88 protein-coding genes, 1 tRNA gene and 1 pseudogene are annotated in these 85,489 nt (G+C 64.7%); 56 read left to right on the plus strand and 34 right to left on the minus strand.

The window, feature by feature from the left end; translation table 11 throughout:
- Window positions 1–18: 18 nt before the first annotated feature.
- On the minus strand, window positions 19–1,968 hold the full coding sequence (locus tag DUGA2_RS28360) for an ATP-binding protein (protein WP_307171556.1): 1,950 nt from the start codon (window positions 1,966–1,968) through the stop codon (window positions 19–21).
- A gap of 174 nt (window positions 1,969–2,142) precedes the next feature.
- On the opposite strand from DUGA2_RS28360, the gene DUGA2_RS28365 reads away from it, so the two are divergent.
- On the plus strand, window positions 2,143–3,354 hold the full coding sequence (locus tag DUGA2_RS28365) for a glycosyltransferase (RefSeq protein WP_070272699.1): 1,212 nt from the start codon (window positions 2,143–2,145) through the stop codon (window positions 3,352–3,354).
- A 37-nt stretch (window positions 3,355–3,391) separates the two neighbouring features.
- Here the strand turns inward: DUGA2_RS28365 and DUGA2_RS28370 are convergent, their stop codons facing one another.
- The 7 genes from DUGA2_RS28370 to DUGA2_RS28400 all read right to left on the minus strand — a co-directional run bounded on the left by DUGA2_RS28370 (window position 3,392) and on the right by DUGA2_RS28400 (window position 10,701).
- Window positions 3,392–4,315, minus strand: coding sequence for a PEP-CTERM sorting domain-containing protein (locus DUGA2_RS28370; RefSeq protein ID WP_070272700.1), 924 nt, complete (start codon window positions 4,313–4,315; stop codon window positions 3,392–3,394).
- A 201-nt stretch (window positions 4,316–4,516) separates the two neighbouring features.
- Window positions 4,517–5,458 carry a PEP-CTERM sorting domain-containing protein gene (locus DUGA2_RS28375; protein WP_070272701.1) on the minus strand — a complete coding sequence of 314 codons (942 nt, stop codon included), beginning with the start codon at window positions 5,456–5,458 and terminating at the stop codon, window positions 4,517–4,519.
- A 143-nt stretch (window positions 5,459–5,601) separates the two neighbouring features.
- Entirely contained in the window at window positions 5,602–6,276 is a 675-nt protein-coding gene (locus DUGA2_RS28380) for a DapH/DapD/GlmU-related protein (protein ID WP_070272702.1), read from the minus strand.
- Window positions 6,276–7,376, minus strand: coding sequence for a nitroreductase family protein (locus DUGA2_RS28385; RefSeq protein WP_070272703.1), 1,101 nt, complete (start codon window positions 7,374–7,376; stop codon window positions 6,276–6,278). Before DUGA2_RS28385 ends, DUGA2_RS28380 begins: the two co-directional genes overlap by 1 nt.
- Window positions 7,373–8,239 (minus strand): ThiF family adenylyltransferase, encoded by an 867-nt coding sequence (locus DUGA2_RS28390; protein WP_070272704.1) that lies wholly within the window; start codon window positions 8,237–8,239, stop codon window positions 7,373–7,375. The genes DUGA2_RS28385 and DUGA2_RS28390 overlap by 4 nt, the downstream gene beginning before the upstream one ends.
- A gap of 177 nt (window positions 8,240–8,416) precedes the next feature.
- Window positions 8,417–8,617, minus strand: coding sequence for a YbdD/YjiX family protein (locus DUGA2_RS28395; protein ID WP_070272705.1), 201 nt, complete (start codon window positions 8,615–8,617; stop codon window positions 8,417–8,419).
- A complete protein-coding gene (locus DUGA2_RS28400; RefSeq protein ID WP_070272706.1) occupies window positions 8,617–10,701 on the minus strand; it encodes a carbon starvation CstA family protein in 2,085 nt (694 codons plus the stop codon). The genes DUGA2_RS28395 and DUGA2_RS28400 overlap by 1 nt, the downstream gene beginning before the upstream one ends.
- Before the next feature lie 272 nt (window positions 10,702–10,973).
- On the opposite strand from DUGA2_RS28400, the gene DUGA2_RS28405 reads away from it, so the two are divergent.
- From DUGA2_RS28405 to DUGA2_RS28455, 21 genes and pseudogenes are all read left to right on the plus strand, one after another.
- A complete protein-coding gene (locus DUGA2_RS28405; RefSeq protein ID WP_070272707.1) occupies window positions 10,974–12,338 on the plus strand; it encodes a cache domain-containing protein in 1,365 nt (454 codons plus the stop codon).
- A 22-nt stretch (window positions 12,339–12,360) separates the two neighbouring features.
- Window positions 12,361–12,978 (plus strand): response regulator transcription factor, encoded by a 618-nt coding sequence (locus tag DUGA2_RS28410; protein ID WP_070272708.1) that lies wholly within the window; start codon window positions 12,361–12,363, stop codon window positions 12,976–12,978.
- Window positions 12,979–13,255: 277 nt separating this feature from the next.
- On the plus strand, window positions 13,256–14,401 hold the full coding sequence (locus DUGA2_RS28415; protein ID WP_229214791.1) for an EAL and HDOD domain-containing protein: 1,146 nt from the start codon (window positions 13,256–13,258) through the stop codon (window positions 14,399–14,401).
- 3 nt (window positions 14,402–14,404) lie between these two features.
- A complete protein-coding gene (locus tag DUGA2_RS28420; RefSeq protein WP_070272710.1) occupies window positions 14,405–16,492 on the plus strand; it encodes a bifunctional diguanylate cyclase/phosphodiesterase in 2,088 nt (695 codons plus the stop codon).
- A 61-nt stretch (window positions 16,493–16,553) separates the two neighbouring features.
- Window positions 16,554–16,643 (plus strand) — tRNA-Ser (locus DUGA2_RS28425).
- A 230-nt stretch (window positions 16,644–16,873) separates the two neighbouring features.
- Window positions 16,874–17,296: a CBS domain-containing protein gene (locus DUGA2_RS28430; RefSeq protein ID WP_070272711.1), complete on the plus strand. Its 423-nt coding sequence runs from the start codon at window positions 16,874–16,876 to the stop codon at window positions 17,294–17,296.
- A 403-nt stretch (window positions 17,297–17,699) separates the two neighbouring features.
- Window positions 17,700–18,482, plus strand: coding sequence for a class I SAM-dependent methyltransferase (locus DUGA2_RS28435; protein ID WP_070272712.1), 783 nt, complete (start codon window positions 17,700–17,702; stop codon window positions 18,480–18,482).
- Window positions 18,483–18,652: 170 nt separating this feature from the next.
- A complete protein-coding gene (locus DUGA2_RS33820; RefSeq protein WP_141753406.1) occupies window positions 18,653–19,096 on the plus strand; it encodes a hypothetical protein in 444 nt (147 codons plus the stop codon).
- A gap of 61 nt (window positions 19,097–19,157) precedes the next feature.
- On the plus strand, window positions 19,158–19,547 hold the full coding sequence (locus tag DUGA2_RS28440) for a DUF6228 family protein (RefSeq protein WP_141753407.1): 390 nt from the start codon (window positions 19,158–19,160) through the stop codon (window positions 19,545–19,547).
- Window positions 19,548–19,684: 137 nt separating this feature from the next.
- Window positions 19,685–19,924 (plus strand): hypothetical protein, encoded by a 240-nt coding sequence (locus DUGA2_RS34120; RefSeq protein ID WP_168167833.1) that lies wholly within the window; start codon window positions 19,685–19,687, stop codon window positions 19,922–19,924.
- A gap of 30 nt (window positions 19,925–19,954) precedes the next feature.
- Window positions 19,955–20,272: a hypothetical protein gene (locus DUGA2_RS33825; RefSeq protein WP_071658991.1), complete on the plus strand. Its 318-nt coding sequence runs from the start codon at window positions 19,955–19,957 to the stop codon at window positions 20,270–20,272.
- A gap of 134 nt (window positions 20,273–20,406) precedes the next feature.
- The gene (locus DUGA2_RS32985; protein WP_071658992.1) at window positions 20,407–20,739 is read left to right on the plus strand and encodes a low molecular weight protein tyrosine phosphatase family protein; all 333 of its coding nucleotides are present in this window, start codon (window positions 20,407–20,409) and stop codon (window positions 20,737–20,739) included.
- Between the two features lie 63 nt (window positions 20,740–20,802).
- The gene (locus DUGA2_RS33830) at window positions 20,803–21,204 is read left to right on the plus strand and encodes a hypothetical protein (protein ID WP_141753408.1); all 402 of its coding nucleotides are present in this window, start codon (window positions 20,803–20,805) and stop codon (window positions 21,202–21,204) included.
- Window positions 21,205–21,262: 58 nt separating this feature from the next.
- Window positions 21,263–21,544 carry a hypothetical protein gene (locus DUGA2_RS33835; protein WP_141753409.1) on the plus strand — a complete coding sequence of 94 codons (282 nt, stop codon included), beginning with the start codon at window positions 21,263–21,265 and terminating at the stop codon, window positions 21,542–21,544.
- A gap of 642 nt (window positions 21,545–22,186) precedes the next feature.
- Complete coding sequence (locus DUGA2_RS28445; protein WP_070272714.1) at window positions 22,187–23,092, plus strand: M48 family metalloprotease; 906 nt, start codon at window positions 22,187–22,189, stop codon at window positions 23,090–23,092.
- Window positions 23,093–23,234: 142 nt separating this feature from the next.
- A pseudogene (locus DUGA2_RS33230) lies at window positions 23,235–23,553 on the plus strand (IS110 family transposase); the annotation flags it as partial.
- A complete protein-coding gene (locus tag DUGA2_RS34865; protein WP_286162327.1) occupies window positions 23,525–23,653 on the plus strand; it encodes a hypothetical protein in 129 nt (42 codons plus the stop codon). The pseudogene DUGA2_RS33230 and the gene DUGA2_RS34865, both read left to right, overlap by 29 nt.
- Window positions 23,650–23,814 (plus strand): hypothetical protein, encoded by a 165-nt coding sequence (locus DUGA2_RS34125; protein WP_168167834.1) that lies wholly within the window; start codon window positions 23,650–23,652, stop codon window positions 23,812–23,814. The genes DUGA2_RS34865 and DUGA2_RS34125 overlap by 4 nt, the downstream gene beginning before the upstream one ends.
- 178 nt (window positions 23,815–23,992) lie before the next feature.
- A complete protein-coding gene (locus DUGA2_RS28450; protein WP_083296516.1) occupies window positions 23,993–25,465 on the plus strand; it encodes an AAA family ATPase in 1,473 nt (490 codons plus the stop codon).
- 3 nt (window positions 25,466–25,468) lie between these two features.
- Entirely contained in the window at window positions 25,469–26,323 is an 855-nt protein-coding gene (locus tag DUGA2_RS33840; protein ID WP_141753410.1) for an HNH endonuclease, read from the plus strand.
- 504 nt (window positions 26,324–26,827) lie between these two features.
- Window positions 26,828–27,727 carry a helix-turn-helix domain-containing protein gene (locus tag DUGA2_RS28455; protein WP_070272716.1) on the plus strand — a complete coding sequence of 300 codons (900 nt, stop codon included), beginning with the start codon at window positions 26,828–26,830 and terminating at the stop codon, window positions 27,725–27,727.
- Here the strand turns inward: DUGA2_RS28455 and DUGA2_RS28460 are convergent.
- Both DUGA2_RS28460 and DUGA2_RS28465 read right to left on the minus strand, forming a co-directional pair.
- Window positions 27,724–29,034 (minus strand): MFS transporter, encoded by a 1,311-nt coding sequence (locus DUGA2_RS28460; protein ID WP_083296520.1) that lies wholly within the window; start codon window positions 29,032–29,034, stop codon window positions 27,724–27,726. The genes DUGA2_RS28455 and DUGA2_RS28460 overlap by 4 nt on opposite strands.
- Window positions 29,035–29,096: 62 nt before the next feature.
- Window positions 29,097–29,945 carry a TauD/TfdA family dioxygenase gene (locus DUGA2_RS28465; protein ID WP_070272718.1) on the minus strand — a complete coding sequence of 283 codons (849 nt, stop codon included), beginning with the start codon at window positions 29,943–29,945 and terminating at the stop codon, window positions 29,097–29,099.
- Window positions 29,946–30,364: 419 nt separating this feature from the next.
- Between DUGA2_RS28465 and DUGA2_RS34870 the strand changes: the two genes are divergently transcribed.
- From DUGA2_RS34870 to DUGA2_RS28520, 11 genes are all read left to right on the plus strand, one after another.
- Window positions 30,365–31,999 (plus strand): methyl-accepting chemotaxis protein, encoded by a 1,635-nt coding sequence (locus DUGA2_RS34870; protein WP_071658993.1) that lies wholly within the window; start codon window positions 30,365–30,367, stop codon window positions 31,997–31,999.
- A 171-nt stretch (window positions 32,000–32,170) separates the two neighbouring features.
- Window positions 32,171–34,849: a TonB-dependent siderophore receptor gene (locus tag DUGA2_RS28475; RefSeq protein WP_070272784.1), complete on the plus strand. Its 2,679-nt coding sequence runs from the start codon at window positions 32,171–32,173 to the stop codon at window positions 34,847–34,849.
- A 59-nt stretch (window positions 34,850–34,908) separates the two neighbouring features.
- Window positions 34,909–35,763 carry a hypothetical protein gene (locus DUGA2_RS28480; RefSeq protein WP_070272720.1) on the plus strand — a complete coding sequence of 285 codons (855 nt, stop codon included), beginning with the start codon at window positions 34,909–34,911 and terminating at the stop codon, window positions 35,761–35,763.
- Window positions 35,764–35,817: 54 nt separating this feature from the next.
- Window positions 35,818–37,671 (plus strand): protein translocase subunit SecD, encoded by a 1,854-nt coding sequence (gene secD / locus DUGA2_RS28485; protein ID WP_070272721.1) that lies wholly within the window; start codon window positions 35,818–35,820, stop codon window positions 37,669–37,671.
- Between the two features lie 43 nt (window positions 37,672–37,714).
- Entirely contained in the window at window positions 37,715–38,194 is a 480-nt protein-coding gene (locus DUGA2_RS28490; protein WP_070272722.1) for a hypothetical protein, read from the plus strand.
- Between the two features lie 57 nt (window positions 38,195–38,251).
- Window positions 38,252–41,767 (plus strand): DUF748 domain-containing protein, encoded by a 3,516-nt coding sequence (locus DUGA2_RS28495; RefSeq protein ID WP_070272723.1) that lies wholly within the window; start codon window positions 38,252–38,254, stop codon window positions 41,765–41,767.
- Window position 41,768: 1 nt separating this feature from the next.
- Window positions 41,769–42,617, plus strand: a complete 849-nt coding sequence (locus DUGA2_RS28500) for an EamA family transporter (protein ID WP_070272724.1) — start codon at window positions 41,769–41,771, stop codon at window positions 42,615–42,617.
- Between the two features lie 52 nt (window positions 42,618–42,669).
- Entirely contained in the window at window positions 42,670–43,128 is a 459-nt protein-coding gene (locus DUGA2_RS28505; protein WP_070272725.1) for a hypothetical protein, read from the plus strand.
- A 61-nt stretch (window positions 43,129–43,189) separates the two neighbouring features.
- Window positions 43,190–43,507, plus strand: a complete 318-nt coding sequence (locus tag DUGA2_RS28510; protein WP_070272726.1) for a hypothetical protein — start codon at window positions 43,190–43,192, stop codon at window positions 43,505–43,507.
- A 102-nt stretch (window positions 43,508–43,609) separates the two neighbouring features.
- The gene (gene alaC / locus DUGA2_RS28515) at window positions 43,610–44,806 is read left to right on the plus strand and encodes an alanine transaminase (RefSeq protein WP_070272727.1); all 1,197 of its coding nucleotides are present in this window, start codon (window positions 43,610–43,612) and stop codon (window positions 44,804–44,806) included.
- 84 nt (window positions 44,807–44,890) lie between these two features.
- A complete protein-coding gene (locus DUGA2_RS28520; protein ID WP_070272728.1) occupies window positions 44,891–45,427 on the plus strand; it encodes a hypothetical protein in 537 nt (178 codons plus the stop codon).
- Here the strand turns inward: DUGA2_RS28520 and DUGA2_RS28525 are convergent.
- Window positions 45,424–46,440, minus strand: coding sequence for a zinc-binding alcohol dehydrogenase family protein (locus tag DUGA2_RS28525; RefSeq protein ID WP_070272729.1), 1,017 nt, complete (start codon window positions 46,438–46,440; stop codon window positions 45,424–45,426). The genes DUGA2_RS28520 and DUGA2_RS28525 overlap by 4 nt on opposite strands.
- An 89-nt stretch (window positions 46,441–46,529) precedes the next feature.
- On the opposite strand from DUGA2_RS28525, the gene DUGA2_RS28530 reads away from it, so the two are divergent.
- Both DUGA2_RS28530 and DUGA2_RS28535 read left to right on the plus strand, forming a co-directional pair.
- Window positions 46,530–47,444, plus strand: coding sequence for a LysR family transcriptional regulator (locus DUGA2_RS28530; RefSeq protein WP_083296518.1), 915 nt, complete (start codon window positions 46,530–46,532; stop codon window positions 47,442–47,444).
- An 84-nt stretch (window positions 47,445–47,528) separates the two neighbouring features.
- Entirely contained in the window at window positions 47,529–48,602 is a 1,074-nt protein-coding gene (locus tag DUGA2_RS28535; RefSeq protein ID WP_070272730.1) for an AI-2E family transporter, read from the plus strand.
- A 72-nt stretch (window positions 48,603–48,674) separates the two neighbouring features.
- Here DUGA2_RS28535 and DUGA2_RS28540 read toward each other — a convergent pair whose 3' ends face one another.
- Window positions 48,675–48,899: a hypothetical protein gene (locus DUGA2_RS28540; RefSeq protein ID WP_008446853.1), complete on the minus strand. Its 225-nt coding sequence runs from the start codon at window positions 48,897–48,899 to the stop codon at window positions 48,675–48,677.
- A gap of 139 nt (window positions 48,900–49,038) precedes the next feature.
- Between DUGA2_RS28540 and DUGA2_RS28545 the strand changes: the two genes are divergently transcribed.
- The 3 genes from DUGA2_RS28545 to DUGA2_RS28555 are packed head-to-tail and all read left to right on the plus strand — an operon-like array spanning window position 49,039 to window position 51,488.
- A complete protein-coding gene (locus DUGA2_RS28545; RefSeq protein ID WP_070272731.1) occupies window positions 49,039–49,752 on the plus strand; it encodes a phosphatase PAP2 family protein in 714 nt (237 codons plus the stop codon).
- Entirely contained in the window at window positions 49,686–50,660 is a 975-nt protein-coding gene (locus tag DUGA2_RS28550; RefSeq protein WP_083296519.1) for a diacylglycerol kinase family protein, read from the plus strand. Before DUGA2_RS28545 ends, DUGA2_RS28550 begins: the two co-directional genes overlap by 67 nt.
- 9 nt (window positions 50,661–50,669) lie before the next feature.
- Window positions 50,670–51,488 carry a metallophosphoesterase gene (locus DUGA2_RS28555; RefSeq protein WP_070272732.1) on the plus strand — a complete coding sequence of 273 codons (819 nt, stop codon included), beginning with the start codon at window positions 50,670–50,672 and terminating at the stop codon, window positions 51,486–51,488.
- A 117-nt stretch (window positions 51,489–51,605) separates the two neighbouring features.
- On the opposite strand, the gene cls is transcribed toward DUGA2_RS28555, so the two are convergent.
- On the minus strand, window positions 51,606–52,997 hold the full coding sequence (gene cls, locus DUGA2_RS28560) for a cardiolipin synthase (RefSeq protein ID WP_070272733.1): 1,392 nt from the start codon (window positions 52,995–52,997) through the stop codon (window positions 51,606–51,608).
- Complete coding sequence (locus DUGA2_RS28565) at window positions 52,994–55,081, minus strand: site-specific recombinase (RefSeq protein ID WP_070272735.1); 2,088 nt, start codon at window positions 55,079–55,081, stop codon at window positions 52,994–52,996. Before DUGA2_RS28565 ends, cls begins: the two co-directional genes overlap by 4 nt.
- A 233-nt stretch (window positions 55,082–55,314) precedes the next feature.
- Between DUGA2_RS28565 and DUGA2_RS28570 the strand changes: the two genes are divergently transcribed.
- Both DUGA2_RS28570 and DUGA2_RS28575 read left to right on the plus strand, forming a co-directional pair.
- A complete protein-coding gene (locus DUGA2_RS28570) occupies window positions 55,315–56,397 on the plus strand; it encodes a porin (RefSeq protein WP_070272737.1) in 1,083 nt (360 codons plus the stop codon).
- Between the two features lie 42 nt (window positions 56,398–56,439).
- Window positions 56,440–57,276: a branched-chain amino acid aminotransferase gene (locus DUGA2_RS28575; RefSeq protein WP_070272738.1), complete on the plus strand. Its 837-nt coding sequence runs from the start codon at window positions 56,440–56,442 to the stop codon at window positions 57,274–57,276.
- Here the strand turns inward: DUGA2_RS28575 and DUGA2_RS28580 are convergent, their stop codons facing one another.
- The 3 genes from DUGA2_RS28580 to DUGA2_RS28585 form a co-directional block, all read right to left on the minus strand.
- The gene (locus DUGA2_RS28580; protein WP_070272740.1) at window positions 57,277–57,807 is read right to left on the minus strand and encodes a DUF3617 domain-containing protein; all 531 of its coding nucleotides are present in this window, start codon (window positions 57,805–57,807) and stop codon (window positions 57,277–57,279) included. It abuts the gene before it with no gap.
- Between the two features lie 76 nt (window positions 57,808–57,883).
- Window positions 57,884–58,030, minus strand: a complete 147-nt coding sequence (locus DUGA2_RS33845) for a lmo0937 family membrane protein (protein WP_008446864.1) — start codon at window positions 58,028–58,030, stop codon at window positions 57,884–57,886.
- A 138-nt stretch (window positions 58,031–58,168) separates the two neighbouring features.
- Window positions 58,169–58,813 (minus strand): glycine zipper 2TM domain-containing protein, encoded by a 645-nt coding sequence (locus DUGA2_RS28585; protein ID WP_070272742.1) that lies wholly within the window; start codon window positions 58,811–58,813, stop codon window positions 58,169–58,171.
- A 120-nt stretch (window positions 58,814–58,933) separates the two neighbouring features.
- Here DUGA2_RS28585 and DUGA2_RS28590 point away from each other — a divergent pair, with 120 nt between their 5' ends.
- A complete protein-coding gene (locus DUGA2_RS28590) occupies window positions 58,934–59,683 on the plus strand; it encodes a Crp/Fnr family transcriptional regulator (RefSeq protein WP_070272744.1) in 750 nt (249 codons plus the stop codon).
- Window positions 59,684–59,757: 74 nt separating this feature from the next.
- On the opposite strand, the gene DUGA2_RS28595 is transcribed toward DUGA2_RS28590, so the two are convergent.
- Both DUGA2_RS28595 and DUGA2_RS28600 read right to left on the minus strand, forming a co-directional pair.
- The gene (locus tag DUGA2_RS28595; protein WP_070272745.1) at window positions 59,758–59,982 is read right to left on the minus strand and encodes a glycine zipper 2TM domain-containing protein; all 225 of its coding nucleotides are present in this window, start codon (window positions 59,980–59,982) and stop codon (window positions 59,758–59,760) included.
- Window positions 59,983–60,100: 118 nt separating this feature from the next.
- Window positions 60,101–62,149, minus strand: a complete 2,049-nt coding sequence (locus tag DUGA2_RS28600; protein WP_070272747.1) for an AsmA family protein — start codon at window positions 62,147–62,149, stop codon at window positions 60,101–60,103.
- A 184-nt stretch (window positions 62,150–62,333) separates the two neighbouring features.
- On the opposite strand from DUGA2_RS28600, the gene DUGA2_RS28605 reads away from it, so the two are divergent.
- The 7 genes from DUGA2_RS28605 (at window position 62,334) to DUGA2_RS28635 (ending at window position 66,546) form a co-directional block, all read left to right on the plus strand.
- Entirely contained in the window at window positions 62,334–62,720 is a 387-nt protein-coding gene (locus DUGA2_RS28605) for a DUF4398 domain-containing protein (protein WP_070272748.1), read from the plus strand.
- Window positions 62,721–62,733: 13 nt separating this feature from the next.
- Window positions 62,734–63,663, plus strand: a complete 930-nt coding sequence (locus DUGA2_RS28610) for an OmpA family protein (RefSeq protein ID WP_070272750.1) — start codon at window positions 62,734–62,736, stop codon at window positions 63,661–63,663.
- A gap of 18 nt (window positions 63,664–63,681) precedes the next feature.
- Complete coding sequence (locus DUGA2_RS28615; protein ID WP_070272752.1) at window positions 63,682–64,209, plus strand: bacterioferritin; 528 nt, start codon at window positions 63,682–63,684, stop codon at window positions 64,207–64,209.
- A gap of 61 nt (window positions 64,210–64,270) precedes the next feature.
- Window positions 64,271–64,573, plus strand: a complete 303-nt coding sequence (locus DUGA2_RS28620; protein WP_008446875.1) for a YqjD family protein — start codon at window positions 64,271–64,273, stop codon at window positions 64,571–64,573.
- 18 nt (window positions 64,574–64,591) lie between these two features.
- On the plus strand, window positions 64,592–64,960 hold the full coding sequence (locus DUGA2_RS28625; RefSeq protein ID WP_070272753.1) for a phage holin family protein: 369 nt from the start codon (window positions 64,592–64,594) through the stop codon (window positions 64,958–64,960).
- Between the two features lie 12 nt (window positions 64,961–64,972).
- On the plus strand, window positions 64,973–65,338 hold the full coding sequence (locus tag DUGA2_RS28630; RefSeq protein ID WP_070272754.1) for a hypothetical protein: 366 nt from the start codon (window positions 64,973–64,975) through the stop codon (window positions 65,336–65,338).
- Window positions 65,339–65,385: 47 nt separating this feature from the next.
- A complete protein-coding gene (locus DUGA2_RS28635) occupies window positions 65,386–66,546 on the plus strand; it encodes a patatin-like phospholipase family protein (RefSeq protein WP_070272787.1) in 1,161 nt (386 codons plus the stop codon).
- Window positions 66,547–66,563: 17 nt separating this feature from the next.
- Here DUGA2_RS28635 and DUGA2_RS28640 read toward each other — a convergent pair whose 3' ends face one another.
- The 3 genes from DUGA2_RS28640 to DUGA2_RS28650 all read right to left on the minus strand — a co-directional run bounded on the left by DUGA2_RS28640 (window position 66,564) and on the right by DUGA2_RS28650 (window position 67,585).
- On the minus strand, window positions 66,564–66,902 hold the full coding sequence (locus tag DUGA2_RS28640) for a hypothetical protein (protein ID WP_070272756.1): 339 nt from the start codon (window positions 66,900–66,902) through the stop codon (window positions 66,564–66,566).
- A gap of 16 nt (window positions 66,903–66,918) precedes the next feature.
- On the minus strand, window positions 66,919–67,071 hold the full coding sequence (locus DUGA2_RS28645; protein ID WP_008446884.1) for a DUF3309 domain-containing protein: 153 nt from the start codon (window positions 67,069–67,071) through the stop codon (window positions 66,919–66,921).
- Window positions 67,072–67,132: 61 nt separating this feature from the next.
- A complete protein-coding gene (locus tag DUGA2_RS28650) occupies window positions 67,133–67,585 on the minus strand; it encodes a glycine zipper 2TM domain-containing protein (protein ID WP_070272757.1) in 453 nt (150 codons plus the stop codon).
- A gap of 227 nt (window positions 67,586–67,812) precedes the next feature.
- Here DUGA2_RS28650 and DUGA2_RS28655 point away from each other — a divergent pair, with 227 nt between their 5' ends.
- The 4 genes from DUGA2_RS28655 to DUGA2_RS28670 all read left to right on the plus strand — a co-directional run bounded on the left by DUGA2_RS28655 (window position 67,813) and on the right by DUGA2_RS28670 (window position 70,713).
- Window positions 67,813–68,124, plus strand: a complete 312-nt coding sequence (locus DUGA2_RS28655; protein ID WP_070272759.1) for a BON domain-containing protein — start codon at window positions 67,813–67,815, stop codon at window positions 68,122–68,124.
- Window positions 68,125–68,190: 66 nt separating this feature from the next.
- Complete coding sequence (locus tag DUGA2_RS28660) at window positions 68,191–69,345, plus strand: AI-2E family transporter (RefSeq protein ID WP_070272761.1); 1,155 nt, start codon at window positions 68,191–68,193, stop codon at window positions 69,343–69,345.
- Between the two features lie 86 nt (window positions 69,346–69,431).
- Window positions 69,432–69,722 carry a hypothetical protein gene (locus DUGA2_RS28665; protein ID WP_070272763.1) on the plus strand — a complete coding sequence of 97 codons (291 nt, stop codon included), beginning with the start codon at window positions 69,432–69,434 and terminating at the stop codon, window positions 69,720–69,722.
- Between the two features lie 70 nt (window positions 69,723–69,792).
- A complete protein-coding gene (locus tag DUGA2_RS28670; protein ID WP_070272765.1) occupies window positions 69,793–70,713 on the plus strand; it encodes a hypothetical protein in 921 nt (306 codons plus the stop codon).
- Here the strand turns inward: DUGA2_RS28670 and DUGA2_RS28675 are convergent.
- Both DUGA2_RS28675 and DUGA2_RS28680 read right to left on the minus strand, forming a co-directional pair.
- Complete coding sequence (locus DUGA2_RS28675; protein ID WP_070272766.1) at window positions 70,700–71,563, minus strand: YihY/virulence factor BrkB family protein; 864 nt, start codon at window positions 71,561–71,563, stop codon at window positions 70,700–70,702. The two genes, DUGA2_RS28670 and DUGA2_RS28675, sit on opposite strands and share 14 nt — an antisense overlap.
- A gap of 39 nt (window positions 71,564–71,602) precedes the next feature.
- Window positions 71,603–72,646 carry an OmpA family protein gene (locus DUGA2_RS28680; RefSeq protein WP_070272768.1) on the minus strand — a complete coding sequence of 348 codons (1,044 nt, stop codon included), beginning with the start codon at window positions 72,644–72,646 and terminating at the stop codon, window positions 71,603–71,605.
- Window positions 72,647–72,980: 334 nt separating this feature from the next.
- On the opposite strand from DUGA2_RS28680, the gene DUGA2_RS28685 reads away from it, so the two are divergent.
- The 3 genes from DUGA2_RS28685 to DUGA2_RS28695 all read left to right on the plus strand — a co-directional run bounded on the left by DUGA2_RS28685 (window position 72,981) and on the right by DUGA2_RS28695 (window position 76,022).
- Window positions 72,981–73,613 (plus strand): winged helix-turn-helix domain-containing protein, encoded by a 633-nt coding sequence (locus DUGA2_RS28685; protein WP_070272770.1) that lies wholly within the window; start codon window positions 72,981–72,983, stop codon window positions 73,611–73,613.
- Between the two features lie 116 nt (window positions 73,614–73,729).
- Complete coding sequence (locus tag DUGA2_RS28690; protein WP_070272771.1) at window positions 73,730–74,599, plus strand: zinc-dependent peptidase; 870 nt, start codon at window positions 73,730–73,732, stop codon at window positions 74,597–74,599.
- Between the two features lie 109 nt (window positions 74,600–74,708).
- On the plus strand, window positions 74,709–76,022 hold the full coding sequence (locus DUGA2_RS28695; RefSeq protein ID WP_070272772.1) for an ATP-binding protein: 1,314 nt from the start codon (window positions 74,709–74,711) through the stop codon (window positions 76,020–76,022).
- A 6-nt stretch (window positions 76,023–76,028) separates the two neighbouring features.
- Here the strand turns inward: DUGA2_RS28695 and DUGA2_RS28700 are convergent, their stop codons facing one another.
- Genes DUGA2_RS28700 through DUGA2_RS28725 form a run of 6 tightly spaced genes read right to left on the minus strand, consistent with a single transcriptional unit; the run spans window position 76,029 to window position 82,119 of the window.
- Window positions 76,029–76,523 (minus strand): response regulator, encoded by a 495-nt coding sequence (locus DUGA2_RS28700; RefSeq protein ID WP_070272773.1) that lies wholly within the window; start codon window positions 76,521–76,523, stop codon window positions 76,029–76,031.
- Window positions 76,520–77,848 carry an HD domain-containing phosphohydrolase gene (locus tag DUGA2_RS28705; RefSeq protein ID WP_070272774.1) on the minus strand — a complete coding sequence of 443 codons (1,329 nt, stop codon included), beginning with the start codon at window positions 77,846–77,848 and terminating at the stop codon, window positions 76,520–76,522. The genes DUGA2_RS28700 and DUGA2_RS28705 overlap by 4 nt, the downstream gene beginning before the upstream one ends.
- Window positions 77,845–79,326 (minus strand): ATP-binding protein, encoded by a 1,482-nt coding sequence (locus DUGA2_RS28710; RefSeq protein ID WP_070272775.1) that lies wholly within the window; start codon window positions 79,324–79,326, stop codon window positions 77,845–77,847. Before DUGA2_RS28710 ends, DUGA2_RS28705 begins: the two co-directional genes overlap by 4 nt.
- Window positions 79,323–80,156 carry an HDOD domain-containing protein gene (locus tag DUGA2_RS28715; RefSeq protein ID WP_070272776.1) on the minus strand — a complete coding sequence of 278 codons (834 nt, stop codon included), beginning with the start codon at window positions 80,154–80,156 and terminating at the stop codon, window positions 79,323–79,325. The genes DUGA2_RS28710 and DUGA2_RS28715 overlap by 4 nt, the downstream gene beginning before the upstream one ends.
- Window positions 80,153–80,485, minus strand: coding sequence for a hypothetical protein (locus tag DUGA2_RS28720; RefSeq protein ID WP_070272777.1), 333 nt, complete (start codon window positions 80,483–80,485; stop codon window positions 80,153–80,155). The genes DUGA2_RS28715 and DUGA2_RS28720 overlap by 4 nt, the downstream gene beginning before the upstream one ends.
- Window positions 80,482–82,119 (minus strand): EAL domain-containing protein, encoded by a 1,638-nt coding sequence (locus DUGA2_RS28725; RefSeq protein WP_229214792.1) that lies wholly within the window; start codon window positions 82,117–82,119, stop codon window positions 80,482–80,484. The genes DUGA2_RS28720 and DUGA2_RS28725 overlap by 4 nt, the downstream gene beginning before the upstream one ends.
- A 240-nt stretch (window positions 82,120–82,359) precedes the next feature.
- Between DUGA2_RS28725 and DUGA2_RS28730 the strand changes: the two genes are divergently transcribed.
- Entirely contained in the window at window positions 82,360–82,722 is a 363-nt protein-coding gene (locus tag DUGA2_RS28730; protein ID WP_070272779.1) for a hypothetical protein, read from the plus strand.
- A gap of 2 nt (window positions 82,723–82,724) precedes the next feature.
- Here the strand turns inward: DUGA2_RS28730 and DUGA2_RS28735 are convergent, their stop codons facing one another.
- The 4 genes from DUGA2_RS28735 to hyi form a co-directional block, all read right to left on the minus strand.
- Complete coding sequence (locus DUGA2_RS28735; RefSeq protein ID WP_070272780.1) at window positions 82,725–83,099, minus strand: TraR/DksA family transcriptional regulator; 375 nt, start codon at window positions 83,097–83,099, stop codon at window positions 82,725–82,727.
- A gap of 56 nt (window positions 83,100–83,155) precedes the next feature.
- The gene (locus DUGA2_RS28740; protein ID WP_070272781.1) at window positions 83,156–83,584 is read right to left on the minus strand and encodes a hypothetical protein; all 429 of its coding nucleotides are present in this window, start codon (window positions 83,582–83,584) and stop codon (window positions 83,156–83,158) included.
- A gap of 18 nt (window positions 83,585–83,602) precedes the next feature.
- Window positions 83,603–84,370, minus strand: coding sequence for a hypothetical protein (locus tag DUGA2_RS28745; protein WP_070272782.1), 768 nt, complete (start codon window positions 84,368–84,370; stop codon window positions 83,603–83,605).
- Between the two features lie 67 nt (window positions 84,371–84,437).
- A complete protein-coding gene (hyi, locus tag DUGA2_RS28750; RefSeq protein WP_070272783.1) occupies window positions 84,438–85,217 on the minus strand; it encodes a hydroxypyruvate isomerase in 780 nt (259 codons plus the stop codon).
- Window positions 85,218–85,489: the final 272 nt, after the last annotated feature.

Raw genomic sequence — 85,489 nt, forward strand, 5'->3', positions numbered from 1 at the left:
CGAAGCCGGCGTCGCCTTTCAACTGATCAAACCGCCGCGGCCGGGCGCCAGCAGGCAGTCGAACAAGTCGCAGGCGCGCGGCGGTTTGATCAGTTGAAAGGCGACGCCGGCTTCGCGCCGCTGCACGCCGTCGGCGGCGTTGCGTTCGGTGCTCAGCAACAGCAGCCGCGACGCCGCCAGCGCCGGCTCGGCGCGGATGGCGGCGGCCAGCGCCAAGCCGCTGGTGCGCGGCAGGTCCATGTCCAGCAGCACGGCGTCGTAGGGACGGCCGCGCGCCGCCGCCTGGCGCAATTGCGGCAGGGCGTCGGTGGCGCTGGCGCTGCTGCTGGCGATGCGCCAGCTGGCCAGCAGCTGTTCCAGCTCGCTCCGGCTGGCGGGGTTCTCGTCGACAATCAAAGCGCGGCATTCCTGGGTGGCGTGGAAAGAAGGATCGTCGACATCGATACGACGTTTGTCAAAATTTACGGCAAACCAAAAGATCGATCCTTGAGTTAGCGCATGGTCGACGCCTATCGTGCCGCCCATCAGCTCCACCAGTTGTTTGGAGATCGCCAATCCCAGGCCGGTGCCGCCGTGCTTGCGGGTGGTGGAGCCGTCGGCTTGCGAGAAGGAGTCGAAAATGCGCGCCCGCGCTTCGCTGGAGACGCCGATGCCGGTATCGTGCACTTCGAAACGCAGGCCGACGGTCTGCGCATCCTCGTGCACCACGGCCACCTTGACCGTGATCTTGCCGCTGTCGGTGAACTTGATGGCGTTGCCCAGCAGGTTGAAGATGACCTGGCGCAGCCGGTTCGGATCGCCGCAGATGGCGATCGGGATATCGTAGGCGATCGCCAGTTCCAGGCGGATGCCCTTGGCCTGCGCCTGTGGCGAGAAGACGTTGTCGATATCGTCGAGCAGCTCGCGGAAATTGAAATGGATGTATTCGACGGTCAGCTTGCCGGCCTCGATCTTGGAAAAATCCAGGATGTCGTTGATGATGACCAGCAAGTGCTCGCCCGAGCGCTTGACCATGCTGGTGTAGTGGCGCTGCTGTTCGGACAGGCGCGTGGCCAGCAGCAGTTCGGTCATGCCGAGCACGCCGTTCATCGGCGTGCGGATTTCGTGGCTCATGGTGGCGAGGAAGGCGCTCTTCGCCCGGCTGGCGGCCTCGGCGGCGTTCTTGGCTTTTTCCAGCTGCTCGGTGCGCACGCCGACCTGGCGTTCGAGCTCGTCGCGGTACTGCGCCAGCGCGCCGTCGCGCGCCTCGACCTGGGCCAGCATGTCGTTGAAGCTGTCGGTCAGCGCGCCCAGCTCGTCGCTGCGCTGGTGGACGATGCGCGGCGTCGGCTGGCCGCGGCTGACCTGCTGCGCCGCCGCGATCAGCTTGCCGACCGGCTCGGCGATGCTGCCCTTGAAGCGCGCCGCCGTCAGCAACGCCATCATGAAGGACAGCATGGCGGCCACGGCGGCGGCGGCCAGGTTCTTGAACAGGTCGACCCACATGCGCGTCTGCGCGCCTTCGATCAGCACGGTGCCGACGAGTTCGTCGTTGCTGCGCACCGGACGCAGCAGCCGCATCGCCGGCGCCCACGGCGGGCCGCTGTGGAAGGTGCGCACTTCCTGCTGCGCCTGCGGCTCCGGCAATTGTTCCGGCGCTTCCTGCACGCCGGACAGGGTGGTCGAGGTGTAGCGCGCCAGCAGCTTGCCGGCGCTGTCGTACAGCGCGGCCTGCTGGATCTCGTCCTCCACCGCCAGCGTGGCCAGCATTTGCTCGGCCCGTTTGCCGTCGGCGACCTGCAAGGCCGTCACGCTGTTGTTGCCGATCACGCCGGCCAGCGTCGCCAGTTGTTTGCGCTCGTCGTCGGTGCGGCTGAGGATGGAGGTGGCGGCAAACGCGATGAAGACCAGCATCAGCGCGCTGCCGGTGGACAGCACGGAGATGATGGTCAGCTTCTGGCTCAGACCGGAACGTTCGAAATTGAACATTGCTGTAGTCGGTGGCTAACGGTGGACGCCGAAAGCGTCGGCGCGGCAGGCTGATCACTAGGTGCCAATAGGAAAAATATAGCGTCCGCATCGGTGCGGCCTTGATCTGCATCTAATGCCCGCACCTTTGCGCATTCTCAAACAACGCCTTGGGCAGCGCCGCAAGCTGGGAGCATGGAACGCAAAAAAATCCTGTTCGTGGCGGAGGCGGTCACGCTGGCGCATGTGGGCCGGCCGCTGGCGCTCGCGCAAATGCTGTCGCCGCAGCAGTACGATGTGCACTTCGCCTGCGCGCCCGGCTACGAAAGTTTTTTCCACGGCAGCAGGGTGAACAGCTGGACAGTGAGCAGCATCTCCAGCGAGCGCTTCCTGGCGGCGTTGGCGGCCGGCAAGCCGGTGTACGACAGCGCGACGCTGCGGCGCTACGTGGAGGACGACCTGCGCCTGCTGCAGGCGGTGCGGCCGGCTGTGGTGGTGGGCGATTTCCGCCTGTCGCTGTCGGTCAGCGCGCGCGTGGCGGGCGTGCCATATGTCGGCCTGATCAATGCCTACTGGAGCCCCTACGTGCCGCAGCGCTACACGGTGCCGGCGATCGCGCTGGCGCGCGCGCTGCCGATCGCGCTGGCCGACCGCCTGTTCCGGCTTGCCAGGCCGCTGGCGTTCGCGCTGCACAGCGTGCCGCTGAACCGCGTGCGGCGGGCCTATGGCCTGCCATCGTTGGGCTATGACTTGCGGCGCGTGTACGCCGATGCCGACTACGTGCTGTATCCGGATATCCCGGAAATGTTCCCTGCGGTTGGCTTGCCGGAGCAACACGCCTATCTGGGGCCGGTGACGTGGTCGCCGCCGACGCCGCCGCCATCCTGGTGGGAGCTGCTGCCGACGGACTTGCCCATCATCTACGTCACGCTGGGCAGCTCGGGGCAGGGCGCCTTGCTGCCGCAGATACTGCAGACGCTGGCCGGCCTGCCGCTGAGGGTGGTGGCCGCCACCGCCGGCCAGGCCGATCCCGGCGTGCTGCCGGACAATGCGCAGGTGGCCACCTATCTGCCGGGCGAGGAGGCGGCGCGGCGCGCGCGGCTGGTGATCTGCAACGGCGGCAGCCCGACCTGCCAGCAGGCGCTGGCCGCCGGGGTGCCGGTGCTGGGCATCGCGGGCAATCTGGACCAGTATCTGAACATGCGCGGCGTGGTGGCGATGGGGGCCGGCATCCTGCTGCGCTCGGACCGGCTGAACGAAGAGGCCTTGCGGCGCGCGGTGCTGGCCCTGCTGGAGCCCGGCGCGGCGCGCGCCGCGGCGTCGCGGGTGGCGACGCTGTTCCAGCGCTACGATGTGGCGCGGCGCTTCGACGACATGCTGCGGCGCGTGGTGGACGGCCGGCATTGACAAAACGGACCCGCCGGATGCGCGGGTCCGTCCAGGCTCACGATGGCACGATGCGGCGGCGCCCCAACGCCAGGCCGGCGCAGCCCAGGCCGAGCAGGGCCAGCGTGGCCGGTTCCGGCACGGCGGCGAAGCTCTGCGAGGAATCGACCTTCAGGAAGGGCACCGTGGTGGGCGTGGCGCCATCCCACATGGTGGTGGGCGTGAAGAAGGATGGCACGTTGGTGGTGCCGGTGATCTTGTCCTGGAAGATGGAGCCGGTGACGATGTCCAGGTAGGCCGGGTCGACGTAGTCGATCATGAAGCGCGAATCGAAGGAGCCGGTGCCCACCGGGCCGGTGGCGGTGAAGCTGGCGTCGTTGAACACCAGGTGGCCGGACAGGATCATGATGCCGTCGCCGTCGGGATCGCCGACGCCGCCGCAACCGACCGAGGTCGGGCCTTCACCGTAGCAGCGCACGGTGTTGACGCCGTTGCCGGGCACGGCTTGACTGTTGGGGCCGCCGGCCGGCACCAGGCGGTCGAAGAAGATGGCGAGGTTCTGCACGCCGGCGCGCAGCGGATCGACGTCCATCGCGGCCGACTGGGCGGCGGGCAGCGTGAAGTGCGCGGTGGTCGGGGTCTGCAGGTCGACCAGCTCCTGGAAACGCACCACCTTGCTGATTTCGAAAGCGGTGTTCAGGCCGGCCGGCGTGACGATGGCCGGGATGTTGCTGTTCGACATGGTGCCGACCACCATCTGCGTGCGCAGCTCGGTCAGGTAAGGGGCGGCGCCGCCCGGACCGACGGTGAGGCCGGGTATGAAGCCGGTGGCCAGCGCGGTATCGGTGACGTTGGTCCACAGATCGGCATAGGTGGTGTAGGTGCCGGAGCCGGTGGGGTCCAGGCCCACGGTGGGGCCAGCCACGGCGGCCAGCGAGGCGCTCATCATCGCGGCGGCCAGGGCGGATTTGAGGTTGTTCATGTGTGCTCCCTAGAAAGATATGAACCCGGAAATCGGGATCGTACGGACTTCAGAGCAAAAGCCTTGCCAATGGACCGCGTGTCAATCAAATCAAGGACTTGGGGTGCGGCGGCGCGTGTGGCGCGGGGGCGGTGTAAAGAATTCCGTCGTTGCCGCCGCCCGAAAAAAAGCCCGGCTGGGGGCCGGGCCGAAAGGCGGGCATCAGGCTGCCGGCGGCCGTCGCCGGTTCAGCGCCAGGCCGGCCAGGCCCAGGCCAAGCAGGGCCAGCGTGGCGGGTTCTGGGACCGCCAGCGCGAACGAACCGGAGCCGTCGAACTTCATCAGCGGCACGCCGGACGGCGGCGTGCCGTCCCACATGGTGGCCGGCGTGTACAGCGAGGGGATGGTGGCGGCGCCGGTGACGTTGTTCTGGAACACGGCGCCGGTGGCGACGTCGAGATAGTGGGCGTCGACATAGTCGATCATGAAGCGCATATCGAAGGCGCCGGTGGAGATGCCGCCGGCGGTGGCGACGTTGGCCTCGTTGAAGATCAGGTGGCCGGACATGACCATCACGCCGTCGCCGTCCGGGTCGCCGGGCTCGTCGCAACCGGCCGAGGTGGAGCCGGCGCCGTAGCAGCGCACGGTGCCGGGGCCGTCGCCGGGTACGGCCCTGCTGGCGGCGCCCGGGCCGTAGCGGTCGAGGTAGAAGGCGATGTTCTGCACGCCGTCGTGCAGCGGATCGACATCCATCCCGGCAGACTGGCTGCCCGGCAGCGTGAAGTGGGCCGTGGTCGCCGTCTGCCGGTCCACCAGTTCCTCGAAGCGCGCCACGGCGCTCAGTTCGAAGCCGGTGTTCAAGCCGCCAGGCGTGTTGATGGCCGAGCCGTTTGACATGGTGCCGATCACCATTTGCGACCGCAGTTCGCTCAGGTAGGGCAGGGCGGGCGGGGGACCCAAGCCGGAACCGCCGCCGACGCTGACGCCGGGGATGAACTTGGTGGCCAGCGCGGTGTTGGTGACGTTGGTCCACAGGTCGGCATAGCTGCTGTAGCTGCCGCTGCCGGTCGGGTCGAGCCCGACGGCCGGGCCGGCATGGGCGGCGGGCGACGCCAGCGCGGTGGCGATGACGGCGGCGGCTATGGCCGGTGTAAGCTTGCTCATATTGTGCTCCCTGGATGGCAACCCCGGGATCGGGGCCGTTCCCGCACAGGAGCAAGACGCTTGCCAGCGGCCTTGATATGCACGGAATCAAAGGCTTGGGGCCGTCTCGTGATGGCGGCCGTGCGGCACTGTAAAGAAAACCGTCACTGCGGCAGCGCTGCCGCCTTCAGCCGGCGGGCCGGAATGCCGCCCCAGACTTCGCCGGCGCCGATGACGCTGTCCTTGGTGACGACGGCGCCGGCCGAGACGATGGCATGGTCGCCGATCCGCACGCCCGCCATGATGACGGCCGCCGCGCCGATGGTGACGGTGTCGCCGATGACGACCGCCTTGAGCTCCAGCCGGCTGCCCTCGATCACGTGGGCGAAGATGACGGCGTCGTGGCCGACGATGGTGTTGCTGCCGATGCGGGTCAGCGGCGGGTCGAGGATGGCGCCGGCGCTGTAGGTGTTGGCGCCCAGCTCGGCGCCCAGCGCCAGGTAGACCAGGCGCTGCAGCGGCACCGGCAGGAAGTGGGTGCGGATCAGCGAATTGAACAGCAGCAGATAGAACAGGATGTTGACGTTGGCGGCCAGCTCCTGGCGCGTATGTTCCGGCACCACGCCTTCCTGCAGCGGCAGCGCGTACAGGAAGGCGCGGTACACCAGGAAGGCGTACAGATAGACCAGCAGCATGGCGGCGCCCACCAGCGTGACGCCGCGGAAATCGCCCAGCGGCAGCTCGCCCAGCAGCAGCGAGGTGGTCAGCAGGGCCAGCGCCAGGATGGCCGCCAGCAGCGCCAGGAACAGCGCGATCTGCGCCGGCTTGATGGCGCGCATCAAGGCCTCCCGCCGGGGCCGACCAGCAGCGCGCGCAGCGGCTTGCGCAGCGAGCGCGCCGTCGCCGCCGGGCCGGCGCCGATGCGGCCCATGAACACCGCGGTCTCCCACACCGCCGGGCCGGTCAGGCGCGCGCCCTGGCGCGACAGTTCCCCGGCGCGCTGCTGCATGCCGGTGGTGGCGGAGAACACCCGGCCCTCGCGCACGTAGCGGGCGAAGATCAGCGGCGTCAGCTCAGGCTGCAACTGCAGGCCCTGCGCGGTGGCGGTCAGCCAGAAGCGCTGCATGGCGCGGCCGGCGGCCAGGTAGTCGTCGACGCGCTGCGGCCGGCGCGGCGCCGTCAGCACGAAATGGGCGGCGCAGGCCAGGCCGGGGATCAGGTCCATCTGCAGGCGCGGCGCCAGCGTGCCGGCCAGCCAGGTGTTGAAGAAGGCCACCCGCTGCCAGCGCTGCATGACCCAGCGCATCAGCCTGGCGGTGGCGGCGTCCACGCCCAGCGCCTGGTCCGGGATGCGGTCCTCGCTGTAGCGGGCGTTCCATTCGATCACCGACTTGTGCACCTGCCACGCTTCCGGCATCGTCAGGCGCAGCTTGGCGTTGCGGAACATCAGCCGCGCCGCGGCCAGCCGCTGCGCACCTTCGAGCCAGTGCACGTGGTAGCCGTCCGGCAGCGCCGCCGTCAGCGCGGCTTTCTCGGCCGGCGTCAGCGGACGCCGGCTCAGCGGGCGCCGCTGCACGCTGCGCGGCAGGATGAAGTCGGCCAGCGGATCGGGCTCCAGCTGCGGCGCCGGTACGAAGTCGACGCTGATGGTGGGGCGGTGGTCCGGCGCCTCGACGTGGCGTATGGCCCGCAGTTCCAGCTGGTGGGCGCTGGCGGCGATCGCCATCGTCTCCAGCAGCGCGCCCAGCGAGATCTGGCTGGGATGGCCGTCGAGGTCGTAGACGCAATGGTCGCGCGTATCGTGGCCATGCACCACCAGGCGGCGGGCGTCGAGGATTTCGAAGCGCCACGGCTGGGTGTTGTCGCCGCTGGGCGCCCAGCGCGCCAGCTCCAGGATCTGCTCCAGCGTGGCGTCGAGATGCTGTTCCATCTTGCTCATGTCTGTTCCTCGCGCCGGCGCTTCACCAGCATCATGGCCAAGCGCTGCAGCGGGTGGCGGTGGCCGCCGGGCCGCCAGGTGCGGACCAGCTTGTTACGATAGGCGTCGAAATGATAACCGCGCGGCGCCGCGTCGACCTTGCCCCGGTTGAGCAATATCTTCAGCGCCTCGGTGGCGGCGGCGCCCGCGCACAGTTCGCAGCCCATGATGGTCGACGGCCCGCGCTGCTCCTTCAGGTTGATGCTGGATGGATCGACCAGATAAGCGGCGTGCAGTCCGGCCGGCGCCAGGCCGACCAGGAAGCGCAGCGCCTTTTCCTCGTCCGGCAGCTGGCCCCAGCCGAAGTACTGTTCGAACGTCATTTTACCCGGCAGGAAGTTCAGCACCGCCGTGCCCATGCCCAGCGGCGCGGCCGTGATGGCCGGTATGCCCAGCCGCGCGCAGGCGGCGAAGGTGGCCTGGCGCGCGCCGAAGGCGAAGAAGTCCAGGCCGTCCACGTACAGGTCGACGCCGTCGAAGAATTGGGCCAGGTTGCTGCCGTCGACGCCGGTGGGGAAGCGCTCGATCTGCAACTGCGGGTTGATGTCGCGCGCCATGGCGGCCAGCACCTCGACCTTGGGCAGACCCAGCGTGGACATGGTGGCGCCGACCTGCCGGTTGAAGTTGGCGATGTCGAAGCTGTCGAAGTCGGCGATGTGGAAGGCGCCGACGCCGAGTCGGGCCAGCGTCAGCAGATGCACGCCGCCGACGCCGCCCATGCCGGCGATGGCGATGCGCTTGCCGCGCAGCACAGACTGTTCCGCCTGCGTGACCCAGCCGATGTTGCGGGCAAAGGCCTGTTGGTATGAAAAATCGTGTGACATGCGTCTCCCTGAATGCACCGATGTGCGCGGCTCAAGGGAGTTGGACAAGGGGCCAAGGAGGATAGTTCCCGCGTTGACGAAAAAAATCCGGGGTCAGGTCCCCCATTTCTACACGAACTGAACCGTAGCGACTGCTACGGTTCAGTTCGTGTAGAAATGGGGGACCTGACCCCGGAGTTAGCAACAACCGCCGCGCTTGCCCGCGCCGCCGTAGCGGGCTTCCTGGCGTTCGCGGAAGAACTCTTCATACGTCATCATCGGCTCGCCCGGATGCGTGGTTTCCCGGTGCGTGACGTAGGTGTCGTATTCCGGCAGGCCCATCATCAGACGCATGCTTTGTCCGAGATAACGGCCGGCCTTGGCGATTTCGCCGAGCATCACTGCACCTTGGGCATCAGCACCATCGGGCTTTCCTTGGCGGTCGGCTGGGCGGCGGCGCGCGCCGCCAGCAAGGTGCGGATGCCGAACACCAGCACGCTCAGCACCACGATCACGAAGAAGCCCGCCAGCGACGCATCCAGGTAGTCGTTGAAGATCACCTGCTGCATCTGCGCCACCGACTTGGCCGGCGCCAGCAGCTTGCCCTGGTCGAAGGCGGCCTGGTACTTGGCGGCGTGCGCCAGGAAGCCGACTTTCGGATTGGCGTCGAAGATCTTCTGGAAGCCCGCCGTCAGCGTGCACATCAGCAGCCAGGCGGTCGGCACCATCGTCACCCACGCGTACCTGGCGCGCTTCATCTTGAACAGCACGCAGGTGCCGAGTATCAGCGCGATCGCCGCCAGCATCTGGTTGGCGATGCCGAACAGCGGCCACAAGGTGTTGATGCCGCCCAGCGGATCGACCACGCCCTGGTACAGGAAGTAGCCCCAGGCCGCCACGCACAGGCCGGTCGCGGTCAGGTTGGCGAACACGTTCTCGGTCTGCTTCATGGCCGGCACGAAGGCGCCCAGCAAATCCTGCAGCATGAAGCGGCCGGCGCGGGTGCCGGCGTCCACCGCCGTCAGGATGAATAGCGCCTCGAACAGGATGGCGAAGTGGTACCAGAAGGCCATCATGACCTTGCCGCCGATCACGCCCGACAGGATGTGGGCCATGCCCACCGCCAGCGTCGGCGCGCCGCCGGCGCGCGAGATGATGCTGTGCTCGCCGACATCCCTGGCGGTCTGGGTCAGCATTTCCGGCGTGACGTAGAAGCCCCACTGCGAGATCGCCGTCGCGGCGGACTCGGCCGTGGTGCCGATCAGCGCGGCCGGGCTGTTCATGGCGAAGTAGACGCCAGGCTCGATGGTCGAGGCGGCCACCAGCGCCATGATGGCGACGAACGATTCCATCAGCATCGCGCCGTAGCCGATGAAGCGGGCGTGGCTTTCATTCTCGATCATCTTGGGCGTGGTGCCCGACGAGATCAGCGCGTGGAAGCCGGACACGGCGCCGCAGGCAATCGTGATGAACAGGAAGGGGAACAGCGAGCCGGCCCAGACCGGACCGGTGCCGTCGATGAACTTGGTCATCGCCGGCATCTTCAGGTAAGGCGCGACGATGACGATGCCCAGCGCCAGGCCGACGATGGTGCCGATCTTGAGGAAGGTCGACAGGTAGTCGCGCGGCGCCAGCAGCAGCCACACCGGCAGCACCGAGGCGACGAAGCCGTAGCCGATCAGCATCCAGGTCAGCTCGGTGCCGGTGAAGGTGAACATCGGCGCCAGCGCCGGATTCTCCTGCACCAGCTGGCCGCCGAAGATGGCCGCCATCAGCAGCACGAAGCCGATGACCGACACTTCGCCGATGCGGCCGACGCGGATATAGCGCGAGTACACGCCCATGAACAGCGCGATCGGAATGGTGGCCATCACGGTGAAGCTGCCCCACGGCGAGCCGGTCAGCGCCTTCACCACGATCAGCGCCAGCACCGCCAGGATGATGACCATGATCATGAAGGTGCCCAGCAGCGCGATCATGCCGGGAATCTGGCCCAGTTCCGACTTGATCAGGTCGCCCAGCGAACGGCCGTCGCGGCGCATGGAAATGAACAGCACGATGAAATCCTGCACCGCGCCGGCAAACACCACGCCGGCCAGTATCCACAGCATGCCGGGCAGATAGCCCATCTGCGCGGCCAGCACCGGGCCGACCAGCGGGCCGGCGCCGGCGATGGCGGCGAAGTGGTGGCCGAACAGCACGTACTTATTGGTCGGCACGTGGTCGAGGCCATCGTTGAGCTTGTTGGCCGGGGTCATGCGGCGGGCGTCCAGGCCCAGCACCTTGTCGGCGATGAACAGGCTGTAGAAGCGGTAGGCGATCAGGTAGACGCAGACGGCGGCGATGACGATCCAGATGGCGCTGACGGCTTCGCCGCGCTGGAGCGCGATGACGCCGAGCGCCGCGGCGCCGCACAGGGCGAGCGCGGCCCAGCCCAGCCGGCTGGCCAGCGTGGGTGGCGCGGTGTGGTGCAGTGTTTTCATGCTTCCTCCAAGGATAGGGGCGCTGCTCTGGGCTGGGGTCAAGTCTGACATTCGGACACGGCCTCTGCCGTAGGCTTAGCTACGGCAGAGGCCGTGTCCGAATGTCAGACTTGACCCCAGCTCTTAATGCCGGCAGCTTATGACCAGTATTCAGCAAGCTGATAACCGCCGCAAGCGCAGCACTACGCACTATCGCTCGGTACAACTACGTAGCGGCCCGGGGCGGCGGGGAGCGTAGAATCGCGCTACGGCATCATTCGGGACGGAACCTCATGAAGTTGCGGCAAAAAGTCATCTTCCTCGCCATCACGCCGCTGATCCTGGCGCTGATCGCGATCGCGCTGGCGGTGCGCCACCAGTCGGTGCTGCTGGCCCAGCAGCAGCGCGACACCATCCAGCAAGCCTACCTGAGCAGCAAGGAGGCCGAGCTGCGCCACTACGTCGCGCTGGCCTCGCACTCGATCGCCCACCTGTACGAATCCGGCCGCGACGACGAGGCCACCCGCAACGAGGCCAAGCGCATCCTGTCCTCGCTCAGCTACGGCGACGACGGCTATTTCTTCGTCTACGATATGCTGGGCAACACGCTGATGCATCCGCGCCAGCCCGAGCTGGTGGGCCGCAACCTGTACGAGATGCGCGACGAGCAGGGCCAGCCGACCATCCAGAAGCTGCTGCAACGGGCCAGGGCCGGCGGCGGGCTGGAGCGCTACATGTGGGTCAAACCTTCCACGCACAAATCCGGCGCCAAGCTCGGCTACGTGATCCCGATGCCGAAATGGGGCTGGATGATGGGCACCGGCATCTACCTCGACGATGTCGACCGGGCGCTGGCCCAGGTCGACGTCCAGCAGTCGGGCAATATCCACAACACCATGCTGTGGATCGCCGCCATCGCCATCGCGGCGGCGGTGGCGGTGGGCAGCTCCGGGCTGGCGCTCAATATCAGCGAGCTGCGCGTGGCCGACGCCAAGCTCAAGGTGCTGGCCCAGCGGGTGGTGGAGTCGCAGGAAGAGGAGCGGGCGCGGCTGTCGCGCGACCTGCACGACGGCATCAGCCAGTGGCTGGTGTCGATCAAGCTGCAGATTGAGGCCGGCATCATCCGCCTGAGCTCGGGCCAGGCCGGCCAGCAGCAGGCCGCGCAGGCGGCCTTCGAACACGCGGCGGACCAGCTCAACAACGTGATGGGCGAGGTGCGCCGCATTTCGCACAATCTGCGCCCGGCCATCCTCGACGATCTCGGCCTGGCGGCGGCGCTGCACCACCTGGGCCAGGAGTACACCCTCAGCAGTGGAACCCCGGTACACTTCGAAGCGGAGGGTTGCACCGACGAGCTGCCGGACGTCGCCAACACCGTGCTGTTCCGCCTGGCGCAGGAGGCGCTGACCAATATCGAACGCCACGCCGGCGCCAGCCGTATCGAGATCGGCCTGACCGGCGAGCGCGGCGGCGTCACGCTGCGCATCCGCGACGACGGCGCCGGCTTCGACGCCGAGGGCATCGCCCTGCATCCCAAGCGCGGCATCGGCTTGCGCAATATGATGGAGCGCATGGACGCCATCGGCGGCCGCTTCGACATCGCCTCGTCCGGCGACGGCACGGTGGTCACGGCGTTTGCCGGCAATGAATACAGTTAAAACAGTTTATAAAGATCACGACATGACTTCCACTATCAAAATCCTGCTGGTCGACGACCATCCCCTGGTGCGCGACGGCCTGCGCGCGCGGCTGGAGGCGATGCCGCAATTCCGCGTCGTGGCCGAGGCCGGCGGCGCGGCCGAGGCGCTGGAGCAGGCCGCGCAGTGCGACGTCGACCTGGTGCTGATGGACATTAATATGCGCGGCACCAACGGCATCGAGGCCACGGCCCAGTTCAAGCAGGCGTTTCCGCGCATCGCCGTGCTGATCCTGTCCATGCACGACAAGCTGGAATATGTGTCGCAAGCCATCCAGGCCGGCGCGCGCGGCTATGTGCTCAAGGATGCGCCCGGCAAGGACATCGTGGTGGCCATCGAGACCGTCATGTCCGGCGGCATCTACTACAGCGCGGCGCTGGCCCGCCAACTGGCCCAGCCGCAAAACCAGGACAACCAGCTGACCCTGCGCGAGCACGAAGTGCTGCGCCACATCGCCAACGGCGAATCGAACAAGCAGATCGCCCGCGCGCTCGACCTCAGCGTGCGCACCGTGGAAACCCACCGCCTCAACATCAAGCGCAAGCTGGGCATCGAAGGGCAGGCCGAGCTGATACGCTTCGCCGTCCAGCACGTTCAGTAAGCGCTGACATGTTGTAAATATTGAGAATCGACTCTAATTCCGTTAAGCAATTCCTAACAGTGCGTGTTTGTGCGGCAATATCTGCTATATTCCTGCACCGGTTGTGTAATTGCAATTGTATAAAAGATAACGTTCGCGCGCGATGATTGGTCTTACACTGGTCGTATTGAAAATAACAATACTGACAGATGGTTATTGATTGCTTAATATCAATGCTTGATCTAAGATTGCGCGCACAACCTTCAATGAGATATTGATGTCTGCGCCTGAAACTAGCATGTTTCCACTGGTGGAATTACAAGCGGTGTCCAACGCTCACAACGAGTGGGTGGCCCTGACTTTCGAATTGTCCGCAGACTCGGGCGACGCCTTCCAGGCGGCGCTGACCTTGCTCAAGACGCCCGACGTATTCGCGGCGCTGGCGCCGCTGGACTGCATCCTGCCGGTGGCCAATCCGGCCATGCTGGAGTTGTCGCAGCTGTCCGAGCTGCCGCCCAACCGCGTGGTGCTGCGCGTGCCGGCCGCCGCCTGTTCCGAGATCCCCGTACAAAAGAAACTGGCCGGCTATGCCGACGCCGGCTACCGCATCATGGTCGAAGGCGTGGCCGGCATGGCCGCCACGCTGTGCGGCGCGCGCTCGCTGATGGTCGACGCCTCCGTCATCATGCCGCCGGTGCTGGCGCTGGTGGCCCAGCCCGGGCCGCACCTGGCCACCGGCATGGGCAGCGAACACCGCATCGCCGAATGCGCCAAGGCCGGCTTCAGCTGGTTCTCCGGCGACTTCGCCCTGCATCCGCCGCAAGACACCAACGCCGGCGACGGCACCTCGCGCAAGCGCCTGCTGGCGCTGCTGGGCCTGCTGGCCCGCGACGCCGACTCGCGCGAACTGGAAGTGCTGCTCAAGCAAGACCCGGCGCTGTCCTATCATTTGCTCAAGCTGGTGAACTCGGCCGCGTTCGCGCTCAGTTCGCCGATCCACAGCTTCGGCCAGGCCATCAACGTGCTGGGCCGCCGCCAGCTGCAGCGCTGGCTGCAATTGCTGCTGTACGCGCGCCAGCAGGACGACGGCATGGCCAACCCGCTGCTGCCGCTGGCGGCCGTGCGCGCCTCGCAGATGGAAGCGCTGAGCAAGGCGCTGGGTTGGGAACGCGACCAGCAGGACATGGCCTTCGTGGCCGGCGTGTTCTCGCTGCTGGATGTGCTGCTGGACATGCCGATGACCGAAATCGTCGCCGCGCTCAGCCTCGACCTCGACGTGGTGATGGCGCTGCTGGACCGCGCCGGTCCGCTGGGCGAGCTGCTGGCATTGGTGGAACGCCACGACGCAGCCGGCCTGGACAAGGCCGGCCTCGACCGCGAAACCTACTGGGGCGCGCAACTGCAGGCTTACCACTGGGCCATCCAGGTGAGCAGGAATATATAAGCCATGTTCGCGCATCCAGTCTCCGACTTCCTGAGCAGCAGCGCGGCTTTATGCGACGCGGTGCTGCGCTTGCGCGGAGCTGCACTCAACGAGGAACTGGGGCGCATCGTCCGTGGCGTGATGAACAGTCCGCTGGGCGAATTCCTGCCGGCCGACACCCACGCCATGCTGCTCAAGCCGCCGGTGGTCGAGGTGCTGGCCGCCAACGACGACGCGGTGCCCGTGCTGACCCAGGACGTGCTGTTCGACGACCAGTACTTCGGCCGCTTCGTCGTCTCCGGCCGCCAGCAGCACTACACCGACATCGACCGCCAGCACCTGGCCAGCCTGGCCAACCTGGCCGGCAGCGTGCTGCAGGTACATTCGCTGGCGCAGCGTTCCACCCACGCCTACGTGCAGGTGGAATCGCAGCTGCAGCACCAGGCGCAGATCCTCGACCACATCCACGAGTCCGTGCTGACCATGGACATGAGCGGCTTCATCATCAGCTGGAACAAGGGCGCGGAGCGCCTGTTCGGCTACAGCGCGGTGGAAGCGGTGGGGCGCAACATCCTGTTCCTGTACGACGACGAGGACGAAAGCTTCGACGACACCTTCCTGGAGCAGGGCGGACGCCTGATGGAAGTGCGGCGCAAAAAGAAATCGGGTGAAGTGTTCTGGGCCAGCCTGTCGCTGTCGCCGCTGCGCGACATCAACGACCGCGCCATCGGCCTGATCGCCTACCTGACCGACATCACCGAACGCAAGATGGCGGAGGAGCGCATCCACCACCTGGCCTACTACGACGCGCTGACCAATCTGCCCAACCGCTCGCTGCTGACCAAGCTGGTCGACCAGGCGCTGACGGTGGCCCAGCGCAGCCGGCTGCACGGCTGCGTGCTGTTCATCGACCTCAACCGCTTCAAGCTGATCAACGACACGCTGGGGCGCAAGATCGGCGACGAGCTGCTGTGCGAAGTGGCGCGCCGCTTCCGCGCCGTGCTGCGCGACCAGGACCTGGTGGCGCGGCTGGGCGGCGACGAGTTCGCCGTCGGCCTGTTCGACATCGGCCAGCACTTCGAGGCGAGCATGGTGGCGCAAAAGCTGCTGGGCACGCTGAACACGCCGATTTTGATCGACGGCCACGACCTGCGCGTGGGCGGCAGCATCGGCATCAGCGTCTACCCGCAGGACGGCGGCGACGCCGAGACGCTGCTGCGGCTGGCCGACATCGCCATGTACCGCGCCAAGCAGGAGGGCGGGGCGGAGGGCGACCACGTCGCGTTCTACAGCCAGGACATGAACCAGGGCATGCAGGAGCGCATGCGGATCGAATCGGGCCTGCGCCACGCGCTGGGCAACGGCGAGCTGCTGCTGCACTACCAGCCCAAGTTCTGCATCGACAACGGCAAGATCATCGGCGCCGAAGCGCTGGTGCGCTGGCGCCATCCTGTGCGCGGCCTGGTGCCGCCGGCCGAGTTCATCCCGCTGGCCGAGGCCACCGGGTTGGTGGTCCAGGTCGGCGAATGGGTGCTGGAGGCGGCCTGCGCCCAGGCCAAGCAATGGAAGGACGCGGGGCTGCCGCCGATACGGCTGGCGGTCAACGTCTCCGCGCGCGAGTTCACCTCGACGCTGCCGGGGCGGGTGCAGGAGACGCTGACGCGCTACGGGCTGGAGCCGTCGTGGCTGGAGCTGGAGATCACCGAAAGCACGCTGATGCACAACATCGACCGCGTGATCGGCATCATGGACCGCATCACGGCGCTGGGCGTGACCTTGTCGCTGGACGATTTCGGCACCGGGTATTCGAGTTTGTCCTACCTGAAGCGCTTCCCGATCGACACCTTGAAGATCGACCGTTCGTTCACCATCGGCATCCCGGGCGATGCCAATGATTGTGCGATTGCCAACACCATCATCAGCATCGCGCAGCAGCTCAAGCACAAGGTGATAGCCGAAGGGGTGGAGACGGTCGAGCAGCTGGCGTTTTTGAAGAATTCGGGCTGCGACGAGGTGCAGGGCTACCTGTTCTCGCGGCCGCTGGAGGCGGAGGCGTTCGAAGAGGCGCTGCGCGAGAACTGGACGCCGGGGCGCGCCAGTCGTGCGGCCTGAGGGCGGATCGACGGTTTTGGCACCCAAGTGAGGGTGAGTTCTGTATAATGCTGCACACTTAGGAAGCGTGGCCGAGTGGTTGAAGGCACTAGTCTTGAAAACTAGCGACGGGTTAAACTGTTCGTGAGTTCGAATCTCACCGCTTCCGCCAGAAAACGCAAAAACCGCCCACTGGGCGGTTTTTGCATTTTCGGACGGAAGCGGTGAGATTCGAAGGGCTGGGCTTGCAAGCCCAGCCCGTTCCGAATCGCCCGACTGCTGGGCGCAAAGCGCCCAGCCTTGCGCGCCGAAGGCGCGCGGTGCATGCAAAACCAGGCGGCAAGCGGAAAAGTGCGTATTATCGTGATTAGTAAAACGATACGCTCTAACGGGGGAGGGACCATGTTGGTCAAGGAAATCATGAGCAAGAAGGTCGTCACTGTTGAACTGGACGACACACTGGCGCTCGTCAAGGAAATTTTCGAGCACAGCAAATTCCATCATCTACTGGCGATGGAGAAGGGGGAGCTGCTCGGCGTGGTTTCCGACCGTGACTTATTCAAAGCGCTCAGTCCCAATATCGGCACCTCCGTCGAGACCTACAAAGACACGGCGACCTTGAACAAGAAGGTCCACCAAATCATGTCGCGCCGACCGAAGGTGCTGTATGAAGACGCCACCATCGATGCAGCGATTGATTTGTTCAACGAGCACGGCATCTCCTGCATCCCCATCCTCGCCAAAGACGAACGCCTGGTTGGCATCCTGAGCTGGCGCGACATCCTGAGGAATTTATGCAGTACCGGCTCAACCGCCTCGTCTTGAAGCTGCTGCGCAGCTGTTGGCGCATCCACGCCGGACTGGTAATTCATGAGACGTAAATCGCACTCGCGCTCGTTGCCGGTCTGGAGCAACGGCGAGCGCGTAGGAACCTGGACCATCCCCGCTCGTGGCGAAACGCAGTTCCTTTATGATAAAGCGTGGCGGCATCAGCGGTGGAGCGGCCGCTGTCGTTGCCATACACTCACGCGGCGAACGGAATGTTTGCAAACGAGGAGTAGTCCATATGCAAGCAAAAGCTGCCGGGGATGTGCCACCTTTGGTCGGCAGTACGCTCGCGAACGCATTTGATGCGCGAAAATATTAACTTGACGACAAGTAGGGCATGGTCGATGATTGCCGGGCGGCACGGTATGACGCCGTTGCCATCAATCCTGGAGACGACACATTGAAGATATTCATCCTGGCCGCCGGCTTGCTGGCGTGCAGCCTGACCGGCCTCACGCAGGCCGCCGATATGACCGACGATGCCCCGCTGCGTACGGCCATCGCCGGTAGCCACCGGAGTAGCACCAACGTGGCGCGCGATACTTGGCGCCATCCTTACGAAACGCTCACTTTCTTCGGCATCAAGCCGGCCATGACGGTGGTCGAATTGCTGCCGGAAGGCGGTTGGTACACCGAGATCCTGGCACCCTACCTGCGCCAGGACGGCAAGCTGATCAGCGCCGGCGTCATATCCAGGACCTTGTTGGAGTCCAAGCCGGCGGTCTATGACAAGGTCGTGCGGGGCGCCTTCAGTCCTCCCAAGGCCATCTACAACTTCGCCCCAGCAAACAGCGTCGACATGGTGCTCACCTTCCGCAACGTGCACAACTTCGTCGAGCTGGGCGACGATAAGGTCAAGGACATGTTCAAGGCGCTGTACACCAGCCTGAAGCCCGGCGGCGTGCTGGGCGTGACTGACCACCGCCTGCCTGAATCCATGCCGCAAGATGCCACAGCCACGAGCGGCTACGTCCACGAGTCGTATGTGATCAAGATGGCCGAGAGCGTCGGCTTCAAGCTTGTCGGCAAATCTGAGATCAACGCCAATCCGAAGGACAAGGCCGACCACAAGGGCGGCGTATGGGCGCTGCCCCCGACCCTGGCAAACGCCGCACTTGATCGCGACAAGTACCAGGCTATCGGCGAGAGCGACCGCATGACGCTCAAGTTCGTGAAGCCATAAACGGCCTGTGCTCGCCGCGGCCAACGTAACGCCGGGCGAGTATTTGTGAATTTTTGATGCAGTGTCGCGCGTAGTCGTGGCCGAAGCTTCACCTTGGGGCTGAATCCGGCCAGCTGCGGACACTGGCCCAACCTCAAACTCATTATTAGATTCCTATTTAAGAAAGCGGCATGGCGAACTCTGAGCAACACGCAACCGGTTGGCTGAATTTCCTGCTGGCGCAAGACTTACCGTTCGCTGAAGCTCTGCGCACTCAGGTCGCTATCGGCAACGTGGGCCAACTTTGTGCTTGCGGATGTCACGGCTTTGCATTTGAAGTGCCGACTGATGCCGACTTCTTACCGCTGCAATCAGGTGCAGGGGTATTTTATGAAGTAGTACTAAGTTCTAACTTCGCCGAAGAGATTGATGTGCTTTTGTTTACCGATGAGCGAGGCTGCTTGAGTTGGGTCGATGTGACTTACGGCGCGTGTAATATCGAGCCTATGCCGGACGAAATTGTGCCTAGAGCAGTAACTGGTATTTGGCCAGGCACTCGCAAGGATCTGCCAACTGTTGAAGTAGCGGTCAAGCATTCTACAAATAGTTGGTGGAAGTTTGGCTTCAGGCGCTAACGGCCACAACCGGACCCTCGAAATCCAATTTGTAAACAAAAAGACAGTCAGAAGAAAATTGATGAATCACTTGGAACTAAAGTCACCCTATGACGGTTCGCTGCTGACTTTCAGCGTGACCCACAAATTTGAAGACGCCATTGACTTTAATGTTCAAGTGAAGACTCCTTACTTCTCAGGTAGTGCTCCTTCATCGACATTCATGGCCGTTCCGCTTGAAGAATGGTTTAAAAATATGGCTGATGACTGGGACGGCTGGAAGGGTGAAAAGAAATGGGGAGACCTGGAGAGTCGTGTCCTGTTAAGTGCGACTACCGACTCAACTGGCCACATCAAGATGAAAGTGACTTTGGCAGGTCAAGACTATGATTCTGAGTTACGAGTAAATATCATGTTTGAGGCGGGGCAATTGGAAGGTATGGCGCGTGACGCAGCGCTCCTTTTTGCATAGTCCAATCTCGGCCAGCAGCGGGCAGAACCAACGGAACAATAGATTTGAAACCTATGTCACCAGAGATATTGCAACTTAGAGCAGTCGCGCAAATGGCGCTCACGACTCACATCACGCCTCGGGTCAGAAGTATCTCGATGAGCCTAGGAGCTTCTTTGAGAGAGATATATTTTCGTATATATACCGACGGTGTATTGCCGGAGTCGGCTAAAGAAGCTTTAAACTGCGCCGTGACAGAAATTGAAGCTGCTTATCCATTGGGTTTTCTCCTTCGAATTGACGAGGAGTACCTTGTTGCACCAGAACCGACGCCGATGGAACATCTTCCAATCGTCGTTTATGCTCGCTGTGAGGATGAATGGGTAGACCGGACTTGACAGCAACCGGCCAATAGCAGACCGCCACACATGAAAGTCACCCTAAAAAGGATTAAAAAGATGGAATGGCCGTTCGACCAAGCACCTAACGTGGCTGCAATTTGCACTCGCCAAGTAATTGAGGAGAATTTTCCAATCCTTCGAGTAGTGCATTATTCTGATGATGATAGTTGGGCCTTTACCTGCGGCACCACAAACGACTCGGAAGATATTCGGATTATTGGCATGAGCGAAGCACTTCAACTGGACCCGACTATCGTCGACATCGCCTCCCTTGCTCCGGGGTGGGGTGCTTCGCGCGTCGCCGTTGGCGGAGTCTGGAGCAAAGAGAAATTAATTACTGGCTAAGCGCCAGAGTGACTTAGTGATGTTCGTGAGCGCATGACAGGCTACGGCTGCGGTCGTTCGAAAGAGGCTATTCCGTTTTCGGCCAGTAGCTGCCGTTCCCAACATTTAAGAATATACTTTGAGGTTGAAATCGATTGAAGCGCGCACTGTTCATCTGTAGCCAAAACCGTCTGAGAAGCCCGACAGCTGAACAGATATTCTCTGTCTGGCCAGATGTTGAGACCGATTCGGCGGGGTTGGGTGGTGATGCAACTGTACCGCTGTCGTCTGAGCAAATAGCTTGGGCAAACATCATATTTGTGATGGAAAAAGCCCATCGGAATCGACTCGCATTCAAATTCCGTCCATATTTAAATGGGAAGCGCGTTATCTGCCTCGATATTCCGGATGATTATGAGTGCATGCAACCTGATCTCATAAAACTCTTGGAAGTAAAAGCCGGTCGTTTTTTACGTTCGCCCTCATAGGCCGAACTCGGCCATCAACGAACGGAATGAATTAGACTTCTTCGTTTACGAGTTAGGATTTGTATGGGTGCACCAATTATCATCGACGATTGCATGGATCTGTGGGTGTCGAATGGAGTAAAGGACTATTTCTGCGAGATCATCGTAAACGGTGCAGCGCTTAGAGGCCTAGATGTTTCAGCAGTCTATGAAAACGCGCCAGGAATCGCTGGTACGTTTGGAGTATCTGGTGTCGGCATCGATGCGGACGAGTTCTATCTATACTTCGGTGGTCGTGAAGGTTTCAGGGAACACCTCGATTTTTGTAGTAACCGAATGGAAGAACTGTGCGACGGCGATGAAAGAAGTACTGCCACGATGCAGCGTGTCTTTGCGTGGGCAAAATATAAGATGGATGGCGGGGCTCTAGACGACAGCAAAGATGATTTCGCCGGCTCTTGGCCGCCGGGCTATTCAGGTAAATAGTTACTTCTTTCGGCCAGGAGCTGCCCTTGACTTGGAATGGCTTTAAACGGGAGAGGCAATGAATGATTTTGAAAGCTTCCCAATTGTTGGGGAAGCTGCCTTTGAGCTTTTGAAAAATTCTGGATTAAAAGGATTTTCTTGCGACAGACGGGAGTACCCCACTCATGTCAGCATGTCCAGCGTTTGGTTATTCTTATTCGATAGGAACGTGTTGAGAGTAACGTCCGAGATGCATGACTTGAAAGACTGGGATGAAGTCGGTAGCATTGTAGTCGATGTTGTACCCTTAACCGACGACCTTCCGCAGATGATAGAACTACCTTGTAGTTGGGGGGGATAGCTTCGATAGAGAAGCTTATTGTTCGTGAAGACGCTTATTTTCAGGCTGAGAGTGGCGTAAAAATTTCCAATTCAGCGGGCGAGGAAATTGTCATTTGTAATGCCTCCGCGCCTTGCGAGGTAACGATGGAAGCGCCATTCTTCCATGATGAATTTAAACCAGAATACGACATTGGTAAGTATGAATTTTTTGCTGATTCCGGCGAATAGCGACAGCAGCTCCGGGTTTCGGCGGTGGTATCTAAAAGATAAATACGAAGGTCCGAGATGGGGCGGAAGCGGAAGTTGATATCTCATTGGTTTCAAATGAAATTGATTTGATTTTTTGAATTAGATTATTAAATTTTGAAACAGGTGGGCGCAAAGGTGGGTAAATGAAAAAATCGCGAATTTTTCATAGGGAGAATCACTGACACCGCTTCCGCCAGAAACGAGGGGCTAGGCTTTCAAGTCCAGCCCACTCCGAAGCGCGCGGCCTGGCGCGCCGAGGGTGCGCTTACGCGCTTACCGGTACCATTTCCAGGCTCCGCATAGAGCCCCTCGGAGGGCGTGCGAGAAGCATTTCATTGCGTTGCCGCAAGACAACTCTCCCTTGGTCATGCTAGTATGGCTACTTCTGGTTATTGTGGGGTTGAGAATTTAAATGGGCAATATTAATTCATACGCCAAGTTCGCTAAGTACAGTCTTGCGGCGCTTTGGGCCGTGTTTGGGCTGTCAGTCGTGACTGTGGTGCTTTGCCACAATTTGGGCTTCACCGGCAGGTTGCAGTCGTCAGCAAGCTTGTTATGCGTCGTTCTAGGACTGCCGTTGTTACTCACCATTCAATACTTCCTCGATGTTGTCGCGAAGGTGTCCACGGAATATCAGGTCACTCTCAGCAAGGATGTCAGGCAGCGTCTCGCGCCGTTGGCAGCACATCTGCATAGCGAGGTGTTGATTGGATCTTATCCTGGCAATGAAGCCAACGCCTTCGCCATTTCTTCCGTATTTGGCAGCAAGGCCTTGATTGCCTTCTCTTCCCAATTGCTGAAAGTGGCTGACGATCAGCAGTTGATGGCGATCGCGGCGCATGAGATTGCCCATCTCAAAAATGGCGACTCAAGAAACAAGGCCTTCATTCTGGCCTTTAGTCACGTCGTACGGGTCTATCCACACATCCTGTCCGAACTATCGAAGAGCTTATTGAAAAATGTCGCGATTGTGCTCCTGGGCATGGGCGCGCTGCTTCTGTTGCTGGTGCTGATATTTCCTGAGGTCGGTACCCAGCTGAATGGCTGGCAGTCTGTGTTTCAGGCTTTTCTTCCCGTGTTGGCTTGGCCGGTGGGCGTGATCCTCGCTTACTTCACCTTAAACCATTTGCTGAACCGGGCATACTTTGCCTACAGCAGGGAGCGTGAATTTGCTGCGGACGCAGATGGCGCGGCATTGACATCGCGCCAGAAAATGATTTCCGCACTTTCCTTGTTGGCCGAGAGTGAGGAGGGAGCCATCAGCGTATTCGATACGCATCCACCCCTTCAGGACCGCAAGAAGCGGCTTGCTGGCTGAAGTCGCGCACGCCAACCCGGCCCGGAGCGCCGAGCGCGCGGGGGGCTATTGAGATGGTCACCCTCCACCCTATCAGTTACTAAACTTATAGGGTGTTTTCATTTCTGAGGAGACCATCATGGAAGCCGTGACACTGACCCCCCTGGCCAATTTCCGTCCTTGCACGATTGTGATGGAAGCCTGCGCCGGCGCTCACTACATGGCGCGACAATGATCGGCCTGGGACACGAGGCCAAGCTCATTTCGCCCCGGTTTAAAAGCAATAAGAATGATTTCGTTGGTACAGAAGCCATCTGTGAGGCTGCCAATCCCCCTTCAATGCGCTTCGTCACGTAAAAAACGAAGCTCAGCAAACGCTGTCCGCACTGCACCGCGTGCGCGAATCGCTGGTACGCGTACTGGAACGACTGCATACCCATTTCAAACACCTTGATGAGCAAATTGCCTGTATCGAAACAGACGCCGAGCCGGCAGGAGCAAACCTTCGAGACCCGCGTCGGCATACATGGGGACTTGAAATTTGCCGAGGCGCCGGACCACATCCCCGGCGGCGCATCATGACCGATATCACGCATCCCACCAAAGAGTCCGTTCGCGCGTACATGGAACGCCGTACACAGCAATCCTGCGAGCCGCCGCCGGCGCAGGAAGAGATCCGACGCCAGCTGGGCTGGCACATGCTGCCGGCTGCCCGGTGGACGGGCGATCCTGAGCGTGATTGAACATGCGGATAGACTTCTCTGGAACTTCGGTGCCCACGTGACAAATCGCGTATTTTCCCGTGAGGCAAGATGATATTCTAGCCAGATGGCTACAATCATAAAAAGCGTCTGTGTTGAGTAAGCCCACTTCCAGATGAACAAGTTAGTGAGCGGGTCAATATTGCGGGAAATATAATCAATGAAAGTTCTCTCTTTGGATGTGAGTTTGGCTTCGTTCGAATCTCCTTTTCAGATAATGGATGAGGAAAACGATGCGAATAATTGGATAACTGTGTTTATAGGCGAAAATGGGACTAAAAAAAGTCTCTTGTTACGCCTTCTTGTCGAGGCAGGTCTATTTTCAAAAGTGTATAAAGGACATGGCCACCCAGGTATCCGTTGCTCTTTGAATCTCAACGGCGAGGCCGCGCCAAAAAAGGTGATCGCGATTTCAGGAACACCGTTTGACCGATTTCCGCGAGGCGGCACGCGAGATTGGCATAAAAAAAGCATGAATGCCTACGAAAAAAAGGGATATGTCTACTTAGGGCAACGTGCCGCCAATGGGGTTGTCGGTACGACGCAGAACGAGAAAACGCTATCCTCCGTGTTCATCCGTTACGCCGACCGGCTGCTGGAGCAGTCCATACCGCTTACTCGGGTGTTCAATCACCTCAAGCTTCAGCCTGCACTCGGAATTCGCGTGAAACGGCCCAACTACTTGAATGTGAAGACGGCAAAGGCTGGCGCGCCTGTCATGTCCCGATTGCGGTATGAAGCATACGTGCGCGGTTTGCCGGAGAAACTCAATGAGCTTGGCGCATCGCGGGTAGTGACAATAAGGTGGTTGAAGCAGATGGAATTCTTTATCGAGCAGCTGCAAAACGAAGACGTTTCCGCGGGCGTCATGCACTTGCTCGAAGAGCTACATGAAAGCCAAATTGCGTTCTGGCTTACTCCGGATGCGCACAAAATAAGCCGCAAAAATGCGGTCTGGAAAAGCCTTAGTGATTGGCGTTGCGCAATTGATTTGGGACTTGTCGAGGTAGAGGGGCTGAATTTAGCCAAAATGGACGAGGCCGCTCTGCCGATGCTGGCCAAGGATGCGGTTCGCGACAGTGATTTAAGTTCCGGACAGTGGAATTGGCTGTCCAGCCTGGCCGGTCTCACACTTGAACTGCAGGATTACAGTCTGGTATTGATCGACGAGCCGGAAAATAGTTTGCATCCAAGCTGGCAACGCGAATATATCCAAGTGCTCAGCGAAGTGATGAATTCCCGTAATCACTGCCATGCCGTCATTGCTACACATTCGCCATTTATCGCTTCAGGACTTTCTGAAACCATGGGAAATGTGCGCTCGCTGAAAATGGTCCATCTCGATAAAGACGACCAATGGAAGGTGCATAACTCAGTTGTTGCGCCATCTTACGGTTGGGCTGCAAACGATGTGTATCAGGATGTTTTTGGCATGAACTCCACCAGGGCGCCGGAATTTGTGGAGCGCGCAGATTTGGCATTGCGAATACTCAGCGAAGGAAGATTGGAAAACGCCGCTCAACTCAGGGAAATTGTGGAGATGTTGAAAATAGATTTTCTAAAACTGCCGGCGTACGACATCATGCGCGAAATTTTAATGGATATTATTTCTGATGCAGCGTCTTTTGGGTAAAAAATGCCATCCTTGATACCAACCAGAGTCTTGTGCGAAAGTTTATCGATAGGTAATTTATCTTCAGCTTTAGTAAGCCGGGTGCGTGCGCACGGAACATTGGAGTGGAGTACGAAACTTGACGGGATCACTGATCTTCGCTCTGAGTTGCTTAAAATACAACATTTTAGATGCGCCTATTGTCAGACGCCGATTTTTGCGGATCAAAATGGCCTTCGCGAGCTCGAACATATCCTTCCCAAACATGCCTCGCCATATGTTGACATCACCACCGGATTTACAAGCATTTTTTCTGACCGCTACCATACATACGGCTACGAGCAGTTTTGCTTTGAACCTAAAAACATTATAATTACCTGCAAGCAGTGCAATTCATCAAAAACTACGTTTGATCCGCTTTTTATCAGGTCGTTGGTTTTATCCGACTACCCCGTGATCGCTACCGATTTTTTTTGGGTTCATCCATATTTCCATCATTATTCGGAGCATATTACAATTTCCGAAAACTGGACCTATAAGGGCGAGACATACGAGGGGAAAGCGCTTATTCGTGTTTGCAAACTCGATGAAATAGAGGTGTTAGCCCGCCGGCAAATGGCTGCGGCGCTGGCAGAGCATGCGTCGAATTTGAAGCTTACCCTTAAAAAGTTTAGCGCTCATATCGATGATCTGGCCGCGAGCGATTGCGTGAATGTAATTGTGTTGAAGTTTGGGATTTCAGTTCCCGATGCGGAAGCACTCGTCGCAGCATGGTTTAAACATGGCGCCGACATTACTTCGAAATCACTTTCCAGTGCGCTCGCTTTAACCAGGACAATTCAAGCAAAATTGGCACGGTTGGGAGTAAAAAAGAGATGACCTTGCAGTGACTTGCTCGACCGGCGCATCGTTCTCAATCGGAGCTTGAATCCTGCTCAATGGCTTTGCTTCGGGCGGGGCGGTCAATGGCAATACGCATTACAGCGCTGCGCCGCTGGGCTCTTGTGTCGTCAAGATGGCAATGCAAGAATAGGCCGCCCCCCAGAGGGACTTGCATAAGTACGGCTGAAAGTGTCATCAGCCGCGATGTGATCATTGTCGGCGCCTGCCTGGCAGGTTCCGCCGACCGTCGAATTCAAACTCAGCCGGGTGGAAACCATGCGTGCCGATCCGGTCCAGCAGCCGGAACATATGCTCCAGTCCCCCGTGCGCATGGCGTGCGTGCGCTGACGCATTGGTGGCGATCGCCCCAGCTTCGGCCGCCACCCGGCGTGTTTCAAGCGGCTGGAGCATGCCAGGACGGGCAATTCGACGAATTAGTGATTTGACATCAAGACTGCCGCGCTCGATAATCGGTTCTCCGCCATAAGCCTGGACGAGCCCATGGGTACCGCGATAGACAATACCGAAGTGTTGAAAGACTGGTTCCTGCGCAGTGGCGTGCATACGCCGCTGCATACCTGCATCGGCCCCTTGCCCAGCTCCAAGGCCTCCATCGTGCGCTGGACCAGCAACCAGCCGGATTCGATGATCCAGACCATCAGCTCCCATCCCAACGATTACCGCATCGCCATCATGCTGGAGCCGGTCGACGCCCGCATCTGGCTGCACGGCCAGCCGGTGTGGGGCGGGGTGATCGCGGCCGAACGCTTCCGCATCTGTCCGCCCAGCGGCTCCAGCCAGTGGAGCCGCCTGAGCAGCTGCGACATCGTCAACCTGTTCGTGCCGGCCGCGCTGATCGACAGCCTGAACGCGCAGCGCGCAACGCCGCTCAGCCTGGGCGCCCAGCAGTTCACCTCGGACCGCCACGTGATGGAACTGGTGCGCCGCATGCTCAACGCCGACGCGCTGGCCGGGCCGCTGCAGTCGCAGTATTGCGACGGCATGATGGTGGCGCTGCTGAGCTATCTGCTGGAGCATTACAGCCGGCCGGCGGCGGCGCCGCAGTCCAGCACGCTGGGCGGCGGACGCCTGCGCCGCGTGCTGACCCACATGGGCGCCAACCTGGCCACCGGCGTCAGCAACCGCGACCTGGCGGCGCTGTGCGGCATGAGCGAGGCGCATTTCTCGCGCGAGTTCCATCTGGCGCTGGGCCTGCCGCCGCACCGCTACCTGATGAAGATGCGGCTGGAGCAGGCGCGCACCATGCTGCTGGCCGGCGGCCGGCCGATGGGCGACATCGCCGAAGCCTGCGGCTTCCACGACGCCAGCCATCTGTCGCGCACCTTCAGCCGCCACTTCGGCACGCCGCCGGCCCGCTTCCGCCAGCAGCGCGGCAACTAGGCGGTCTTCAACAGCTGGCGCGAAAAACTCACCACCGCGCCCACCGCGGCGAAGCCGGCCGCCGTCGCCAGCGCATACGCCGGGCCCTGCGTGCCGGACAGCGTGAAGCAAAACGCCACCAGCGCCGCGCCGGTGGCCTGGCCGCTCAGGCGCGCGGTGGCGACGATGCCGCTGGCGCTGCCGGCCCGCGCGCGCGGCGCGCTGCCCATGATGGCCTTCATGTTCGGCGCCTGGAAGCAGCCGAAACCCAGGCCGCACAAGGCCATCCGCCAACCGATGTCGAAGGCCGACGCGTGCGCCGGCAGCGTCGCCAGCAGCAGCGCGCCGGCGCATAACACCACCAGGCCGATGCCGCCCAGCGTGCCGGCGGCGTAGCGGTCGCTGAGCCTGCCGGCAAGCGGCCCCATCACCGCGACCAGCACCGGCCACGGCGTCATCAGGAAGCCGGTGTCGATCGGCGAACGGCCCAGCGTGTGTTCGAAGAAAAACGGCAGCGAGACGAAGGCCAGGCCCTGCACCGCGAAGGTACAGAAGGCCGTCAGCGCCGACAGCGCGAACATCGGCCGGCGGAACAGGTCCACCGGAAACAGCGGCGCCGCGTGGCCGCGCTGGCGGCGCAGCAGCAGCAGCCAGCACAGCGCGGCGGCGCCGAGTTCGAACGGCAGCCGCGCCGGTGCGGCGCCATGGGCGGCCTCGCCCAGCGCCAGGATCAGCAGGCCGAAGGCGCCGACGTTGTACAGCGCCGCCGGCAAGTCCAGCCTATGCGCCGCGCGCGCCGTGTGCGGCAGCGCCCGCCCAGCGGCGGCCAGCGCCAGCACGCCCAGCGGCACGTTGATCGCGAACAGCCACGGCCATGACGACACGGACAGGATCACCGAGGCCACCGTCGGCCCCACCGCGAAGGCCACCGCCACCACCAGCGCGTTGGTGCCGAAACCCTGGCCCTGGCGCTCGGGCGGGTAGATGGCGCGTATCAGCGCGGTGCTGACGGCCATCATGGCGCTGGCGCCCAGGCCTTGCAGCAGCCGCGCCGCCACCAGCGCCGGCAGCGACCACGCCAGCGCGCAGGCCAGCGAGGCGGCCGTGAACAGCGCCAGCCCGCCGATGGCGACGCGGCGGTAGCCGGCGATCTCGCCCAGTGCGGCCAAGGGCAGCAGCGTCGCCACCATCGCCAGTTGATAAGCGTTGACGATCCACACCGACGCCGCCGGCGTCGCGTGCAGCTGCTGCGCCATGGCCGGCAGCGCGGTGTTGGCGATCGCCGTGTCCAGCGAGGCCAGCGCCACGCCGGTCATCAGCGACAGCATGGCCCAGGTGCGCTCGGCCGGCGGCAGGCCGGTCTCCGCCGCAGCGCAGGCGTCCACCGTGCTCAATCGCGCACCACGCCGGACGGGCCGATGCGTTCGGCGTTGGGCACGTCGGACATGCGGATGCGGATCAGGTGGCGGCGCTCGTCCTCGTAGGTGGTGCGGCCGTGCAGCATGCGGTGGTTGTCGGCCCACAGCAGCGTGTCGGTGGCCAGCTGCTGCTTGAAGCGCGGCGCGCTGTGCTCGGCCACTTCGTTCATCAGCGCCAGCGCGTCCACCACCGCCGGCGAACTGAGGTCGGGCCGCACGGCCAGGCCTTTCTGGATGGCGTCGTAGCGCCAGCGCAGCGTGAAGCGGTCGCCGTCGCGGCGCGGCGCGTCGAACACCCGCGCCACGTGGTGCTCGATGGCGGCGTCGCCAGCCGCGTACACGGCCGGCACGCGGAACGGCACCGGCGTGCTGCTCAGCAGCTCGTAGGCGTCGCGGCCGGCGGCGGTTTGCTGCAGCGTCCGGTAAATGTCCTCGCCGTCGATCAGCAGCGAGTGGCCGCCCTGGCAGTCGGCCGCCTGCACCACGTACAGGATGAACTGCTCCTCCGGCATCGGATAGAACGAGGAATCGGTGTGCATGTCGGCGCTGCCGACGCGCTCGGAGAAGGTGGTGAAGCGGGCGTCGCTGTGCGCGCCCGGCCGCGCCTTGACGTCCCAGGCCACGCGGCCGGTGCGCTGGTCGGTGGAGGTGGGGTAGCCCAGCATCAGCGTGATCGCGTACAGCGCGGCGTTGCGGCGGTCCTCGCTCAAGCCTTGCAGGCCGAGGCCGCTCAGGGCGACGCCGTTGCTGCCGGCGGCGCGCAGCTGCCGCGTCAGCCGGCGCAGCGCACCGACTTCGCCCAGCTCGGCGCGCAGCGCCACTTCCTCCGGGTGGGCGTAAAAACCGTTTTCATTAAAGTCATTAAATCGGCGGCTGATAATTTGATATATGTTATTTAAATCATCTCCCCAAGATATATCAGCAGCGCAAATAGTGACATTCTCACTTTTATTCAATGACGTAGACATAAGAGTTCCTTTTGTTTAAGGAGTGGCAGGGCGGTGGGGGAGCGGATATTCTAATGCTGTCAAACGAATTGAACTGTTGTATTTAATGGGATTTGGAAACTAAAATTTCACCTGGTGTAATTATGAAAATGCTTTAGAAACAATGTGTTGCGGACGGTCAACAAGCAAGAAATGCCCGCTGGGTGTTGAGCATGGCATGCGCTATGATTCAAAACTGACTCAGCCCGCTTTGCGGAAGTTACTATCAAAATAGACGTTGAAGGACTAGCAAAATGAAATGGTTTAATTCCCTGCGCCTGGCGCAGAAGCTAGGTCTGGCATTCTCGTCAGTATTGGCGATGACCGTACTGGTGGGAGTATTTTCAATTTGGGAACTATCCCAGGTGAATAATACGGCCAAGCGTTTTTCAGCGCGCTGGATGCCCAGCATCCGGGTGATCGAGGACATCAAATCGCAGATCGCGCGCATCCGCACCCGTGAGCTGCAATACATCATTTCGTCCAGCCCGGCGGACATGGACAAGTACGACCAGGTGATCGCCAAGGACCTGGAGGACTTGAAGAAAATGCAGGATGACTACACGGCGCTGGCGGTCTCCCCCGAGGAGCGCGCCAAGTACGCCAATTTCGTCGAGCTGTGGGGCCGCTACATGCAGGAGGACGCCAAGATCCGCGCCGCCGCCCGCGCCAGGGACGACGACAAGGCCAGGGCGCTGATCCGCGGCGAGTCGAACAAGCTGATCGTGGCGCTGCGCGGCCAGGTCGACCAACTGGTCGATTTCTACACCGACGGCGGCAAGCAGGAGGCGGTGGAGGGCGACCTCCGCTACGCCTCGTCGCGGCTATGGATACTGGTGCTGATGGCCGGAAGCGTGGCGTTCGGCGCCGTCGGCGCGTTGCTGATCACGCGCTGGCTGACGCGCAGCCTGGGAGGCGAGCCGGACTACGCCACCGGCATCGTCAGCCAGATCGCCGCCGGCGACCTTGGCGTCACCGTCGAGACCCGGGCCGGCGACAACAGCAGCCTGCTGTTCGGCATGCGCACCATGCGCGACAACCTGGAGAAGATCGTCGGCGAAGTGCGCGGCGCCACCGGCGTCATCGCCAGCGCCTCCGGCCAAATCGCCGCCGGCAACCTGGACCTGTCCTCGCGCACCGAGCAGCAGGCCAGTTCGCTGGAGGAGACGGCCGCCTCGATGGAGGAGCTGACCTCGACCGTGCGCCACAACGCCGACAACTCGGCCCAGGCCAAGCAGCTGGCCACGGACGCCGCCAGCGTGGCGCAGAAGGGCAGCGCGGTGGTGGCGCAGGTGGTCGACACCATGGGCGCGATCAACACCTCGTCGCGCAAGATCGCCGACATCATCGCCGTCATCGACGGCATCGCTTTCCAGACCAATATCCTGGCGTTGAACGCGGCCGTCGAGGCGGCCCGCGCGGGCGAGCAGGGACGGGGCTTCGCGGTGGTGGCGACGGAAGTGCGCAACCTGGCGCAGCGCTCGGCCGCATCGGCCAAGGAGATCAAGGAGCTGATCGGCGAATCGGTCGGCCAGGTCGAGATCGGCAGCAAGCTGGTGGCCGAAGCCGGCGCGACCATGAACGAGGTGCTGGCGAGCGTGCAGGGCATGGCCGGCGTGATGGCGGAAATCAGCCACGCCAGCCGCGAGCAGAGTTCCGGCATCGAGCAGGTGAACCAGGCCATTTCGCAGATGGATACCGTGACCCAGCAGAACGCCGAGCTGGTGCAGCAGGCGGCGTCCGCCGCCCAGGGTTTGCAGGAGCAGGCCGCCACGTTGTCGCAGCTGGTCAGCGTGTTCCAGCTGAAGGATGGCAGCCGCGCCAACACGCCGGCGCTGCGCGGGCCGCGCGGCAAGCCGAGGCCCATGTTGAGCGGGGCGGCGCGTTAGTGCCGACTGCCGGCGATGGCGTGGCCTGCATCCCACAGTTTGCACTGCGGCATGGGAATGCGAGCCGGATAGTACAAAAACAGCAGTTCCGTCCGTGACCTCGGCACGACGACCCAACACACTCCAGACAGTTTCAGGGAATTCATCAAACTGTCACACAACGGAGTGTTCATGTCGCAAATTCGCCCTATCGTTCGAGCCGTCGCGCTGCTGTGCGCCGGCGCCGCACCCTTGTACGCCGCTGCCCAGAGCGGCGCTGACGCCAACGCCGGCGCGCCGCCGCGCGTGGAGATCACCGGTTCGCGCATCAAGCGCGTCGATGCCGAAACCGCGTCGGCCGTGCAGCTTATCACGGCCGAGCAGATCGCCCGTTCGGGCGCGGCCACCGTCACCGACGTGCTGCGCGATCTGCCGTCCGGCAATGCCGGCGGCTACACCAGCGAGGGCACGCCCGGCCAGGCCTTCGGCTCGTCCGGCGTTTCGCTGCGCGGCCTCGGCGCGGGCGCGACGCTGACCCTGATCAACGGCCGCCGCGTGGCCCCGTTCGGCTTCGGTTCGGCCTCGTTTGTCGACACCAACGCCATCCCGGTCGACGCCATCGACCGCATCGAAGTGCTGCTGGACGGCGCCTCGGCCATCTACGGCGCCGACGCCATCGGCGGCGTGATCAACATCATCCTGCGCAAGAACTACGAGGGCCTGGGCGTGACGGCCTCGGCCGGCACCTCGGCCTACCACGACGGCAACACCGGCGCCATCGGCCTCACCTACGGCAAGGGCACGCTGGCGCAGGACGGCTACAACTGGCTGCTGAGCCTGTCCCATCGCGACAGCAGCCCGGTGCTGGTCAACGCCCGCCCGCGCACCAAGGACTCCGACTTCCGCCGCCTCGGCCTGAGCGACCGCCGCTCCTCCTTCTCCAGCAACGCTTACATCGCGTCCGGCACCACCGGCGGCAGCTTCCTCGGCATCATCGGCGATTGCCCGCCGCTGGTCGATGCGGGCTCGCCGCTGAACGGCCGCTGCGTCAACGACAACACCACCGCCGTCACGCTGCAATCGAAGAGCCAGCGCGACAACGCCTACAGCGCGCTGACCTACGACCTGGGCCAGGGCTGGGAAATGTTCGGCGACGCCGCGCTCAGCCGCAGCCGCCAGGCATCCGGCATGTACAGCTACGCCACCAACTCCTACGGCGCCTACACCAACGACCTGGTCGACAAGTACGGCCTGTACGGCAACGCGCCCGGCACCACCATCAGCTATCTGCTGCTGCCGGCCGACCATCCGCAAAACCAGTGGGGCAAGACGGTCGGCGTGCGCTATGTGTTCAACGACATCCCGACCACCATCCGCAGCGAGAGCCGCAACGTGCGCGCCACGCTGGGCGCGCGCGGCACCGTGGGCAAGTGGGACGTGGAAGGCGCGGCGATGTTCTCGCGCTCGCTGACCGACACCAGCTATCGCGGCTACATCCAGGACAAGGTGCTGATCAACGACGTGCTCGATGCCGACGGCCTGGTGCGCAAAAGCTTCCTGCTGCACCAGCCCGCCAAAAACGATGCCGGGCTGATGGGCCGCCTGTATCCGCAGCTGGACAACCACGCCGACACCAGCACCAGCAGCGTCGACCTGCACGGCAACCGCGAGCTGTACACGCTGCCGGGCGGCGCGCTGTCGATCGCGGTCGGCGCCGAGTACCGCCGCGAGAAATTCGACGCCACGCCGGATCCGCTGTTCACCGACGGTTCCATCCAGCTGATCGGCATGACCGGCTCCAACGGTTCGCGCAGCGTGACCGCCGCATATGGCGAGTTGTCGGCGCCGGTGCTCAAGTCCGTCGAGCTGAGCCTGGCCGCGCGCTCCGACCGCTACAGCGATTTCGGTTCGGCGTTCACGCCCAAGGCCGGCATCAAATGGCGTCCGCTGCCGCAGCTGGCCTTGCGCAGCACGTATGCCGAAGGCTTCCGCGCGCCATCGCTGCCGGAGCTGCATGCCGGGAACACCAACGGCTACAGCAAGGTGCTCGATCCCAAGCGCTGCCCGGTGTTCAGTTCCACCAACGACGATTGCGAACGCTACGTGGCCTTCACCACCGGCGCCAATCCCGACATCCAGGCGGAGAAATCCAAGAGCGTGACGATAGGCTTCGTCGCCGAGCCGGTGCCGGGCTGGTCGCTGTCGGTGGATGCCTACCACATCAAGCGCCGCGACGAGCTCTCCACCATCAGCGCCAGCTATCTGCTGGAGCATGAGGGCCAGTATGCCGACCGCATTGTGCGCAACCCGGTCAGCGGCAAGCTCGACCACCTGAGCCTGATCACCGCCAACCTGTCGTCGACGCAGACGCGCGGCGTCGACGTCGATGCGCGCGGCAGCTTCAGCGTCGGCGACTGGGGCCGCTTCTCGCTCAGCGCCAGCTACAACCGCATGAACAGCTACCTGAGCAGCGGCAATCCGGGCGAGGATCCGGTCGACTACGTCGGCTACTACCTGCAGCCGAAGAACCGCGGCCGCGCCGGCGTGGCCTGGGATCGCGGCCCGTGGGACGCCAGCCTCAACTGGAACTACGTGGGCGGCTATTCGATCAAGAGCACGCCTGACGCGGTGTGCTCCTTCCAGGCCGCGACGCCGCAGTATTGCGATGTCCACTCGTGGCTGACGGCCAGTGCCTTCATCCGCTACAAGGGCTGGCGCAATCTGGAGCTGTCGCTGTCGGTGCAGAACCTGGCCAACAAGGAAGCGCCGATGGACGCCAGCCAGATCGCTTACCTGCAAGGCTATGGCACCTCCTACCACAGCCAGCTGGGCCGCTTCGTTCAGCTGACGGCCAGCTACAAGTTCAAGTAATCAACCCAGGCGCCGGCTGGTGTTCACACGAACGCCGGCGCCGTTTTATGAGTCTCCACATGTCCTGTCACAGAATGTTCTGCGCGCTGAGTGCGCTGCTGCTGTCCGCCTGCAGCACCCTCGCGCCTGTCGATCACAACAACGACGCCTTGCGCGTCGAATGCCACTGGGATCTGCAATACCCGAGCGTGGCGCCGGCCGACGCCACCTTGGCCCAGCTGCGCGAGACGGCCACGCGCCGCCTGGGCGCGCTGAACCTGAATGCGCAGTGGGAGCTGAACAGCGAAGGCGCGACCGCCGAAGCCTTCACCGACAGCGAGCCCGACCGCCAGCGCCTGCATCGCCTGCTGAGCGTGGTGCTGCCGGGCATGGAACGCTACCCGTCCGCCTTCTTCGCCAACGTCCGCCTGCACAACATCGTGCTGGTGAAGGAACTGGCGGTGGGCGGCCAGCGCCGGCTGGCGATGCCGATGGCCGAGGTGGACAGCGTGGCCTACGCCGACAACAGCGCGAAGCTGTGCCCGGCCGGCATGGAGATGCGCGTGCACCACGAGTTCTACCACTTCATCGACTACCGCGAGCACGACGACTACTACCACGCCGATCCCGCGTGGCTGGCGATGAATCCGGCCGAGCTCACCTACGGCAAGGGCGGTGCCAGCTTCTACGGCAAGAACCTGCAGGATGTCGGCCACGCCAAGCCAGGTGTGGTCAGCCTGTATTCGAGCTACGGCCAGGAAGAGGACAAGGCCGAAACCTTCGGCTGGATGATGACGCCGGACTACGCCGCGCGCCTGGACCTGTACGTGATGCAGGACGCCCACCTGGCGGCCAAGCTGCGCCACATGCGCGCGCAGTTCCGCAAATACAGCCAGCCGGCGGACGCGAGAAATAGTTCGGCGACGGGCTTGTAAAAGTTTCAAGCAGCCACAGTTTAGGTCGGTCCATTCTTAAAAAGAGATTAAGAGATGAATCGTTACCCGCTGTGGAAGTACATCGTGATTGTGGTCACGTTGTTGTTGGGCGCGCTCTACACCGCGCCCAATTATTTTGGACAATCGCCGGCGCTGCAGATCAGCAGCGGCAAGACCAGCGTGCGCATCGGCGCGGAGCTGGTGCAGAAGGTCGAGGCCGCGCTGCAACAGGCGCAGGTGCCCACCGCCGGCGTGGCCTATGACAGCGCCCATGCCTCGGTGCGCGCACGCTTCACCGATCCCGATACCCAGTTCCGCGCCAAGTCGGTGCTGGAAAAAAGCCTGAACGCCGATCCCTCAGATCCGAACTACCTGGTCGCGCTGAATCTGCTGTCCGACACGCCGAAATGGATGCAAAGCCTGCACGCGCTGCCGATGTACCTGGGCCTGGACCTGCGCGGCGGCGTGCACTTCCTGATGCAGATCGACACCAGGGCCGTGCTGGACAAGAAGCTGCAAGGCGTGCAGGCCGCGCTGCGCGGCGCCCTGCGCGACAAGTCCGTCCTGCATAGCGGCGTGGTCCGCGTCGGCGACACGATAGAAATCAGCTTCCGCGACGAAGCCATGCGCAACAAGGGCCGCGACGTGATCGCAGGGCAGGGCGCCGAGCTGCGGCTGGCCGATGCGGGCGATGGCGCGCAGCTGAAGACGGTCGTCACGCTGAAGCCCGAGGCGTTGAAGCAGACCATCAGCGACGGCGTCACGCAAAACATCTCGACGCTGTCCAAGCGCGTCAATGAGCTGGGCGTGGCCGAGCCCATCATCCAGCAGCAGGGCGCGGATCGCATCGTGGTGCAGCTGCCCGGCGAGCAGGACGTGGCGCGCGCCCGCGCCGTCATCGGCCGCACGGCGACGCTGGAAGTGCACATGGTCGACGAGACCGTCACGCGCGGCACCGAGATGGGCGCGGCGATTCCCCTGGGCTCGCAGCTGTACACGGCGGGCAGGGATGCGCCGGCCGTGCTGTACAAGGAAGTCGTGCTGACCGGCGACTACATCACCAGCGCCACCGCCGGCCAGGACGAGAACAACCAGCCGGCCGTGTTCATCGAGCTCAATTCGGCGGGCGGCCGCAAGATGTCGGCCGCCACCAGCGACCGCGTCGGCAAGCACATGGCCATCGTGCTGATCGAGAAAACCGGCAAGCCGGAAGTGATCTCGGTGGCCACGCTGACCAGCGAGCTCAATGCCCGCTTCCGCACCACCGGCGTCGGCACCGCGCAGAACGCGGCGGACCTGGCGCTGATGCTGCGCTCCGGCGCGCTGTCGGCGCCGATGGAAATCGTCGAGGAGCGCACTATCGGCCCGCAACTGGGCGCGGAGAATATCGCCAAGGGTTTCTCCTCGACCGTGTACGGCTTTGCCGCGATTGCCGTGTTCATGATCGGCTACTACATGTTGTTCGGCTTCTTCAGCGTGCTGGCGCTGGCCTGCAATCTGTTGCTGCTGCTGGCGCTGCTGTCGCGCATGCAGGCGACGCTGACCTTGCCCGGCATCGCCGCGATCGCGCTGGCGCTGGGCATGGCGATCGACGCCAACGTGCTGATCAACGAGCGCATCCGCGAGGAGTTGCGCGGCGGCGCCACGCCGCAGCAGGCCATCGCCGTCGGCTTCGACCGCGCCTGGGCCACCATACTCGATTCCAATGTCACCACGCTGATCGTCGGCGTGGCGCTGTGGGTGTTCGGCTCGGGCGCGATACGCGGCTTCGCGGTGGTGCACTGCCTGGGCATCCTGACGTCGATGTTCTCGGCGGTGTTCGTGTCGCGCGGCGTAGTCAATCTTTGGTATGGCCGGCGCAAGAAACTCGCGTCGCTGTCTATCGGTACCGTATGGCGCGGCAAATAGATTGTGGGGGATAATGCAAGCACTCACATCACAGGGGGCTCCCATGAAAAAAGCTTTACTCGGCTGCGCATTGCTGGTGGCGTTTGCCGCCCACGCGGATGAAGCCGCCATGTGCTCGGCGTCGGCCGGCACTTACCGCACCGGCGTGGTCGTCAAGGGGCCGAAGTTTTCCCACGGCCAGTTCCGCAAGGGCGTGGAGCTGTCGCACACGCATCTGAGGATGAAGGCCGACCAGGACGGCAAGGAATACGATGTCGCCATCGACAATGTATTCGCCAGCGGTTTCGAACCCAACCAGCGCACCGTGCCGGCCTCGTTGAGCGGCATCCGCGTCAACGACAAGGTCGAGGTGTGCGGCCAGTTGTACACGCACGGCGGGGTAGGCATCCATTGGGTGCATACCAACTGCGGCAAGAAGCCGAATCCGTCCAAGCCGGACGGCTGGCTGAAGGTGATCGCCGCCGACGGCGCGCCGGGGCAGAATATCGAGAGCAACACCCAGTACTGCTCGCTATTCAACTAGTTGTTGTCGTGCTTGCTATACTGTTGCCTGTGGAATAGAAATCTTCAGGGGAATAGTTTGCAGGTACTGAACAAACGATGGAAGCGATGGGGTGCGGGCGTGGCCGGCGCCGTGGGCGTGTATGCGCTGGCGGGTGGCTGGTTGCTGCCGCAGGTGATCAAGAGCCAGCTTCCGAAGTTTGTCGAGACCGAGCTGGAGCGCAAGGCTAGCATCGGGGAAGTCAGTTTCAATCCCTTCACCTTGCGCCTGGCGGTGCGGCAGTTCCAGTTGACCGAGGCTAACGGCGCGCCGCTGTTCGGCGTCGGCGCGCTGGAGGTGGAGATGCAGTGGCGCTCGCTGCTGCGTCGCGCCTGGAGCTTTGCCGATATCCGCATCGTGGCGCCGTCGGTGCAGCTGGCGATAGCGGCGGATGGCAAGTTCAATATCGCGGAGTTCGTGGCGACGCTCAACAAGCGCAAGCACGACGACAGCGATAGCGGCATGCCGCGCCTGGTGATCGAACATTTCGCGCTGGAGCAGGGCAAGGTCGATATGCATGACCGTCACGCCGGCTACAACGATACATACGCGCCGATTGCGTTCACGCTGAACAATCTGAGCACGCTGCCCGACGAGAACGGCGACTACACGCTGAGCGCCGATGCGGGGCTGGGCGGCAGGCTGCGCTGGAAGGGCACGGCGGCGCTCAATCCTATCGCGGGCAGCGGCTTGCTGACGCTGGAGAATGTGGCCTTGCCGGGCATGGCGACTTACCTGAAGTCGTTTGCGCGGGTGGCGGTGGTCGATGGCCGCTTGTCGGCCAAGCTGCCTTACAAATTCGCTTACAAGGATGGGCTGTTGGATGCGGGCCTGTCCGGGGCAGGCCTGGCGTTGAGCGACCTGGCGGTCAAGCGCGATGGCGCGGCCGAGGCGTTCGTCAAGCTGAAGCTGTTCGATGTCAGCGATGTTGGCGTGGACCTGCTCAAGCGGACGGTGAACGTGGGCGGCCTGCACGTCAGCGGCGGCGCGCTGGCGGTGCGTCGCGATGCCAAGGGGGAGCTCGATCTGGCGGGCTTGATGGTGCCTGCGGCGCCAACGCCGACCGCGACCCCGGCGCCTGCTGCCGCGCCGGCGAGCGGATCGGCCGCATCGTCGAGCGCGCACGCGGCGGCACCGGCGGCGAAACCGGCCCCGGCTCCGGCCGGCAACTGGAAAGTCCACCTCAAACAACTCGCGCTCGACGACATCGCCGTGGCGGCGGTGGACGAAACGGTCAGCCCCGCGCTGAAATTCAATGCGGACAAGCTGAAGCTGCGCCTGCAACTGCAAGCCGAACCCGCGGCTGACGGCCTCAAGCTCAACATCGCCGACGCATCCTTCTCGCTGGACAACCTGGTCCTGGGCAGCGGCGCGCTGACGCCGTTGAAGCTGGCGCAACTGGGCTTCGATGGCGGCGAGATCGACCTGGCCGCGCACAGCGCCAAGCTGGGCCGCCTGTACGCCGACGGCGGCCAGCTGGACCTGTCGCGCGACAAGCAGGGCAGATTCCTGTTCCTGAACACCTTCCCGAAATCGGGTGGCGGCGCCGCGCAGCCGGCCGCGAAGGACGCACCGGCCGCCGCGCCGTGGACGGCCAACATCAAGACGGTGGAGTTCAACAAATTCGGCGCCCGCTACGACGACGCCAGCACCGGCATCACAGCCAACCTGCAAGACTTCAACCTCAAGCTGACCGACGCCGGCACCGACCTGAAGAAGCCATTGGCATTCGCCGGCAGCGTCGGCCTGCGTGAAGGCGGGCAATTGGCCGCCAAGGGCAAGGTCGTGCCGGCCACCGGCGCCGTCGAGACCGACCTCAAGTTGACCAAGCTGGCGATCGCGCCGATACAGCCTTTGCTGTCCAAACACGTCAAGCTGAAGATCGCCGACGGCAGCATCTCCGGCCAGGGGCATTTGCACACCGGCGCCGGCGGCAAGGCCGATCCCTCGCTGCGCTACGACGGTTCGCTGGAAGTGGCCGAGCTGACGCTGAACGAAGAAGACAACGACCGCTTCGCCCACTGGAAAACCGTGCGCGCCGACAAGCTGGCCTTCAGCCTGTCGCCGGATCTGCTGGACGTGGCCGAACTGCGCGTGGTGCAGCCGGACGCGGCCCTCATCATTGAAAACGACCGCAGCCTCAATGCCCAGCGCCTGCTGGTGCAGCAGCCCGCAGAGGCGGCGCCCGCCACGGCATCGGCGCCCGCAGCCAAGCCTGCCCCGGCGCCCGCAGCGGCGGCCGAACCGTTCCCGGTGCGCGTGCGCCGCGTGCGTGTCGAGAACGCCAGGTTGGCCTTCACCGACCTCAGCCTGCGTCCGCAATTCAGCGCCAAAATTTACGAGCTGGGCGGCGTGATCACCGGCCTGTCGTCGCGACGCGACGCCAGCAGCCAGATCGAACTGGACGGCCGCGTCGACGAGTTCGGCCTGGCGCGCATACGCGGCAAGCTCAACCCCTTCGTCCCGGCCGACAACACCGACGTCAACGTCGTGTTCAAGAACGTCGACATGGTGTCGGCCTCGCCCTACAGCATGAAGTTCGCCGGCTATAAGATCGCGGAAGGCAAGATCTCGCTGGACCTGGAGTACAAGGTGCGCCAGGGCCAGCTGGAAGGCAACAACCACATCGTGCTCGACAAGCTGACCCTGGGCGAGCGCATCGACAGCCCGGACGCGCTCAAGCTGCCGCTGGAACTGGCGCTGGCCATCCTGAAGGACAGCGACGGCCGCATCGACCTCGGCGTGCCGGTCTCCGGCAATATGAACGATCCGCAGTTCAGCTACGGCAGCGTGGTGTGGAAGGCGATCGGCAACATCATGACCAAGATCGTCACCTCGCCGTTCCGCGCGCTGGGCAATCTGTTCGGCGTCAGCGGCGACAAGCTGGAGTCCATCGACTTCGATCCGGGCAGCAATGTCGTGCTGCCGCCGGAGCGCGAGAAATTGAAACAGGTGGCGCAGATCCTGGCGAAGAAGGCGCAGCTGAAACTGTCCGTGCCTGGCCAGTACAGCGTGGAATCGGACGGCGCGGCCCTGCGCGCGCAAGCGCTGCGCCGCGTGGTGCTGGCGCGTGCCGAGGTCAAGCTGGCCGCCGGCGAACAGCCGGGACCGCTCGACATCGGCACGCGCAAAGTGCGCGGCGCCATGCGCGACCTGTACGCCGAACGCTTCGGCGCGGCCGAGCTGGACAAGCAGAAGAAGGCCACCGAAGCCGCCGCTCCCGCCACTGCTGGCGCAGCCACGGCAGCCGATGCCAACGCCGGCGCGCAAAAGAAACTGCCTATCCTGCAGCGCCTGGGCAAGATGGTGCAGGGCGAGCCGCAAGTGGCGGACGCCAGCGCCTTCTACGCCAAGCTGCAGGAACGCCTGGAGCAGAACCAGCCGTTGCCGGCGGACGCCTTGCCGCAACTGGGCGCCAAGCGCGCCGCCGCCATCCTCGCCGCGTTGAAGGATGACGGTGTCGATCCCGCCGCCGCCCACAGCACCGCAGCGGAAACGGTGGACGCCCGTGCGGGCAAGCCGATTGCGTTGAAGCTCGGCCTGGCTGCCAAATAAGATGACGGACGATAAAAAACACGGCAGCGCACTGCTGGCCGGCTTGGCGCTGCTGACCAGCCAGCTGTCGATCAATGTCGGCGCGGCGGTGGCCAAGCATCTGTTCCCGCTGATCGGCGTGGAAGGCGTGACGGCCTACCGCGTCGGCATTTCGGCGTTGCTGATGATGCTGGTGTTCCGCCCGTGGCGCACGCCGCTGACCTGGAAGCAGGGTTGCAACGTGGCGATCTACGGCAGCGTGATCGGCTTGATGAACCTGCTGATCTACCGCTCCTTCAGCCGCATCCCGCTGGGCATCGCGGTGGCGATCGAAGTGGCCGGACCGTTGACGGTGGCGGTGCTGTCGTCGCGTCGCCCGCGCGATGTCGCCGCCGTCTGCCTGGCCGTGGTGGGCCTGTACTTCCTGCTGCCGATCCACGGCGAGGTCGGCCAGCTCGACCCGGTCGGCGTGCTGTACGCGGCCGGCGCGGCGGTGTGCTGGGCCTTGTACATCGTCTACGGCAAGCGCGTGTCGGCCATGCATGGCGGACAGTCGGTGGCGTGGGGCATGCTGGCGGCGTCGATGTTCATCGTGCCGATCGGCGCGTGGTACGCGGGCGCGGCGCTGCTGACGCCGACCTATCTGCTGATCGGCCTGGCGATTGCGGTGATGTCCAGCGCCTTGCCGTACACGCTGGAGATGGTGTCGATGCGCACGCTGTCGTCGCGCACCTTCAGCATGTTCAGCAGCGGCGCCCCGGCGCTCAGCGCGCTGGCCGGCATGGCGGTGCTGGGCGAACACCTGACGCTGACGCAATGGCTGGCCATCGGCAGCATCGTGCTGGCCTCGGCGCTGACTTCTTTGCGTTGAATCAGGTCTGCTGAGCTTGCTTGGGCCGGTCGAACAGGCCTAGGATGCAAGCATGGACATCGAGACGAGACTCATACGGCTGGAAGAATTTTCTGTCGAGGCGCAGCAGCGGCTGGGGCGGCTGGAGGAGTTTGCCATCGAGGGGCGTCAACGGCTTGAACGTCTGGAAGAATTTTCTGTCGAGGCGCAGCAGCGGCTGGGGCGGCTGGAGGAGTTCGCCATCGAGGCGCGTCAACGGCTTGAGCGGTTGGAGGAATTCGCCATCGAGGCGCGCGAACGGATGATCAAGATCGAAACGCGCCTGGACCACATCGAGGCCAATATGGCTACCAAGGCTGACTTGGCAAATCTCAGCGCCACCATGATCAAATGGATAGTCGGCATGGTGAGTGGCGCAGGGCTGGCCGCCATCACCGTCATGACGTTTGTGTTGAACAACGCGGTTCCGCCCAGGGCAGCTCCATCTGCGTCACCCGCACCCATCGTCTTTCAGCTGCCGCCAACCAGATAAGCCTTGCGTTGCATTTGTGATCAGTTCGTGGCAGCATAACTGCTCATTGACGGAGCCCCCTATGCAAACCGCCCAAGCACAACAACCCATCGCCGCCGCGGCGGTCTCGCTGATCGCATGGATTTTCTGCGTCGCCGCTTTCCTGCCGCCGCTGAACCATTACACCATGAGCTCGGTGCCGCTGATGATCCTGGCCGGCGTCGGCATCGCGGTCTGCCTGATCGTGCACCTGATCTTCATCGGCATGTCGGCGCAGCGCCTCGGCCGTTCGCCGGCGCTGTGGGTGATCGTTTGCCTGTGCCTGTTCCCGATCGCGTCCATCGTCGGCCTGATCCTGTTCGAGTGGTTCAGCGAACAGGAGAAACAGGCCGGCGCCTAAAAAGGGTATTGCAAAAAGCCGAAACCTTCGGCTAGTATGGATGCCGATGCAACATTGCATCGACGTCGCTCGGACGGTTCCGGGCGCTTACGTGAGACATCCATGACTGACACCCAAACTCCGCGCAGCTTTTCGCGCATCGATCGCCTGCCTCCCTACGTTTTCAATGTCACCGCCGAGCTCAAGCTGGCGGCCCGCCGTCGCGGCGAAGACATCATCGATATGTCGATGGGCAATCCTGACGGCGCCACGCCATCCCACATCGTCGAGAAACTGGTCGATACCGTCCAGCGTCCCGACACGCATGGCTACTCGGCCTCCAAGGGCATACCGCGTCTGCGGCGGGCGATCGCCAAGTGGTACAAGAACCGCTACGAAGTCGAGTTCGATCCCGACTCGGAAGCCATCGTCACCATCGGTTCCAAGGAAGGCCTGGCGCACCTGATGCTGGCCACGCTGGACCAGGGCGACACGGTGCTGGTGCCCAATCCCAGCTACCCGATCCACATCTGGGGCGCGGTGATCGCCGGCGCCAATATCCGCTCGGTGCGCATGACCCCCGGCGTCGATTTCTTCGACGAGCTGGAGCGCGCGGTGCGCGAGAGCTACCCGAAACCGAAGATGATGATACTCGGCTTCCCGTCCAATCCGACCGCGCAGTGCGTGGAGCTGGAATTCTTCGAACGCGTGGTGGCGCTGGCCAAGCAGCACAACATCCTGGTGGTGCACGACCTGGCCTACGCCGACATCACCTTCGACGGCTGGAAAGCGCCGTCCATCATGCAAGTGCCGGGCGCGCGCGAGGTGGCGGTGGAATTCTTCACCATGTCCAAGAGCTACAACATGGCGGGCTGGCGCATCGGCTTCATGGTCGGCAACAAGGAACTGGTGGCGGCGCTGGCGCGCATCAAGAGCTATCACGACTACGGCAGCTTCACGCCGGTGCAGGTGGCGGCGATCGCCGCGCTGGAAGGCGACCAGAGCTGCGTGAGCGAAATCTGCGCGATGTACCAGAGCCGCCGCGACGTGCTGCACAAGGGCTTGTGCGAAGCGGGCTGGCCGGTGGACAAGCCCAAGGCGTCGATGTATATCTGGGCGCGCATCCCCGAGCCGTATCGCCACCTGGGTTCGCTGGAGTTTTCCAAGTTGCTGCTGGCCGAGGCCAAGGTGTGCGTGTCGCCCGGCATCGGCTTCGGCGACTATGGCGATGAGTACGTGCGCTTCGCGCTGATCGAAAACGAAGCCCGCATCCGCCAGGGACTCCGCGGCATCAAGGCCATGTTGCGCAAAGCCGAATAAATCTGCGTGGACTTTACGCCGCATCAAGCGCCTTGCTTGATGCGGCGGCTACTGTGTTCCTGAAATCCTACAGGAGCGTCCATCATGTCTTCCTCGCCCGTCAGCGACAGCACGCGTCGGTTGCTCGACGCCGTAAGGAAACTCGAACTCACCTTGCAATCGGCCGGCTTGCCGCGCGTACTGGCGCGGCTGCCTGTGTGCTGGCTGTGCTGGCACTACTGCCGCACGCTGGACCAGAAGATCGTCCGCATCCAACGCATCTCCGGCAAGTTCGACCAGTGGCTGCCGGCGATCCGCTCCTACGCGAAGGAGGGACCGGCGCAGACCGAGCTGATCGACGTTGACTTCAGCATGCGCGGCGATATCGAGGCCACCAAGAACACCATGTGGGAATTGCGCAGCTACTGCATCGACGTCGGCCGCATGTTCGAGCAGCTGGGCTACCAGTCGCCGGGGCTGCGCCGGCGGCAGGCGCAGTTCCTGCAGATCCTGGAAACCTCCTGCGTCTCGGCCAGCACCATGCAGGCGGCGTTGGCCGAGCATGACAACGCGGTGCTGGACCTGCTGCGCACGCGCCAGATGGAACAGCGCGCTGCCGACGGCGGCGCGCCGGCCGCTTAAAACCCTTCCAGCACCAGCTTGCCCTTGGCGCGGTTGCTTTCGATGAGGGCGTGCGCGCGCTTCAGGTTGGCCGCGTCGATCTTGCCGTAGCGTTCGGCCAGCGTGGTCTTGATGACGCCGGTATCCACCAGCGTCGCCACATCGTTCAGCAGCTGATGCTGCTTCTGCATGTCCGCCGTCTCGAACATCGAGCGGGTGAACATGAACTCCCAATGCAGCGACACGCTCTTGCGCTTGAGCAGGCGCACGTCGATGGCGGCCGGATCATCGATCAGCGCCACCTTGCCTTGCGGCGCGACCAGCTCGGCGATGGCGGCCCAGTGCTGGTCGGTCTGGTTCAGGCTGGCGACGTGGCTGACCGGCGGCAGGCCGAGGCGGGCGATCTCTTCGTTCAGCGGCTTGCTGTGGTCGATGACGTGGTGCGCGCCCAGCTGCCTGACCCAGGCCGCCGTGTCGTCGCGCGAGGCGGTGCCGATCACGGTCAACCCGGTCAGCTGGCGCGCCAGCTGCACCAGGATGGAGCCGACCCCGCCCGCCGCGCCGATCACCAGCAGCGACTGTCCATGCGTGGCGGCCTTGTCGCGGCTGACGCCCAGGCGTTCGAACAGCAGTTCCCAGGCGGTGATGGCGGTCAGCGGCAGCGCGGCGGCCTGGGCGTAATCGAGCTTGGCCGGCTTGTGGCCGACGATGCGCTCGTCCACCAGGTGCAGTTCGCTGTTGGTGCCCGGGCGCATCAGCGCGCCGGCGTACCAGACTTCGTCGCCCGGCTTGAACAGCGTGACGTCGGGGCCGACGGCCTTAACCACGCCGGCCGCGTCCCAGCCGATGACTTTGCTGTCGCCTTCGGCCGGCGCCATGTTGGCGCGGATTTTCACGTCCACCGGATTGACCGAGATGGCCTTGACCTCGACCAGCAGGTCGCGGCCGGTCGCTTGCGGCGCCGGCAGCTCGATATCGATCAGGGCGTCGTCGTGGGTGATGGGGAGGGACTTGCGGTAGGCAACGGCTTTCATGGCATCTTCCGAATGAGTTGGGATGGGCGTATCATCATTTATTTCGTACGGCTGAAAAAGAGGCTGAATAACGAAACACTTTCAAAGGAATGAAGATAGTGCTGCGATTGGATGATTTGAGCGTCTTTGTCCGCACCGCCGACCGGGGCAGCCTGTCGGCCGCCGCGCGCGAGCTGGAGATTTCGCCGGCGCTGGCCAGCGCCGCCGTCAAGCGGCTGGAGGGCGAGCTGGGCTTGCGGCTGTTCGCCCGCACCACGCGCTCGCTGCGATTGACGGAGGAGGGCGAACACTACCTGGGCAACGCCCGCGAGGCGCTGCGCTTGCTGAAGGAAGGCCGCGATGCGCTGATCCAGGGGCAGGAAACGCTGGGCGGCACGCTGAAGATTTCCATGCCGTCCGACCTGGGCCGCAATATGATGGTCGGCTGGCTGGACCAGTTCCAGGCGCTGTATCCCCAGGTCAGCTTCCAGCTCGGCATCAGCGACCGCGTGTCGGACATGTACCGGCAGCCGGTCGACATCGCCATCCGCTACGGGCGGCAGGAGGATTCCGGCCTGGTCGCCTTGCCGCTGGCGCCCGACAACCGCCGCGTGCTGGTGGCGTCGCCCGACTACATCCGCCGGCACGGCAAGTTGAAGGCGCTGGACGAACTGCTGCGCCACAACTGCCTGCGCTTCATGGTGGAGGAGGTGATCCACGACCGCTGGAGTTTCTACCGCGACGCCGCCGCCGGGCCGGTGGCGCTGCACGTCAACGGCAACCGCAGCGCCGACGACGCCGACGTGGTGCGGCGCTGGGCGGTGGCGGGATTGGGCATTGCCTACAAATCGCGGCTGGACGTGGCGGACGATATCCGCAGCGGGCGCCTGCATATCCTGTTGCCGGCCATACTGGGCGAACCGGCGCCACTGAATATGCTGTGCATGCACCGCGCGCAGATCACCCCGACGGTGCTGCAACTGCGGGACTTCCTGCGCGCACGATGCGAGCAGGCCTACGCTTAGAGAATGATTAAAACGCCAAGCCGCCGTTTGCGGCCGGGGCAAATGCGCTTACCATAGCCACAATATTTTCCAGGAGATACTCCGATGACCGAAACCCAGCGCGACATCCTCAGTGCCGGCTTTTCCCTGACCTTGATCGCGCTGGCGGCCTTCGTCATGCATCGCTTTTTCCTGCCGCTGATCTGGGCCGGCATACTGTGCGTGGCGACGTGGCCGCTGTACCAGCGCATACGGGCGCGCTTCGGCCGCCACGACGTGCTGGCCGCCGCCGTGCTGACGCTGATCTGCGCGGCGGTCTTCATCGTGCCGGTATCGCTGGGCGTGGCGCAGGCCGCCAAGCAGGCGCCGGAACTGGCCAACTACATCGTCACCGCCAACACCGACGGCATACCCGTGCCGGCCTTCGTGCTGCACCTGCCGATGGTCGGCGAGTGGATCAGCGACTGGTGGCAAGCCACGCTGAGCCAGCCGCATGGCTTGTCGCACCTGCTGTCCGAACGCGAGATCAACGGCCTGCACTCGGCCAGCGACATGATCAAGGTGGCCGGCGTGGGCTTTATGCACCGCCTGGTCGACTTTGGCCTGGCCTTCCTGTGCCTGTTCTTCTTCTACAAGGACGGCGAGGCGCTGAACCGGCAGATAGCCGCCATCGGCAGCCACTGCCTCAGCGAGCAGCGCTGGGCGCGCTATGCGGAAAAAATCCCGACGGCGATCCGCGCCACCGTCAACGGCCTGGTGCTGGTCGGCCTGGCGGAAGGCGTGTTGATCGGTATCGGTTACGCGTTCGCAGGCCTGCCGTCCCCCGCTCTGTGGGCGGCGGTGACGGGCATCCTGGCGATCATTCCATTCGGTGCGCCGATCGCGTTTGTCAGCGCGGCGGCGGTGCTGGCGTTCAATGGCGCGGTACCGGCCGCCATCGCGGTGGCGGTGTGGGGTACCATCGTGCTGTTCGTGGCGGACCACTTCGTACGGCCCGGCATGATCGGCAACGCCACGCGGCTGCCGTTCCTGGCCGTACTGTTCGGCATACTGGGCGGGGTCGAAACCCTGGGCCTGGTCGGACTGTTTATTGGTCCGGTCGTGATGGTGTTGTTTGTGACGCTGTGGTACGAGGCGAATCTGTTTGATGACGGTTCGCCAGTTGCCAAACCCAGGTGAGGAGCGCGAGCGAGGTCGCGGCGTCGGCCGGCCTGTCTTGCGACTGGATCGGGCAACTGGCACCGGCAACCATTAGTGCGCCTTCGACAGGATCAACAACCAGCGGCGGAACATCAGCACTTCCAGATGGCCTGCCTGGACGCCGGTGTCGCATTCCATGATGGGGTTGACCGCGTAGTAGCGCTTGCGGAAGTCACGGCAGACCAGCAACTCACGTTTGCCCATGCGCACCAGGAAAGAGGTAGGCATATATTCCAGACCGAAGCGGGAACCAAAGCTGCTGTGCAGTGTAGTCATGACGTTTCCTTTTGGAGGAGTAGTGTTTATCGAGGAGTTCAGAATAGCATAAGTACTGTATGAATAAACAGGTACTGTGTAAATAAACAGTAAATTCGCTATTTCGTGGTTTTTACGCCAACTTGATCGGCCACGGGCCTTGGAGCACCAAATTTTCAACAAATTCGTACGTTTCATCGAAGCAAGACTCTCTCCCGGCGGCGAATTCGGCCTGCACCTGACCTTGGGCCTGGCGCTGCTGCTGGTCTCGGGCGCGGTCTTCGGCGACCTGGCCGAGGATGTGATGGGCAAGGAAGCGATCACCGTGCTGGACCTGCAAGTGGCGCACTGGTTCCATGCCCACGCCTTCGAACCGCTGACCAGCTTCATGCTGGGCGTGTCGTGGCTGCACACGGGCGTCGGCATGGCGGCGATGGTGGCGGCGCTGGGCTGGCACTTCTGGCGCGTCAAGGCGCGCTACTGGCTGTTGGCGCTGCTGGTGGCCGTGCCCACCGGCGCGGCCCTGAACGTGGCGCTGAAGTACTACTTCCAGCGCACCCGGCCGGTATTCGACGATCCGCTGGTGACGCTGGCGACGTACAGCTTCCCCAGCGGCCACGCGGCGGCGTCGACGGTGTTCTACGGCCTGCTGGCGAGCTACCTGGTGATCGCCCGCCCGCACTGGCATGTGCGCTTGGGAACGGCCGTCGGCTGCAGCTTGATGGTATTGTTGGTGGCGTTCAGCCGGGTCTACCTGGGCGCGCACTTCATGAGCGACGTGCTGGCGGGGATGGCCGAGAGCGTGGCGTGGCTGGCAATCTGCATCACGGCGATCTCGACACTGCGTCGGCGCCGCGAAGGCAGAACCGTATAAACTATTTTCAGGAGAACGCGCTGGACAGCATCATCGTTATCGTCAACGCCGGCGCAGGGCTGGGCTATTGCGGCGGCTGGGTCGCCGCGCTGGAAGAGAAGTTTCGCAGCCACGGCGTCGAGGCCGACATCACGCTGGCCAAGAGCGGCGCCGAGATGATCGCGCGCGCCGAGCAGGCGCTGGCCGACGGCGCGCCCGTCGTGGTGGCGGGCGGCGGCGACGGCACCATCAACGCGGTGGCCTCGGTGCTGGTGGGCAGCGCCACGCGGCTGGGCGTGCTGCCGCTGGGCACGCTGAATCATTTCGCCAAGGATTTGAAGATCCCGCTGGACCTGGACCAGGCCGTCGCCAACGTGGTGCAGGGCAGGGTGTGCCAGGTGGACGTGGGCGAGGTCAACGGCCGCATCTTCCTCAACAACTCCGGCCTGGGCATTTATCCCGACATCGTACGCGACCGCGAACAGCAGCAGCGCCACCTGGGGCGCGGCAAATGGCCGGCGTTCGGGCGCGCGCTGTTCGCGGCGCTGCGGCGCTTTCCCTTCATGAGCGTGCGGCTCAAGATCAACGGCGAAGACCATCTGCGGCGCACGCCCTTCGTCTTCATCGGCAACAACGAATACCTGCAGGGCCTGACGCTGGGCGCGCGCGAGCGGCTCGACAGCGGCAAGCTGTGCCTGTATGTGGCGCAGAAGCCGACCCGGCTCGGCCTGCTGCGCTACGGCATGCATGCGCTGTTCGGCAAGCTGGGGGAGGCGCGCGACTTCGACGTGTTGTCGGCGTCGGAGCTGGTGATCGAAACACGGCATCATCACATGCGCGTCGCCACCGACGGCGAGGTGACGCTGATGAAGCCGCCGCTGTGCTACCGCTCGCGGGCGGCGGCCTTGCATGTCATCGTTCCGGCCTAGGAGGGCCCCATGCGCACCATCGTTCATTTATCCGACCTGCATTTCGGCCGCGTCGACCACCAGCTGTTGCGGCCGTTGCAGGAGCTGGTCGCCAGGCTGGCGCCGGACGTGGTGGTGGTGTCCGGCGACCTGACGCAGCGCGCCAAGACCGAGGAGTTCAAGGCGGCACGGGCTTTTCTGGATACCTTGCCGGGGCCGCAGATCGTGGTGCCGGGCAATCACGACATCCCGCTGTACAACGTCGCCAGCCGCTTCCTGGCGCCGCTGCGCAAGTACACGCGCTACGTCACGCTGGACCTGACGCCGGAGTATGTGGACGACGAGATCGCCGTGCTGGGCATCAACACCGCGCGCTCGCTGACGTTCAAGGATGGCCGCATCAACCGCGAGCAGATCGCGCAGATACGCCACCGCATGGGCGCGGTCGATCCGCACCTGACGCGCATCATCGTCACCCACCATCCCTTCGATTTGCCGGACTCGTTCGACAAGGACGACCTGGTCGACCGCGCGCCGCTGGCGATGCGGGCGTTTGCCGAGTGCGGTGTGGATTTGCTGCTGGCCGGGCATATGCATGTCAGCCACGCGCACAACACGGCCGAGCGCTACGAGATCAGCGGCTATGCGGCGCTGATGGTGCAGGCTGGCACGGCCACGTCCACGCGCGGGCGCGGCGAGTCGAATTCCTTCAACGTCATCGACGTCGAGCACGACCGGGTCGAAGTGCACCGCTACAGCTGGGTGGACGGCACCGGCAGCTTCGAGCTGGCCCACACCGAGCGCTTCCAGCGCAGCGGCGGCACCTGGTCGCTGACGGCCGCGGCATGACTAACCGTGGGGTCAAGTCTACCGTGGGGTCAAGTCTGACATTTGGACACGAGCTCAACTGTAGCAACAGCTACAGTTGAGCTCGTGTCCAAATGTCAGACTTGACCCCACCGATTTTTAGAGCCAGTAGTTCATGAAGCGGGCGGCGAATTCGCGCAGGCGGTCGGCCCACGGGCGGTGGCGCCACGCTTCCGGCGTGATCCGCACCGAGTCGCGCAAGTCTTCCTGGAAGGCCTTCTCCATCTCGGTGCCGAACACCTCGCCCATCACCACCACGTTCAGCTCGCTGTTGTGCAGGAAGCTGCGGGTGTCGATGTTGGTCGATCCCACCGTCGACCAGTTGCCGTCGATGACGGCGGTCTTGGCGTGCAGTACGGCCAGCTTCAACTGGTGGATCTGCACGCCGCTGTCGAGCAGGTCGTCGTAGAAGGCATGGCCGGCGTAGAACACCAGCCCGCTGTCCGACACGCCCGGCAGCACGATCTTCACGTCCACGCCGCGCCGCGCGGCCGCCATCAGCGCGTCCACCGTCTGCCGGTCCGGCACGAAGTAGGCGGAGGTGATGTGGATGCTTTTTTTCGCCTCCTGGATCGCCAGGTTGTAGGCCTTGTAGATTTCGAACTTGCCGCCGGGCTCGCTGCCCAGCACGCGCACCACCTTGTCGCCGGCGATCACCGGCTTGGGGAAGTAGTCGGCCGCCGGCAGGTCGTCCTTGTCCTGCGTGGCCCACTGGCGCACGAACAGCCACTGGAAGGCCTGCACCGCCGGCCCTTCGATCTTGATGTGGGTGTCGCGCCAGCCCACCTGCGACTTGTCGGTGGGCCGGGCCGCGGAGCGGAACAGCGAGCTCTTGGCGTAGGTGGCGCTGATGTTGATGCCGCCGGTGAAGGCGGTGGCGCCGTCGACGATCAGCACCTTGCGGTGATCGCGGCTGTTGAGCTTCCAGCTTTCGCCGCTCAGCTTGGCCGGATTGACCGGGTTGAATTCCACCAGCCGGATGCCGGCCTTGCGCATGCGCTCGAAGAACGCGGCCGGCACGCCGATCGTGCCGACGCTGTCGTACAGGATGTTGACCGTCACGCCTTGCTGCTGCTTCTCGATCAGCGCGTCGGCGAACTTCAGGCCCAGCTCATCCTGGTCGAAGATATAGGTTTCCAGGTTGATGCTGCTGCGCGCGCCGTTGATGGCCTTGAGCATCTCGGCCATGGTTTGCGGGCCGTCGAACAGCAGCGTGCACTTGTTGCCGGCGATCAGGGGCACGCCGGTGGCCGCCTCCTCCAGCGCGGCCTGCGCCTGCAAGTCCAGCGATCCCTTGGGCCAGCGCTTGGCCAGCAGCGCCCGCGTGCGCGCCTCGCCGATGGCGCCGTTGGCGCCCTGGACGCTGGGCGTGGCGGCCGGGTCGAGCTTGCCGCTCATCGCGGTCACGTCGGGCAGCGACGCGCACGCGCCCAGCAGCCCCCAACACATCAAGGCCGGGGATAGCCAGTAGCGCATGCGGGTAATGTTCATCTGTGTGCCTTATCGTTGGACTTCGATTCATCGGCCAGCGCCTGGGGCGCGGCCTCTTCCGCGGCGGAGCCGAAGAAGAACGAGATGGGTCCCTGGCGGAACCGGCGCCCCAGCGCCTTGAGCAACTGCCAGCCGTGCTTGAAATGCACCTGGCGCGAGCGCAGCGCCACCCACAGCGCCAGTCCGAAGCTGACCAGCAGGTTGACCGTGCCGATCAGCAGGAAACCGGCCACCGAGGTCGCCACCAGTTGCCAACTGACATTGTGATCGAGTCCGACCATGGCTGTCGCAAAGTTGGCGGACGAGAAAGTGACGTGGCGGATATCCAGCGGCATGCCCAGCAAAAAGCCCAGCAGCGGCATCACGCCGAGCAGGATGCCGAAGAAGAAGTTCCCCATCAGCCCGCCCAGATTGTTTTCCATGTACACGCCCAGCCGGTCCAGGCGCTCCTGCCCCAGCAGCCAGCGCAGGCCGCGCAGCTGCGCGATGCGCTGCGCCCAGCGGGTGTACAGCGCCTTGTTGTCGTAGTAGCCGGAAATCAGGCCGGCCACGAACAGGCAGACGCCGGCGATGGCGGCGTAGATCAGCGTCGGCGCGTGGAAGGGGTCGATGTCGTGCAGCAGGTGCATGGCCTTGTCCGGCGACACCAGGTGGTGGCCGGTGATCAGCGGCCAGGCCATGGCGATCAGCCACGCGGTCGGGATGGCGGTGGCCAGGTTGCCCAGCACCGCCATGTTCTGCGTGCGTATCACCTTGTTGCACAGCTCGGCCATGCTGTCGAGGTCGATGTTGCGGCCATCCTTGCTGTGCAGGCCGGCCGCGATGCGCGAGGCCGTCATCGCCGGCTGCTTGGTGGCGACGGTGAAGTGCAGCAGGTGGATGAACATGAAGCCCAGCGAATAGTTCATGCTGAACAGGAAGGCTTCGACCAGCGGCGCGGCGCGCAGGTAGGACATCAGGATCTTGAACAGCGCCATGAAGCCGATCACCAGGCCGGCGCCGGCCGAGGACACGAACATGCCGCCCAGCTCCTTGCGGTGGTCGGCCACGTAGTGCTCGCCGGTGTGGCTGGCGTTCTCGGTGACGTTGCGCGCCAACAGGTCGATGTTGTCGCGCATCAGGTCGCGCACCATGTACTTGTTGTTGTGCGCCTCGATCAGTTCCAGCGCCAGGCCGATGGCGGCGCCGCGGCGCGGGCTGGGCGGGCCTTCCTGCTGGTGCGGCGCGTGGCCGGCGTCGACCGGCTGGATCTCGGCCGGCGCTGCCTGCAGCTCGCCGCTGACGTCGACCAGGAACAGCAGCTTGCGCAGCCGGTCTATGCTCTGCGTCAGCGTCACCAGCAGATAGGTCAGGGCGATGCTGGTGCCCTGGCTCAAGGCCTTCTTGCGGATCTTGGCGACCACGGCGTCGCACTGGTCCAGCATCACCAGCAGGTGGCGCGCGTCTTCCGGCGCGGCCTGCTCGCCGCCCAGCATGCGCTGGTAGTGGTCGAGATAGGCGTTGACCTCGAAGTTCTGCACCATGAAGGGCGATTCGTAGGTTTCCATCTCGGTGTGGAAATTGGTCAGCGTCGGTTCCAGGCCGATGGCGCACACGCGGTAGGACAGCGTGCGTATCGCTTCCAGCAGGCCGGGCAGCATGAGGTTCGGGCCGGCGGGCGCGTCGTTGACCACGTCCAGCAGGGCCAGCCAGTCGGCGGCCGGCACGGCGGCGATCCACAGGTAGTCGGTGCGGCGGTAGACCACGCGGTCGAGCGCGTCGCTGAGGTAGTCGTCGCCCAGCGCGGGCGGCAGGATGCGGTAGGCGATGCGCCGCTTGAGTTCGGTGAAGAAGCCGTCGTTCGACAGCACGCCGATCTCGGTGTACAGGCTGGCGTGGCGGCGGCTGGCGAGCAGCTTGCGGGCGTAGTGGTGCAGGGCCAGCGCGTGGGCGGGATTGCCGCGCAGTAGCTGGCACAGGGTGCGCACATTGGCCGTGGCGCGGGCGCCGTCGGTGGCGCGCGCGGGACGCAGGGTATCGAACAGCTCGACCATCAGGCCGATGTCATTGCTGTCTGCGTCTATGCGTTCGAGGATGTCTAGCATGCATAAGGCGGGCGGACCGCGTAGGACAAAAACGCAGTATAGACGTATAAGTCTGCCAAGTATGTACGCTGGCGTACATACTATATCCACGAGGAAACTTGCATGCGGACCGGGTAAGAGATTTCCTACATCGACACGGCCGCGCCGGCAGGGGGAAACGTGGTCGTCCGCACAGAAGCGCGGCGCTGTCCGTCCTACGATGGAGCCATCCTTACACCAGACGCTTTTACATCATGAAACCGACCACGCTCGCACTGGCCCTGATTGCACCACTGACCGCCTGGGGGCAGCAGGCGCCCACCGCCGCGCAGGTGTACGGCCTGCTCGACGCCGGCGTTGTGGCCGAGCGCGGCTGCCAGGGCGCCTGCGCGCGCACCCGCGTCGACAGCGGCGTCGCCTCCGGCTCCCGGCTGGGCGTGCGCGGCCGCGAGGACCTGGGCGGCGGCACGGCGGCGGTCTACACGCTGGAGGCGGGCGTGCTCAACGATACCGGCGCCTCCGACCCGAACAACAAGCTGTTCGGCCGCCAGGCCTACGTCGGGCTGGACGGGCCGCTGGGCGCGGTCACGCTGGGCCGGCAGTACAACCTGGTCTACGAAACGCTGACCGACGTGGCCGATCCCTTCCACGGCGGCATGGCCGGCAGCGCCGCCAACCTGGTCGGCTACAGCGTCAAGCGCTACGACAACACCATCAAGTACCAGTCGCCGCGCAGCAGGGGCGGCTGGACCGGCGCGGCCATCTACAGCTACGGCGAATCGCCGTACAACAGCAAGGTCAACCGTGCTTACGGCGCCACCATCGGCTATGCCCATGGCGCCGCCACGCTGCGCATCACGCACCAGCGCAAGGACAATCTGCTGGACGCCACCGGCACCACGCCGGCGGTCGACCAGTCGGCCCGCAACACGCTGGTGGCCGCCAACATCGACTTCGGCCGCTTCGTCGGCTATGCCGCCTACGGCCACAGCAGGGGCGACGGCAGTTCGCCGTGGGACATGTCCAACCCCTATGGCGCGGTGGCGCAGAGCACGCCGTCCAACAACAGCCGCGACGTGCTGGTCGGCGTCGCCGTGCCGATGGGCGCCACCACCTGGCTGGCGTCCTACATCCGCAAGGACGACCGCGGCGGCGCCAACCGCGACGCCAGCCAGATCGCCGTCGGCGCGAGCTATGCGCTGTCCAAACGCAGCGATGTGTACGCCTCCTTCGCCAAGATCCAGAACCGCAACGGCGCCGGCTACACGGTCGGCAACGCCAGCAGCGCCGGCCACGGCGACCGCGCCATCAACATCGGGGTGCGCCACGCGTTCTGATCCGTGCTAAATTGCTCGTTTTAGCACTCACCAGGAACGAGCATGTATCTGACTTACTTCAACGGCAGCTGGTCTGAAGGTAACACCCCCTTGTTTGGCGCGATGGACCACAGTGTGTGGCTCGGCTCGTCCGTGTTCGACGGCGCGCGCTCGCTGCGCGGCCACATGCCCGACCTGCGCCTGCACCTGCAGCGCGTAATCACCTCGTCCGAGCGCCTGGGCCTGGTGTGCCCGCTGAGCGTCGACGAGATGGAAAAGCTGGTGCGCGAGGGCGTGGCCAAGTTCCCGGCCGACGCCGAGCTGTACATCCGTCCGCTGGTGTTCGGCACCGACGGCCTGCTGGTGCCGGTGCCGGAAAAGAGCGCGTTCGCGCTGACGCTGTTCGATGCGCCCATGCCCGCCTTCACCGGCTTCTCGGCCTGCCTGACGGCGCTGCGCCGCCCGGACCCGTCGATGGCGCCGACCGACGCCAAGGCCTCGGCCCTGTACGCCAACACCAGCAAGGCCATCCGTGAAGCCCAGCAGCGCGGCTACGACAACGCGGTGGTGTGCGACAACGCCGGCAATGTCGCCGAGTTCGCTTCCGCCAATCTGTTCCTGGTCACGCCGGAAGGCAAGGTGGTGACGCCGGTGGCCAATGGCACCTTCCTGTCCGGCATCACCCGCGCGCGTGTGATCGCCTTGCTGGCGCAAGAGGGCATCGTCGTCGAGGAACGCTCGGTGCGTCCCGAGGAACTGCAGACGGCGATCGAGATCTTCAACACCGGCAATTACGGCAAGGTCACGCCGTGCATACGCTACGAGGCGCGCAGCCTGCCGGTGGGCCCGATCGCCACGCTGGCCTTCCAGCGCTACATGGCGTTCTGCGACAGCGAGTAATCAGTTGGGCTTGGCCGGGCAGCTGGCGCCCAGCCAGCGTCCGGTCGATTCCACCTGCACGTTCTGCGGCTTGCCGCCGGCTTCGCTGCTGACGTTCATATTCATCACATAGCTGCTGTCGCCGTTGAAGCGCAGCGTGCCGGTGCCGCTGGAGGCCGGCTCGGTGCAGCTGAACGAGATGTTCATGCCGCCCGCCACCGGCTCGCTCTTCGACGTGCACTTGCCTTTCTGATTCATCGGCAATTCCTTCTTGGCCACCATCTCGGGCGTGACGCAGGCGGTGATGACCATGCCGCCGTCGGCGCCGGCCTTGGGCAGCGAGGCGCCGTTCTGCTTCATCATCGCCTCGATCTGCGCGCGCTGCTCGGGCGGCATATTGGCCAGCTGCTTGAGCGCCATGCCCATGGCCTGGTCGGTCTGGGCATTGCCGGTCTTGACCTTGTTGCTCAGCTCCCACAGGCCGGGCTTGATGGTCTGGGCGGAGGCTTGCACTGCGGCCAGCATGGCCAGCGACACTATCAGTCGTTTCATGTGATCTCCAGGAAAAGAAAAACGGCGCGCCACCGTCAAGTGGAGCGCCGCTTCAGAGGGGCTTGCAGAGTGGGCGCTACACGCCGCGTCCGCTAATCAGGCGCAGCAGCACCATGATGATAGCAACAACCAGCAGGATGTGGATAAATCCGCCGATGGTGTACGAAGTGACCAGGCCCAGCAGCCACAGGATAAGCAAAACTACAGCGATGGTATAGAGCATGACTCTCTCCTCAGGTTGTTATGCGATGCCCACGGTGGACATCGAAAGCGATTGCGAACGTTTGATTATGTTGTCGTGTTCGTGTATCTGGCTTCCATTATCTGCAATGCCGGCTTGCTTCTCTGTACGCTGGCGTACTTAAATGGAACGCAGTTGGCCGTTGACAATCTTGACCTGGTCGCCTTCGCGCCATTGCGGCTGCGACGACTGGTGCAGCACGCGCTTCTTGCCATTGTCCATGCGCACCGTGATCTCCCAGCTGTGCGTGGTTTTCATATTGCCCTCGACCTGGTTGCCGGCCACGGCGCCGCCGACCGCACCGGCCACGGTGGCCAGTTGACGGCCGTGGCCGCTGCCGACCTGGTTGCCCAGCAGGCCGCCCAGGATGGCGCCGCCGGCCGCGCCGACACCGCTACCCTGGCCGCGATGTTCGATCGAACGCACCGACTGCACCACGCCGCAGCTGGTGCAGACGGCCGGGCCCTGTTGGGCGACCTGTTCCTGTTGCTGCGCTTGTTGCTGCTGCGTCGGATACTGGCCCTGTGCCGGCGCCGCGTTGTTGGCGTAGCCGCCCGCGGCTTGCGTCGGCAGCGCTTGCTGCTCGGCCGGCGGCACCGACGACAGCTGGCCCGGCATCGGTGCGGCGCCCGGCACGGTGGCGCTGGAGTTGGGCAGCCAGCCCATGATGGCGGCGCTGCCGACGCCGCAGAACAGCACCACCGCGACGGCGGCGATGACCATGATCGGATGCAGCGTAGGCTTGGTGGAGGTTGGGGTGTCCATGGGATGTCCTTTTATTTTGGTTAAAGTAGTGCATTACGAGGCAGATTTTCACTCAAGACATGTTCTGCTTCCGTGCGTGAGCGTACATACAGCGCAAATCGTTGCCAGTAGGCTGATTCCATGCATACCTATCCCTCATCACAAACCGAAGAAGACAGAGCACAGCCCCGGCCTGTGCTGAACCGCCTGCTGGCCAGCCTGCCCGAAGAAGAGCAGGGCGAGCTGCTGGCCCTGTGCGACACGGTCAGGGTGGAGGTCGGCGACGTGCTGTACGAGCCGGGCCAGACCATCCGCCACATCTACTTTCCGGTCGACAGCCTGATCTCGCTGCTGGCGGTGGCCGAAGGCCGCATGACGCTGGAGGTGGGCTCGGTGGGGCAGGAGGGCATGATAGGCGCGTCGGTGGCGCTGGGGCACAAGCAGGCGCAGGTGCGCGCGGTGGTGCAGCGCGCCGGCCGCGCCAGCCGCGTCGACGCCGCCGCTTTCTGCGCCGAGTTCCGCCGCCATCCGTCGCTGCAGCGCCTGCTGTACCGCTACACCGACACCCTGCTGGCGCAGGCGATCCAGATCGCCGTGTGCAGCCGCTTCCATGTGCTGGAGGCGCGGCTGGCGCGTTCGCTGTTGATCACGCGCGACCGCCTGCAATCGGAAAAATTCCACCTGACCCACGAGTTCCTCGCGCACGCGCTGGGCGTGCGGCGGGTCGGCGTCACCAAGGCCGCCAGCGCGCTGCAGCAGCAAAAGCTCATCAGCTACAGCCGCGGCAATATCGAGATCCTCGACTCGGCCGGGCTGGAAGCCGTGTCCTGCCGCTGCTATGAGCTGGTCAAGGACAACGGCGCCATCGGCATGGCCAATGTGTTCCTGTAAAAAATATAAACAGTATAAATAAGCGGATAAAAAAAGCCCGGCGCGCAGCCGGGCTTTTTTCATGGGGCTGGCGATCAGCGCGGTGGCTTGCTGACCTGGTTGCCGATCACGCCGCCCACTGCCGCGCCGCCGACGGTGCCGACAGGGCTGCCGCCAGTCAATACCGAGCCGGCCACGGCGCCGACGCCCGCGCCGACGGCGGTGTTACGGTCCTGGTTCGACATGCCTGCGCAAGCGCTCAGGCCCAGGGTGGCCGCCAGGATGGCGGCGGTGGATACGAGTTGTTTGACGTTCTTCATGGTCTACTCCTTACTGGCTGATTAAGGCGCGGCAGAGAGCGCCAGCACCAATGACTACAGAGTACGCAAGTCCCCGTCCCATCTCCGTTCGACAACGCACATAGAGCCCAAGTCGGTTTTAATGCTTGACCGGCGGTTTCGGCGCCAGCGTCTTGCCCGGCGCCGGTGCGACCGGCTTGCCGCCTTGCTGCGCCAGCAAGGTGGCGCAGCCGGTGGTTTCGCCGGGGCCGGCGTTGATCAGCGGCAGGATGGCCGCCACCGGCGCCACCACGGCCAGCGCCAGCGCGCCGCCGGCGCGCAAGGCCAGCACGCCCTTGTCGATGCTGACGTCCGGATCCTTGAAGGTGCCGCGCACATAGATCGGCGCCCGCAGCGAGATCACCCGCAAACCCTTGGCGTCGGGGCGCAGCGTCAAGTCCAGCTTTTCGTTGCCCAGGTTGACCGTGCCGGCGATGTCGATCTTGGCGTCCGAGGTGTCGACCACGAACAGGCGCGATTGCATCAGGCCGTTGGTGACGCCGAAGTCCGTGACCATGCAGTTGAGCTTGACCTGCTTGTCGCCCACCAGCTTGGTCAGCACCACGTTGCCGATGTTCAGGCCCATCTCTTCCAGCAGCAGCTTGCTGACGCTGCCTTCGTTGATCACGCCCTTCAATTCGCCGTTCGACGAACCGAGCAGGCTGGCCACCGAGTTGCCGGTGGCCGACAGCGAGATGTCGGCGTTGACTTCGCCCACCGTGGCCTGCATTTCCTCGATGCGCGGGAACAGCTGCTTGAGCTTGAGATGGCGCGCGCCGGCCTTGAGTTCGGCGCGGATGGCGTTGGGGTTGAGCTTGCCGCTGCCGTCGAGCATGACGTTGGAGGTGAAGCGGCCGCCGGCGATGTCGAAGTTCATCGGCTTGAGCGTCAGCACGCCGTCCTGCATGCCGATCCGGGTGTCGAGCTTGGAGATCGGCAAATCCTTGTCGCGCGTGATGCGCTGGGCCTGGAAGCCGACGTCGGCGTCCAGCGCGGTCCAGCGCTCGGTCTTGAAGGTTTCCACCGGCAGCACCTTGTCGCCGGGCTGCACCGGCTCCACGCCGCGCGCTTCCTTGGCGGCGTTGGAGTCGGCGCCGATCAGCGGGCCAAGGTCGGAGAATTGCAGCAGCTTCGATTGCACCGCGCCCGTCAGCAATGGACGCGGCAGCGACTGGCCATAGCGGTACTCGAGCTTGCCGCCGATGTCGGAATTGCCGACGCGGCCGGTGAACTGGTCGTACACCCAGCGGCTGGCGTTGCCGCCCAGGTTGCCCGTCAGATGGCCTTCGGTGGCGAAGGCCGGGGTTTCCGGCAGCAGCACGCCGGTAAGGCCGTACAGCCGCGCCATGCTGGGGCCGGACAGCTTGAGCCGCATGTCGAGCGCGGTCAGCGAGGACGGCTTGGTCAGCGTGCCGACCACCGCGATGCGGGTGCCGCCGACGTTGATGTCGGCCGCCAGCGGGTAGGGCGTCGATTGCTGTTGCAGCGACAGCACGGCGCCGGCCTTGCCGCCGCCGCTGACGGTCTGGCGGTTCCACTTGCCGTTGACCTTCCACGCCACGCCGTAGGTCGGATCGGCGTTCAGCGTGTCGACCTCGGCCACGGCGTCCACATGCGTGAGCGCATCGAGGTAGTGCACCGTGCCCTTGGTGAACACCACGCGCTGCAGGTCCAGCTTCCACGGCGACGGTTTGTCGGCCTGCTTGAAGGTCCAGTTGTTGCGGCCGTCGCCGTCGCGCTGCAGCAGCACCACCGGCGCATCGAAGCGCAGCACCGGGATGCTGATCTTGTGCTCCAGCAGCGGCAGCAGGTCGATCGAGAAGGCGAACTGGCCGACGCTGGCCATTTCCTGCTGCGCCTGGATACCCGCTGGATTGCCGACATGGACATCGTGCGCCACCAAGTGGGGCAGCGGCAGGTAGTCGCTCCAGGTGCGGTCGGCGTCGCTGCGGCCCTGGCGCTCCCAGGTCAGCGACAGGTCGCCGCGGATGGCGAACGGCCGGTCGATGGCTTCGCTGACTTTTTCATTGAGCCACGGGCGGGCGCGGTTCCAGTCGTAGTTCATCAGGACGATCACGGCGGCGGTGGGCACGGCGATCAGCACGCCGGCGACGGCGAGGGCGATACGGGTGCGGCGGGGCAGGGACATGGCTGGCCTTTCTTCTTATTGGAATGACGGTATTTTACTAGGCTACACCGGCGCGCACGCCGCACGGGTGCGCTGGCGCACAAAGGCCGGCATGGCCGGCGCGGAATGTGCGGCACCGTACTGAAGCTGCGGCGGCATCGGCCTATAACGTCAACCTACCGCATGACTTTTAAGGAGAAGAATAATGAATACGACCCAACACCACCTCGCCGCACTGTGCGCGATTGCCGCCTTGCTGGGCCTGAGCGCCTGCGCCAGCAACAAGACGCCGGCCACCGCCGACGTCGCCGTCTCGCGTGCCGCGGTGGCCAACGCCACCAGCGCCGGCGCCGCCGACCTGGCCCCGGCCGAGATGCAATCTGCGCGCGACAAGCTGATGCGCGCCAACCAGGCGCTGGCCGCCAAGGATTACAAGACCGCGCAAGACCTGGCCAACCAGGCTTCGGCCGATGCACAACTGGCGCAGAGCAAGGCCAGCTCGGCCAAGGCCACCACGGCCGCCGACGAGCTGCAGCAAAGCATACGCACGCTGCGCGAAGAATTGAACCGCAGCACCAACACTACCCAATAATAAGGAGCTCACCATGAACCCACTGCGCATCAAACAAATGAAACTCATCCCGCTCGCCTTCGCAATGTCGATGATGTTCGCCGCCTGCAGCACCACGCCGACCACCACCAGCCTGCTCGACCAGACCCGCGGCGACTTCGTGGCGGCGCAAAGCAATCCTTCGGTGGCCGCCAACGCGCCGCTGGAATTCAAGGCCGCCGCCGACGCGCTGGACCGCGCCAACGCCGCCGCCGCGAAGAAGGACAGCCTGGACGAGATCGACAAGCTGGCCTATATCGCCAAGCAGAAGATCGCCACCGCGCAGGAAGTGGCCAAGGGCAAGCGCGCCGAGGCTGACATCGCCAACGCCGGCCGCCAGCGCGACGAGATCCGCCTGGAAGCCCGCACCGCCGAAGCCAACAAGGCCCGCATGAGCGCCGACCAGGCCAAGGCGCAAGCGAATATGGCCAAGGCCGATGCCGACGCCGCGCGCGCCCAGGCCGACGCCGCCGCCAACAGCGCCCGCGACGAAGCGGCCAAGAACGCCGCCCTGCAACAGCAGCTGGCCGACCTGCAAGCCAAGCAGACCGACCGCGGCCTCGTCGTCACGCTGAGCGATGTGCTGTTCAATGTCGACCGCGCCGAGCTCAGCGCCGAAGGCATGCGCACCGCGCAAAAGCTGGCCGACGTGCTGATGCAAGACCCGCAGCGCGCCGTGCTGATCGAAGGTTTCACCGACAGTACCGGTACCGCCTCGCACAACCTGGAGCTGTCGCAGCGCCGCGCCGAATCGGTGCGTAACGCCCTGATCGGCATGGGCGTGAAGGCCGACAAGATCGCTACCCGCGGCTATGGCGAAGCCTTCCCGGTCGCCAGCAATACGGACGCCGGCAGCCGCCAGCTGAACCGCCGCGTCGAGATCGTGCTGTCGCAGAACGGCGCGCCGATCGCCACCCGTCACTAAACTTCAAGGAAGAACATCATGGCAGAATCCAACCCCACCGGCATCGACAAAGAGGCTATCCGCGCAGCGGCGCGCAATCTGCAGGATGGCCCGGTCACGGCAGGCTACCAGGGCGACCGTCAGGCCGTCGTCAAGATGCTCAACGATGCGCTGGCGACCGAGCTGGTCTGCATCCTGCGCTACAAGCGGCACTACTACACGGTCAGCGGCCGCGACAACGGCCCGATCAAGGCCGAGTTCCTCGAACACGCGATGCAGGAACAGGAACACGCCGATTGGCTGGCCGAGCGTATCATTCAATTGAACGGCCAGCCTGATTTCAATCCGGCAACATTGCTCGCACGTAGCCATGCCGAGTATGATGCATCTGACGATGTGCAATCGATGATCAAGGCCAACCTGATCGCCGAGCGCGTCGCCATCGAATCCTACCGCCAGATGATCGAGCAGATCGGCACGACCGATCCGACCACGCGCCATCTGTTGATCAAGATCATGGCGGTGGAAGAAGAACACGCAGACGATATGCGCGATTTGCTGGATTAATGCATAGTTGGTATTTTGCTGTACAGTTTTCACCTCACACAACCATAACAGGAGCTCCATCATGCTGGAACAAAACATCAGTACCGTGAATAACGACGTGAAAACTCTGGTTAAAGATGCGCAGGCATTGTTCACCGCCGCCACCGCGCTGACCGGCGAAAAGGCCGAGGAACTGCGCGGCCGCGGCATGCGCGCGCTCGACACCGCGCTGGCCAAGGCCCACGAGGCGCAGCAGAGCGCCGTCGCCGCCAGCAAGGAAATGGCCAAGCAGGCCGACGTCTACGTCAAGGAAAACCCGTGGCGTTCGATCGCCGCGGCGGCCGGCGTGGGCCTGCTGATCGGCGTCATCATCGGCCGCAAGTAAGCCATCGTGTCCGATGAGATGAACCGTCCGCCGGGGCTGATCGCCTCGCTGGGCAATATCACCCGCAACGGCATCGGCCTGGTGCTGACGCGGCTGGAGCTGGCCGCGCTGGAACTGTCGCAGGTGCGCAATCACCTGCTGCAGCTGGTGCTGGTGTTCGCGCTGGCCGTGGTGGCGGGCTGCTTCGCGCTGGCCTATGGCACGGTGACGATCGCCTACCTGGCCTGGGATGTGATGGGCTGGAAGATCCTGCCGCTGATCACCGGCGTGTTCCTGCTGATCGCCGTCGGCCTGATGCTGTATGCGCGCGGCCTGATACGCAGCGGCAAACTGTCGATGCCGGCGACCATGGCCGAACTCAAGTCCGACCGTGACATGCTGTTGTAACCGGGAGAGCAGATGAGCAAAGAATCCGAACACGCCGCGATCGACGCGGACAAGCAGCGCCTGATACGCGAGGGTGAGCTGTACCGCATCAAGGTGGTGCACGCCAAGGCCCTGGTGGCCAACGCGCTGCAGCCGGACGCGATGTTCCATGGCGCCGTCGAGCAGGCCATCGGCATGGCCCAGGCCCGCCTCGGCGGCCTGTTGCAGCCGGGCGGCCTGAAGGGCATCAACTTCAAGACGCTGATGCCGTATGCGCTGACGGTGGGTTCCTACATCGCCCGCAAGCGCCTGGTCAAGCCGGTCATGGGCGTGGCGCTGGTTGCCGGCCTCGGCGTGGCCTGGCTGTTGCGGCGCAAACCCGCGCCGGAGCAGGAGTAATCCCCCAAACGCCGCCACCGCGGCGTTTTTTTATTGGAGCTATGCAGATGAGCAGTCCCAAACCCGAATTGAATCCCGAGCGCTTGCGCGTGGTGCTGGTGTTGCAGGGCGGCGGCGCGCTGGGCGCCTACCAGGCCGGCGTGTTCCAGGCGATGCACGAGCACGGCCTGGCGCCGGACTGGATCGTCGGCACGTCGATCGGCGCGATCAACGCCGCCATCCTGGCCGGCAATCCGCACGAGACGCGGCTGCAGCGGCTGCGGCAGTTCTGGGACGGCATCGCCCACCGCGACAGCTACGATATGCGCCATGTGCCGGACCAGCAGCGGCGCTCCAACGTGCTGCTGCAAACCTGGGACACGCTGCTGCGCGGCGTGCCGGGCTTCTTCAAGCCGCGCTTCATGAGCCTGTTCCCGACCGGGGCCGCGGTCGATCCCGAGCAGGCCAGCTTCTACGACACGAGCGAGCTGGGCGATACCTTGAACCGCCTGATCGATTTCGATTACCTGAACCAGCCGGGCGGCATGCGGCTGACGGTCAACGCGCTCAAGGTCGCCTGCGGCAGCCTGCGCAGCTTCGACAACCGCGAACAAACCCTCAACGCCGACCACATCCGCGCCAGCGGCGCGCTGCCGCCGGGCTTCCCGCCGGTGCGCATAGACGGCGAGCTGTACTGGGACGGCGGCCTGTATTCGAACACGCCGCTGGAGACCGTGCTGGACGATAACGAGCATGTCGATACGCTGTGCTTCATGGTCGATTTGTGGAGCGCCGACGGCCCCGAGCCGACCACGCTGGACGAGGTGCAGACCCGGCAGAAGGATGTGACCTTCGCCTCGCGCTCCAAGCGCCACCTGGACGACTATGTCGCCACCCACAAGCTGCAGCAGAAGTTGCGCGAGCTGTACCAGGCCTTGCCGGAGCGGGCGAAGACGGTCGAGGGCGCGCAGGACCTGGCCGAGCTGGGCTGCGGCACCACGCTGCACGTGGTGCGGCTGGCGTACGCCGGGCGCGACTGGAACATGGCGGCCAAGGACATCAATTTTTCCAAGGGGTCGATCGAATGGCGCTGGGAGCAGGGCTACCAGGATGCGCTGCGCGCCATCGAGGCGGCGGGCTGGCTGAGTTTTGTGACGGAAGATACGCCGCTGGTCGTGCATGAACTGCCGCCGTTGCGGCGGCCGCACGACCAGGAGCGGGCCGCTTAGCGCGGCCGGCGGGGCGGTCAGTGCGGGTGGTGCTCGGCGCTGATCTGGGCCGCGTTCGCCATGTCCTGCTGGTAGGTGGCGCGCGCCTCCTGCAGGCAGCGGCGGCGCTCGGCGGCCGGGCCTTGTTTGCAGGCGATGTTGGCCTCGGCCAGCGCGGCGCCGATTTCCTTGCGCAGCGTGCGCAGCTGCGCGGCGGCGCTGGCGTCGTCCTGATACCAGCGCGCCGGATCGCCCTTGGCGATTTCCGACTGTTGCAGCTGCAGGTTTTGCGGTGGCGTGGTCTTGCTCTGCGCCTGCGCCGCGCAGGCGGCGCAGGCCATGGCCATGCCGATGACGAGGTGTCGTATATGAGCCATGATGTCCGCCGTTCGCTTACAGCCTGCCGGTGAGCAGCATGATCAGCAGGATCACGACGATCAGGCCGGTGATGCCGCTGGGCGCATAGCCCCAGCTGCGGCTATGCGGCCAGGTTGGCAGGGCGCCAATCAAAGCCAGGACGAGTATGATCAAAATGATGGTGCCCATGGGGTTCTCCTGTTGGTGGTAATGAGTAGCGATGAATAGCGATGAATAACGATTAATACGATTAATAACGATAAACGCGGCCGTCGACCAGGCGCACGCGGTTGCCGGTGCGCAGGTCGTAGATGCTGTCCTGGTTGACGATGCGGTAGTCGCCGTTATCCATGCGCACGCTGATCTGGTACTGCTCGTGCGACTGGTTGCGGTTGCTCTCCACATTGTTGCCGACCACGGCGCCGCCGACTGCGCCGGCCACGGTGGCGGCGGTGCGGCCGCTGCCCGAGCCGACCTGGTTGCCCAGCAATGCGCCGACCAGCCCGCCGGTGACGGCGCCGGCGCCGCTGGTGCCGGATTTGGCCTGCGTGACCTGGATGGATTCGATGGTGCCGTAGGAAGCCGCTTCAGCCTGGTTGGCGTAATAGCCTTGCTGTTGCGGCACAGAGCTGGTGCTGGCGCAGCCGCTGAGGACGGCGGTGCCGGCGACGAGCACGGCGGCGATGGCGGTCATGTGTTTCATATTGTTCTCCCGAAAAAGTATGAATCCAGCATAGCCAGCGCGCCGGCCAGGGTCTGTGCGCTTACGCACCTAGTTCAGGCGCCGTGTGCGATGTGCGGTCTGTGTACGGTACCGTACAGAGATAGGCGGGGAAGGGGCGTACAACGTCTACATCGGTAGCAAGGACATCCGGTCCATGCCAGCTGACAAACGACTGTTAAGACTTTAATCACTCCAAGGAGAATGCTATGAAAATCGCACACAAAATCGCTACCGCCCTGTTCACCGTTTCGCTGCTGGCCACCGCCGGCTGCGCATCGACCTCGACCAAAGAAGGCACCGGCGAGTATGTCGACGATTCCGTGATCACCACCAAAGTCAAAGCCAGCATCTTCAACGAGCCTAGCCTGAAGTCCACGGAAATCAATGTGGAAACCTTCAAGGGCACGGTACAGCTGAGCGGCTTCGTGGCCCAGCCTGAAGACATCGCCAAGGCCGGCCAGATCGCCCGCGGCGTCAAGGGCGTGACCGGCGTGAAGAACGACATCCACGTCAAGTAAGCTTTACCTGCCGGCGCGGTCCAGCCCAGCCGGGTTGGCCGCGCCGGGATTTTTTAGCGAGCCATCATGAGCCAGCAGCCTGAAGTACTCCCCCTCGTCAACGCTGCTGTCGCCGAAGGCGATGGCCCGCGTATTCCCCTGCATGTCCACGCCCGTGGCCTGGCGCTCGGCGTCATCGCGACGGTAGCGTTCATCTACGCGCTGCAATGGTCGCGCAATTTCCTCGTTCCCCTGTTACTCGGCATCCTGATCACCTATATGCTCAGCCCCATCGTGTGCTGGCTGGAGCGCATGCGCCTGCCGCGCGTGGTCGGTGCGACGCTGATCACCGCCGCCATCCTCGGCGGCTCGCTGGTCGTCATCGACAAGGTGCAGGGCGAGTTCGAATCCATCGTCGAAGAACTGCCCACCGTCAGCCATAAGCTGTCGCGCCTGCTGGCCGACCGCAGCCATCAGGGCCCCAGCACCTTGCAGCGCATCCAGGCCGTGGCCACCGAATTGCAGCAGGCCACCAGCGGCGCCCAGGAGCGCCGCGCCGCGCGCAAGGCCGCGCCGCCGCCGGACAGCGGCACGCTGCCCGTCATGGACTGGCTGTGGGCCGGTTCGATGGGCGTGATGGGCTTCCTCAGCCAGGCGGTGATGGTGATCTTCCTGGTGTTCTTCCTGCTGTTGTCGGGCGATACCTTCAAGCGCAAGCTGGTCAAGTTGACCGGGCCGTCGCTGAGCAAGAAGAAGATCACCGTGCACATCCTGGAGGACATCAACTCGTCGATCCAGAAATACATGCTGATGCTGCTCGTCACCAACGGCCTGCTGGCCTTGCTGATGTGGATAGCGCTGCGCTGGATCGGGCTGGAGAACGCCGGCGCCTGGGCCATCGTGGCCGGGCTGCTGCACCTGATGCCTTACTTCGGTCCCTTGCTGATCACGCTGGCCACCGGCGCGGTGGCCTTCATGCAATTCGAATCGTTCCAGATGAGCGCGCTGGTGATGGGCACCTCGCTGGCCATCGCCACGCTGGTCGGCACCGTGGTGGCGACCTGGATGACCGGCCGCTTCGCCCGCATGAACGCGGCGGCGGTGTTCGTCAGCCTGCTGTTCTGGGGCTGGTTGTGGGGCGTGTCCGGCCTGCTGCTGGGCGTGCCGCTGATCGTCATCGTCAAGGTGGTGGCCGAGCGCGTCGAAGGCATGGAAGTGGTGGCGGAACTGCTGGGCGAATAGGCTGGCCGGCCGCAAGTGCGCAATCGCACTTGTTTCTATGCGCGAGTCGGCTAACATACGGTTACACCTATCTTGAGGAGCAGCACATGAGTCCAGAGCATGACCGCCGCGCGCGGCCGGAGACCTCGGAAACTGCAGGCTGGCATTCCCTGGAGTTCATCGTCCGCCAGGCACTGGAAGTGCAGCGCGACATCGGCACCGCCAGCGCGGTGCAGTTCCTGCAATCGATCGGCATCAGCCCGCAGGTGATCGCCCGCGTGCTGGCGCCCGACGCGGTGATCCGCGAAGAAGACCAGCAGGCGCTGGCGTCGACCCTGCCCGTGGCCGACCTGCCGGTCGCCACGCCGCGCTCTTACCTGCGGCGCAAGCCCACGTGAGAATCCGAGAGTATGTGCGGGTGGTGGTAATGGTAAAGTCAAGTTTGCTTCTATACCAATCGCCCGCCACATGGCCCACTCCTCCTTCGTAGCGCGGCGCCGCGCCCTGCAACTAGCCGCCGGGCTGGGCGTGTATGCCGCGCTCGCGCGGCAGTCCGGCGCCGCCACGCGCGATCTGACGCCGGAGGAGTTCGCCGGCCGGACCTGGTCGGAAGACTTATCCCAGGCCGAAGCCACCTTGCGCTACCAAGCCTACTACACGCATCAGCTGCGCCGGCCGTATGCGCCGGCGCGCTTGGCGTCCTTGCCGGACCTGGCCCTGGTCAAGGCCTTCGATGATCTGTTCCGTATCGTTTTCCATACTGCCGACCAGGACGTTGCGCGCCACCTGCTGCAAGTCCATGCGCTGCTGCGCCAGCGTGGACTGGGCACGCCGGCGCAGCTGCAAGGCTGCTACGATGCCTGCTACTATGCCCGGCTGTTTGCGCCGGCCGCGCAGCTGGCGCTGCGCTTTCCCGGTCAGCTGGAGACCTCGCCGCCCATCCATGTCGCCGCCGACGCTGGCATCGCCGTGCCGACCTTGATACGGCTGGCCAGCGGCCGCAGGGAGCTGTACGCGACGCGCTACCCGATACCGCAGCGGCCGGCGGTCATCATGATCGGCGACGCCGGCTGCCATTTTTCCCGCGCCGCCACCGACGCGCTGGCGCGGGACGCGGCCCTGATGCGGCGCTTCGACGGCGCCTTGCAGTTGCTGGCGCCGCACGCGCTGCGCCTGCGCTTCGACGCGTATGCGCAATGGAATGCCGACCATCCGGCGCTGCCGATGGCGATCGCCTACCACTGGCGCGGCTGGTCCATGCTCGACGTGCGCAGTACGCCGGTCTTCTATTTCTTCAATGGTGGCAAGGTGCGCCATGTAGCCGCCGGCTGGCGCGACGACACGGCCAGGGCTGGTGTCGTCGCCGGCCTCGATGCTATCGGCCTGTAGCGGCCGGTTCGCGCAGGCTGCCCAGCTGCAGCGCGTACTGGCGCGCGAACTCGGCGCCGAGGAAGAAGATCTGCGCCGAGTAGTACACCCACAGCAGCAGCGCGATCACCGAACCGGCGGCGCCGAAGCTGCTGGCGACGCCGCTGTTGCCGATATAGACCCCGATCAGGTATTTCCCCAGCGTGAACAGGGCGGCCGTGCCCAGCGCGCCTATCGTCACGTCATGCCATGACAGCTTGATGCGCGGCAGCAGCTTGAAGATCGCCCCGAACAGCGCGGCGATGACCAGGTAGCCGATCGCCATATTGGCGGCCGACAGCACGATGCCGGCCTCGCGCCAGTAGTTCCCCCACAGTTTTTCCAGCAAGGCCAGCGCGGCGCTGACCACCAGCGACACCATCAGCAGGAAGGCCAGCACCAGGATCATGCCGAAGGACAGCAGGCGGGTGCGGACCACGTCCCAGACCGTGCCGTGGACCAGCGGCGGTACTTGCCAGATGTCGTCGAGGCTGGCCTTGAGCTCGGCAAACACGCTGGTCGCGCCGAACAGCAGCAGGGCGCCGGCGATCAGCGTGGCCAGCAGGCCTTGCTCCTTGTCGCGGGCGCCGGCCAGCACCAGCTGGATCGCTTCCGCGCCCTGGCTGCCGACCAGGCCGCGCAGTTCGTTGAACAACTGGCCCTGCGCCGCCTGCGGCCCGTAGAACCAGCCGGCGATCGCCAGCACCAGCACCAGCACGGGGGCCAGCGAAAACAGCGTATAAAAGGCCAACGCCGCGCCCTTGCTGCTGGCGCGGTGTTCAAACCATTCGCTGACGGTACATCGCAGTACCGTGACGAGAGTGAGCTTCATCGAAAAAAAGCCCCGCTGCGGGAGCGGGGCTGCTTGATGTTACTGAACGCGGCGTTCGATGGTGATTTGCTCGACTTCGACGCGGCGGTTAGGTTCCAGGCACTTGATCAAGTCCGCGCGCTTCTTGTCGTTGCACTGGACGATAGGATTGGCTTCGCCCTTGCCGACGGCGTTCAGCCGGTTGGCGGCGACGCCCTTGCCGACCAGATACTCCTTGACCGACAGCGCGCGGCGTTCGGACAGCTTCTGGTTGTACTTGTCGCTGCCCAGACGGTCGGCGTAGCCCGAGATCACCACGTTGTCGATGCCGCTGTTGGCGTTGAGCACGTTGGCGATGTCGTCCAGCTTGGGCTGGTTAGGATTCAGCTTGGCGCTGTCGAAACCGAACAGTTCGGTGGCCGACATCGTCACTTTCTCAAAGCGCGCCGGTGGCGGCGGTGGCGGCACCACGGCCGGTGCCGGTTGCGGCGCCGGTTCCATGGCGCGCGGCGGCGGTGGCGGCGGCGCGGCCGGTGCGGCTTTCGGCGGCGCGTTGAAGGCGATGTTCAGGCCGACTGTTGCGTAGTAGTTATTGCTCTTGCTGTTAGGGAATTCATCGCCGCGGATGAAGCCATGCACGTTGCGGATGTCCGCCTGGAAGGCGACCTGGTCGCTGATGTCGGCCTGGAAACCGAGGCCGGCGCTCAGGTAAGGCGAATTCTTGCGGCGTTCGCCGATGACATTCAGGTTGGCCTTGTCGCGCTCGGCGCCGACGCCGACCAGCAGGAAAGGACGGAAGGTTTTACGGGAGAACATGTACAAGCCATCCACGCCCAGCGTGTTTTGCTGGTAGCGCTGGCCGTTTTCACGGGAGCGGGCATAGGTGGTGCCGATCTGGACGTCCCAGCTTTCATTGAGCGCCTTGCCGAATTTCAGGCCGGCGCCATAGCCGCGCTTGTCCACGCCGAAGTCCGAATCGGGCTTCATGGCGTTCAGGCTGGGCTGGATATACCACGATGGATTGATGACCGCATCCTGAGCCAGGGCGGAAAACGACGCGCACAGGGCGACGACGGCGAGGGCGATATTCTTGGATTTATTCACAGGTGAGCTCCCGATTATTAGTGATGAGTGATTGTTGCAGCAATGGCCAGGCACCGCTGTTGGACCGAAGATTAGGGGCTTTGGTGCATCTCTTCCGTGCGCTAGCGTACCTAAGCTTGTGCTGTATCAAATCCGGCACATTTCCTGAAACTTAGTGCTAGGCCATTTGTCACAGCTTAAGTGCCAAGTATTTCGCTAATGTTCGTTGCCGCACAGACTAATGCTCCACGAAAAGGCATTCTGGCGTCAGATGCAGAGACCGTAGCGCGAAGCACGATGTCCGCCACGCTATCCGCCGCCACTAATCTCGGCAATTGTTATAAGGAGTGTTCCCATGCATGCAGTTAGACAACCTCAACATCTGGTCCAGAACGAGATGAAAGCCTCGCCGGAAATGCACGCGTCGACCGCCAAGCTGATGCTGGTGGAACGTCCGGGGCCGGCCCCGCTGGACCGCAAGCCGGCGCTGTCGATGGCCTCGATCGAGCGCGTCCGCTCGACCTCGGCCACGCTGCGCCGCATCGAAAACATGCAGAAGCTGATCGGCGAATTGCAGCTGCACGAAATGCTGGCGGACGAAATCGCCTGGTTCCTGAAGTTTTCGCCGTCCGGCGCCCGCAAATACATCCGCGACCTGCGCGAAGCCGGCGTGATCGAGCTGGCGCGCTACGTCGAAGGCACGGCCACCTACCTGGGCAAGGCCGTCTACCAGCTGACGCCGGATCCTGAGCGCGTGGCCGCCTTCCTGGCCGCCATCGTCCAGCCCAAGCGCGAAGGCGCGCCACCGCGCAAGGAACGCCCGGGCCTGCGCGAACAGGCGATGGCCGGCAGCGGCCGCCACTTCCACATCCTGGCCGACGACACCCACTATGCGATCCGCGTCAACCGCGGCCCGGTGATGCGCGATCCGCTGGTGGCCGCGCTGTTCGGCTCGGCGCCGTCGCTGCAAAAAGAAGAACAGCGCTGAGCGTCTAGCGCAGGCGTATGATGGAACAGCCGGGCATGCCCGGCTGTTTGCATATTGAAATGTCGGCAAGGCGCCCCACCTAGCCCAGACTGGACATCTCAACGGACGCGCTGCACATGGAAGCTTTGATCTGGATCGGCCTGACGGCGCTGCTGATAGCGACGCCCTTTTTCTACCCGCGCTGGCGTCTGCGGCGGGTGCTGGCGCAGCCGCTGCCGGCCGCCGCGCAGGCCGTCCTGCAGCACAATATTCCCGTCTACCGCCGCATGGCGCCCGCGCTGCAGCAGCAGTTGCAGCGGCTGGTCGTGCAGTTCCTGCACCAGAAAAAATTCATCGGCTGCGAGGGCCTGGAAGTGACCGACGAGATGGCCGTCACCATCGCCGGCCAGGCTTGCCTGCTGCTGTTGAACCGGCCCAGCAAGGTCTATCCGGCGCTGCACACCATCCTGGTCTACCCCAGCGCCTTCGTGGCGCGGCGGGCCGAGGTCGGTCCCGGCGGCGTGGTGACGCCGGGCCACCAGACCATGCTGGGCGAATCCTGGGACGACGGCCGCATCGTGCTGTCCTGGGACGACGTGCAGCGTGGCGCCGGCGACTGGACGGATGGCCACAACGTCGTGCTGCACGAATTCGCCCACCAGCTCGACAGCGAATCGGGCCGCGCCAACGGCGCCCCGTATCTCGGCAACCCGGCCAGCTACAACGAGTGGTCGGAAGTGCTGGAGCGCGATTTCCAAAGCCTGCGCCACAGCGCCATGTACCGCCAGCACAGCGTGATGGACCACTACGGCGCCACCAATCCGGCCGAGTTCTTCGCCGTCGCCACCGAGACCTTCTTCGAAAAACCCTACCAGATGGCCGAGCACCACGCCGAGCTGTTCGCCGAATTCCTCAAGTACTACCGCGTCGATCCGCGCGACTGGATGACGCCGCCACCGCCCCCTGTGGCGCTGCCGCACGAGTGGTCGGCGGGCTGGACGCAATGAACGCCCGCACGGCCTGAACTAGGGCATAATCGACACAGCCGCGCATGCCGATGCCTGCCGTCCGTTTGCGCGAACTGCGCCGGATGGAAGCTGTCGCGAGGCTATCGATATGCAATTTGACGAGTTCGACTTTCTCTCCTCGGACGCCGCCGGCGCGCCCGCCGCGCCCCTCGCCGAGGCCGCGTCGCCGCTGGTGCGCCTGCAATACCTGGTCGACAATACGCCGGCCATCATCTATTGCACCGTGCCCAGCGGCGACTTCAAGATGACCTTCGTCAGCAACAACGCCTACAACGTGCTGGGCTACCGCCCCGAGCAGATGGTGGCCGACCCCAACTTCTGGTTCGACCACATCCATCCCGACGATGCGCCCAGCATCTTCTCCAGCCTGGCGCTGGTGTTCAGCGAAGGCCAGCGCGCCTACGAATACCGCTTCCGCATCAGCGACGGCAGCTATCTGTGGATGCACGACACGCTGCGCCTGATCCGCGACGAGCACGGCGTGCCGCTGGAGGTGATCGGCTCGCTGACCGATATCACGGCGCGCAAGCGCATGGAGGAGGCGCTGCAGGCCAAGGGCATCGAGCAGCAGGCGCTGATCGGCGAACTGCGCAACGCCCACGAGCAGCTGCTGCAATCGGAAAAGATGGCCTCGATCGGCCAGCTGGCGGCCGGCATCGCGCACGAGATCAACAACCCGGTCGGCTTCGTCAACTCCAACATGGGCTCGCTGAAGAATTACGTCGTCACCCTGCTGGGCGTGATCGAACGCTACGAGCAGGCGGCCGCGCCGCATCCGGCGCTGGCGGCGCAGCTGGCGGTGCTGCGCCAGCAGGCCGACCTGGAATTCCTCAAGGAAGACGTGACCGACCTGGTGCGCGAATCGATGGACGGCCTGAAGCGGGTCAAGGACATCGTCCAGGCGCTCAAGGATTTTTCCCACGTCGGCGAGACCGAGTGGCAGGTGGCCGACCTGCACCACGGGCTGGACAGTACGCTCAACATCGTCGCCAACGAGATCAAGTACAAGGCCCGGGTCGACAAGCAGTACGGCACGCTGCCGCCGGTGACGTGCCTGGCCTCGCAGCTGAACCAGGTGTTCATGAACCTGCTGGTCAACGCCGCCCACGCGCTGCGCGAGCAGGGCGTGATCACGCTGCGCACCGGCGCCGCCGACGGCTGGGTCTGGATCGAGGTGGGCGACAACGGCTGCGGCATCGCGCCGGAAAACCTGAACCGCATCTTCGAACCCTTCTTCACCACCAAGCCGGTCGGCAGCGGCACCGGGCTGGGGCTGTCGCTATCGTACGGCATCGTCAACCGCCACGGCGGCCGCATCGAGGTGGCCTCGGTGGTCGGCCAGGGCGCGCGCTTCACGGTGCACCTGCCGGTGCAGCCGCCGCAGGCCGCGGCGCCGGCTTGACTGCCGCTACAGGATGACGGCGCCGTCGTCGTCGCGCTTGACGTCGAGCAGGCCGGGCTCCTCGGCCTCCAGCCGCCGCGCCTCCAGCTCCTGCGGCGTCGGCGCCGGCGCGGCCACCAGCTCGGCGCGCAGCGCCAGCGCCTGCCGCACGTTCTGCTCCAGCTCGGCGGCGTCCCAAGGCTTGGCCATGAAGCGGAAGGCCTGCGCCTGGTTGATGGCGCTGAGCACCGTGCCGTATTCGGCCGAGGCGCTGAGCATGATGCGCACCGTGTTCGGCGCCACGTCCCTGAGCGCCTGCAGCAGCTCGCCGCCGCTCATCTGCGGCATGTGGTAGTCGCAGATGATCAGGTCGAAGTCGCAGTAGCAGATGCGTTCGAGCGCGTCGTAGGGATTGGTGTAGCTTTCGATCTGCGGCGGCGCGCCGCGGAACATCTGCAGCAGCGCGCGCTGCAGGGCGCTGAGCACATTGCCCTCGTCGTCCACCAGCAGGATCTTGCTCATGCTTCTCCTTTCGGGTTGCGCACCCAGATCGCCAGCCGGGCGCCGCTCTTGGTCTCGAAATCCTGCACCTGCTGGATCATGCGGGCGTCGAGCACGTGCTCGACCGACAGCAGCATCAGGCCGTCGCGGCTGATCAGGTCGCGCGCCAGCACCATGCCGGGCAGCAGTTCGCCGGACAGCACTTCTACCCCGGCGCCGGCGTCGGCGTCGCCGTCGACGATCTGGCGGAAGGCCGCCACCACGTGCGGATCGTAGCGCTTGCCGCTGGCGTCGAGGATCAGCGACTTGGCTTCCTCCGGCCGCAGATGGCGCTGCACCATCGCGCCCTGTTGCAGGTTGTAGTAGTCGGCCGCCAGCGCCAGGATGCGCGCGCCCAGCGGGATCGCCAGCCCGGCCAGGCCGTCGGGGAAGCCGTTGCCATCGAAGCGCTCCAGCTGGGCGCGCAGGATGGCGGCGCTGCCGCGCATGTCTTCCAGCGGCATCAGCAGTTCGGCGGCGCGCTGCGGGTGCTTGCGGAACAGGCCCAGCGATTCGCCGTGCAGCATGGTCAGCGGGGTTTGCAGCAGCTCGTCGGCGAAGCCTATCTTGCCGATGTCGTGCAGCAGGGCGGCGATGAAGATTTCCTGGGTCTCGCGCGCGTCCAGCTCCAGCCGCACCGCCAGCTGGCGCGCCAGCTCGGCAACCAGGCGCGCATGGCCGGGCCGGTTGTGGGCGCGCAGCTCGATCATGCTGGAGAAGATCTTGATGGTGGTGACGAAGTTGCGCTTGAGCTTGGCGTTGGCGGCGCTGGTCGCCTCGTGCTCGGCCTTGAGCTGGCGGGTGCGCGCCTCGACCTTGGCCTCCAGGCTCTGGTTGAGCGTCTTCAATTCCTCGTTCTGGCGCAGCGTCAGCGCTTCCAGGCGCAGCTTGTCCTGCTCCAGCTGGCGTCGCTCCAGTGCGTGGCGCACCAGCAGCAGCATGTCGCCGTCTTCCCACGGCTTGGTGATGTAGCGGTAGATCTCGCCGCAGTTGATGGCGTCCTGGATCGACTGGATGTCGGAATAGCCGGTCAGCAGCAGGCGCACGGTGTCGGGCCAGCGGGTGCGCACCTGGGCCAGGAACTGGGCGCCGTTCATTTCCGGCATGCGCATGTCGGAGATGACCAGGTCGACCTGTTCCTTTTCCAGCACGGCCAGGCCCAGCGCGCCGCTCTCGGCCAGCAGCACGCGGTAGCCGGCCGGACGGAACAGGCGGCGCAGCGAGGACAGGATGTTGGGCTCGTCGTCCACGCACAGCAGCGTGGCGCCGAAGGCCGGCTCGGCCGAGGGCGACAGGGCGGTGTTCATGGCGCGCTCCCGCCGGCCGCCGCGGCGTCGCTGCCGGCCTCGCTGTCGGGCTGGCTGACCGGCAGGCGCACGCGGAAGCGGGTGCCTTTGCCCAGTTCGGTGTCGACATCGATGCGGCCGCCGTGCTTCTGCACGATGCCGTAGGCCAGCGACAGCCCCAGCCCGGTGCCCTTGCCGACCGCCTTGGTGGTGAAGAAGGGGTCGAAGATGCGCGACAGCGTGTCCGGCGCGATGCCGCTGCCGTTGTCGGCCACCTCGATCCACACCATGCCGTCGCCGTCGGCGCCGGTTCGCACGGTGATGCGGCCGCGCTGCGCGCCGATGGCGTGGGCGGCGTTGACCACCAGGTTCATCACCACCTGGTTGATCTGCAGCGGCAGGCACTGGATGTCGGGGATGTCGCCGTAGTCCTTGACGACGTCGGCCTTGTACTTGACCTCGTTGGCGACGATGTTGAGCGTGGAGTCGATGCCGCGGTGCAGATCGGACCAGACCCAGTCCTGGTTGGCGTCGACCCGCGAAAAATCCTTCAGATCCTGGACGATGTGGCGCACCCGCACGATGCCTTCGCGCGATTCGGCCATCAGCGCCGGGATGTCCTGGCGCAGGAAGTCGAGGTCGATCTGTTCGCGCCGGGTGCGCAGCGCGTCCGCCGCCGCCGTGCCGGGCTCGGCCTTCTGGTAGGCGTCGAGCATCTCGAACAGCTGGTCCAGATAGGTTTGCAGCGTGCTGAAGTTGGAAAAGATGTAGCCGATCGGGTTGTTGATCTCGTGCGCCACGCCGGCCGCCAGCTGGCCGATCGAGGCCAGCTTGTCGGCCTGCACCAGCTGCTGCTGGGCGCGCGACAGCTGGCTGTTGAGCTCGGTCAATTCCAGGTTGCTGCGGCGCAGTTCGGCCTCGGCCAGGTGGCGCTGGCGGATGTCCTCCTGCAGCTGCTCGTTCATGTCGGCCAGCTGGGCCGTGCGCTTCTCGACCACGTGTTCCAGGTTGTCGTGGGCGCGGCGCAGCGCGTTCTCGGCCACGCGCCGCTCGGTGACGTCGCGCAGCGTTTCGATGGCGCCGACGATCCGGCCCTGGTGGTCGCGCAGCGGCGCCGCCGTGAAGTGCAGCCAGTGGCCGCTGGCGCCGATGTTGGGGAAGAAGTCCTCGGCCTCGTAGGCGCCGGGGATCAGCGCCGAGGCGCGGTACTTGCCCGGGTAGAGCAGCTCCAGCTGGCGCTCGTCGCCGGCCACGATCAGGTCGGCCAGCACCGCGCGCGGCTTGGGATAGAAGGCTTGCCAGTGGTTGCTGGTGCCGACCATGGCCAGCTTGCTCCAGCCCAGCAGGTGCTCGCAGGCGCGGTTCCAGTGGGTGATCACATGCCGGGTGTCGATGGCGAAGGTGGCCACCGGATGGCCGTCGAAGAATTCGGACAGCGCGATCGCGGCGTGCGGGGGCGCGTCGGCGAGCGGCGGGCTGGCGGGGGCGGCGGCGTTCATGGGCTCAGCATCTTGCACATGGTGTCGTACAGCTGTTCGGCCTCGGCGAACACGCCGCGCCAGGCCTCGTCGCTCAGCCCCAGCTTTTGCCAGACGGCCAGCGACAGCGGCGGCGCCTGGTCGTCCTCCTGCGCCGACAGGTCGAGCGCGTGGGCCACGATGTTGGCGACGTAGACCACGGTCGACAGCGTGGCCGGGCCGTCGCCGCCGGGCTGGTGGTGTCCGGCCACCGCCGCCTGGATCGGCGGCGGGAACTTCCAGTGCGCGGCCAGCGCGCTGCCGACGGCGGCGTGGTCGATGCCGAACACCGCCAGCTGGGCCGGCGCCGCCGTGCAGTCGTGCTCGACGCGGTAGGCGTGCACGCGGCGGTAGTCGTCGGGGAAGCGGCTGGCCAGCACCAGCGTGCCGAGGTCGTGCAGCAGGCCGGCGGTGAAGGCGGTGTCCGGGTTGATGCGCATGTGCGGCGCCAGCACGCGGGCGCACACCGCGCTGGCGATCGAGTGGCGCCAGAAGGCCGGGAAATCGAACTGGCTGCCCGGCACCGGCGCGAAGCTGTCCGTCACGGAACAGGCCGTCACCAGCGTGCGGATGGCGTGGAAGCCCAGCACCGAGATCGCTTGCTGGATCGACGTCACCTTGGCCGGCATGCCGTAGAACGAGGAGTTGGCCAGGCGCAGCGTCTTGGCCGTCAACGCCTGGTCGAGCGTGATCTTGGCGGCCAGCGCGTGGGTGTCGATATCGTCCTGGTTCATGCTGGCCAGCAGTTCGCTGACCACCGCCGGCAGCGAGGGCAGGTCGCGCACGGCCTTGATCACATCGTCGACGGTCATGGCTGCTGGTCCTCGCGGTAGCGGCGCAGGCGTTCCAGCAGCAGGGCGCCGCCGTCGCTGTCGGCGCTGTGGCGGAACAGCTGGTCCAGCCGCCGCAGGCGCTGCGCGCGCGCCGCCGCCAGCGCCGCCGGATCGGCCGGCTCGGCGCTCGACCACACCACGCAGCGCTCGATGCCGCGCCGGCGCAGCGAGGCCAGCGTGGCGTCGGTCAGCGCGGCGTCCTGCGGCAGCAGCACGCTGCCGTTGGCGTCGAGCAGGGCGGCGGCCAGCGTCATGCCGGCCGCCGCCTGCTCGAGGCCGATTTCGCTGGGCGTGGCGGGCGTCGTCATGGCGGCGGCTCCACGGTGCTGAGGGTGATCAGGCTGCCGCGCGAGGCCGAGTGCTCGCCCATCGGGTAGCACATCACGGCGTAGCGCCGGCCCTCGATGTCGGCCACGTGGTGGCGCGGCGCGCCGTCGGCCTGGAACAGCTCGGGCAGCACGTTGCCGGCCTCGCTGCCCAGCAGGGCGCCGCCGTGGCGGAACAGGCCGGCGGCGGCGCCGTTGACGAAGGCGATCATGCCGGCATCGTCCATGCCGATCACCGGCAGCGGCAGGTGCTGCAGCACTTCGCGCGCCACGCTCAGGCTGATCTCGCCGCGGCTGATCTGGCGCTGCTTTTCCTGCAGCAGCTGTTCCATGCGGCGGTTGGCGGCCGCCAGCTCCTGGTTGGCGCTGCGCACCTCCAGGTTCAGGCGCAGGTTGTCGTCGGCGATTTCCTTGATGCGGAAGGCGTCGGCGATATGGCCGCGCAATTGCTCGTCGTCCCAGGGCTTGGTCAGGAATTTGTAGATCGCGCCTTCGTTGACGGCGTCGGTCACGGATTGCAGCTCCGTGTAGCCGGACAGCATGATGCGGATGGTGTCCGGCGCCAGCTCCCTGGCCTTGCGCAGGAAGTCGGCGCCCAGCATGCCGGGCATGCGCTGGTCGGAGACGATGACGTCGACCGGATGCTCGGCCAGCACCGCCAGTCCCTGCGGGCCGTCGTTGGCGCTGTAGACCTGGTAGCGGTCGCCGCGCAGCAGGCGCTTGAGCGCGGCCAGGATGTTGGGTTCGTCGTCCACCAGCAGCAGGCGGCGCGGCGGCTTGTGCATGCGCAGCAGGTGCTCCGGCAGCGCGCGGCCGCTGGCCAGCAGCTGCTGCAGTTCGGCCGAGGCCAGCGGCGGGGCGAAGAAATAGCCCTGGATCTGGTCGCACATATTACGCCGCAGGAAGTCGCACTGGCTCTCGGTCTCCACGCCCTCGGCCACCACCTTCATGCCCAGGTTGTGGCCCATGGCGATGATGCTCTTGGCCATGGCGGCGTCGTGGCTGTCGCTGACCACGTTGCGGATGAAGTCGGCGTCGATCTTGATGGCGTCGAAGGGATAGCGTTTCAGGCTGCTCAGCGAGCCGTGGCCGGTGCCGAAGTCGTCCAGCGTCAGGTTCAGGCCGCGCGCCTTGAAGCCGGCCAGCAGGTCGTCGCAGCCGTCGCCGGCCTCGGTCAGCGCGGTCTCGGTGATCTCCAGCGTCAGCGCGGCCGGGGTGATCGCGTAGTCGTCCAGCAGGGCGGCCACGGCGTCGCCGAAGCCGGGGTCGCGGAACTGGCTGGGGGCGACGTTGACCGCCACCCGCAGGTGGTTCTGGCCGCCGCGCCGCCAGGCGTTGAGGTCGCCGCAGGCGCGGCGCAGCACCCAGTCGCCGATGGCGGCCGTCATGCCGGCGCCCTCGGCGCGCGGCAGGAAGGCCTGGGCCGCCAGCAGGCCCAGGGCGGGATGCCGCCAGCGCACCAGCGCCTCCAGGCTGACCACGGCGCCGGTCTGCAAGTCCACCAGCGGCTGGTAAAGCAGGCACAGTTGATCGAGCGCCAAGGCCTGTTCCAGCTCGGCGTGGAACGAAAGGCTGGCGGCGGGCGACATGTCGGGCGTTTGCTGGGCTGCAATCACGGTCGCGCCTATCAAAATAAAAGCCGGTAGATGGCGAAGTACTCGATTGATTATACGGCCACACCCCCTGTTTTTCCGCAACGCGCCAGGTTTTTTTGCCGCCCGCCGCACGCCCGCGCCGTTGTTGCTTATCGGAGACTAAGCCTGCGCTGGCGGCAATTTTCGGTATGATAGTCGCTACAATCAATGCACCTGGCACCCGTCGGACTAACGCGTTTGGATGGATAGGGGGATGCGGCTATGACACAGGCATGGGTAGTGCTCACGCGCCCGGACGGCCGCGATGTGGCGGCGCCGTCGGAAGCCCAGATGGCGGCGGCGCTGGCGGAGGTCTACAGCGGCAACGCCGCCGGTCCCGATGGCGGCCCCGGCAGCGCCGTGCTGCGTTTCGGCTATGACGATGGCTTGATGTATGAAGTCGAAGTGTCGGCCGGCGGCAGGGTGCGGTTTGCCGAATGGTCGGACCGCGATTGCGAAATCGCGCTGGCCGATCCGCGCACCATGGCCGCGCTGGCGCAGGCCGACGCCTTGCAGCTGTGGCGCTTGCTGGCGCAGCGGCAGGTGGCCAAGATCCGCAACCAGCCTTGGAGCGATGCGGCTTGAAGCTAGCGGCGCTGCTGTTCGAGCAGCGTCTGGCAAGCGATGCACAGCCGCGCTTCCGGCCGCGCATCGAGCCGCGAGTAGCCGATGGTCTCGCCGCAGCGTTCGCACAATCCATAGCTGCGGTCGTCGAACTTGGCCAGCGCGTGGCGCACGATGTGCAACTGGCGCGCCGTGTGTTCGGCGGCCTCGTGCACCAGCGCGTTGAGGGTGCGCTGGCTGGCGTTGTCGGCCGGCGAGGCTTCCGCCTCGTGCGGCAGCGGCACGCGCACGTCGGCGCTGCGGTCCAGGTCATCGGCCAGCTGGCTGAGCAGCGCGGCCCGCGCGCCTTCCAGCCGCGCCCGCAGGGCCATCCATTCCATTTCGTCGAGTCCGTTCATGCCGCACACTCCTTACGGCATTGGACCGGCGCGCGGCGATTTTGTTCGCGGCCGCGTCAGCGCGTCGGCAGCAAGGCGTCCACGTGGTGCTTGAGTTTTTCCAGCGGCGCGACCAGGCGCTCCGGCTTGCCGGTCGCCACCGCCGCGCCCAGCGACAGCAGTTCGGCGGCGATGTCGATCAAGTCCTTGGCGCGGTCGATGCGGGCGATGGCGTCGCGGGCGCGCGCGGCGACGTCCAGCAGTTGCTGCTGCGCGCTGTCCAGGCCGCTGGCGGCCAGGCGGGCGGCATCGAGGTAGATGCCGTTGGCGCGCTGGCGCAAGATCACCTCGTTTTCAAACAGCGCCTGCGCCGCGCCCTGCGAGATGGCGGGCGCCTGGCCGCCCGGCGCCGGCTGGCGGATGGCGTGCATCAGGCGGGCGTGCAATGCGTCGGCGCAGGCGGACAGGCTGTCGGCCAGCTGCATGATGTGGTGCGTATCGGCCATGGCGGCTCCTTGCGGGGATCAGGGATGGGGGAATTGGTCCAGCAGCATGCGGTGGCTCTGCTCGATGGCGGCCAGGTTTTTCTGCGCCAGGGCGTTGCGCGCGGCGATCAGGTGGTATTCGACCCGCTTGTCGTTCTGTTGCGAGCGGGCCAATGCCTGCAGCAGGCGGTCGCGCCTGGGATCGAGGAAGGGCAGCTCCGTCTCCAGCATGCCGAGCACGATTTTTTCTTCGTTGTCGCTGGTCTTGCCGTACAGGGTCAGCAGGATGTGCATGGCTTCCAGCACCTGCTGCACGGACGAGCGGCCGTCGCGCATCAGCTGCTGCACCGCTGCCTCCTGCATGGGGCGGGTGGCGGCGCGCGCCACCAGCCGCGTCAGGCCGGCGTAGGCGCTCACATGGTGCTCGTTGAGGCCGCTGTCGGGCCAGGCCTTGATGCCGTCGCCGAGCGACTTGACCTGGTCTTCCATGTCGTAGGCGCCGTCGCCGGCCAGCCGGCCCAGCGCCTGCATATACGCTTGCACGCCGCGCTGCAGCCGGGCGAAATCGTCGCAGGCGGCCTGGCGCTGGCGGTCGAGCTCGCGCTCGCGGGCATCGGCGCCGGCGCTCAGGAAAGGTTGTTCGCGCTGGTAGGTGTTGCGGTAGCGTTCGGTCAGCTCGTGGTAGGCGCCCAGTTGCGGCGCCTGGGCGGCAAAGCTGCGCACGGCGGCCATGCGCGGCGTGCTGCTGGCGCAACCGCCGAGCAGGGCCAGCAGGCCGAGGAGGAGGAAGACACGGGTGGTTTTCATAGGCGCTCCGCAAAGTGTGAGGATATTGTTGGCCCGGGTGTCTCCCCTCGTGTTGCGGCAGCGCAGATCAGGTGCGCAAGGCTTCCCTCCAGCCCAGGCCGGCGGCGGTGTCGCCGGCCGGCAGGTATTCGCAGCCCAGCCAGCCGTCGTAGCCGATCTCGTCGATGAAGCGGAACAGGTAGCGGTAGTTGATCTCGCCGGTGCCGGGCTCGTGCCGGCCCGGCGTGTCGGCGATCTGCATGTGCTTGATCAGTGGCAGGTGGGCGCGGATGGTGTTGCTCAACTCGCCCTCCATGCGCTGCATGTGGTAGATGTCGTATTGCAGGAACAGATTGGCACTGCCGGCCTCGGCGATGATGTCCAGCGCCTGGCGGCTGGTGTTGAGGAAGTAGCCGGGAATGTCGTAGCGGTTGATCGGTTCGATCAGCAGCTCGATGCCGTGCGGCGCCAGCTCGGCGGCGGCCCAGCGCAGATTGTCGAGGTAGGTGGCGTGGGCGCGTTCCGGCGCCAGCCCGGCCGGCAGCTTGCCCGCCATGCAGTGCAGGCGCGGCACGCCCAGCGCGGTCGCGTAGTCCAGCGCGCGCAGCACGCCGGCGCGGAACTCTTGCTGGCGGCGCGGATCGCAGGCCATGCCGCGGTCGCCCGCGTCCCAGTCGCCGCAGGGCAGGTTGAACAGCACCAGCCGCAGCTGGTGCCGGCGCAGGCGCCCGGCCAGCACATCGGCTTCGTAGGCATAGGGGAAGAGGAATTCGACGCCGTCGAAACCGGCTGCGCGGGCCAGCGCGAAGCGGTCCAGGAACGGCGCATGGTTGAACAGCATCGACAGGTTGGCGGCAAACTTGGGCATGGCGGCTCCGGGGGGACGGGGTGGCGGAAACGTTATCGTAACCGCAAACGCCGCCGCCGCGCCGGCGCGAAAAAAAAGCCACCCGAAGGTGGCTTTCCGATTTATCGGCCGCGGCCGCCGGAGCGGTGCTGGGCCGCCGAGCGCGGTGCGCTGGTGCCGGTGCGTGGACCGCCGCCAGCCGGCGCGCCCGGCGCGCGTGGCTTGCCGCCGCCGTTGCCGCCACCGCCCGCTGGCTTGGCGCCAGCCGCGGCAGGCTTGCCGCGACCGCCGCC

Origin of the sequence: Duganella sp. HH101 (genome assembly GCF_001758795.1) — a bacterium.
Lineage (GTDB): Bacteria > Pseudomonadota > Gammaproteobacteria > Burkholderiales > Burkholderiaceae_D > Rugamonas > Rugamonas rivuli.

What these genes read in the sequence shown, in the direction of transcription:
- DUGA2_RS28360 (WP_307171556.1), bottom strand. Translation starts at nt 1,968, where the DNA reads ATGTTCAATTTCGAACGTTCCGGTCTGAGCCAGAAGCTGACCATCATC.
- DUGA2_RS28365 (WP_070272699.1), top strand. Translation starts at nt 2,143, where the DNA reads ATGGAACGCAAAAAAATCCTGTTCGTGGCGGAGGCGGTCACGCTGGCG.
- DUGA2_RS28370 (WP_070272700.1), bottom strand. Translation starts at nt 4,315, where the DNA reads ATGAACAACCTCAAATCCGCCCTGGCCGCCGCGATGATGAGCGCCTCG.
- DUGA2_RS28375 (WP_070272701.1), bottom strand. Translation starts at nt 5,458, where the DNA reads ATGAGCAAGCTTACACCGGCCATAGCCGCCGCCGTCATCGCCACCGCG.
- DUGA2_RS28380 (WP_070272702.1), bottom strand. Translation starts at nt 6,276, where the DNA reads ATGCGCGCCATCAAGCCGGCGCAGATCGCGCTGTTCCTGGCGCTGCTG.
- DUGA2_RS28385 (WP_070272703.1), bottom strand. Translation starts at nt 7,376, where the DNA reads ATGAGCAAGATGGAACAGCATCTCGACGCCACGCTGGAGCAGATCCTG.
- DUGA2_RS28390 (WP_070272704.1), bottom strand. Translation starts at nt 8,239, where the DNA reads ATGTCACACGATTTTTCATACCAACAGGCCTTTGCCCGCAACATCGGC.
- DUGA2_RS28395 (WP_070272705.1), bottom strand. Translation starts at nt 8,617, where the DNA reads ATGCTCGGCGAAATCGCCAAGGCCGGCCGTTATCTCGGACAAAGCATG.
- DUGA2_RS28400 (WP_070272706.1), bottom strand. Translation starts at nt 10,701, where the DNA reads ATGAAAACACTGCACCACACCGCGCCACCCACGCTGGCCAGCCGGCTG.
- DUGA2_RS28405 (WP_070272707.1), top strand. Translation starts at nt 10,974, where the DNA reads ATGAAGTTGCGGCAAAAAGTCATCTTCCTCGCCATCACGCCGCTGATC.
- DUGA2_RS28410 (WP_070272708.1), top strand. Translation starts at nt 12,361, where the DNA reads ATGACTTCCACTATCAAAATCCTGCTGGTCGACGACCATCCCCTGGTG.
- DUGA2_RS28415 (WP_229214791.1), top strand. Translation starts at nt 13,256, where the DNA reads ATGTTTCCACTGGTGGAATTACAAGCGGTGTCCAACGCTCACAACGAG.
- DUGA2_RS28420 (WP_070272710.1), top strand. Translation starts at nt 14,405, where the DNA reads ATGTTCGCGCATCCAGTCTCCGACTTCCTGAGCAGCAGCGCGGCTTTA.
- DUGA2_RS28430 (WP_070272711.1), top strand. Translation starts at nt 16,874, where the DNA reads ATGTTGGTCAAGGAAATCATGAGCAAGAAGGTCGTCACTGTTGAACTG.
- DUGA2_RS33820 (WP_141753406.1), top strand. Translation starts at nt 18,653, where the DNA reads ATGGCGAACTCTGAGCAACACGCAACCGGTTGGCTGAATTTCCTGCTG.
- DUGA2_RS28440 (WP_141753407.1), top strand. Translation starts at nt 19,158, where the DNA reads ATGAATCACTTGGAACTAAAGTCACCCTATGACGGTTCGCTGCTGACT.
- DUGA2_RS34120 (WP_168167833.1), top strand. Translation starts at nt 19,685, where the DNA reads ATGAGCCTAGGAGCTTCTTTGAGAGAGATATATTTTCGTATATATACC.
- DUGA2_RS33825 (WP_071658991.1), top strand. Translation starts at nt 19,955, where the DNA reads ATGAAAGTCACCCTAAAAAGGATTAAAAAGATGGAATGGCCGTTCGAC.
- DUGA2_RS33830 (WP_141753408.1), top strand. Translation starts at nt 20,803, where the DNA reads ATGGGTGCACCAATTATCATCGACGATTGCATGGATCTGTGGGTGTCG.
- DUGA2_RS33835 (WP_141753409.1), top strand. Translation starts at nt 21,263, where the DNA reads ATGAATGATTTTGAAAGCTTCCCAATTGTTGGGGAAGCTGCCTTTGAG.
- DUGA2_RS28445 (WP_070272714.1), top strand. Translation starts at nt 22,187, where the DNA reads ATGGGCAATATTAATTCATACGCCAAGTTCGCTAAGTACAGTCTTGCG.
- DUGA2_RS34865 (WP_286162327.1), top strand. Translation starts at nt 23,525, where the DNA reads ATGAGCAAATTGCCTGTATCGAAACAGACGCCGAGCCGGCAGGAGCAA.
- DUGA2_RS34125 (WP_168167834.1), top strand. Translation starts at nt 23,650, where the DNA reads ATGACCGATATCACGCATCCCACCAAAGAGTCCGTTCGCGCGTACATG.
- DUGA2_RS28450 (WP_083296516.1), top strand. Translation starts at nt 23,993, where the DNA reads ATGAAAGTTCTCTCTTTGGATGTGAGTTTGGCTTCGTTCGAATCTCCT.
- DUGA2_RS33840 (WP_141753410.1), top strand. Translation starts at nt 25,469, where the DNA reads ATGCCATCCTTGATACCAACCAGAGTCTTGTGCGAAAGTTTATCGATA.
- DUGA2_RS28455 (WP_070272716.1), top strand. Translation starts at nt 26,828, where the DNA reads ATGGGTACCGCGATAGACAATACCGAAGTGTTGAAAGACTGGTTCCTG.
- DUGA2_RS28460 (WP_083296520.1), bottom strand. Translation starts at nt 29,034, where the DNA reads ATGCTGTCGCTGATGACCGGCGTGGCGCTGGCCTCGCTGGACACGGCG.
- DUGA2_RS34870 (WP_071658993.1), top strand. Translation starts at nt 30,365, where the DNA reads ATGAAATGGTTTAATTCCCTGCGCCTGGCGCAGAAGCTAGGTCTGGCA.
- DUGA2_RS28475 (WP_070272784.1), top strand. Translation starts at nt 32,171, where the DNA reads ATGTCGCAAATTCGCCCTATCGTTCGAGCCGTCGCGCTGCTGTGCGCC.
- DUGA2_RS28480 (WP_070272720.1), top strand. Translation starts at nt 34,909, where the DNA reads ATGTCCTGTCACAGAATGTTCTGCGCGCTGAGTGCGCTGCTGCTGTCC.
- secD (WP_070272721.1), top strand. Translation starts at nt 35,818, where the DNA reads ATGAATCGTTACCCGCTGTGGAAGTACATCGTGATTGTGGTCACGTTG.
- DUGA2_RS28490 (WP_070272722.1), top strand. Translation starts at nt 37,715, where the DNA reads ATGAAAAAAGCTTTACTCGGCTGCGCATTGCTGGTGGCGTTTGCCGCC.
- DUGA2_RS28500 (WP_070272724.1), top strand. Translation starts at nt 41,769, where the DNA reads ATGACGGACGATAAAAAACACGGCAGCGCACTGCTGGCCGGCTTGGCG.
- DUGA2_RS28505 (WP_070272725.1), top strand. Translation starts at nt 42,670, where the DNA reads ATGGACATCGAGACGAGACTCATACGGCTGGAAGAATTTTCTGTCGAG.
- DUGA2_RS28510 (WP_070272726.1), top strand. Translation starts at nt 43,190, where the DNA reads ATGCAAACCGCCCAAGCACAACAACCCATCGCCGCCGCGGCGGTCTCG.
- alaC (WP_070272727.1), top strand. Translation starts at nt 43,610, where the DNA reads ATGACTGACACCCAAACTCCGCGCAGCTTTTCGCGCATCGATCGCCTG.
- DUGA2_RS28520 (WP_070272728.1), top strand. Translation starts at nt 44,891, where the DNA reads ATGTCTTCCTCGCCCGTCAGCGACAGCACGCGTCGGTTGCTCGACGCC.
- DUGA2_RS28525 (WP_070272729.1), bottom strand. Translation starts at nt 46,440, where the DNA reads ATGAAAGCCGTTGCCTACCGCAAGTCCCTCCCCATCACCCACGACGAC.
- DUGA2_RS28530 (WP_083296518.1), top strand. Translation starts at nt 46,530, where the DNA reads ATGAAGATAGTGCTGCGATTGGATGATTTGAGCGTCTTTGTCCGCACC.
- DUGA2_RS28535 (WP_070272730.1), top strand. Translation starts at nt 47,529, where the DNA reads ATGACCGAAACCCAGCGCGACATCCTCAGTGCCGGCTTTTCCCTGACC.
- DUGA2_RS28540 (WP_008446853.1), bottom strand. Translation starts at nt 48,899, where the DNA reads ATGACTACACTGCACAGCAGCTTTGGTTCCCGCTTCGGTCTGGAATAT.
- DUGA2_RS28555 (WP_070272732.1), top strand. Translation starts at nt 50,670, where the DNA reads ATGCGCACCATCGTTCATTTATCCGACCTGCATTTCGGCCGCGTCGAC.
- cls (WP_070272733.1), bottom strand. Translation starts at nt 52,997, where the DNA reads ATGAACATTACCCGCATGCGCTACTGGCTATCCCCGGCCTTGATGTGT.
- DUGA2_RS28565 (WP_070272735.1), bottom strand. Translation starts at nt 55,081, where the DNA reads ATGCTAGACATCCTCGAACGCATAGACGCAGACAGCAATGACATCGGC.
- DUGA2_RS28570 (WP_070272737.1), top strand. Translation starts at nt 55,315, where the DNA reads ATGAAACCGACCACGCTCGCACTGGCCCTGATTGCACCACTGACCGCC.
- DUGA2_RS28575 (WP_070272738.1), top strand. Translation starts at nt 56,440, where the DNA reads ATGTATCTGACTTACTTCAACGGCAGCTGGTCTGAAGGTAACACCCCC.
- DUGA2_RS28580 (WP_070272740.1), bottom strand. Translation starts at nt 57,807, where the DNA reads ATGAAACGACTGATAGTGTCGCTGGCCATGCTGGCCGCAGTGCAAGCC.
- DUGA2_RS33845 (WP_008446864.1), bottom strand. Translation starts at nt 58,030, where the DNA reads ATGCTCTATACCATCGCTGTAGTTTTGCTTATCCTGTGGCTGCTGGGC.
- DUGA2_RS28585 (WP_070272742.1), bottom strand. Translation starts at nt 58,813, where the DNA reads ATGGACACCCCAACCTCCACCAAGCCTACGCTGCATCCGATCATGGTC.
- DUGA2_RS28590 (WP_070272744.1), top strand. Translation starts at nt 58,934, where the DNA reads ATGCATACCTATCCCTCATCACAAACCGAAGAAGACAGAGCACAGCCC.
- DUGA2_RS28595 (WP_070272745.1), bottom strand. Translation starts at nt 59,982, where the DNA reads ATGAAGAACGTCAAACAACTCGTATCCACCGCCGCCATCCTGGCGGCC.
- DUGA2_RS28600 (WP_070272747.1), bottom strand. Translation starts at nt 62,149, where the DNA reads ATGTCCCTGCCCCGCCGCACCCGTATCGCCCTCGCCGTCGCCGGCGTG.
- DUGA2_RS28605 (WP_070272748.1), top strand. Translation starts at nt 62,334, where the DNA reads ATGAATACGACCCAACACCACCTCGCCGCACTGTGCGCGATTGCCGCC.
- DUGA2_RS28610 (WP_070272750.1), top strand. Translation starts at nt 62,734, where the DNA reads ATGAACCCACTGCGCATCAAACAAATGAAACTCATCCCGCTCGCCTTC.
- DUGA2_RS28615 (WP_070272752.1), top strand. Translation starts at nt 63,682, where the DNA reads ATGGCAGAATCCAACCCCACCGGCATCGACAAAGAGGCTATCCGCGCA.
- DUGA2_RS28620 (WP_008446875.1), top strand. Translation starts at nt 64,271, where the DNA reads ATGCTGGAACAAAACATCAGTACCGTGAATAACGACGTGAAAACTCTG.
- DUGA2_RS28625 (WP_070272753.1), top strand. Translation starts at nt 64,592, where the DNA reads ATGAACCGTCCGCCGGGGCTGATCGCCTCGCTGGGCAATATCACCCGC.
- DUGA2_RS28630 (WP_070272754.1), top strand. Translation starts at nt 64,973, where the DNA reads ATGAGCAAAGAATCCGAACACGCCGCGATCGACGCGGACAAGCAGCGC.
- DUGA2_RS28635 (WP_070272787.1), top strand. Translation starts at nt 65,386, where the DNA reads ATGAGCAGTCCCAAACCCGAATTGAATCCCGAGCGCTTGCGCGTGGTG.
- DUGA2_RS28640 (WP_070272756.1), bottom strand. Translation starts at nt 66,902, where the DNA reads ATGGCTCATATACGACACCTCGTCATCGGCATGGCCATGGCCTGCGCC.
- DUGA2_RS28645 (WP_008446884.1), bottom strand. Translation starts at nt 67,071, where the DNA reads ATGGGCACCATCATTTTGATCATACTCGTCCTGGCTTTGATTGGCGCC.
- DUGA2_RS28650 (WP_070272757.1), bottom strand. Translation starts at nt 67,585, where the DNA reads ATGAAACACATGACCGCCATCGCCGCCGTGCTCGTCGCCGGCACCGCC.
- DUGA2_RS28655 (WP_070272759.1), top strand. Translation starts at nt 67,813, where the DNA reads ATGAAAATCGCACACAAAATCGCTACCGCCCTGTTCACCGTTTCGCTG.
- DUGA2_RS28660 (WP_070272761.1), top strand. Translation starts at nt 68,191, where the DNA reads ATGAGCCAGCAGCCTGAAGTACTCCCCCTCGTCAACGCTGCTGTCGCC.
- DUGA2_RS28665 (WP_070272763.1), top strand. Translation starts at nt 69,432, where the DNA reads ATGAGTCCAGAGCATGACCGCCGCGCGCGGCCGGAGACCTCGGAAACT.
- DUGA2_RS28670 (WP_070272765.1), top strand. Translation starts at nt 69,793, where the DNA reads ATGGCCCACTCCTCCTTCGTAGCGCGGCGCCGCGCCCTGCAACTAGCC.
- DUGA2_RS28675 (WP_070272766.1), bottom strand. Translation starts at nt 71,563, where the DNA reads ATGAAGCTCACTCTCGTCACGGTACTGCGATGTACCGTCAGCGAATGG.
- DUGA2_RS28685 (WP_070272770.1), top strand. Translation starts at nt 72,981, where the DNA reads ATGCATGCAGTTAGACAACCTCAACATCTGGTCCAGAACGAGATGAAA.
- DUGA2_RS28690 (WP_070272771.1), top strand. Translation starts at nt 73,730, where the DNA reads ATGGAAGCTTTGATCTGGATCGGCCTGACGGCGCTGCTGATAGCGACG.
- DUGA2_RS28695 (WP_070272772.1), top strand. Translation starts at nt 74,709, where the DNA reads ATGCAATTTGACGAGTTCGACTTTCTCTCCTCGGACGCCGCCGGCGCG.
- DUGA2_RS28700 (WP_070272773.1), bottom strand. Translation starts at nt 76,523, where the DNA reads ATGAGCAAGATCCTGCTGGTGGACGACGAGGGCAATGTGCTCAGCGCC.
- DUGA2_RS28705 (WP_070272774.1), bottom strand. Translation starts at nt 77,848, where the DNA reads ATGAACACCGCCCTGTCGCCCTCGGCCGAGCCGGCCTTCGGCGCCACG.
- DUGA2_RS28710 (WP_070272775.1), bottom strand. Translation starts at nt 79,326, where the DNA reads ATGAACGCCGCCGCCCCCGCCAGCCCGCCGCTCGCCGACGCGCCCCCG.
- DUGA2_RS28715 (WP_070272776.1), bottom strand. Translation starts at nt 80,156, where the DNA reads ATGACCGTCGACGATGTGATCAAGGCCGTGCGCGACCTGCCCTCGCTG.
- DUGA2_RS28720 (WP_070272777.1), bottom strand. Translation starts at nt 80,485, where the DNA reads ATGACGACGCCCGCCACGCCCAGCGAAATCGGCCTCGAGCAGGCGGCG.
- DUGA2_RS28730 (WP_070272779.1), top strand. Translation starts at nt 82,360, where the DNA reads ATGACACAGGCATGGGTAGTGCTCACGCGCCCGGACGGCCGCGATGTG.
- DUGA2_RS28735 (WP_070272780.1), bottom strand. Translation starts at nt 83,099, where the DNA reads ATGAACGGACTCGACGAAATGGAATGGATGGCCCTGCGGGCGCGGCTG.
- DUGA2_RS28740 (WP_070272781.1), bottom strand. Translation starts at nt 83,584, where the DNA reads ATGGCCGATACGCACCACATCATGCAGCTGGCCGACAGCCTGTCCGCC.
- DUGA2_RS28745 (WP_070272782.1), bottom strand. Translation starts at nt 84,370, where the DNA reads ATGAAAACCACCCGTGTCTTCCTCCTCCTCGGCCTGCTGGCCCTGCTC.
- hyi (WP_070272783.1), bottom strand. Translation starts at nt 85,217, where the DNA reads ATGCCCAAGTTTGCCGCCAACCTGTCGATGCTGTTCAACCATGCGCCG.